The organism is Vibrio crassostreae, from assembly GCF_024347415.1.
Lineage (GTDB): Bacteria > Pseudomonadota > Gammaproteobacteria > Enterobacterales > Vibrionaceae > Vibrio > Vibrio crassostreae.
The window spans coordinates 519,043-634,385 of the sequence record NZ_AP025477.1; the positions used below are offsets into that span (position 1 = coordinate 519,043).

At 44.2% G+C, this 115,343-nt stretch carries 81 protein-coding genes and 1 pseudogene (2 of these 82 only partly in view); 40 read left to right on the plus strand and 42 right to left on the minus strand.

From position 1 onward, the window contains the following. The 8 genes from OC193_RS18080 to OC193_RS18115 form a co-directional block, all read right to left on the minus strand. Positions 1 to 629, minus strand: partial view of a response regulator gene (locus OC193_RS18080; RefSeq protein ID WP_048663479.1) — the beginning only. 2,620 nt of this gene lie to the left of the window's left edge; 629 of the gene's 3,249 nt are visible here — the first part of the coding sequence; the start codon lies at positions 627 to 629; its stop codon lies off the left edge, out of view. A 214-nt stretch (positions 630 to 843) separates the two neighbouring features. Further along, entirely contained in the window at positions 844 to 1,218 is a 375-nt protein-coding gene (locus tag OC193_RS18085) for a hypothetical protein (protein ID WP_048663480.1), read from the minus strand. Positions 1,219 to 1,327: 109 nt separating this feature from the next. After that, complete coding sequence (locus OC193_RS18090; protein ID WP_048663482.1) at positions 1,328 to 3,466, minus strand: ATP-binding cassette domain-containing protein; 2,139 nt, start codon at positions 3,464 to 3,466, stop codon at positions 1,328 to 1,330. Continuing rightward, positions 3,463 to 5,049 (minus strand): ABC transporter transmembrane domain-containing protein, encoded by a 1,587-nt coding sequence (locus OC193_RS18095; protein ID WP_048663483.1) that lies wholly within the window; start codon positions 5,047 to 5,049, stop codon positions 3,463 to 3,465. The genes OC193_RS18090 and OC193_RS18095 overlap by 4 nt, the downstream gene beginning before the upstream one ends. Continuing rightward, the gene (locus tag OC193_RS18100) at positions 5,039 to 6,463 is read right to left on the minus strand and encodes a TolC family protein (protein WP_048663484.1); all 1,425 of its coding nucleotides are present in this window, start codon (positions 6,461 to 6,463) and stop codon (positions 5,039 to 5,041) included. The genes OC193_RS18095 and OC193_RS18100 overlap by 11 nt, the downstream gene beginning before the upstream one ends. Beyond that, a complete protein-coding gene (locus OC193_RS18105) occupies positions 6,438 to 8,669 on the minus strand; it encodes an ATP-binding response regulator (RefSeq protein ID WP_048663485.1) in 2,232 nt (743 codons plus the stop codon). Before OC193_RS18105 ends, OC193_RS18100 begins: the two co-directional genes overlap by 26 nt. A 3-nt stretch (positions 8,670 to 8,672) precedes the next feature. After that, entirely contained in the window at positions 8,673 to 10,022 is a 1,350-nt protein-coding gene (locus tag OC193_RS18110) for an HlyD family type I secretion periplasmic adaptor subunit (protein WP_048663486.1), read from the minus strand. Between the two features lie 3 nt (positions 10,023 to 10,025). Then, positions 10,026 to 10,388, minus strand: a complete 363-nt coding sequence (locus OC193_RS18115; protein WP_048663487.1) for a hypothetical protein — start codon at positions 10,386 to 10,388, stop codon at positions 10,026 to 10,028. 197 nt (positions 10,389 to 10,585) lie between these two features. Between OC193_RS18115 and OC193_RS26150 the strand changes: the two are divergent. From OC193_RS26150 to OC193_RS18125, 3 genes and pseudogenes are all read left to right on the plus strand, one after another. After that, positions 10,586 to 12,064, plus strand: a pseudogene (locus OC193_RS26150) (cadherin-like domain-containing protein); the annotation flags it as partial. A gap of 42 nt (positions 12,065 to 12,106) precedes the next feature. Then, positions 12,107 to 32,104 carry a tandem-95 repeat protein gene (locus tag OC193_RS18120; protein WP_456156609.1) on the plus strand — a complete coding sequence of 6,666 codons (19,998 nt, stop codon included), beginning with the start codon at positions 12,107 to 12,109 and terminating at the stop codon, positions 32,102 to 32,104. A 211-nt stretch (positions 32,105 to 32,315) separates the two neighbouring features. Then, positions 32,316 to 32,669 carry a hypothetical protein gene (locus OC193_RS18125; RefSeq protein ID WP_017072193.1) on the plus strand — a complete coding sequence of 118 codons (354 nt, stop codon included), beginning with the start codon at positions 32,316 to 32,318 and terminating at the stop codon, positions 32,667 to 32,669. 209 nt (positions 32,670 to 32,878) lie between these two features. Here the strand turns inward: OC193_RS18125 and OC193_RS18130 are convergent, their stop codons facing one another. The 5 genes from OC193_RS18130 to OC193_RS18150 form a co-directional block, all read right to left on the minus strand. Beyond that, on the minus strand, positions 32,879 to 33,775 hold the full coding sequence (locus tag OC193_RS18130; protein ID WP_048663489.1) for a sigma-70 family RNA polymerase sigma factor: 897 nt from the start codon (positions 33,773 to 33,775) through the stop codon (positions 32,879 to 32,881). Positions 33,776 to 34,267: 492 nt separating this feature from the next. Further along, positions 34,268 to 34,600, minus strand: coding sequence for an Hpt domain-containing protein (locus tag OC193_RS18135; RefSeq protein ID WP_048663490.1), 333 nt, complete (start codon positions 34,598 to 34,600; stop codon positions 34,268 to 34,270). Next, on the minus strand, positions 34,594 to 36,183 hold the full coding sequence (locus OC193_RS18140) for a response regulator (protein WP_048663491.1): 1,590 nt from the start codon (positions 36,181 to 36,183) through the stop codon (positions 34,594 to 34,596). The genes OC193_RS18135 and OC193_RS18140 overlap by 7 nt, the downstream gene beginning before the upstream one ends. Positions 36,184 to 36,457: 274 nt before the next feature. Continuing rightward, positions 36,458 to 38,008 (minus strand): MDR family MFS transporter, encoded by a 1,551-nt coding sequence (locus OC193_RS18145; protein ID WP_048663492.1) that lies wholly within the window; start codon positions 38,006 to 38,008, stop codon positions 36,458 to 36,460. 3 nt (positions 38,009 to 38,011) lie between these two features. Next, positions 38,012 to 39,076, minus strand: a complete 1,065-nt coding sequence (locus OC193_RS18150) for an HlyD family secretion protein (RefSeq protein WP_048663493.1) — start codon at positions 39,074 to 39,076, stop codon at positions 38,012 to 38,014. A 127-nt stretch (positions 39,077 to 39,203) separates the two neighbouring features. On the opposite strand from OC193_RS18150, the gene OC193_RS18155 reads away from it, so the two are divergent. After that, positions 39,204 to 40,106: a LysR family transcriptional regulator gene (locus OC193_RS18155; protein ID WP_048663494.1), complete on the plus strand. Its 903-nt coding sequence runs from the start codon at positions 39,204 to 39,206 to the stop codon at positions 40,104 to 40,106. Between the two features lie 68 nt (positions 40,107 to 40,174). Here OC193_RS18155 and OC193_RS18160 read toward each other — a convergent pair whose 3' ends face one another. From OC193_RS18160 to OC193_RS18175, 4 genes are all read right to left on the minus strand, one after another. Continuing rightward, entirely contained in the window at positions 40,175 to 42,598 is a 2,424-nt protein-coding gene (locus OC193_RS18160) for a glycoside hydrolase (protein ID WP_048663495.1), read from the minus strand. A gap of 103 nt (positions 42,599 to 42,701) precedes the next feature. Beyond that, entirely contained in the window at positions 42,702 to 43,514 is an 813-nt protein-coding gene (locus OC193_RS18165; protein WP_048663496.1) for a DUF2861 family protein, read from the minus strand. Then, entirely contained in the window at positions 43,514 to 44,161 is a 648-nt protein-coding gene (locus tag OC193_RS18170) for a response regulator transcription factor (RefSeq protein WP_048663497.1), read from the minus strand. Before OC193_RS18170 ends, OC193_RS18165 begins: the two co-directional genes overlap by 1 nt. Continuing rightward, positions 44,139 to 45,548: an ATP-binding protein gene (locus OC193_RS18175; protein WP_048663499.1), complete on the minus strand. Its 1,410-nt coding sequence runs from the start codon at positions 45,546 to 45,548 to the stop codon at positions 44,139 to 44,141. Before OC193_RS18175 ends, OC193_RS18170 begins: the two co-directional genes overlap by 23 nt. 243 nt (positions 45,549 to 45,791) lie before the next feature. Here OC193_RS18175 and OC193_RS18180 point away from each other — a divergent pair, with 243 nt between their 5' ends. From OC193_RS18180 to OC193_RS18220, 9 genes are all read left to right on the plus strand, one after another. Continuing rightward, on the plus strand, positions 45,792 to 46,325 hold the full coding sequence (locus tag OC193_RS18180) for a YbhB/YbcL family Raf kinase inhibitor-like protein (protein WP_048660250.1): 534 nt from the start codon (positions 45,792 to 45,794) through the stop codon (positions 46,323 to 46,325). A gap of 40 nt (positions 46,326 to 46,365) precedes the next feature. After that, the gene (locus OC193_RS18185) at positions 46,366 to 47,148 is read left to right on the plus strand and encodes a helix-turn-helix transcriptional regulator (RefSeq protein WP_048660249.1); all 783 of its coding nucleotides are present in this window, start codon (positions 46,366 to 46,368) and stop codon (positions 47,146 to 47,148) included. Positions 47,149 to 47,271: 123 nt separating this feature from the next. Further along, the gene (locus OC193_RS18190) at positions 47,272 to 48,651 is read left to right on the plus strand and encodes a D-serine ammonia-lyase (protein WP_048663500.1); all 1,380 of its coding nucleotides are present in this window, start codon (positions 47,272 to 47,274) and stop codon (positions 48,649 to 48,651) included. Between the two features lie 151 nt (positions 48,652 to 48,802). After that, on the plus strand, positions 48,803 to 49,627 hold the full coding sequence (locus OC193_RS18195) for a hypothetical protein (protein WP_048660247.1): 825 nt from the start codon (positions 48,803 to 48,805) through the stop codon (positions 49,625 to 49,627). A 296-nt stretch (positions 49,628 to 49,923) separates the two neighbouring features. Further along, positions 49,924 to 50,946, plus strand: coding sequence for a tryptophan--tRNA ligase (gene trpS / locus OC193_RS18200; protein ID WP_048660246.1), 1,023 nt, complete (start codon positions 49,924 to 49,926; stop codon positions 50,944 to 50,946). A gap of 175 nt (positions 50,947 to 51,121) precedes the next feature. Beyond that, on the plus strand, positions 51,122 to 51,505 hold the full coding sequence (locus OC193_RS18205; RefSeq protein ID WP_048660245.1) for a VOC family protein: 384 nt from the start codon (positions 51,122 to 51,124) through the stop codon (positions 51,503 to 51,505). 131 nt (positions 51,506 to 51,636) lie between these two features. After that, on the plus strand, positions 51,637 to 52,116 hold the full coding sequence (locus OC193_RS18210; protein ID WP_048663501.1) for a putative periplasmic lipoprotein: 480 nt from the start codon (positions 51,637 to 51,639) through the stop codon (positions 52,114 to 52,116). A gap of 359 nt (positions 52,117 to 52,475) precedes the next feature. After that, complete coding sequence (locus tag OC193_RS18215; protein ID WP_048663502.1) at positions 52,476 to 53,336, plus strand: delta-class carbonic anhydrase; 861 nt, start codon at positions 52,476 to 52,478, stop codon at positions 53,334 to 53,336. Between the two features lie 279 nt (positions 53,337 to 53,615). Continuing rightward, complete coding sequence (locus OC193_RS18220; RefSeq protein ID WP_048660241.1) at positions 53,616 to 54,242, plus strand: LysE family translocator; 627 nt, start codon at positions 53,616 to 53,618, stop codon at positions 54,240 to 54,242. Between the two features lie 114 nt (positions 54,243 to 54,356). Here the strand turns inward: OC193_RS18220 and OC193_RS18225 are convergent, their stop codons facing one another. After that, complete coding sequence (locus tag OC193_RS18225; protein ID WP_048663503.1) at positions 54,357 to 55,739, minus strand: MATE family efflux transporter; 1,383 nt, start codon at positions 55,737 to 55,739, stop codon at positions 54,357 to 54,359. Positions 55,740 to 56,073: 334 nt separating this feature from the next. Between OC193_RS18225 and OC193_RS18230 the strand changes: the two genes are divergently transcribed. Then, positions 56,074 to 56,586: a hypothetical protein gene (locus tag OC193_RS18230; RefSeq protein ID WP_048663504.1), complete on the plus strand. Its 513-nt coding sequence runs from the start codon at positions 56,074 to 56,076 to the stop codon at positions 56,584 to 56,586. Positions 56,587 to 56,737: 151 nt separating this feature from the next. Next, positions 56,738 to 57,271 carry a hypothetical protein gene (locus OC193_RS18235; protein WP_123924966.1) on the plus strand — a complete coding sequence of 178 codons (534 nt, stop codon included), beginning with the start codon at positions 56,738 to 56,740 and terminating at the stop codon, positions 57,269 to 57,271. Between the two features lie 91 nt (positions 57,272 to 57,362). On the opposite strand, the gene OC193_RS18240 is transcribed toward OC193_RS18235, so the two are convergent. The 4 genes from OC193_RS18240 to OC193_RS18255 form a co-directional block, all read right to left on the minus strand. Beyond that, positions 57,363 to 57,500, minus strand: coding sequence for a hypothetical protein (locus OC193_RS18240; protein ID WP_155410747.1), 138 nt, complete (start codon positions 57,498 to 57,500; stop codon positions 57,363 to 57,365). A gap of 649 nt (positions 57,501 to 58,149) precedes the next feature. Beyond that, positions 58,150 to 61,029: an aminomethyl-transferring glycine dehydrogenase gene (gene gcvP, locus OC193_RS18245; RefSeq protein WP_048663506.1), complete on the minus strand. Its 2,880-nt coding sequence runs from the start codon at positions 61,027 to 61,029 to the stop codon at positions 58,150 to 58,152. A gap of 89 nt (positions 61,030 to 61,118) precedes the next feature. Further along, complete coding sequence (gcvH, locus tag OC193_RS18250) at positions 61,119 to 61,499, minus strand: glycine cleavage system protein GcvH (RefSeq protein WP_017105929.1); 381 nt, start codon at positions 61,497 to 61,499, stop codon at positions 61,119 to 61,121. Between the two features lie 51 nt (positions 61,500 to 61,550). Further along, a complete protein-coding gene (locus OC193_RS18255) occupies positions 61,551 to 62,843 on the minus strand; it encodes a serine hydroxymethyltransferase (protein WP_048663507.1) in 1,293 nt (430 codons plus the stop codon). Positions 62,844 to 63,284: 441 nt separating this feature from the next. Here OC193_RS18255 and OC193_RS18260 point away from each other — a divergent pair, with 441 nt between their 5' ends. Beyond that, positions 63,285 to 63,908, plus strand: coding sequence for a helix-turn-helix domain-containing protein (locus OC193_RS18260; protein WP_017064652.1), 624 nt, complete (start codon positions 63,285 to 63,287; stop codon positions 63,906 to 63,908). Positions 63,909 to 64,355: 447 nt separating this feature from the next. Continuing rightward, on the plus strand, positions 64,356 to 65,489 hold the full coding sequence (gene gcvT / locus OC193_RS18265) for a glycine cleavage system aminomethyltransferase GcvT (protein WP_048663508.1): 1,134 nt from the start codon (positions 64,356 to 64,358) through the stop codon (positions 65,487 to 65,489). A gap of 91 nt (positions 65,490 to 65,580) precedes the next feature. On the opposite strand, the gene OC193_RS18270 is transcribed toward gcvT, so the two are convergent. Together OC193_RS18270 and OC193_RS18275 are read right to left on the minus strand one after the other, a co-directional pair. Further along, complete coding sequence (locus OC193_RS18270) at positions 65,581 to 66,423, minus strand: IS3 family transposase (protein ID WP_123961588.1); 843 nt, start codon at positions 66,421 to 66,423, stop codon at positions 65,581 to 65,583. After that, on the minus strand, positions 66,420 to 66,929 hold the full coding sequence (locus OC193_RS18275; RefSeq protein ID WP_048662683.1) for a helix-turn-helix domain-containing protein: 510 nt from the start codon (positions 66,927 to 66,929) through the stop codon (positions 66,420 to 66,422). Before OC193_RS18275 ends, OC193_RS18270 begins: the two co-directional genes overlap by 4 nt. A 268-nt stretch (positions 66,930 to 67,197) precedes the next feature. Between OC193_RS18275 and OC193_RS18280 the strand changes: the two genes are divergently transcribed. Then, the gene (locus OC193_RS18280) at positions 67,198 to 68,259 is read left to right on the plus strand and encodes a S1 family peptidase (protein WP_048662018.1); all 1,062 of its coding nucleotides are present in this window, start codon (positions 67,198 to 67,200) and stop codon (positions 68,257 to 68,259) included. 85 nt (positions 68,260 to 68,344) lie between these two features. On the opposite strand, the gene OC193_RS18285 is transcribed toward OC193_RS18280, so the two are convergent. Beyond that, positions 68,345 to 68,671 carry a hypothetical protein gene (locus tag OC193_RS18285; RefSeq protein ID WP_048662020.1) on the minus strand — a complete coding sequence of 109 codons (327 nt, stop codon included), beginning with the start codon at positions 68,669 to 68,671 and terminating at the stop codon, positions 68,345 to 68,347. A 201-nt stretch (positions 68,672 to 68,872) separates the two neighbouring features. Between OC193_RS18285 and OC193_RS18290 the strand changes: the two genes are divergently transcribed. Then, positions 68,873 to 69,190 (plus strand): helix-turn-helix transcriptional regulator, encoded by a 318-nt coding sequence (locus tag OC193_RS18290; protein ID WP_048662017.1) that lies wholly within the window; start codon positions 68,873 to 68,875, stop codon positions 69,188 to 69,190. 93 nt (positions 69,191 to 69,283) lie between these two features. On the opposite strand, the gene arfB is transcribed toward OC193_RS18290, so the two are convergent. Continuing rightward, the gene (gene arfB, locus OC193_RS18295) at positions 69,284 to 69,694 is read right to left on the minus strand and encodes an alternative ribosome rescue aminoacyl-tRNA hydrolase ArfB (RefSeq protein WP_048660225.1); all 411 of its coding nucleotides are present in this window, start codon (positions 69,692 to 69,694) and stop codon (positions 69,284 to 69,286) included. A gap of 87 nt (positions 69,695 to 69,781) precedes the next feature. On the opposite strand from arfB, the gene OC193_RS18300 reads away from it, so the two are divergent. After that, positions 69,782 to 70,387 (plus strand): beta-phosphoglucomutase family hydrolase, encoded by a 606-nt coding sequence (locus tag OC193_RS18300; RefSeq protein WP_048660224.1) that lies wholly within the window; start codon positions 69,782 to 69,784, stop codon positions 70,385 to 70,387. A 35-nt stretch (positions 70,388 to 70,422) separates the two neighbouring features. On the opposite strand, the gene OC193_RS18305 is transcribed toward OC193_RS18300, so the two are convergent. From OC193_RS18305 to OC193_RS18320, 4 genes are all read right to left on the minus strand, one after another. Then, positions 70,423 to 72,327, minus strand: a complete 1,905-nt coding sequence (locus OC193_RS18305) for a sensor domain-containing diguanylate cyclase (RefSeq protein ID WP_048662016.1) — start codon at positions 72,325 to 72,327, stop codon at positions 70,423 to 70,425. Positions 72,328 to 72,564: 237 nt separating this feature from the next. Continuing rightward, positions 72,565 to 74,313 carry a formate--tetrahydrofolate ligase gene (locus tag OC193_RS18310; RefSeq protein ID WP_048662015.1) on the minus strand — a complete coding sequence of 583 codons (1,749 nt, stop codon included), beginning with the start codon at positions 74,311 to 74,313 and terminating at the stop codon, positions 72,565 to 72,567. A gap of 293 nt (positions 74,314 to 74,606) precedes the next feature. After that, positions 74,607 to 75,911 carry an inosine/guanosine kinase gene (locus OC193_RS18315; protein WP_017069885.1) on the minus strand — a complete coding sequence of 435 codons (1,305 nt, stop codon included), beginning with the start codon at positions 75,909 to 75,911 and terminating at the stop codon, positions 74,607 to 74,609. A 128-nt stretch (positions 75,912 to 76,039) separates the two neighbouring features. After that, positions 76,040 to 76,516: a CreA family protein gene (locus OC193_RS18320; protein ID WP_017059837.1), complete on the minus strand. Its 477-nt coding sequence runs from the start codon at positions 76,514 to 76,516 to the stop codon at positions 76,040 to 76,042. Positions 76,517 to 76,764: 248 nt separating this feature from the next. Here OC193_RS18320 and OC193_RS18325 point away from each other — a divergent pair, with 248 nt between their 5' ends. The 3 genes from OC193_RS18325 to OC193_RS18335 all read left to right on the plus strand — a co-directional run bounded on the left by OC193_RS18325 (position 76,765) and on the right by OC193_RS18335 (position 80,159). Beyond that, entirely contained in the window at positions 76,765 to 77,259 is a 495-nt protein-coding gene (locus OC193_RS18325; RefSeq protein ID WP_048660221.1) for a hypothetical protein, read from the plus strand. Between the two features lie 60 nt (positions 77,260 to 77,319). Then, positions 77,320 to 79,128 carry an HD domain-containing phosphohydrolase gene (locus OC193_RS18330; protein ID WP_048662014.1) on the plus strand — a complete coding sequence of 603 codons (1,809 nt, stop codon included), beginning with the start codon at positions 77,320 to 77,322 and terminating at the stop codon, positions 79,126 to 79,128. 305 nt (positions 79,129 to 79,433) lie between these two features. Then, positions 79,434 to 80,159 (plus strand): HAD-IA family hydrolase, encoded by a 726-nt coding sequence (locus tag OC193_RS18335; protein ID WP_048660219.1) that lies wholly within the window; start codon positions 79,434 to 79,436, stop codon positions 80,157 to 80,159. Positions 80,160 to 80,565: 406 nt separating this feature from the next. Here the strand turns inward: OC193_RS18335 and OC193_RS18340 are convergent, their stop codons facing one another. Together OC193_RS18340 and OC193_RS18345 are read right to left on the minus strand one after the other, a co-directional pair. Beyond that, a complete protein-coding gene (locus OC193_RS18340) occupies positions 80,566 to 81,990 on the minus strand; it encodes a methyl-accepting chemotaxis protein (protein ID WP_048662013.1) in 1,425 nt (474 codons plus the stop codon). Between the two features lie 148 nt (positions 81,991 to 82,138). Beyond that, complete coding sequence (locus tag OC193_RS18345) at positions 82,139 to 83,362, minus strand: aromatic amino acid transport family protein (RefSeq protein WP_048660217.1); 1,224 nt, start codon at positions 83,360 to 83,362, stop codon at positions 82,139 to 82,141. A gap of 447 nt (positions 83,363 to 83,809) precedes the next feature. On the opposite strand from OC193_RS18345, the gene OC193_RS18350 reads away from it, so the two are divergent. The 3 genes from OC193_RS18350 to OC193_RS18360 all read left to right on the plus strand — a co-directional run bounded on the left by OC193_RS18350 (position 83,810) and on the right by OC193_RS18360 (position 86,051). Continuing rightward, the gene (locus OC193_RS18350) at positions 83,810 to 83,938 is read left to right on the plus strand and encodes a hypothetical protein (protein WP_017059831.1); all 129 of its coding nucleotides are present in this window, start codon (positions 83,810 to 83,812) and stop codon (positions 83,936 to 83,938) included. Positions 83,939 to 84,110: 172 nt separating this feature from the next. Further along, complete coding sequence (locus OC193_RS18355; RefSeq protein ID WP_048660216.1) at positions 84,111 to 84,722, plus strand: acyl carrier protein phosphodiesterase; 612 nt, start codon at positions 84,111 to 84,113, stop codon at positions 84,720 to 84,722. A 57-nt stretch (positions 84,723 to 84,779) separates the two neighbouring features. Then, on the plus strand, positions 84,780 to 86,051 hold the full coding sequence (locus OC193_RS18360) for a DEAD/DEAH box helicase (protein WP_048662012.1): 1,272 nt from the start codon (positions 84,780 to 84,782) through the stop codon (positions 86,049 to 86,051). Positions 86,052 to 86,178: 127 nt separating this feature from the next. Here OC193_RS18360 and OC193_RS18365 read toward each other — a convergent pair whose 3' ends face one another. Then, a complete protein-coding gene (locus OC193_RS18365; RefSeq protein ID WP_048662019.1) occupies positions 86,179 to 86,919 on the minus strand; it encodes a TetR/AcrR family transcriptional regulator in 741 nt (246 codons plus the stop codon). A gap of 150 nt (positions 86,920 to 87,069) precedes the next feature. On the opposite strand from OC193_RS18365, the gene OC193_RS18370 reads away from it, so the two are divergent. Genes OC193_RS18370 through OC193_RS18380 form a run of 3 tightly spaced genes read left to right on the plus strand, consistent with a single transcriptional unit; the run spans position 87,070 to position 92,269 of the window. Then, positions 87,070 to 88,158, plus strand: coding sequence for an efflux RND transporter periplasmic adaptor subunit (locus OC193_RS18370; RefSeq protein ID WP_048662011.1), 1,089 nt, complete (start codon positions 87,070 to 87,072; stop codon positions 88,156 to 88,158). Further along, the gene (locus OC193_RS18375) at positions 88,158 to 89,213 is read left to right on the plus strand and encodes an efflux RND transporter periplasmic adaptor subunit (protein ID WP_048662010.1); all 1,056 of its coding nucleotides are present in this window, start codon (positions 88,158 to 88,160) and stop codon (positions 89,211 to 89,213) included. The genes OC193_RS18370 and OC193_RS18375 overlap by 1 nt, the downstream gene beginning before the upstream one ends. After that, positions 89,210 to 92,269: an efflux RND transporter permease subunit gene (locus OC193_RS18380; protein ID WP_048662009.1), complete on the plus strand. Its 3,060-nt coding sequence runs from the start codon at positions 89,210 to 89,212 to the stop codon at positions 92,267 to 92,269. Before OC193_RS18375 ends, OC193_RS18380 begins: the two co-directional genes overlap by 4 nt. A gap of 200 nt (positions 92,270 to 92,469) precedes the next feature. Here the strand turns inward: OC193_RS18380 and OC193_RS18385 are convergent, their stop codons facing one another. Further along, the gene (locus tag OC193_RS18385; protein ID WP_080967403.1) at positions 92,470 to 93,207 is read right to left on the minus strand and encodes an EAL domain-containing protein; all 738 of its coding nucleotides are present in this window, start codon (positions 93,205 to 93,207) and stop codon (positions 92,470 to 92,472) included. A 573-nt stretch (positions 93,208 to 93,780) separates the two neighbouring features. Continuing rightward, positions 93,781 to 94,416: a hypothetical protein gene (locus OC193_RS18390; RefSeq protein ID WP_048662007.1), complete on the minus strand. Its 636-nt coding sequence runs from the start codon at positions 94,414 to 94,416 to the stop codon at positions 93,781 to 93,783. A 290-nt stretch (positions 94,417 to 94,706) separates the two neighbouring features. Here OC193_RS18390 and OC193_RS18395 point away from each other — a divergent pair, with 290 nt between their 5' ends. The 3 genes from OC193_RS18395 to OC193_RS18405 all read left to right on the plus strand — a co-directional run bounded on the left by OC193_RS18395 (position 94,707) and on the right by OC193_RS18405 (position 96,211). After that, the gene (locus OC193_RS18395) at positions 94,707 to 94,952 is read left to right on the plus strand and encodes a DUF2164 domain-containing protein (RefSeq protein WP_048660209.1); all 246 of its coding nucleotides are present in this window, start codon (positions 94,707 to 94,709) and stop codon (positions 94,950 to 94,952) included. A gap of 153 nt (positions 94,953 to 95,105) precedes the next feature. Then, complete coding sequence (locus tag OC193_RS18400) at positions 95,106 to 95,645, plus strand: cytochrome b (protein ID WP_048660207.1); 540 nt, start codon at positions 95,106 to 95,108, stop codon at positions 95,643 to 95,645. After that, positions 95,642 to 96,211 (plus strand): YceI family protein, encoded by a 570-nt coding sequence (locus OC193_RS18405; protein ID WP_029223680.1) that lies wholly within the window; start codon positions 95,642 to 95,644, stop codon positions 96,209 to 96,211. Before OC193_RS18400 ends, OC193_RS18405 begins: the two co-directional genes overlap by 4 nt. Positions 96,212 to 96,517: 306 nt before the next feature. On the opposite strand, the gene focA is transcribed toward OC193_RS18405, so the two are convergent. Further along, entirely contained in the window at positions 96,518 to 97,969 is a 1,452-nt protein-coding gene (gene focA / locus OC193_RS18410) for a formate transporter FocA (RefSeq protein WP_048662006.1), read from the minus strand. 274 nt (positions 97,970 to 98,243) lie between these two features. Here focA and OC193_RS18415 point away from each other — a divergent pair, with 274 nt between their 5' ends. Continuing rightward, positions 98,244 to 99,149, plus strand: a complete 906-nt coding sequence (locus OC193_RS18415; RefSeq protein WP_048660205.1) for a LysR substrate-binding domain-containing protein — start codon at positions 98,244 to 98,246, stop codon at positions 99,147 to 99,149. A gap of 468 nt (positions 99,150 to 99,617) precedes the next feature. Continuing rightward, positions 99,618 to 100,112, plus strand: coding sequence for a DUF1097 domain-containing protein (locus tag OC193_RS18420; protein ID WP_048662005.1), 495 nt, complete (start codon positions 99,618 to 99,620; stop codon positions 100,110 to 100,112). A gap of 185 nt (positions 100,113 to 100,297) precedes the next feature. Here OC193_RS18420 and OC193_RS18425 read toward each other — a convergent pair whose 3' ends face one another. Continuing rightward, on the minus strand, positions 100,298 to 102,052 hold the full coding sequence (locus OC193_RS18425; RefSeq protein ID WP_048660204.1) for an ATP-dependent endonuclease: 1,755 nt from the start codon (positions 102,050 to 102,052) through the stop codon (positions 100,298 to 100,300). A 238-nt stretch (positions 102,053 to 102,290) separates the two neighbouring features. On the opposite strand from OC193_RS18425, the gene OC193_RS18430 reads away from it, so the two are divergent. From OC193_RS18430 to OC193_RS18450, 5 genes are all read left to right on the plus strand, one after another. Further along, positions 102,291 to 104,030: a bifunctional metallophosphatase/5'-nucleotidase gene (locus OC193_RS18430; RefSeq protein ID WP_048660203.1), complete on the plus strand. Its 1,740-nt coding sequence runs from the start codon at positions 102,291 to 102,293 to the stop codon at positions 104,028 to 104,030. Positions 104,031 to 104,589: 559 nt separating this feature from the next. Next, the gene (locus OC193_RS18435) at positions 104,590 to 105,591 is read left to right on the plus strand and encodes a TerC/Alx family metal homeostasis membrane protein (RefSeq protein ID WP_048662004.1); all 1,002 of its coding nucleotides are present in this window, start codon (positions 104,590 to 104,592) and stop codon (positions 105,589 to 105,591) included. Between the two features lie 312 nt (positions 105,592 to 105,903). After that, positions 105,904 to 106,092, plus strand: coding sequence for a hypothetical protein (locus tag OC193_RS18440; RefSeq protein ID WP_048662003.1), 189 nt, complete (start codon positions 105,904 to 105,906; stop codon positions 106,090 to 106,092). A gap of 214 nt (positions 106,093 to 106,306) precedes the next feature. Next, positions 106,307 to 107,047 (plus strand): DUF1223 domain-containing protein, encoded by a 741-nt coding sequence (locus OC193_RS18445; protein WP_048662002.1) that lies wholly within the window; start codon positions 106,307 to 106,309, stop codon positions 107,045 to 107,047. Positions 107,048 to 107,265: 218 nt separating this feature from the next. Further along, entirely contained in the window at positions 107,266 to 108,555 is a 1,290-nt protein-coding gene (locus tag OC193_RS18450; RefSeq protein WP_048662001.1) for a DEAD/DEAH box helicase, read from the plus strand. 92 nt (positions 108,556 to 108,647) lie between these two features. Here the strand turns inward: OC193_RS18450 and OC193_RS18455 are convergent, their stop codons facing one another. Genes OC193_RS18455 through OC193_RS18465 form a run of 3 tightly spaced genes read right to left on the minus strand, consistent with a single transcriptional unit; the run spans position 108,648 to position 111,099 of the window. After that, positions 108,648 to 110,003: an FUSC family protein gene (locus OC193_RS18455; RefSeq protein WP_048666389.1), complete on the minus strand. Its 1,356-nt coding sequence runs from the start codon at positions 110,001 to 110,003 to the stop codon at positions 108,648 to 108,650. Between the two features lie 12 nt (positions 110,004 to 110,015). Continuing rightward, on the minus strand, positions 110,016 to 110,876 hold the full coding sequence (locus OC193_RS18460) for an HlyD family secretion protein (protein WP_048662000.1): 861 nt from the start codon (positions 110,874 to 110,876) through the stop codon (positions 110,016 to 110,018). 10 nt (positions 110,877 to 110,886) lie between these two features. Then, a complete protein-coding gene (locus OC193_RS18465; protein ID WP_004730923.1) occupies positions 110,887 to 111,099 on the minus strand; it encodes a DUF1656 domain-containing protein in 213 nt (70 codons plus the stop codon). 198 nt (positions 111,100 to 111,297) lie between these two features. On the opposite strand from OC193_RS18465, the gene OC193_RS18470 reads away from it, so the two are divergent. Further along, the gene (locus tag OC193_RS18470; protein ID WP_048661999.1) at positions 111,298 to 112,212 is read left to right on the plus strand and encodes a LysR family transcriptional regulator; all 915 of its coding nucleotides are present in this window, start codon (positions 111,298 to 111,300) and stop codon (positions 112,210 to 112,212) included. 72 nt (positions 112,213 to 112,284) lie between these two features. Here OC193_RS18470 and OC193_RS18475 read toward each other — a convergent pair whose 3' ends face one another. Next, on the minus strand, positions 112,285 to 112,842 hold the full coding sequence (locus OC193_RS18475) for a PhnA domain-containing protein (protein ID WP_017060062.1): 558 nt from the start codon (positions 112,840 to 112,842) through the stop codon (positions 112,285 to 112,287). Between the two features lie 228 nt (positions 112,843 to 113,070). Then, positions 113,071 to 115,343, minus strand: the 3' portion of a protein-coding gene (locus OC193_RS18480) for a VolA/Pla-1 family phospholipase (RefSeq protein WP_048661998.1). It continues 232 nt past the right edge of the window; 2,273 of the gene's 2,505 nt are visible here — the last part of the coding sequence; its start codon lies off the right edge, out of view; its stop codon occupies positions 113,071 to 113,073.

Here is a 115,343-nt window from a genome sequence, read left to right on the forward strand (position 1 = left end):
AAGCGTTCGAGGAACAGTTGTTGTCTTTCACTCAGAGTTTCGATCTGTTCAGCGAGCTCTGGATCGTATTCTTGGTTGTTTTGAAATATTTCAATGAGTGAGGTACTTAATTTGAACTCCTCATTAGACCAAAACATTAGCCATTCAAGCTGTTGTAAAGCAGTGAGGTGTTGTTGGATGCCACGTTTGGTGTTTTCGAAAGGGACTTTTTCTATCTCAAGGAGCAACTGTTTGTACAAGTCACTCTGCCATTCAAGAGCATCCAATTTATCGTAACTGTCAGTGGCTTCCATCGTTGATAGGGTCGCTTCACTGAAGTCAGCAACCAGTTGGTTCATTTCATCAGAAGTGTCTAAAAAAATAGCTGGAGAAAGCGTTTTTAGTTCTGCCTTTACTTGGCTGCTTTGTGTCGCGAACTCTTCAGGGCTAAAAGCCAGAGTACTCCGATATAAGACCGAGATATCTTGAAGATACACAGATAACTGATTGGTTCGCTCAAAATCGGTTAACTGAGTCGTTAAGATATACGCTTGTCTGCCTGCTAGAAAGAGCAGTAGTGAAATGGGAAGTAGAACTAAGCCAAAGAGTTTATGTTTGACTGAAAGGTTATTCCAGACCGTAATCGTCATATAAGGATCCATCCAACTATTTTTATATAAAAACAGTAGAATAAAAATTCGGATATGGAAACCTTGAAACGGTAAATTTGATGGAAGTGTGGGAGGGATATAAGTTCTTGTGATTCCAGAGCTTATTTTGAAATATGTTCTCTTACTAGTAATTTATAGCGTTTGGTAGTCTGTTTGATTTTTATGCTTATTGATGAATAGCTTAAAAAGCGAGTTAATGAGGGCGATTTTTATCGAGACTTAGTTCAAACAGAAGTTGCTCCAACACCGTTTTTGCAGAGGGTTCTAACGCCCAAACACCGAGCATTCTGTTCAGTGCAGCGCGGTACACTCTGTTTTTGAGTAGGAAAGCGAGCGTATTTGTATCGTTGCTCAAAACATGTGTTTGTACGACGGTCAGTTCTGCTTTGTTCTCGATATCGATTTTCTGAAGATTGAAAGCAGGGAGAAAGGCACACTCATACCAAACCTCAACGATCTCTCGAAGTTCGAACTCCTCTTCAGGTACATCGCAGTCCTGAAGTTGATGGTTTTCAGGAATTGCGGATAAGTAAGCTACATCAAGCTTGTCTGCAACGAATGTGTACATTTGCTTCCTTGTTATCGGTGATTTTAGAGCGAATCATCTCTCTCACTTATGTTTTTGTCAATTACATCCATTTATCGAACGAGTAATCTATGAGTAAGCATCGCTGTGTTTAACTTAAACTGTTTAAGTATTTGTCTGTTAAGCCAAAATATTTAAGATTCCCGTCAGGCTCTAGAACCAAACTCATGTTAGAAGTGGCGATCAAACCAGGATCATTAGTTGAAAAAATGACTGTTTTATTCAGCAGCTTATCGCTGAACAGGCGGTTAAAATACTGCGCGTTTTCATTTTCAGCCCCGTTGAACGGTTCATCAATGATTATAAGAGATTGTTCACAGTTACCTAAACCAAGCGCCAAACGCAGCTTTTGTTGAATGCCATTGGGAAGACCTTTGCATTTATCGACACTCAATTGAGTCGCCAAGCCTTCTGGTAGCCATTCGTCTAGTTCAAAGAAGCTCACCATCTCCTGCATTTTCTCTGTTGGAATCAACCCATTGTGCAAAATGAAGTTGGTCTCTAAAGAGCCTTCGAAAATGTGCAGATTGAAAGGGATGTAATTGATCGATGTGCGATAGCGATAGCTGTTGAATTGCTTAATGTTATAGCCATCGACAGACACGGCACCCTGATAACGATCTTCTAAGCCAGCAATGATTGAGATGAGTGTTGTTTTGCCACAACCAGTAGGGCCACAAATGACCACTTTTGCACTAGGAGGCACCTTGAAGCCAAGGTTGGTTAAGCCTGTTGCTGCTCCTGCATATCGGTGGCTGACACCACTGCCCACAATGCTGCCTTGAAATAAGCGAATCGGCGGGCTTTTCTCTAGAGTTAGCTTGTCGTCATTCATCGACATTAAATTGTTTATCTGTGCCGATGACGCCTTGATGGATTGGAACTTAGAAATTGAATTATAGATACCCATAATTGGGCCTAGCGCTTTCCAAACCAGAATAACGGTCGCGAGCATGGCACCCGCATCTGAAGTGCCTTCCATTACGCCGATGACGGCAGTCACGATACTGGCAGTACCAATCACCTGAATCAAACTACCACCCGCAGCTTGAATCTTACTGTTGGTTACAGCAACGTTCTCGGCATCACTGGTGCTTTGCATGTGCGAAGCGCTAAAGCGAGATTGAACCACACGCAGCAAAGGTAAACCTTGAATGGTTTTGATACCACGCAGGATTTCGTTCCACTGGTAAGAGACCATTGCATTAGCGCGCGAGCTTTTGGATGTGGCTTGTGAATAGATATAGCGCGAGTACACACAGAACACCAACATCAAGATCAAGCCGCCCATTACCACAAGCGCAGCTGTACCAGACATCAGAGCGATCGCAATAATGAACACAATCACAAACGGCATATCAAAGTAGCTGAGGGTGGATTCTGCGGTCACTAAACGACGGAAGGTGTCGATATCTTTCAAACGAGCCAATTGAGACGAAACCCCAGCGGTTGATGTCATCGCGTAGGGTAACCAAAGCAGTTTCGATATTACGGCTTGCGATATGTGTACAGCGAGATCTTTACCGGAGGTCGCAATGATGTTGACCCGCATCTTCTTAAAGAAGTATTCCCAGAACCCCACAATGACGGCAAATAAGGTCAACCAATAGAGTGTGGCTTGAGAACTCGATGTGAGTGCGAAGTTATAGACACTCATGATGAAGAATGGCTGTAACGCACCTAAGATACTGATCACGAAGCTCAGGATGATCAGGCTTTTGAGTTCATTGTTGTAACGATAGAAAGCGTACTTTATCCAATTGCTTCTGTCTTGTGATTCTGGTGGTGGCTCACGGAACAAACGAGAGTATTCACTAATTGAAATAAGCAGACAGGGCTTTTTGCACATTGGATATTCAATGGTGTTGTTGTTCGTGTAATCAAACAGGATCAACTTTCCATCTTTGGTGCCTAAGAAGATCGCACTAAGGTTCTCTATCTCAATAAAGCATGGGTGAGGGTATTTATCGATATTTTCGAGTGTCTTTAGCTTGGTTACATCACAGCGATATCCAAGACGTTCTATAGTTGCAGTAAAACTGTCGCTGTCTTTTGGCTTAGGAATAAAAGCGTCACTGAGTATAGAAGGCGTCCCCTCCCATTCCAGTGCGATCAAGGTATAGGCTAAGCCGCGAATCAGCGGTGACTGACCGTAGCGCTCATCATAACCACTTGATTCAAAGTCCAACACACGCTGCGGAACATTGTTGAAGTCAACTAGGATACTCATTGGTCACCTCCCGTAAGCTTGACACGTTTGAGGCGGTGGTTGAGTTTGTCCATTTTATTGCTGGCGATGATTAAGATTTTGTCATTGGCACGATAGGCAGTACTGGTCAGTACGACGCGTGCAAATTCTTCATCAAAGACGCAGTCTATATCGTCGAATATCAACACACGCTTACTTGCGAGCAGGGCACGTACTAATAACAGTGCGTAACCAACTTGGCGTGAGAATGGATTGCGCATGTGACCTTTGAGTTCGGTATAGAAACCTGCTGGCAATCCATCAATTTGAGCCTTGATGTTCATGGTTTCACATAAGGCGAAAGCTGTGTTATTCAAGCTTGGGCGGAAACAGGTGAGGTTATCTATAATGGTTCCCTCCACGAACGAGCTTGTCTTATCGACCATCAATACACTGTTACGCCAAACGTTATAGTTAACATCATCCAACGGCGTGTCGTTAATTATGATATCGAGCTTGCTATCACTGTTTTGCCTTGTGATGCAATTGGCAAGATGGGTCTTACCTGAACCACTTTTCCCTGTCAGTAAATAAGCTTGGCCGAGTTCGAACTCGATGCGCTGTTTTTCCGAATACTTAACAGAAATACGTTCTACCTCTGTTGTCTCGTGTTGGTGTTCAACAGAGGCTGCCAGTTCAAGAAGTTCGGCGATACGTTGTATGTGAAGCTTGTTCAATTCCCATCGGCTCGCGGTGCGCATCACTTGTTGGTAGGGCGCGAAGTAACGGTTGGTCAGCATGATGATCGCAGCCATGATGCCTTGGCTTGATTCCATGTTGATAACGGCGGTTGCTAGTACTACAACAACGCAAGCAATGGAAAGCTGTTGGATGAGCGCCAAGATCAAGCCGAAGTTCGATTCAATCTGTTCGTATTTGATGTTCTCCACTTCACGTTCTTCGACCATTTGTGTCATTAAGCTTTCTACGCGGTACTCCATGTTTCGGGCTTTGATATCCAGCGGGCTAGAGATGATCTCGATGATTTTAGAAGTGGTTAAACCTTCTATGTCTGACTTGTTTTGTAGGCTGCCAATCTTCTGTTTAGAAAGGCTCCAAGCGAAAATGGCTAAGATGAGCGAGGCAATCAGAAGCGTCACGCCAGCCCATATGTTGATAAGACCAATAATTAGGATGGTTATCACGCTGACAGCAAGGTTTATAAGGGCTCGAACCGATTCTCCGCCAAAGAAGGTTTTTAGTTCAGGAATGGTTGAGATTCGCTCTAAGTATTCGCCCGGTTCTAAACGGCGGAATTTAGAGATTTCAGCCAAACAGATGGATTGAAACACCTTGTTGGTTAAGTTGGTCTCAAACTGCCTCATGATGACGGAAGATATCTTCTCTTCCTGATTTTTCAGGTGGTAGTCGAGGAAGATAGAAATCAGGATAATCGCGAACAGCAAGAACAACGTATCTTGTGCTTGGTTGGGTAATACTCGGTCGAAAATGATCAGAATAGAGAAGGGCAGTACCAAGCCAAATAAAGTGGAAATTATCGTAGAGAAAGTTAGATAACATTTATCTGCCATATTGATCTTTTGAGAAAATTGCTCAGTTTGCATTGCGTCCTCCTGTTTTCAACGACTCCGTTGAGAGAAGGTGTTTAGGCACTAATTCTTGATTGTTTCGCCCTTCAATATCGCTCATCAATTGCATGATGCTTTCTATGGATTGAATCGAAAGCACGCCCTTAACTTGCTCAAGCTTGATGGTTTCGATGATGTAGTCGTATCGAGCACTTTCATAGTCTCTTAAGGCGCTGAACAGCTTACTTTCAGCAGCCAGCAAATCGGTGATGGTACGTGTGCCTAATTGGTAAGCCCTTTGGATCCCTTTGTAAGAGGCATAGTTAGCGCGAATGATGTTTTCGTAACTGCTGATGGACTGCGAGAAATCATTAATATTGAGCACCGCTGTATTCACGCTGTTACGCGTTGTGTAAAGGGAGTCTTGGTAAAGCAGCTCGGTACGCTCGATGGCGGTCGATGATTTTTGATATCCATAATAATCTGAGCCACCAGACAAGATCGGTAACGCGAGATTCAAACCAACACTGGTTGAGTTACTTTCGCCTGTCGCAGTGATGTCGGTTTTATCGTAGTTATTGGCGTCATCATGACGATAACTGGCTGAAAGCGATACGGTAGGTAAGAAGTTTGTACCGCTCTCTTTTAAGCTTCTCCGGCTTCTTTCGACGTTTTTCTTCGCCACTAACAAGTCGTTATTGAGCTTTAACGCCTGATCCATGATTGAGCGTTGTTCGCTTTCGTTGATCTCTTTTAATGGCACGCTTTCGTATATATCTTGCGACGGAGTGATAGGGTACTGAATCTGAATTGAGAGCCCGTTGAGAATGACGCGACGGTCTTTCTGCAAGGTTCTTAACCGATTCGAGACTCCTTCTTTCTGAGCGATAACTTCGTACAGTTCACTAGCGGCTGTGTTGCCTAACTCTACGTTTCGTCGCATCTGATGTTCACGCGTCTCAGACGATTTAAGCTCGACCTTGGTCGCTTTAATTTGTGCATTGTTTTTTAAATACTCAAAGTATTGAGAGCCGATTTCCGAAATAGTGCTTTGGATTTTATTTTCGTGTTTAATCTCTTCGATATTGAAGTCGAGCTTTGCCGTTCCGTATTTGAAAATGTCGCCTAGGTTGAATACCGATTGAGAAAGGGAAAGGCTGTAGCTGTTTGAGTTATAGCTTGAGGTCTCATCAGGCACACTCGATAACAAGGTTTCGTTTTCATTCCATGTGGTATCGGCAGCGCCGTTAAGCGAAGGAAGAAACTTAGAGCGGCTGATCCCAATGTTGTATTCGTTCTCTTCCACACCTTTATCACTGGCCCGAAGGGACAGGCTGTTTTGCAGGCCGAGTTCTACTGCCTCAAGCAGGGTCGTCGCCGATGCTGAAGGTGTCGTGCTGAATGCAAGCGCAGCTATAATGCTGCTAGTTAAGTTTCTGTACCGCCACATACTTGTTGATCACCTTAATGATTTGGTCGCTTTTGTAAGGTTTGCTGATCACGTAATCCATTCCGGCTTCAATACAAGCCTGGTGTTCGTTACTGCTGGTCAATGCGGTTGCACCTATGATGGTGCAGGGGTTTTTCTCGTTTTCTTGTTCAAACTGGCGAATGCGTTTAGTCGCTTCAATGCCGCCCATACCGGGCATGATGCAGTCCATGAAGATGATGTCAGAACGTTTATTCATGAAGTGCTCCACTGCGTCAGCCCCATCGCCAACCGTGTCTGGTTCATACTCTTGTTTGGTAAGAATTCGCTTAAGTAAGATCTGCTGAACTCGGTCATCCTCTACGATTAGGAATGAGCTGTTCTCCATTTGTTCTTCTGATGCTTCTGCTTCCATAATGGTGAGCAAGTTAGGAATAAACTCATAAGGAATCGCAGGGGAGTTGATGATCTTATCGACGAAGCTGTGACACTCTTGCGCATGCTGAGTGTTGGTTACCGATAACAGCAACTTGGTATTTGGGTGGTTCTTAAGTTGAGATTTCACTGTTTTACTCAGTGACGGTAACTTGTTGGGTTCAAAGGTATCGGTGAGCATAATCGCATCGTAATCACCAAAGGTCTTCGCCGCTGAAAATAACTCATTGGCAGTCCGAATCTCGGTGATGTCCAGCCCCAAATTACTGAGCATTTTCTTCATCACATCGATGCGAACTTGAGTGTTGGCGCACAGCAGTAAACGCTTGCCGTCGAAGCGAGTCTTTTCTGTGTGGAAATTTTTAGCCTTAAGGTCGAGCTCAATCTGAAAACGTTCCTGCGTACCCGATTGGAACCAGTGACTTTCGTAATACCCGTAATCTTTTAATACGCTTTTTGCTAAGTCGTCTGTGCTTGAGGTGTGGTCCTTGTGACTGCTCCAATGGAGTTTATTGAGCTTGGCTACAGAGACATCTAACGTTGAAAGGAAGTTTAGATTGATGGTAACTCGGGTATTTTCCATGTCTGAAGCCGCCCCAGATTCAATCGTCACAAATAGTTTCTTATTTGATTTGAGTTGAATGGCATTGGAAAGCTGCAGGAACAATATCCAGAACAAGCTGGTGGATTGCCCCTCTACGCGATTGGGCAAGTTGTCGGAAATAAAGCAGTCCAATTGGCTTTCATTGCGTTGTACTTTGGCGCTGATATGAATCATCAATTCAGATAACACGCTCAGTAGAGAAAATTCTTTCGACTTACTTTCCGTACCCTGTGAAATCAATCGGTTATAGTTTTCTGCTAACTCAGATAAGGTGCTACATGCTGAGGTAATATCCTTCGCCATCAATACGCCGTTTTCATCGGTTTCTTGAACCAGATATTGGACACCGCCGTTGATGGTGTTGGTGATACCGCGAATCTCATACCCGATCAGCGCATACAGCTGTTTGTAGAGATCGTTATTGCGTTTTTGGTCTTCTAATTTACTGAAGATCAGTTTGAGGTGAGAGTAGATCTGGCGTTGCTTCGGATTGATGCTCACTTCATTCAGAAGCTCTTCGAGTCTTTGCAAGTCGAGTTGTTTCAGCTCTTGATAGAGAGCATCGAACTCATAGTCGATTTCTCTCTCGTTAGAACTGGATTTCTTCAGTTTCAACATGGCAACTGAGTTCGAAAAAACGGCAATCACGGCCAGTATCACGACCACCATAAACAACCAGACAAAGAACTCGTTTTTCTCTGACATTAAGTCGCTCGCATGGTTGTTAAACATGGTGCGGTAGTTGTCGTCCATCTGCAGGTAGTTGTTCGTCAGCGATAGGTATAAGTCGAGTATGTCATTGCGTGTTTTAGCGCTGTCGGAAAAGCGATTGATAGCCAATTCAAGTTGGGTGTATTCAGTCGCACCAACCAAACTGAATTCGGTTTTGTTCAAAGAGGCCAAAGACCGAAATTCATCAATCTCACCCTTCAAAGTCGACAAGTTAAAGTCACTGGTACTGCAATTGTTGGCTTTTAAGCAGTGCTGCAGGGTTTGAATATCTTGTTCGATGGTCTGATTAAGCTTCTGAGCTTGTATGAGCAGTGGGGCACTTTGCACTTGAGCGACCGAATCTACTTTTGACCAAGAAAAGTATAAATAGAAAGCGAGAGCGGCCAGTACGACGCTAAACAAGATGCTGAGTCGCAAGGCGGGTACGGAAATGTTGTAAGAAGGTTTTCCGCTCATTGATTACCTCTCATCGAATGCATCTTCGATGGCAGACATCACTGGTTTCGCTGCGTATTCGATCACACGGCGTGAGCCTGTTTTCACGTCGGCAGTAAATTCCATATAAGGTGATAATTTGTATTGAGTGCCTCCTCGTTCAAGAAAGTTTCGATCAATCTCAATCTCTGCCAAATAGAATTCGGCATCTTCTTCTTCGTATGATGAACGGCTAATTGAGGCGATGGTTCCCTCAATAAATCCATATTTTGCGAAGTTATAAGTATCCATTTTTACTTTTACCGCCTGGCCAATTTCGACAAACCCCATGTCTTTACGCGGAATTTTCGCTTCACCGTGTAGGGAGTTATTGATTGGTGCAATATCAGCGATACTCTCGCCGGGTGGTATTACCGCAGAACGGAAGTTGAAGTGTAATTTGTCGACCACACCATCCACTGGTGAGTAGACTATGAGTCGGTCTACCTTGTCGGAGTGCTGTGGTTGTAAGATCCGTTTTAGTTTGAGGTCTTTATTGGCCTGAATGATTTGTGCTTGGTACTCAGAGTTGCGGTTCTCAACCAAATCTCGATGTTGTTTTTCGAGTTTGTCGAGCTGGAAACGTTCGTTCATGACTGACTCATCAAGGTTTTCAATCTCACGAACCATATTGGATTCTTGTACTTTCATATTTAGAACGTCTACATAGGACGCCATCTCTTCTTTATAAAGCGTATTTTTGATGTTGAGTTGTTTGCGAATGAGCGAGAGTTGGTTCTCTGAGCTTTTGCGACGCTTTAGCATTGATCCAATTAGAGAGTTTTTGTGTTTAATATCGTGAGTGATCAGCTCTTCGTTAGAGCGGTTCTTCGAGAACTCTTGCTGCCACGTATTCATGTTGACTTGAACTTGTTCTGGGTACTTTTCGATGTAAGAAGCAAAGTTTGGTTCGACCATGTCACGCAAGCTTTCATAACGGATTTTATCGAGTTCCAGCTGAATGATTTCGGTGTTCACTGTATCGAGTTGGGTGTTACGGTCGAGTGAGCGGATTCGAGCAATAGGTTGGCCTTCATACACAACTTCCCCTTTTCTCACTAACAGCTCTTCTAAAATACCGCCTTCTAGATGTTGAACTTTCTCAACATCAGACTCTAGTAACAGCTCGCCACGCACAGAAACGACAATGTCGATACGCGCTTGTGACGCTACGGCGATAGCCACCAAAGCAAGTAGAAAAATGATGAGTAACGTCTTGTGAACGCTAGTCATCGCACTTGCAAGCACGATGGTGTCATCTGCTGTGACCTTGGAAGCCTCGTTGTTAGAAACAAGCGCTTTTCTTAGGTGATGCTCTATTTGGTTATTGCTCATGACCTACCTCGATGACTCGTCATCTACAACTTCCTTAATATCCAACAAGTGATGGATTTGTCTATTGACGTTTTGTAGTTCAGTTTTTACATCCTCTAAAAGCGCTTCCGGCGCAGGGAATTCGTGTTTACTCAAATGTTCCAATTTGGCCATTTTGGGCGGTAGGTCTTGGTCACACAGCAAGGTTAAGATGGTCTTCAATTTTTTTGAGTAGTTGTTGAGTTCATCAAAACGATTACCCTTATGAAGCGTCTCTATGTTGATTGCTGCGTCTGAAAAGTCCTTATAAAAGTCGCCTAATAGCAATTGCAGCCCTTTGTGGTTGTTGTCGATTGAACGCAACAAATTCGTCATGTCTATCATCATTCCACTGCCTTAATTGCTTTAATCACAATAACTAAGGATCTTTAAAGGCAGTTTTCAATTTTTTTTTTGCTTCTTTTCACATCTTTATGCATAAAAAAGAAAATATGAAAAAAGTTGTATAAAAACTTGGTTTTTTAAAATGGTGTCCTTTAATGCCTCTAAATACGATCAGTTAGCTAGTAGCAACGGAGGCTGTAATGGCAGGCGAAAATAACCAAAACAACCAAAATGAAGATCTCAATGACGCGGTAGAACAGACGGACACGAACGACGCGGGTACACCCTCCCAACAGCAGAATCAACAAAATCAACAGAACACGATTGCGTCGACGGTAGCGACGGGTGCTGAAAATACCGACGCGGCAGACGAAGTGAACCAAGCGTTGGAAGACAATCCAAGTGGTGCTGGTAATTCAGAAGAAGCAGCGGCTTCTGGTGCTGCTGTTCAAGAAGAGACGCCAGAAAGCGATGGAGATTCAGATGCAGCTCAATCTAATGTAGTCGGTGGTGCGGCTTCGGAAGCTGGCTCGGATAATGCTGCTGGCAGTGGTGGCGGAGCAGGTGCTGGCGCTCAAGCCGTAGGTGGCGATAACGCAGAGGCTGCGACAGGTGGATCCGACGCTGAGGGTAATGAAGAACAAGGCCAAGCAGCACGTACCTCTGCAGCGCCGAGTTCTACATCTTCTGAATCGGATGAGCAACAAGTCGGTGATGACCTTGATTCACAGACAGTTGAAGAGACATTTGCCGTTGATGTTCAAGCTTCAGATGAAGAGACCATCAGTGAAGTAGAGGATGACTTTGATTCTGAGACAACAAGTGAAACGTTCAAAATCCAAGTGGAAAGTGAAAATGATGCGCCAGATGCTGAACAAGATCTGGCTTACATCATGGATGAAGATGGCTCCATAACATTTACTCAAGAACAATTACTCGAATACGCAAGTGATGTTGATGGTGATGAGCTTGTTGCTTCAAACGTTCAAGTCGGCGCAGATGCAATGGTTCAAGATAATGGTGACGGTACGTTTACAGTTGTACCTTCCGCTGACTTTAATGGCGAGCTAGACCTTACTTTTGATATCAGTGACGGCCAAGAAACCATAAGTAGCGCAATTGATTTAACGGTTCGTCCTATTAATGACGCACCTGTACCAGAAGATAAAACGTTTGAAATAGAAGAAGATGGCACACTTGTTTTCACGGATGTAGACCTATTAACAGGCGCGACAGATATTGAAGGTGACAACCTTTCTGTTGAAGGTGTTACCTACGATGGCGGTGACGGCATTCTTACTGATAACGGTGACGGCAGTTACACCTTTGCGCCAAACGAGAACTTCAACGGTGACGTCAACTTCAGCTTCGATGTATCAGACGGTACCGATACGGTAGCGGCAAACATCGATGTAAGCGTAACAGCAGTCGATGATGCGCCAGTATCAGGCGACCTTGCTTACTCAGTCGACGAAGACGGTTCGATTCGTCTAAGCCAAGAGCAACTGCTTTCTCAAGCTTCTGACGTGGAAGGCGATGATCTAACTGCTAGTGGCCTAACAGTTGGTGGCGATGCGACAGTTACTCAAAACGACGATGGCAGCTTTACCATCACACCAGATACGAACTTCAATGGTGATATTGATATCAGCTTCGATATCTCAGATGGTACTAACACGGTTCAAGCCTCTGCCGATTTAACTGTTAACCCAATCAATGACCTGCCAGTTCCTCAAGATCAACCGTTCAGTGTTGAAGAAGACGGCACGCTCATCTTCACAGATGCAGACCTGTTAACAGGTGCGACAGACATTGAAGGTGACAACCTTTCTGTTGAAGGTGTTACCTACGATGGCGGTGACGGTATCCTGACCGACAACGGCAATGGCACATATACATTCGCACCAAACGAGAACTTCAATGGCGAAGTAAACTTCAGCTTCGATGTGTCTGATGGTACCGATACGGTATCTGCGAATATCGATGTGAGCGTAACTGCGGTTGATGATGCGCCCGTATCTGGCGATTTAGCTTACTCAGTCGATGAAGATGGTTCTATCCGTCTAAGCCAAGAGCAACTGCTTTCTCAAGCATCTGATGTTGAAGGCGATGACCTAACTGCAAGCAGCCTAACGGTTGATGGTGATGCGACGGTTACTCAAAACGTGGATGGTAGCTTTACCATCACGCCAGATGAGAACTTCAATGGCGACATCGATATCAGATTCGATATCTCAGATGGCACCAATACGGTTCAAGCGTCTGCTGCCCTAACCGTCAACCCAATCAATGACTTGCCAGTTCCTCAAGACCAGCAGTTCAGCGTTGAAGAAGATGGTACGCTGATGTTCACTGATGCTGACCTGCTAACAGGTGCGACAGACATTGAAGGCGACAACCTTTCTGTAGAAGGTGTGACCTACGATGGCGGCGACGGCATTCTTACCGACAACGGCAATGGCACTTACACCTTTGCTCCAAATGAAAACTTCAATGGTGATGTAAACTTCAGCTTCGATGTGTCTGATGGTACCGATACAGTCTCTGCGAACATCGATGTCAGCGTAACTGCGGTTGATGATGCGCCAGTTTCGGGTGACTTAGCTTACTCAGTCGATGAAGATGGTTCGATTCGTTTAAGCCAAGAGCAACTGCTTTCTCAAGCATCAGATGTGGAAGGCGATGATCTAACTGCTAGTGGCCTAACGGTTGGTGGTGATGCGACCGTTACTCAAAACGACGATGGCAGCTTTACAATCACACCAGATGAGAACTTCAATGGCGACATCGATATCAGCTTTGATATCTCCGATGGTACCAACACGGTTCAAGCATCGGCTGACCTGACCGTTAATCCAATCAATGACTTGCCAGTTCCTCAAGACCAACAATTTAGTGTTGAAGAAGATGGAACTCTACAATTTACTGATGCAGACCTACTTACCGGCGCAACTGATATTGAGGGTGATGATTTAACGGTTGAAGGCATCAGTTATGAAGGGACGGATGGGGTACTGACGGACCATGGTGATGGCTCATACAGCTTTGCGCCAAATGAAAACTTCAATGGTGAGGTTAACTTTAGCTTCGATGTGTCTGATGGAACTGACACTGTCTCTGCAAACATCGATGTCAGCGTAACTCCAGAGAACGATCCGCCAGTTGCAGGCTCTACATCTTACACGGTTAATGAAGACAACTCGATTACCATTTCTGATGCACAATTATTGGCGAACTCTTCTGATATCGAAGGGGATGTATCAATAGATAGCGTGACTTATTCTGGTAGTGACGGTGTCCTTGAAATCAACGGTAACGGTACTTATACCTTCTCGCCAAACGAGAACTTCAATGGCGAAATTGCTCTTGATGTAGTGGTTGCTGATGAAGATGGCGCGACCGATGCGACAACTGCGGGTATTACTGTACTTGAAGTGAACGATCCGCCAGTTGCTGGCCCAACGTCTTACACCATTGATGAAGACTCAGTACTGACCTTCAGTGAGTCACAAGTGCTACTGAATGCTTCTGATGTAGAAGGGGATGTTGAGCTTGTTGGTATTAACTACAACGGCCCTGACGGTATCTTCTCGGTAAATGGTGATGGCACTTGCAGCTTTGCTCCGAATGAGAACTTTAATGGCCAAGTTCAACTTGATGTGACCATTCGTGATGAAGATGGTGCAGAAGTTGATACCGTCATCAACGTGGATGTTCTGCCAATTAACGATGCACCAGTCTCGGGTGATTTGGCTTACAACGTTAATGAGGATGGTTCAATCACCTTGAGTCAAGAACAACTACTGTCTCAAGCATCTGATGTTGAGGGCGATGACCTAACGGCGAGCGACCTAACGGTTGATGGAAACGCAACGGTAACCGCTAATGATGATGGCAGTTTTACCATTGTTCCAGACGCGAACTTCAATGGTGACGTTGATATTCAATTCAACATCACGGATGGTACTGACACGGTTCAAGCAACCGCCGATCTTACGGTTAATCCAGTCAATGACTTACCGGTTCCTCAAGATCAACAATTCAGCATTGAAGAAGACGGTACGCTTCAATTCACCGACGCGGACCTGCTTACTGGTGCCACTGATATTGATGGCGACGACCTCACCGTAGAAGGCATCAGTTACACAGGTGGTGACGGTGTATTAACAGACCATGGTGATGGTACTTATACCTTTGCACCAAACGAAAACTTCAATGGCGATGTGAACTTCAGTTTCGATGTGTCTGATGGCACAGAAACGGTCAATGCTAACATTGATGTGAGTGTGACACCTGAGAACGATCCGCCAGTTGCGGGTTCAACCTCATACATGGTCAACGAAGACAACGCCATCACAATTTCTGATGAGCAATTGTTAGCAAACTCTTCTGACGTTGAAGGTGCGGTATCGGTTGATAGCGTGACCTACAGTGGTACGGATGGTGTGTTCCAAGACAATGGTGACGGCAGTTACACCTTCCTTCCTAATGAAAACTTCAGTGGCGATATCAGCCTTGACGTGATTGTTGCTGATGAAGATGGTTCGATTGATGAAACCACCGCGGGTATTACCGTTCTAGAAGTGAATGATCCACCGGTCGCAGGTCCAACGTCATACACCATTGACGAAGATTCGGTACTGACGTTCAGTGAATCTCAGATTCTTGTTAATGCTTCGGATGTCGAAGGCGATGTAGAACTAGTCGGCATCAATTACGATGGGGAAGACGGTATCTTCACTGTAAATGGTGATGGTACATGTAGCTTTGCACCAAACGAAAACTTCAATGGTCAGGTTCAATTGGGTGTGACCATTCAAGATGAAGAAGGTGCGACGGTAGAGACACAGATTAATGTTGATGTACTGCCAATTAACGATCCACCAGTATCGGGCGATTTGGCTTACACCATCAACGAAGACAGCTCAATCACACTAAGCCAAGAGCAATTACTTGCGCGAGCTGGTGATATTGATAGCGAAAACCTAGAAGCTATTAACCTTTCGACCGATGAAAACGCAACCATCCAACAAAACGACGATGGTAGCTACACCATTACACCAGACGCTGATTACAACGGCGACCTCGACCTAAGCTTCGATATCATCGATAACGATGGTGGTGAGGTTCAAGTCGGTCTCGATATTACAGTTAATCCGTTGAACGACTTGCCACAAGCGCAAGATCAACAGTTCACAATTGAAGAAGATGGCACATTACTGTTTACCGATGAAGACCTACTTACTGGAGCATCGGATATTGATGGGGATGACCTGTCGATTGAAAATGTGCTTTACACAGGTGCAGACGGTGTACTGAGTGATAACGGTGATGGCACCTACAGCTTTGCACCAAACGAGAACTTCAATGGTGATGTTCAATTCTCATTTGATGTTTCTGATGGCACGGGTTCAACAGCCGCCCATATTGATGTAAGTGTAACGCCGGAGAACGATCCACCTGTAGCGGGCTCGACAGCTTATACAGTTCAAGAAGATGGCCAAATCACGATCAGTGATGAACAGTTATTAGCTAACTCTTCAGATGTAGAGGGTGATGTTGCTCTATCGAGCGTTACTTACGCTGGTGACGATGGTTCGTTCGTTGATAACGGCAATGGCACCTACACCTTCACGCCAAATGAAAACTTCGACGGTGACATTTCACTGGACGTTGTTGTCGTTGATGAAGATGGTGCAACGGCGACTACCACAGCAGGCATTGATGTTATTGCTGTCAATGACGGCCCTGAAACGTCTGGTATTCAGGTTGAAGTCGACGAAGATAATTCAATCACTATTACTCAAGAACAGTTGCTTGCGAATGCTACTGACGTTGAGGGTGATGAGTTAACGGCGTCTAACCTTCAAACCAACGACCCTGACGCGACAATTGTTGCGAATGACGATGGTTCATTCACTATCACGCATACCGAGAACTTCAATGGCGAGTTGGACTTCACATACAGCATCAGTGATGGTGACAATGAAGTTCTGACCACACTCGATCTAACGGTTAATCCAGTTAATGATGCGCCAGAAGCGGGCGAAGAGATCTTCATCCAAGCGCAAGAAGATCAAACGGTTGGTGTGACGCTTCGTGAAGAACCTGCACTACGTTTAGACCAAGCGCCAGAAAACGGCATCATTGAAGCGAATGTTAATAATGAGTGGGTAGTACTCGAAGTTGGGCAAGAAGTTCCTGCCGATACAGAAGTGCGCTTTGTACCAAGTGAAGACGCTTTAGCTGAAGGCACGCATACTACACAAATTGGTACCTTCGACGATAACGCGAGCGTAGACGATTGGGGTACAGAAGTTGACCCTTACACTCGTGAGTTCTCGGATGGCGACTTAACGGTTACGGTTCAAAGTAACGATGATCCTCTTGGTGCATGGAATGGGAATACGCACATTGGTCATGGTATCGGTGATACTGACCGTCAAGGCTTGAGTGGTGATGAAAAACTGACTATCTCGGTTGAAGGTCAAGACATCAATGAAATCAGCTTCCACCTAGATGGTTTGGGTGGCTGGTTCATGGAAGAGTCTCGTCACTTTACTGAAGTCGAAATTCGCGCCTTCAATGAAGATGGCGACATGATTGACTCCATGACTTACCACAAAGAAGACCGTGGTACTTTCGAGACGGATTACACGTTAACCGTTGACCAACCAGTGTCTTACTTTGAACTCGGCACAGTTCAAGGAAATGGTACTTATGTTGTTCAAAACATGACAGTGTCACAAACTTGTCATGATGAAGCCGTGTTCACATCGATTGGGGTAGACGGTTCAGAAATCACTGAAACGGTTGAATTGAACATCCATGCCGGTGACAACGAAATCGAGCTAACGGCTGATCTGCCGAATATCACGATCGATACTGAAGGTTCAGCTCAGTTTGCTTCTGTCGTGATTACTGAAGAACAATTACTGGCTCAAGCATCAGACATTGATGGCGATGATCTTGATATTCAGAATCTAGAGCTGGTGGGTGAAAACTCAGAGCATGCAACACTCACTGACAACGGTGATGGTACTTGGACGGTGACACCAGATGAAAACTTCTACGGTGAAATTGAGCTGGGTTACCAAGTTTCTGATGGTGAATTGACTGATGATAACATCATTAACATCAACTTTGAGTCGGTGAATGATGCGCCAATCGTTTCTGGTCCAATGGTTCTATCGACAGACGAAGACCAAGGTATTACGTTCAGTGCTGATGATTTACTGGCGAACACTACAGATGTAGAAGGCGATGCGCTGTCTATTTCTGACATCACTTACGGTGGTGATGACGGTGATTTAGTCGACAATGGTGATGGTACATTTACCTTCATGCCGAATGAAAACTTCAATGGTGAAATCGACATTGATTACAAGGTGTTTGATGGTACTGATGAAGTTGCAACCCACCTAGACCTAACGGTTGTACCAGTCAATGATGTGCCAGTTCCTGGCGAACCATTGCACACCCAAATGCTTGAAAATGGCTCTATGATCATCGAAGCGAAAGACCTATTGTCTGGCGCGACCGATGTTGATGGTGACATTCTTCATGTCGAAAACCTATTACTTGCAGACCAAACACAAGGTACGTTAACGGATAATGGTGATAATACCTTTACCTTCGAACCTGCAGAGGACTTCTACGGTGAAGTGAACCTGACCTTCGATATCAGTGACGGTCAAGCAAGCGCACCAAGTACTGCAAGAGTAGACGTTGAAATTGTCAACGAAGGCCCTGAAGTTAGCGGTCCAATTGAAGCCGCTGTTGATGAAGATGGTTCAATCACTATCACTCAAGAGGATCTGTTAGCGAATGCAACGGATGTCGATGGCGATAACCTTGAAGCGGTTAACTTTGCGACCAACGATCCAAATGCGGTTGTTGTAGAAAACCCAGACGGTAGCTTCACTATTACACCAAGTGCTGATTTCTTTGGTGAAATTGAATTTACTTACGATGTCACTGACGCGATCGAAACTGTTGCTGCTGACCTCAATCTAACCGTAAACCCAATCAATGATGCACCAGACGTTCCAGACATGTCTTTCACAACGGAAGATGGTCAAGCGATCACCATTACAGAAGCTGAACTATTAACACAAGCGACAGATGTTGAAGGTGATGAGCTTTCTGTACTGAACGTGACAAGTGCTAGTGATACGGTAGATGTGACAGACAATGGTGATGGCACATACACATTAACGCCAGAGCAGGGCTTCTTCGGCAATGTTGACTTAACGTTTGATGTGAGTGACGGCACCGACGTGGTGGCTGCAAACATCGACCTAAAAGTTGAGTTCGTTAATGATGCGCCAGAAGCAACGCCAATGGTTGCGGATGTCGACGAAGATGGTTCAATTCTCGTTACACAAGCGATGTTGCTGGAGAACGCGAGTGACCAAGATGGCGATGAGCTGTTTGCGAGCGCTCTAGAAACCAACGATCCGAATGCAAGTATCGTAGACAATGGCGATGGTACTTACACAGTGACTCCTTCGGAAAACTTCAATGGTGATATCGCATTCACCTATGAGGTGAGTGATGGTGAACTCAGTACCGCCAATGACATGACATTGACCGTGAATCCGGTGAATGACATTCCAATTGTTGCCCCAGGCATGTATCACATCGAAGAGGATGGCAGCATCCTGTTCACTCAAGAAGATCTATTGAGCGGTGCGATTGATATTGATGGCGATGACCTTAGCGTTACCAGCATCAATTACTCTGGTGAGGAAGGCACGGTAACCGATAACGGTGATGGCACGTTTAGCTTCGTTCCTGAAGAACACTTTAGTGGTGACCTGCAGTTCAGCTTTACGGTTACCGACGGCACTGATGAGGTAGAACAAGACCTTAGCGTTCATATTGAAGCGGTCGCGGATGCACCGGATCTTGTGATAACCGATGGCGACGGCGTTAACGTTGATGACCAAGCTATTTTGGTTGAGCCAGGCGGCATTGTTGAACTGAACATTGCAGCGGCGCTTGTCGACCAAGACTTGTCTGAAACACTTACCGTAACCGTAGATGGTGTGCCAGAAGGTTCGGTTATTCAATACGATAACGAAGGCGTTCTGAATGACCAAGAGAACGGTATCACCAGTTATAACGACACTGAAATTACAGTAACGTTTGAAGGTGAAACGGCAGGTTACCAAAACGCAGCGGGTTACTACAAAGTTGACGAAGACGGTAATATCACGGGTGTTGAAGTTGTCTATGAAAATGCATCACAAGTTGGTGGCGGCGGTGACCTTGTTCCAGGACAAGACCAGTTCAGCTTCCAAGTTGAAGAAGGTGAAAGTTTCAACCTGTTCTTGATTCCAAACGGACATCAGCACAATGACTTTGACGCGATGCAGGAAGGTCAGTACGAGTTCCGCGCAGCGGATGGTTCGCCCGCGAACATGGATACGGTTGATCCTCAACTTGTATTTATTGCTGCCGATGGCACTGAAACTGTAGTTCAAGGGCAGAATGGTGATGCGATCTTCCATGGTGGTTCAAGCTCTCAGCTAAACCAAGATGGTATCGAGCATACTCGCACGACGGTTAATGAAGATGGCGAGCTCGTTTACGGATTTGAAGATTTGTATGGCGGCGGTGATGCTGACTTTTCAGACTTCAATTTCACAATCGATGTCGGTGAAGTGAACAGCCAAATCTACAGCGGTGAAGTGACGGTTGGCCCTGATGGTACGGTGAACTTACCAACAACGGCTATCGAAAATGCGCTACAGATCCAGTTACCAGAAGACTTCAACGAACAGCTTGAAGTTCATGTAACTGCAACCGCAACAGAGTTATCGAATGATGATTCTGAAACGGTTTCCCAAACCATTTACATTAACGCGACAGGCGCACACATTGAGCATGCACCTGAAGCACTTCCTGTTGCAGCAACAGTGGAAGAAGATGGTTCTATCATCATTACGCAAGAAGACTTGTTAGCTAATGCTCGTGATTTAGATGGCGACCAACTAACAGCGCTTAACTTAGCGACTGATGATGACAATGTGACTATCGCAGATAACGGTGATGGTACTTACACATTAACGCCAGATGCTGACTTCAATGGCGATGTTAGCTTTACGTTTGATGTGTCTGATGGTGATGATGTTGTCTCTACCAATCTAGAGCTAACTGTTTCACCAGTGAACGATGGTCCAGTAGCACAAGACCAAGCATTTATAGTCAATGAAGATGGTGTATTAACCTTCACAGACCAAGACCTATTAACAGGTGCGACGGACATTGAAGGGGACGACCTAAGCGTTGAAGGTGTGACTTACACTGGCGCAGACGGTGTTCTAACCGATAATGGCGATGGTACATACAGCTTCGCGCCAAACGAAAACTTCAATGGTGATGTGAACTTCTCGTTCAATGTATCAGATGGTACCGATACGGTAACCGCTAACATTGATGTCAGCGTGACGCCAGAGAATGATCCTCCAGTGGCGGGTAGCACGTCTTACACGGTCCATGAAGATAACTCCATTACGATCAGTAACGAACAATTGCTAGCGAACTCTTCAGATATTGAAGGTGAAGTAGCGATTGATAGTGTTACCTATAGTGGCAGTGACGGTGTTCTAGAAATCAACGGTGACGGCACATATACCTTCTCTCCAAACGAGAACTTCAATGGCGAAGTTAGCCTTGATGTGGTTGTTGTGGATGAAGACGATGCAGCCGTATCGACGACTGCGGGCATTACGGTTCTAGAAGTGAACGATCCGCCAGTTGCTGGCCCAACGTCTTACACTATCGATGAAGACTCGGTACTGACCTTTAATGAGTCTCAAGTTCTGCTGAACGCCTCTGATATTGAAGGTGACGTACAACTAGTTGAGATCAACTACGACGGTTCAGACGGAATCTTCTCAATCAATGGTGACGGCACATGTAGCTTTGCACCGAATGAAAACTTCAATGGCCAAGTGCAGTTGGATGTGACCATTCAAGATGAAGACGGCGCTCAAGTTGATACTCATATTACGGTTGATGTCCTACCAATCAACGACGTACCAGTATCAGGAGACTTGGCATACAGCGTAGAGGAAGACGGTTCGATTACCTTGAGCCAAGAGCAACTTCTTTCTCAAGCTAGCGATGTAGACGGAGACGACCTTACTGCTTCTAACTTAGTGGTTGATGGAGACGCGACAGTTGTTGTTAACGATGATGGTAGCTTTACCATTACGCCAGATGCGAACTTCAATGGCGACATTGATCTAACGTTCGACATTAGCGACGGTACCGATACGCTGGTTGCGACGGCTGACCTCACCGTTAATCCAGTTAATGACCTTCCACAACCACAAGATCAAACGTTCAGCATTGGCGAAGACGGCATCTTGAACTTCACAGATGAAGACTTGCTAACAGGTGCTACCGATATCGATGGGGATGACCTATCGGTTGAAGGTGTGACTTACACTGGCGCCGACGGTGTTCTTACTGACAATGGCGACGGAAGCTACAGCTTTGCGCCAAACGAGAACTTCAATGGTGATGTGAACTTCAGTTTTGATGTGTCAGATGGCACGGATACGGTTCAAGCCAACATTGATGTCAGCGTGACACCAGAGAACGATCCGCCTGTTGCGGGGAGCACGTCTTACACTGTTCATGAAGACAACTCAATCACAATTAGCGACGAACAGTTACTCGCTAACTCTTCAGACATTGAAGGTGAAGTGGCAGTCGATAGCGTGACTTACACTGGCGCTGATGGTGTCTTTGAAGACAACGGTGACGGTACTTACACCTTCTCACCAAACGAAAACTTCAACGGTGAAGTTAGCCTAGATGTTGTCGTTACCGATGAAGAGGGTGCAACAGAAGCGACAACCGCGGGTATTACTGTACTTGAGGTGAATGATCCGCCAATTGCGGGTTCAACCAGCTACTCAGTGAACGAAGACGAAGTTATCACCATCAGTTCAGAGCAACTGTTGGCGAATGCTTCTGATATCGAAGGTGAAGTGGCGATTGATAGCGTTAACTACACAGGCTCCGACGGTATCTTTACTGACAATGGTGATGGCACATTTAGCTTCGCACCAAACGCGAACTTCGATGGTGATGTCAGCCTGGATGTTGTCGTTACTGATGAAGACGGCGCAACCGCAACTACCACTGCAAACATTGATGTTCTGCCTGTGAACGATGCTCCGGTATCGGGCGACTTGGCGTACAGCGTGGACGAAGATGGTTCAATTACCTTGAGCCAAGAGCAATTACTTGCTCAAGCGAGCGATGTTGACGGCGACGACTTAACAGCGGCTAACCTAACTGTTGGCGGTGATGCGACCGTTACTTCGAACGATGATGGTAGTTTCACTATCACGCCAGATGCTGACTTCAATGGCGACATTGATTTGAACTTCGACATTACCGATGGTGATGCGACGCTTCAAGCAACGGCTGACCTAACGGTTAACCCAGTCAACGACTTGCCAACTGTCGGTGAGCCACAGTTTGTGACTCAAGAAGACACGAGCTTTACCTTCACAGAAGAGCAACTGCTGCAAAATGCAGGCGATATTGATGGCGACAACTTGTCGGTCGAAAATGTCGCTTCTGACAGTGGTTCACTGGTTGATAACGGCGACGGTACTTACACATTTGCTCCGAATGAAAACTTCGATGGCAATGTGAATGTGACCTTCGATGTGAATGACGGCACAGCGATAGTACCAGCAGAAGCGACGATTGATGTTCAATCTGTGGTTGATATGCCAGAGCTGTCGATTGCGTCTGACTTGGTGATTGCTTCAGACAACTTCGAGTCTGGCTCGAACGGCTGGAATACGGGTACTGAAAGCTCACAAGGCTTCGAATCAGGTGACATGCTAGGTCGTATTGGTGGCACTGGTGGCGATGAAGCAGTCAGCAAAACTTACGACATTCCAAGTGATGTGAGCGAAGTTAATATCTCGTTCAGTTTCTACGAAATTGATTCTTGGGATGGTGAGTCGTTCCAAATCTTTGTCGGCGGCGAAGAGCTTACTTCGTTAGACAACTCGGCGTTCCAAACTCAAGATGGCACGACAACGTTGTACGATTCAGCGGGCAATGAAGTGGGTGAAGTTGTTCACGGCGTGTCGCAAGGTGAAGGCTTCAGTGGTTGGAACGACCAAGCACACCAAATCAACCTAACCGTACCAGTTGAAGATGGTCAACTTGAGTTAGGCTTCGGTTCAACCTTGAACCAAGGTGTGAGTGATGAGTCGTTTGGCATCGATAACATTGAAATCACAGTGTCTGATGCGGATTACCAAATTATTGGTACCGAAGATACGCCAGTACCATTGGATATTGATGCGGCGTTAACCGATACCGATGGTTCAGAAAATCTCGCTATCTTGATTGAAGATGTACCAGAGGGAAGTTCGCTTTCTGCAGGTACCGACAACGGCGATGGCACGTGGTCTCTACAACCAGAAGAACTTGAAGGGCTAGAGTTTATCCCTTCAGGTGACTTCAATGGTGATGTGGTACTAACCGTTAATGCGACATCGACTGATGTTGATACGGGCACCATCGCAACGGCAACGCAAGATGTGACGATTCACATCTCGCCAGCGAACGATGTTCCAGAAGTTGATGGTGACATCAGTGCTGTGACAGGCGAAGACAACAGCATCACGCTAACTCAAGAGCAGTTGCTAGAGCACGCTGTTGACATTGATGGTGATGACCTATCAGCAATCAACCTAACCACCAATGACGAAAATGCGACCGTTCAAATGAACGACGATGGCAGTTTCACCATTACACCGAGTGAAAACTTCAACGGTAATATCGAATTTAGTTACGATGTAACCGATGGGGAAGACATGGTGGCAGCTGGCCTAGACTTGACGGTAACACCAGTCAATGACGCGCCAGAGCCACAAGATCAAGCATTCATAATTGGTGAGGATGGTGTTCTTAACTTCACAGACGAAGACCTACTCACGGGTGCTACGGATGTTGAAGGTGATGACCTAACGGTTGAAGGTGTGACTTACACAGGTGCTGATGGTGTTCTTACTGATAATGGCGACGGCAGTTACAGCTTCGCACCTAACGAGAACTTCAATGGTGATGTGAACTTTAGCTTTGATGTGTCAGATGGCACAGATACGGTTCAAGCCAACATTGATGTGAGTGTCACACCAGAGAACGATCCTCCAGTGGCAGGCAGCACGTCTTACACGGTTCATGAAGACAACTCAATCACCATTAGTAACGAGCAGCTATTAGCTAGCTCTTCTGATGTTGAAGGTGAAGTGGCGATTGATAGCGTGTCTTACACTGGCAGTGATGGTGTGTTCGAAGACAACGGTGACGGCACGTACACCTTCTCACCAAACGAGAACTTTAATGGCGAAGTGAGCTTAGCTGTTGTTGTTACTGATGAAGACGGTGCAACTGAAGCGACTACCGCGGGAATTACCGTTCTTGAGGTTAATGATCCACCAATTGCTGGCTCGACCAGCTATTCAGTGAACGAAGATGAAGTTATCACCATCAGTTCAGAGCAGCTGTTGGCAAACTCTTCGGACGTTGAAGGCGAAGTGGCGATTGATAGCGTTACTTACACAGGCGCTGACGGTATCTTCACTGACAATGGTGATGGAACATTTAGCTTTGCACCAAACGTAAACTTCGACGGTGATGTAAGCCTTGATGTAGTGGTGACTGATGAAGACGGTGCGACAGTAGCCACCAGCGCAAGCATTGATGTTCTACCAATCAATGATCCACCAGTATCGGGTGACTTGGCGTACAGCATTGATGAAGATGGTTCGATTACTCTGACTCAAGAACAGTTGCTATCTCAAGCATCTGATGTGGATGGCGATGACCTGACCGCAAGCAACTTAAGTGCGGGTGATAATGCGACCGTTGTTGATAATGGCGATGGCACCTTTACGGTAACGCCAGATGCGAACTTCAATGGCGATATCGACCTAAGCTTTGATATTTCGGATGGCACTGAGTCAATTGTGGCGAACGCCGATCTGACGGTAAACCCAGTCAATGACTTGCCAACGACATCCGATGTTTACGCGAACGTTGATGAAGATAATGTCATCACTATCACGCAGGAGCAGCTACTTGCGAATGCCGCTGATATTGAGGGCGATGATCTTGTCGCTTCCGACTTAACCTTAGTGGGTGACGATGCAACGATTGTCGATAATGGCGATGGCACGTTCTCTATCACTCCAAGCGAAAACTTCAATGGCTACATCGATGTTGCGTACAGCATTAGCGATGGCGACACACCAATTGCCGCTAACTTAGGTCTAACGGTTGACCCAGTTAACGACGCGCCAATTGTTTCTGCTGATGTGGCAATAACCATTGAAGAAGATGGTTCGTACACCATTACTCAAGAAGAGCTCTTACAATTCGCGACTGACATCGAAGATGATGACATGACCGCAATTATCGGAGAACCGGGTGATGAAACGACGGTAACCGGTACCGTGTTGGATGCTGAAACCGGCAATCCAATCGTAGGTGCGGACGTTACGCTAACCGACAATGCCGGTCACTCTTACACAGCGGTGACGGATCAATCTGGTAACTACTCTGTGAGCGGCCCAGTTGTTGACCAAGGTACCGTAACTATTGAACAAGAAGGCTCTATTACTAGCAGCTTCTTAGTTCCAGCAGGTGAAGATACCAATGGTGGCGTAACCGCAATATCGGAAGTGCTTGAAGAAACAGATATGCGTATCGTGGTCACATGGGGTGAAAGCCCACGTGATATGGACAACCACCTATGGCTCTACGATACAGAGAATGGCAATGAGCTAGACCATATTTACTATCGCGACATGAGCCACGATTTGGGCGAAGGTAATGTCGTTCAGCAAGATGTGGATGACACGAATGGCGGTGGTCCTGAAACCATCACCATTCCAAACTACCAAGATGCGGACATGCACTATTCAGTTCACAACTACACCAGCAGAAGTTGGGATGTGGACGGTGTTGAAGATGTGCAAGTTCAGGTCTTCGTAGGCGATACATTGATTGAAACCTTCAGCCCTGATTTGTCTGATAACCCATCGGGTGATCACTGGCATGTATTCGATATCGTGAACGGCGTTATTGTTCCAAGCCAAGATGTAGGCACTCAAAATGCATTCGACTTGCCAACGGCAGAAGAAGCGCTCGCGAATGAAAACGGCATTGATATCTCTGAATTGCTAACCGGCGATGAAGGTGATGGTTCTGATGAGACGGGTGGTAACGAACCAAGTGTGGGTGATATCTCCATCGACAACGCTCTTATCACTGACAATGGTGATGGTACTTACACCATTACACCGGAAGAGAACTTCAATGGTGAATTCTCCATTAGTTACAACGTGGATGATGGTAACGGTGGAGTGACTCCGGCAGAGCTAGATGTGACCGTAACAGCAGTCAACGATCTTTCTGTTATTTACGACCACGACTACACCATTAATGAAGATGGCTCGTTAACATTCACTGATGAACAGTTACTGGCTGGTGCGACGGATATCGATGGCGACGACCTTTCTGTTGAATCTGTTAACTACGAAGGCACCGACGGTGTGTTCACGGATAACGGCGATGGCACTTACACCTTCGCTCCAAACGAAAACTTCAATGGCAGCGTTGACCTTACTTACGATGTCAGCGATGGCGCCGATGTTGTATCGGCAAACATTGATGTTCAAGTTGTTCCTATCAATGACGTACCGGTTGCAGGCACTACTGCTTACACCGTTGAAGAAGATGGCAGTATTACCCTAAGCGATACACAACTTCTGGCGAACAGCTCGGATGTTGAAGGGGATGTCTTTGTTAGCGACGTTAGCTACAGCGGCACAGATGGTGTGTTTACAGATAATGGTGATGGCACTTACACATTCTCGCCAAACGAAAACTTTAACGGCGACATCAGTCTTGATGTGTCTGTTATGGATGAGGATGGCGCAACGGCTGAAACAACGGCAGGCATCGATGTCATTGCTGTTAATGACCTACCGGTTGCAGGTTCAACAACCTACAGTGTTGACGAAGATAACGTCATTACGATTTCTGATGCTCAGATTCTTGCGAACAGCTCTGACATTGAAGGTGATGTATCCGTTAGTGATGTTTCTTACTCGGGTGCAGACGGTATCTTTACTGACAATGGTGATGGTACTTACAGCTTCGCACCAAACGAAAACTTCAACGGTAATGTCAGCCTAGATGTGACTGTTGCCGATGAAGACGGTGCAACCGCGCAAACTACCGCGGGTGTTGACGTTATCGCAGTCAACGACGCTCCAGTCTCTGGTGACTTGGCTTACTCAGTGGATGAAGATGGTTCAATCACCCTAAGCCAAGAGCAATTGCTGGCTCAAGCTTCTGATGTGGATGGCGATGACCTTACGGCTGCAAACCTAACGGCAGGTGACAACGCAACAGTAACGGCAAACGAGGATGGTTCATTTACCATCACACCAGATGCTGACTTCAATGGCGACATTGACCTAAGCTTCGACCTGTCTGACGGTACTGAAACGGTTGTCGCAACGGCAGACCTTACTGTTAACCCAGTGAATGATGTCGCGGTTGTTGAAGATGTGGCTTATACCATTGAAGAAGACGGTTCATTAACCTTCACAGATGAGCAGCTGCTAGCGGGCGCTTCTGATATAGATGGTGATGAGCTGTCAGTTGTTGATGTCTCTTACACAGGCGCAGAGGGTGTGTTCACCGACAATGGTGATGGTACTTACACCTTTGCTCCAAATGAAAACTTCAATGGCGAAGTAAGTCTGGACTTCTCAGTATCTGACGGTACAGAGACGGTTGATGCAAACATCGACGTAACGGTAACAGACGTTAACGATGCACCAGTGGCGGGTGCAACGTCTTACCAAATGAACGAAGATGGCACCATCACATTGAGCCCTGAGCAGTTGATTGCGAATAGCTCAGATGTAGACGGTGAAGTATCACTTGATAGCGTGAGCTACTCAGGTGCAGACGGTATCTTGGTTCAAAATGAAGATGGTTCGGTAACGTTCGCACCAAACGAAAACTTTAACGGCGACATCAACCTTGATGTGACGGTTATTGATGACGACGGTGCGACGGCTCAGACTACCGCGGGTATTGAAGTGAGTGCTGTTAATGATGCTCCAGTGGCCGGAAACGTGGCTTACTCGGTTGATGAAGACGGTTCAATTACGCTGTCTCAAGAGCAGTTGCTGGCTAACGCATCCGATGTTGATGGTGATGCACTGACCGCAAGCAACCTATCTGCGGGTGATAATGCGACCGTAACAGCGAACGATGATGGTTCATTTACTATCACTCCTGATGCTGACTTCAACGGCGACATAGACCTAAGCTTCGATGTGTCAGATGGCCTTGAAACTGTTCAAGCTGGCGTCGACCTAACGGTTAACCCAGTCAATGACCTACCGACAGCAGAAGACCAAAGCTTCACCGTTGAGGAAGATGGAACGTTAATCTTCACGGATGCAGACCTACTAGCAGGCGCTGCAGACATTGACGGCGATGACTTGTCTATCACGGATGTGTCTTACACGGGCGCAGAAGGTGTGTTCACTGATAATGGTGATGGCACTTACAGCTTTGCTCCGAACGAGAACTTCAATGGCGATGTAAACCTTGGCTTCAAAGTGTCTGATGGCACTGAGACAGTCGATGCCAATATTGATGTGACCGTAACCGACATTAACGATGCACCAGTGGCGGGTTCAACGTCTTACCAAATGAACGAAGATGGCACCATCACAATCAGCCCTGAGCAGTTAATTGCTAATAGCTCAGACGTTGATGGTGAAGTGTCGCTTGAAAGCGTGACTTATTCAGGCTCTGACGGCTCCTTGGTTCAAAGCGATAACGGGTCTGTGACCTTCACGCCAAACGAGAACTTCAATGGTGATATCAGCCTAGATGTGGTCGTGACCGATGACGACGGTGCGACTGCAACAACAACGGCAGGTATCGAAGTTCTGGCTGTGAACGATGGACCTGAATCTGAGGATGTGAAACTAACCACAGCCGAAGACAGCACCATTCTTATCACACAAGACATGTTGTTAGCTCAAGCTACCGACATCGATAACACCGCAGACGAGCTGTCGGCTTCTGGTCTACAAATCGACCCTAGCTTAGGTGAGTTGCTAGACAACGAAGATGGTACTTGGTCATTTACGCCAAACGAAAACTTCAATGGCGATGTGCCAATGACGTTTAACGTTAGCGATGGCCAAGAGACAATTTCAGTCGACGGCAACATCGATGTTACGCCAGTCAATGATGCACCTGAAGCTCCAATGATTGAGATGCAAGGCGAAGAAGATGTGGTCATGGTGATTGACCCAGCTTACATTGCGGATCAAGTGACGGATCTTGATGGTGACGAGATCAGCATTGAGAGCATCACAGTTCGAGCTCCAGCGAATGCAACCTTAACTCAGCAACCAGACGGCATGTATCACTTAGTGACTACTCAAGACTTCAACGGCTTGGTAGAACTGGGTTATCAGGCAACTGATGGTGAAGAAGTGATTGATGGCTCGCTAAATGTGGATGTGATTCCGGTTAACGACGCTCCATTTAATGTCGGTAACGCGATGATGACCACAGACGAAGATGGCGCGTTCACCTTCGATGCTGGCGACTTGATGAACTTGTTCGGTGACATTGATACCGCAGACCTTGTTGTTTCACGCATTATCACCGCCGACGGTGAAGACGGCGGAGAAGTAACAGACAACGGTGATGGCACTTGGACATTCACACCAGCGGGTGACTTTGCAGGCGTTTCAGACCTACAAGTTGTCGTAAGTGACGGTGAGTTCGAAACGGTTCTCGATGTTCCGGTGTACGTACGTCCTGTCGCAGATGGCGCGGTTATATCAACCGACCATGATGGTCCATTAGTCTTCGGTGAAGATGAAACGGGTCACTTGGGACTGAACGTTGGCCTAGTCGATGACTCAGAAACACTAAGTAACTTAGTGATGACAGGTTTCCCTGTTGGGTTCGAGGTAACCGATGGTGTGAACACCGTGATGATCACTGAGCCGGGTCAATACATCGACCTGTTCGACTGGGATATCTCAAACATTCAAATGACACCTCCTGAAGACTTCCATGGTGAGTTCTTCGTAACCGTAAGTGCAACCACGGTTGATTACGGAGATGAACCAGAAGCGTTCGAAGATGGCATCGATTCAGGTGACTTCGAAACGGTAGCGGGTGATTCCATCATCCTAACCGCGGATGACCTAATCGGTTTAGCTGAGAATGTGGATGCTGACAGCGACGATGAAGTGAAACTGGTTCATCTTGCCGACCGCAGCCAAGGTGAGATTGTCGACAATGGCGATGGCACTTGGACGTTCACACCAGCACCAGGCTTTACTGGCGAAGCCGATATTGCTTACGTGGTGGACAAAGATGGCGTGCTTCATGATGAGCAAACTGGCGTAGTCGTGAAAGAAGGCGACTCGCAAGAGAATGCAGCACCAGAAGTTAACAGCATCACGACGACGGAAATTGCAGCAGATGCTACCTTGTCGTTCACTGATGAAGACATGTTAGCGAACCTGAGCGATGCAGAAGGCGATAGCTTAAGCATTGAGTCAGTAAGCTTGATGGAAGGTCAGGGCGTAATAGAGAGCGATAACCAAGGTAACTACCAATTCACACCTGCTGAAGACTACACCGGAGATGTTCAAGTTGGGTTTATAGCGACCGATGGCGAGAATCGCATCGAAAGCTTCTTCAATGTGGATATCCAAGGCGGAGATGAAGCGGCGGCGAGCGAAGGTTATGCCTTAGCTGACGATGGTTCACTAACTATCACGGATGCACAGCTGGTGGATGAGTTAGGCGTGAGTGATTCTGCACAAGTTGTTGATGTTGCAGACGCGAACGATGCTGGCTTCTTTGCCGAATCAGGTGAAGGTGAGTGGACTTACTGGCCGAACGAAGACTTCGATGGCAATTTAGCGATGAATGTTGAAGTTAACGACGGCGGTGAAGTATCAAGTCACAGCTTAAGCATCCAAGTTGAAGATGATTCAGTACAAAGTGATGAACCACAAGTCCAAGCTGCTCAAGCAACAGAAGAGCAACAAGTGGAAGTGGCTCAACAAGCTGATGACCAAGCTCAAGATGCTGAAACTGAAGACAGTACAGCCGATGTAACCGCGGCACCGGGCGATACCATCTCTATCTCGATTCCAGATGAGGTGAGTGGTAACGAATCGGTTGATTACGCTGATATGTCTGGCTTACCTGAGGGCGCTACTGTGAGCAACGCACTTGATAACGGTGATGGTAGCTTCACAATCAGTGGCAACTTAGAGCAGCCTGTATCTGTTGAACTTCCAGAAGGTTACGAAGGTACTAGCGAGATCCAATTCCAAGGTTACGACGAATTGGGTAGCTCAATAGACGGAGCTAGCGGTTCTGTTGAAGTTGAAGTCGATGATCAATACACCATGCAAGGTTCTACGCAAGAGCAGCAACCGGACATGGCGGGTATGGAATCTGGTGGCAGCGACTGGACAAGTGCGGGAGGCCAAGACCAAGGTGTTGACTTCACGGACGACTCTGGAAGCTTCGATTCAGATTCTCAAACTGGAACTGATCAAGGCAACGACTTCGACCAAAGCTCGATTTAATCGAGAGAGCTTAGTTTTAGTCTGAACCGACATTTAGTCTAAACCAACAAGTAAATAGGGCAGCGTAAAGTTGCCCTCATTAAAGCCATGTAGAGTTATTGATACATGGCTTTTTTTAATTTGTTTTTGTTGCTTGTTTCGCTAATTAAACTTGAGAACAGGTAAATATGTCCTTAATTATTAGAAGAGTCAATTATGAAGGAGGAACGACATGTATCGTTATGTCAGTTCACCGCAAGCGTCGAAGTACATAGTGCCACCACCTCAACATCGTGAGTTGTCGAGTGTGGATGTGCCTGAGTCCGAATTGGAGATGCGAGAAATATTGAATAATTGGTTTGCTGATGGTTTAGCACCCATTATTGAAAGTGAAGATGACTACATCTCTGCGAGCGATCACGTTCGATTCGAAAAGCTTAGCCGCACCGTTGGGATGTTGTTGAGAAACAAAGATTATTATTTTGCGGCCAAACGGATTTTATCAGTGTGGGAACAAGATTGTCTTGAAACCACTTATATCAATTATCTCATTTTGCGCAGTGAGCGAGTCACTTCTCTAAGGTAAGTTAATGCTGTGGCAATTTTCCTTCGCCATTAGCGACTTTGGGTTTGTGTGCTTAAGATCTTTTTGTTTTTCTAGCGAATCTGCAAACAAAAAGGGCAAGCTTGGAGGCTCACCCTAAAGGTTCTTTGTTTTACTTACGTTGTTTTTTTTAATTACGTTGCTGTTTTGGCTTAACGTTATTTTCAACTAATTCTCAACTGGGTTACGACTTACACCCAACCATCAAATTTGAGTCGTTTTTGAATCCTCTCGACTGCCTCTTTCTGCATTTGTCTAACACGCTCGTTAGAAACATTCACATCCAACATTTGTCCGACCTCAGACAGCGTTTTCACCTTGTTATCGAAGAAACCAAAACGGTGAATAAGAACCTTCTGCAATTTAGGTGGCAGTGTGTTTATTATCTGCTCTAGCGCATGTGTAAATGATTGGTCTTCACAATCTTGTTGAGGGTCGGGGATATATTCACTTTCGCATTGATCAAGCACCATAGGCGCATGGCTAGTTCCAACCGTTGTCGTCACGTCAATAAACCCGCTTAATGCCACCAATTGATCGACGCGTTCGGCCTTAACACCTGAACTGTCTGATAGCTCAGAAATTGAAACCTCTTTACTCATTTTTTTGCTTACATCAAGCTTTTTTGAGGCGAGGCTGTTTATTTCTTTACACACGTGGGCTGGCAATCGAACGGTTCGACCCGTGTTCATCAGTGCGGCTTCAATGTTTTCGCGGATCCACCACACAGCATAGGTTGAAAAACGATAACCTGGTTCTGGATCGTATTTGTCGATGGCCTTAATCAAGCCAATGTTGCCTTCCTCGATCAGGTCGAGCAGGGTGAAATTATTGCCTTTACGTTTTAGGTAACTCTTTGCGATTTTCACAACAAGGCGCAGGTTTGATTCGATCATGACATCACGCGCTTTTTTATCACCCGCGCGATTCAATTTTGCATAATACACCTCATCTTCACGTGACAGCAGATCAATGCCAACAATATCTTTCAGATAATGAGCATAAGGGTCTGCACTGGTAGAAAATGATTCGGTAATGGGTGTTTCATCCGTGAGCCCCTGAAACGCAGCAAAACTATCGTTGTTCATTTCCTTGTCCTTATCTAGCCGACTGAACGTTTTATTTTATTATTATGCCACCAAGTGATTAACGCTTGGTTTCATTAGAGTGTAGATAACAGTTTCTTCTTTACCAATAAATAAAATGCAATTTCGTATGTTTTTGTCACAAAAAGAACTACAAATATTTAACTAAGTTGCATCTTATTGAGAGGGAGGTTATTGCAGATAAAACATGAACATGCAGTGTTTATAAAGCAAGTGTTATGCATCGTTATATGTAGATAAGTGAGGTGAATTTATAGGTGTGTTTGGACTCTGTAATTGACAGGGAATAATGAGGAGAAAATGGCAAGAGTCGAGGTTCCATGTTTCCAAAGTACCTCTGCTCTTTAACCTGTTCCGCTGACATTGGTCGCCGTGTAAAGCTCGAAAGTTATTACTCATACTTAGAGATTTATCCCAAACTAAAAGCTATTAGCCAAGGTTAAAATCTATTACTAATAAACCTCAGTGAATTGATTAATAAGTGCTGAGTACTTCATCGATTTGTTGATTGATGATCTTCATTTCGCTGTATATGACGGAGAGATCGTCAGCTTGAGGCGCCAGCTTATTGAATGTGTTTTGTTCCACATTCTCTAGAGCGACCGTTGCTGTCTCTTCGCCAAAGCTAGCCAATATTCCTTTCAAAGTATGCACAGTAAAATGAAGCTTGCCCCAGTCTTTCTGTTGTACTAATTCTTCTATTTCTTGTAATGAATTTCCGTGATCTTCTTGGTACGTTGATAACACAGCGAAAATTACGTCTCTGTCGTTATCTAAGTAAGCGTTTAAAGCATCAAAATCTAGCATGTGGACTCCTGTCGGCTGCATGTTGAAAATGGATTGGGCGGCTTAGTAGAAAAACCGTTGCGTGATGAGTCACTGATCCATTGGTTCCATCTTGGTGGAAGTTCTAGTTGAGTCAGTTCTTCTACGTATTCGTCGCTAAGTTTCTCATCTATATGAGCTTTATGGACGGCATATATATAGTCAAGTTTGGCGGCAACTGAATATGGGTAACTGTGAATGTAGTCTTTTAATTCCTGGATCGAGCCAAAGTTTTCAATGTTTATACAAGTTGAAGGGTCGACATTTTTGGACTCAAGTTTGTGGCTTACTGCTTCTCCACGAGATTTTAGACATTCCACGGCTAAATGATAAAGAGAGTACTCACCAAAGTGGGCGAGCAGTGGTAATAGTTGAGCAAGCAAATAAGTTGGTTGGCTGTGGAAATTATTCGCTAACAGTGTCGAAGCTCTAATCACTTTTTTGTGGGCAACCTGAGGGCTATTTTCGATGAGCAATATGCTGCTCTGAAATAGGGCAAGGCTGGCCAAAACTTGCTGCTGTTGTTTTACCGGAAGTTTCAGGTTTACCAACTCGGTGAATTGGTTGGCGTGCTCAAGCAAAATACGTTTGTACTTTAGTTGCGTCTCGCGCTGATACGTTGCTTTTAACGAATTAAAGTGCGCACCAATGGAATGGATGACATCAATGTCAGCAGCTGAAATGTGGGTCGCATACATCTCACCTAACTTTATGATCATATGTGTGTTATCTGCGTTCTCAGCTAAGTCGATCGCCCTAATTGCACGATGGCTGATACTTGGTGTCATTTCAAATGCACGAATCGCCAATTTAAGAGCAGGCAGCAGCATCTTATGTTTTTCATAGATACAGCTTAAGCAATCAATAACGCTCAATGAGAGTGGCTGCGCTATCAAAAAATTGTGGAGCTTATCTATGGCTAAATTTGGCTTGCCTAAGCTATCGAGAATTAGCGCTTCAGCCACTAATTTTGTTGGGTGCATGTTGGTTTTCGAGTTGTTAATGACGTTAGACAGCAACTGCCATTTCTTACCTGAAATTAAATGTTCAATCAATGTCGCTTCGAACTGGACGCTGGTGCCATTAGGGGAGACCGCCAAAGCTTGAGCTAATCTCTCTTGAGTGGAGATTGGATATAAATCATTAAGTTGGGTGAGTTTTTTCGACACGGACACAGCACTTTGGATCTTTTTACCTAACCTCTGAGTATGAATCGGTTTAGATACGAAATGGTGTGCCTCACCAGAAAGGGCAGTTAATACCGTTTCTTGACGCATATCCCCAGAGAGCAAGATTGTCGCTACAGTGTGGTCTATTAGGCGATTTCGATACAGAATCCCCAAAAGCTCAAACCCAGTGAAGGATTGCTCTAAGTGATAATCGATGAGGAGTACATGAAAAGAGTGCGTCTCGACCGCTTTAATGGCTTGTCGATAGTCGGTCGCGATAAAGATGCAATCATGTGAAATGCCTAAGCTCGAGAGTTGCTGCTTTATAAGAATAGTTGCACTCTTGGAGTCGTCGACAATTAAAACTCGTAGGTCAGGTGGTAAGGTCAAATCCATTTTCCTCAATACCAAATGCTACTTTTAATTTAGGTGTCAAGTTGCACATTGTCAAGGTGACTATATCACATACAAACACTCAATAAACTATTGGTAATTAAAACATTTATGAAAGCCTTCAAACGCAGGTTACTTTTACCTGATTTTTGTTCGGTTATACGTGTTTTGGAAATAAAAAAGAGGCAAGCCGATAAGCTTACCTCTCTATTTCATTGTTCGAGTTTATATTCGAAGGCTGTTCTATACTTCAGGTTTATTTACCGAAACTCTAGCGTTAATCACGCATGTTCAAAATCAATACTGCAGCGAGAGCCAAGAACGCCGTCATCATTAAGAACACATCGTTATAGGCCATGATAGCGGCGTCACGTTGCATGGTTCCTAACAGGCTTGCTTGCGCTTGTTGCATTGCTGTCGCGGCATCACTGCCTGATTGGATAAAGAACGCTTGCTGATCTTTGAGTGTCTGCCAACCTAACTGACTCACTGAAGGCAGCGACTCTTTGATATGTGCAAGATGCTCACGAGTTTTGTTGTCGAGCAGCGTAGCGATAATCGCGATGCTGAAAGCACCACCTAAGTTTCGCATCACGTTGGTTAACGTTGATGCGTCTGGCGTGTCCATTTTGCTGATGTTCTTCATGGCAACCAAAGACAGCGGAACCATAATAAATGGGCTACCGATAGCACGCAGAACCATAGACAAAATCAGCTGCTGGCCACCAAAATCAATCGTCATATGTGTATTCACGTAACAACTGAAACCGAACATCGCGAAACCAAAGGTCACTAAGTACTTAGGCTTAATGATTTGCGTCAGCTTAGGTACTATTGGGAATATCAGAAGTTGTGGGAAACCCATCCACATTAGCACTTCACCAATTTCCATCGCGTTATATTGCTGAATTTGAGTCAGATACATCGGCAGAACATAGATAGAGCCAAGCAATGCCATCCCTAGAATCAAATAGGCGATACAGGACATCGCAAACTGCCCATCCCGCAATAACCGAAGGTTAACCAATGGCTTTTTGTGTTGGAGTTCGTTTATCACGAAGTAAACCAAGCTCACCGCCGACACGATACTCAAGCTTATGATGAAGCTCGAACTGAACCACTCTTCACGGTTACCTTCTTCTAACACTACTTCTAGACAGCCCAACCCTAACGCCATGGTGGCTATACCAAACCAATCGGCCTTTTTCAGCGTACCAAGGTCGAGCTTTTCATCGTCCAAGCCATAACGGATCATGGTGATCACGAGCAGAGCGGGCGGAATATTGATGTAAAAAATATAGTGCCACGAGAAGTTCTCTGTTAACCAACCACCAAAAGTAGGGCCGATCGATGGAGCAAACGTCGCGGTAACACCAAACAGCGCCATGCCCACAGCGCGCTTATTGACAGGCAATAACTGAATCACTAGCGAGAAAGCAAGCGGGATTAAAGCACCACCACTGAAGCCTTGCATCGCGCGGAATACAATCATCGAGGTCATATTCCAAGAAAACGAACACAGCAAAGATGAAATGGTGAAGATGGCCGTCGTCCAGGTAATATATCGGCGTTTACCGAGCGCTTTAGATAGCCAACCACTGAGCGGTATAGCGATCATTTCGGCAACTAAGTAAGAGGTAGAGATCCACGAACTTTCGTCTAAGGTGGCTGACAGCGCACCTTGAATGTCTTTAAGAGATGAGTTGGTGATCTGGATATCCAATATCGCCATAAACGCACCGATCAAACCGCCAAATAGGGCGATCCAATGGCGTCTTGAAACTTCTCCATCATCATTAGTTTGGGTGACAACATCAGTGTTACTCATGGTCTAGCCTCGTTTATCGATGGTCGCTACCACAGACAAACCAGGAAGCAATCGACCTTTCAATTCTTGCTGATCAGGAATAGTAATTTTCACCGGTACACGTTGAACGATTTTAGTGAAGTTACCGGTTGCATTCTCAGGTGGCAGCAGCGCGAACTTAGCGCCAGTCGCAGGGGAGAAGCTGTCTACCACGCCTTCAAGTGGCTGGCCTGGAAAGGCGTCTAGCTCAACTTCAACCGTTTGACCTTTGTGAATGCCACTTAGCTGTGTCTCTTTGAAGTTAGCTTCGATCCACACTTGGTTGTTTGGTACCAAACTCATCAATGGCGCGCCTGCTTGAATCAACAAGCCTTCACGTACGCTGCGTTTGCCAATTACACCATCTGCTGGCGCGTAGACCTTGGTGTAATCAAGGTTAAGTTGAGCTTGATCTCTTTGCGCTTGAGCTTCAGTCACCGATGCGTTTGCTTGTTCTATCTCGCTAGCAATAACGGTTAATTGATCGTTGGTCGCAACGAGGTTTGCTTTTGCTTCTTCGAGATCTGCTTGAGTGACTTTTTGCTGTGCAGCCATGCTATCGACTTCATCTTGAGACGCGTAGTTACGTTTTAGTAAGCTACGAGAGCGTACCACTTGCTGAATAGCACGTTCGTATTCAGCTTGTGCGGAATCGACACGGCTTTCTGCTTGGTTAATTTTGCTACGTTGTAATGTTTGTTGTGCCACTAGATTTTTTACGTCTGATTGCACCACGCTTAAATGGGCATTGGCCTGAGCGAGTGCTGACTGGTAATCACGGTCATCGATTTGAACCAACAAATCACCTTCTTTTACTGGTTGGTTGTCACTCACGTAAGACTTAACAATATAGCCAGATACCTTAGGACTAATATTAGTGATATCGCCTTGCAGGTAGGCATTGTCGGTGGATTCAAAGTACTGGCCATAGCCGTACCAGTATCCAGCGCCGGCTAAACCCAATGACAGCATGATCGCAGTAGCAATAAGCGGAGCTTTTTTACGTTTTTTTGTGCTTACTGTTTGCGAAGCGTTGTTGTTATCTGTCATTTTTATTTCTCATTTTGTTTTTATTTAGATGTAACGAATTGTAAATGAATTCGATTGATTGATAAGATAGGAAAAAAGGAAAACACTGTTGCAATAATCTTACTAATAGGGTTTTGGGAGAAGTATGATGGACTTAAATGCTGTGACTGTTTTTACGCAAGTTGTTGATTGCGGAAGCTTCACGCACGCAGCTGAGGCATTGAACATGACCAAGTCGACCGTCAGCCGAAAGCTTGACGAGCTGGAACAGCACCTAGGTGTGAGGTTGATCACTCGTTCGACACGAAGTTTAGTCTTAACGCCGGAGGGTGAGCGCTTCTATCAATCGAGCGTGCAAATGCACGAGATCATGAACCAAGCTGAGCTAGAGGTTTCTGCCAATCAGGATTTGATCCGAGGGCAGTTGAACGTTGTGTTGCCTGTTGAATTGGGGCATCAAGTATTAGCCACATACATCCACAGCTTCCTAAAAGAGCACCCAAACGTGACTTTGAATTTAGAACTGACGAATCGAGAAGTCGACATCATTGCGGAGGGGATCGATCTTTACGCGCAAATTGGTGAGCTAGTGGACTCGAGCTTGGTTTCTCGCTACCTCACAACATCGAAGCGTGTATTGGTAGCCAGCCCTGAGTATTTAGAACAGTTCGGTGAAATATCTTCGCCCAATGACCTTAAACCGCCATTCCGAATGATTGAGGTGGTAAATAAGGCGGCGCGCCTGCCCAAGTGGCATTTACAATTGGAAGGCGGTGAGTCGATTTTGATCGATCTGCCGTGTCAGTTGCGGGTGAATACTATCACGGCATGCTTAACAGCGTGTGTTGATGGGCTTGGCTTAGCGGTGCTTCCTGAATTCATTTGTCGTGAGCACTTCAAGACAGGTAAGCTGATTCGTTTATTACCTGAATATGAGATGCCGGAAGTTTCAGTAAGCCTAGTGTATGCAGACAGGCAGTTGATGCCGAAACGTAAGAAGGTCTTTATCGACTATCTACTGACTGCCTTTCAAAATAGGAAGCAAAAGTAACGGGGTAAACCTTAGCGGTTAAGTGCTTAGGCTTCCTATTATTCGTTATTGTCTAAACCGTATCGAAGCTAACTATGATCGGGCTGCCAGTCGAGGACTTGCCCATTCGCCAATATAGCTTTGATCGATAGGCCAGCAATATCGATACCGTTGTGACGAAATGCCTTGCTGGAGAAGTTGGCAATGATCTTACTCCCGTCACTGAACTCGGTTTGTTGAACATCGCCGTTCTTATCTAACCAGTCGAAATCGACTAACTGTTTATCCCATAACTGTTCGTGCATCGGTTCAAAGCCATCTTGATAGTGTTTGAGTGCTTTGATTCTCGGGCTTGAACTTGATAAAGCTTCATCTCTGGTTAAGTGAACCATTGGTGGTGTGTTGTACAGCATGGCGGTTAAGTCTCGATTTGCTCGCACATTGGTGAACTTGAGGCTGTCTGAATGCCAATGGTGTGTATTGATTACTTCATCATGGAAAACGGCTTGGTAAAGCGGAATTCGATATTGAGACGAAAACAGTAGCGACTTGTAGGGTTCTTTAACCTTAGCCGGCTTAAAGAAGAAGTCGGGCTTGTGGTCTGGGTACCAACGACCTAAGTAATAGGGAGATTGGTGGTTCTCTTTCAAATCTTTGTCTGTCCAACCAAAACCAACCGTTTCTAAGCCGTGTGCAAACGCGATGCCTTTTGTTGTTAGGCTGTTGCCGTCTTCAGATCCTAATAGTAACGATGGTTGCTCGCTAAGCCACTGCATTCGATTGTTGAAGGCAGAAAGCATGTCCGACTCGTTTGTATTGCCATTTCCATTGCTGTAGCTATGACTCTTGATATGATTGTCTATAGAGCCGCTGTAATCTTCACGTGCCATAGCGGTTGCATCAACATCTAAGAACAAGCTGTTGAAGTTGCCGAATCTCATAATGTCTTGAGCGCGCTGTTTTACGTATTCTAAATGGCAGTTCGGATTTAGATAGAATCCGTTACCTCTAAACCCTTTTTTTAGGCTGCCATCTGCCAATTCAATGGCACAACTCTGACGCATTGGCTCTGGTAATTGAGCGGTTAGCCAGTTGTCATTGAGCTTCGCAGGAATGGCTGTGTTGTAGGAATCGTAAGTACCGACCAGATATCCGGACTGTTTTGCCATAGCCACGGCGTTAGGTTGATAGAATGCTGGCATCCAATTATCTAATCCTAGCCACAGTTTGTTTAAACCTGCTTTATTTAGATTAGCGACCATGTCTGAAGACAATGCTTGCCCCCAAGTCTCTGACGAGTTTAGGTAGGAGGAGGCGTGTTCAACCAACCAATCTTTCTTATTCTGCGCTGCCATGTATTGAGCTTTGATCGTGTTGTTTTCGAGTGTCGGATTACCAACAGGATATAACACCTGCAATGACTGGCTAATAGAGTCCAACAATAGTTGTTTGTGATACTGACTGAACCAATCTTTGCCCTTGGAGAGTGACGACAGCTCTCTTTTCGCTTCCGCAGAAACGCGAAGTTTAGAGCCCTCTAGATACCATGTTTTCAATCCCCACCAGTCGCTCACATCTTGGATGCTCAATGGGTCTTTGCCAAATAGGTAAACGTGGCTTGCACCGATTAGCTTACTCACATCCGGATTACGCTTTTGTTTAGCAACCAGTGTTTCAGAAAGGCCATTTTCGATGCGCCAATCGCGGTAGTGTTTCGCTCCATCTAACCACGAGTCTCCAAGGGTGATACGAACAATAAATGGCTGTGATTGATTGAGCATCGTAAATTGGTGTGATGCCTTCATATCAATTTTGGTCTTTGAATTTGAGGAAGTATCAGAGGATGCATCTGAAAAGAGCAGTTGATTGTTGGTTGCATTAACCATTTGATAGCTAATGAAATGATTGTTTTGCTGTACTGTCCAAAAAGGCATCTTCAAGTCTTGAGTAGTGTTACTTCCAGAATGGTTGCCGACGAGATAGCTTGCCCAAAGCTTGTTATCAGTAGGCACACGCATACCTTCACTAAACGGAAGAAATAGTGTCTGAGTTTGTTGTTCGGCAAGATCAAACCACGCCAACTCGATGGGATCGTGTCGCTTCACCTGAATATTTGAAGGCAAGCTGAACTGAAAAGTGAGCTGGTCTTGGTTAAGCTCTGCCTCAACGTTTATCCCACTGGGTACTAAGGTCCAAGTGGCGATTTTTGCTGAGTCAGCTTTATCGGAAAAGCCAATAACCAGATTGGTCGCTTTCTGTGGTTGGTTATCAACGGTGAGAGCAGCGCTGTTAACGCTTAAGCCGTTCCAATCTATCTCTAGAGTATTCGATGATATAGAGACGGTATTGCTGCTAGTGGCGTTAGCGTTGTCGCGAATACTGCTGCCGCTAACGCTGCTATTACTGGTGAGCGTTATTTGGCTCGCTTGTGCATTGGATGAAAACAGACAAGCTGTTGTTAGAGCCACAATGGCACAAGTAGAAAGAGTGAGTGGGTGACGTACGCTGAGCATATTTAGATTCCGTAAAGGGTAAGTACGGTTATTACACCTAAGTAGCGCTAGTGCTTTGTCACCTATATGTCTCTATTTTTTGTTTGGCTCTAGTGGTGTTCCATTAGAAAGGCACGGCGACGCGTTGCACATATTGGACTTCAATAGCGCCTTGGTATTCAAACATTTCAACCGAAGCACTTAAGTGCTTGGCTTTGGTTCCAAGTGGACCTTCTGTGGGAACGGGTGCTTGCGCTGTTTTGATTGGCACTTTGTAACCTAACAGGTTGTAGTTTTCATCAAACCATTGCCAACTCACATTAGCGTCAGGGCAGTTGTCGATCACCTTTGGAGGCGAGAGCACGATATGTGGTTCGCTGAGTTTACTCTCAAGCGTCAGCCATCGATTGCTGTCATTTAAAGCGATAATAATAGGGTAGTGATTTGAACCTATCTTTAGTTGATAAACACCAGATTCGGGTTTGATGAACATTTCATTGGTTTCAATCTCTTGATACTCATTATTGGAAGCGAGTTGTCCATCGAGAAGGACTTTTCCTTTAGGTGAGACTAAAGAAAGAGTTTGGGTTTCTACGCCTTTATTGAGCTGTTCGGCAGAGACTTTGATTTGATAACCGTGCGACGACAGGCCATAGCGTCGAATGAAGCTGACTTGAATGTGGTGTTTCGGCTCAGCACTTTGTTTTAGTGAGGTTCCACATTGAGTCTGGCTTAATATCTCTTGTTTGACTGGCAGCCAAAGCTCACTATCGAGTGTTTGTTGATCGAGTGCGATTTGCAGCTCTTGCCACGCAACTTGAGGTTGGTCATCAAGCAGAGATTGATAGGTGTGCTGCAATGGCGTGTCAGTAAACCATGCCGCATGACTTGCGAGTGACCAGGTGCAGAGCAGTGCGGTTAACGAAGTGACTTTCATTATGATTCCCCGGCCAAGCGGTAACCAACGCCGCGATGTGTTTCGATATTCAATGTTGGCAGCTTCTGGCGTAAGCGCAGTATGTGATTATCAATAGTTCGGGTACTAGGAAAGGCCTGATAACCCCAAATTTTATTGAGTAATTCATCTCGGTGAAACACACGACTTTGGTTCTGAACAAACAGTACCAATAGCTGAAACTCCTTAGGTTTCAACGTGACTGGGCTTTCATTCAGATAAGCGATCCGTTCCGACAAGTTGATCTGAATATTTGCGTAATTTAAGAGGCTCACACCTAACGGACGAAGTTGGGTAATGACTCGAGCGAGTAATTCATCGTTCGAAAATGGCTTAGTCACGTAATCTTTGGCTCCCGCCATTAAACCTTCAACACGTTGTTGAACTTCTACTTTGGCGGTTAACACAATCACCGGTAGTGCTTTGAGGAGCAACCAGTTTGGAAGGTGTTGCAAGCTGTCACCATCTTCAAGCTGTCGATCCAATATCACAAGATCGGCTCGAAACCACTGCTTACTGGCACTCCCTGAATCCTTCGCCCAAAGGCATTGGTAACCATTGGATTCAAAGAAGCTGACGAGGCCTTGTCCAAGCAGTTGATCGTCTTCAATCAGCAGTAGGGTGTTCATAAGCAATTTCCAGAATACATCGGGTTGGGTTACGAAGAATAATAAGGCGGCCATTCGCTTGCTTCATCAAGTGCTCGACAATAGTTAGGCCAATGCCCATGTTATCCAGTTTGTGCGCTTCACTTGGCGTGACACGAGAAATGAGTCGTTGTATCGGCGAAGGGAAGTGCCCCTCGTCTTGTACCTCAATAGTCAGCTTGTCTCCGAGTTCGACCTTTACTAAAACCTTACCTTTACCGTGTTGTTTGGCATTCTTGATTAGATTATCCAAGCAGATGGTTAGCCAGTAATAGGGAAGGTTCAGTTCAACTTCACGCGCTTCACATTGATAAGAAATATTGTGCTTTTCACATACATGATCAAGCCACTCTTCTAATGATGCGTTTTGCTTTAACAAAGGCTCTGACTGATCCGAACTTAGGTACACTTTGCTGTTTTCGGTGAGTTGAGAGAGCCTTTGATAGTCAGAGATTAAACGCCAAACTGCCCCTTGGGTCTCATCGGGAAAATCGTCGTAACGATTTCTGAACATCTCAACGGTTAGACCAAGGCTAGTAATTGGCGTGCGCAGTTCATGAGTAAGAAGCTGTAAAACGAACTGCCTCTCTTTTCGTTGTTTTGTTCTTAGGTACAAGACTCTACCGAGTCCGGAAAACAATGTTAACAGCAACGTAAAGATCAACGTTTTCATGATCAGGTTGTCGTTGCTCGACTCGCTCAGGCACAGGTTACTGTAACGAAAAGAACAGCTTTCGGCTGACAAGGTCACTTCTTGTTGCTCGGCAATAGGTTTCCAAACCTCCGATGGAATTGCTTTCCAACCTTGTTCGCCACTCAACCAAAGCACATCACCTTGTTGCCAAGCGCGGTATCCATTGAGCAGTGCTTCTCTGCCTTGTGCGGTTAAGTTTTCTAGCTTGGAAAATAACGGATGCAAAGGATTGCTGATAATCAAAAAAGGATGAATCTGTTCACTGTTTTCTGGGTAACGAGCAACATAACGATCAGCGAAGCTACCACCAGCAGGGTGTCGTTTTGAGTGTGCCGCGAACCAGATTGAATCCAAGGTTTGTTGCTGACACAGAGCGAGCTCAAACTCGATGGCATCATGTAATGAAGGGTTACTGTTTTCAATTGCTTGGCAGTGATCTTGTATTGAGGCTAACGTTGCGATGTCGTCCCAACTGAATTGGTTGAAATCAGGATAACGGCTACTTTCATGAAGCAGAACTTTTGGGTACTGAGCCAACTCTTGTTGAGATACTAAGATTGGGGATGATTGCCAGGTCAGTTGATACAGGGTTTGCCACTTGTCTTGCAAACTTTGGGCATTGGCTAAAGTTGGGAGCCAAAAGGTCAAGCAAAGGGCTAAGGTAAACCTGCGCATCCAATCATTCTCATTAAAAGTCGTGAGGCGAGTCTAAAGACTTTTGGGTTAGATTTGTAACCTGAATGTCAACAAGTGCTCCCTTAACAACAAACTGTCGAGTGGATCATGCTTTTAAATAATAAGATGAAATTACAGTAAGTATCATTTGATTCCAATAAATTAGATAATTGTGTACTTATTGTCATTATTAAGCATGTGGGAAGGACTATACTCAACTCATACCAAATAAGAGGAACCATCATGAAACTAATCATCAAATCAGTATTGGCAATCAGTATTTTGGCTGCGGGCTCTGCTCAGGCGTTCGAATTAACCAGCAACGATATTCAAGAAGGTCATCCAATGGCGAAGACTTTTGAATACTCAAGTTGGGGTTGTGACGGCGATAACCTATCACCACAGTTAATGTGGAAAGATGCACCAGCAGGAACCAAAAGCTTTGCAATCACGGCGTATGACCCAGATGCTCCGACAGAAAGTGGTTTCTGGCATTGGGTTGCGTTTGATATCCCTGCGACTGTTAACGAGCTACCTCGCGGCGTCGATATATCTAAAATCGGTGGCAAAGAAGGTCGCATTGATTACGGTACAGTTGGCTACGGTGGCGTCTGTCCTCCTGAAAAAGATGGCATGCACCGTTACCAGTTCACGGTTTGGGCATTACCAACGGATAAGCTTAATCTAGACGAAAATACGCCGTCGGCAGTGGTTGGATTCACGTTGAACAGTATGGCTTTAGACAAAGCGAAACTGACCGCAACTTATACGCGTTAATAGCTTATACACGTTGATAATAAGTAAACAAGGGGATGAGATGAATCATCAATACCAAGTGACGATCTTTCGTGCAGAGCAGTTACAAAAGCTGCGTAATGTGAGGATTCTATCCCCTAGTATCATTCAGATCATTACAGGCAGTAAGCGCCTGTTTTGGAAAGACTCAGCGGCAGAACTCTCACATTCTGAGCTTTTGCTGTGTGAGGCATCAGCTTCGCTAAGCTTTGAAAACATGCCCCACAAAGGGCGCTTCTTGTCGCGAGTATTCAGCTTTCAATTCCAACCTTCTCAGGCGATGCTTGATTTAAGTGAGGAACGGTCGAATGAGCTGGGGTTGCCTACAGTGCAAGCGGACCGAAACTTACAAGACTCACTCAACGCGCTGTTTTCGTTTGATACACAGAGCATGAGCAAAGAGACTCAACAGTTTTGGTTGCAGGGCTTATACCAGCAACTGGCTGAAAAAGGGGTGTTGCATCGACTCTTTGTCAGTGCCAACGTCTCGTTTAGCCAAAAGCTCAGCCATTATCTTTCACATTCACCAGATGAGAAGCATCCGCTAGAGTCGGTGGCGGAGCGTTTTGCGATGAGCCGCGCGACACTGATCCGAAAGCTAAAACTGGAAGGTATGCAATATCGTGAGGTGTTGGCTGAAGTTCGGTTGAGTCACGCGCTTTATCTGATGCAAAACGGACAGCAGAATGTTGCGATGTTGGCTCAGTCTTGCGGTTATCAATCGGAAGGACGTTTTAGTCAGCGCTTTAAAGGAAAATTTGGTTTGTCGCCTAGTGAATACATCAAGACAGTGGCCAGCAATTAAGTTGTAAGACGTATCGATCAAAGCAAGTCTATTAACTACAGGTCATTGAATACTTGAATAAATACCGTTTTAATAGGCTCAAAATCAAATGTTTGTACGAGCGCAGATTGCTGTGTACCAGAGATGATGGCGCTATACCAGAGAAGGTCACCCATGACTGAATTGAACCCCAAAAGTGAGTTAAATATAGACAAGCTCACCAACGATTTCCCGTTGTTAAAACAACTTATAGCGCTAGAAGAAGTGAGTTGGTTTAACCCAAACATCACGACGTTAGAGCAAGGTTTACCCTATGTGGGGTTAAGCGAAGATGACATTCAAGATGCAAGCCTGAGATTACAAAGGTTTGCCCCTTATCTAGCGAAGGCATTCCCTGAAACACAAGTGACCGATGGCATCATCGAGTCTGAGCTTGTTGACATTCCATCTATGAAATCAGTATTGCAAGCGCATTGTCAGCAGCCTATTAAAGGGCGTTTGATGATGAAAAAAGACAGTCACTTGCCGATTTCAGGTTCAATCAAAGCCCGTGGTGGTATTTATGAAGTACTAACGCATGCCGAGAAGCTTGCCATTGAAGCTGGGTTACTGTGTGAGAGCGATGACTACAGTAAGTTACTCGAACCTGAATTTCGTGACTTCTTTAAACAATACAGTATTGCGGTAGGGTCCACGGGTAACTTAGGCATGTCGATTGGCATCATGAGTGCCAAGTTAGGCTTTACAGTGTCGGTTCACATGTCTGCTGATGCGAGAGTGTGGAAGAAAAACAAACTGCGTGAGCATGGTGTCAACGTTGTTGAGTATGAACAAGATTATGGTGTTGCGGTAGAACAAGGTCGCAAAGAAGCAGCACAAGATCCTCGATGTTTTTTCATTGATGATGAAAACTCACAAACCCTGTTCCTTGGCTACTCGGTGGCGGGGCAAAGACTAAAGCAACAGCTTGAACAGCAGCAGATTCTGGTCGATGAAGACCATCCACTGTTCGTTTACTTGCCATGTGGAGTCGGTGGCGGCCCCGGTGGTGTGGCATTTGGCTTGAAGATGGCTTTTGGTGACCATGTACACTGTATTTTTGCTGAGCCGACCCATTCGCCTTGTATGTTGTTGGGTGTCCATACCGGTTTGCATGACGAAATCGCGGTCCAAGATCTCGGTATTGATAATCTAACCGCAGCAGACGGGCTTGCAGTTGGCCGTGCTTCTGGTTTTGTTGGTCGAGCTATGGAACGTTTACTCGACGGCTATTACACGTTAACCGACGAACGTATGTATCAATTGTTAGGTGAACTGAACCAAGTGGAGGGTATTCAATTGGAGCCTTCAGCACTCGCGGGTATGCCGGGCGTGATTCATGTTGAACAGAATAGAGAATACCTTGCTCGTCTAGAAATTGATGAGTCGGTGCTAGCCAATGCCACGCATCTTGTATGGGCGACTGGCGGAGGCATGGTGCCAGAGCAAGAAATGGCAGCTTATTTAGCTAAGTCATCGGTGTAAATTGGATAGAAAGACGGATGATTGATGAGTTGAAACGAAGCAATAACTTGCGCAGATCGTTATCTCAAACACATATTTTATAAATTAGGCTTCATAGGTGTTCTAACTATCAGTTAGGTTGAGTGGCATTCAATTTGATAGGGATAGAGTGATGCAAGCAGATAAAATGATTCAATCTGATAAAGAAGTAGAAACGCTACAGCCAAATACACTAAGTCCAAATACACCAGAAAAACTCTTACAGCGTTTAGATGCGATTGGGGAATCTTTGAAAGCTTCTGGTAAGGCGCATGCTTTATTAGGGCTAGGTTCTGTTGGCATTGAAACGGAGCGATTGGATCGATATTCCGACGTGGATTTCTTCGCAATAGTGCAAACGGGGCACAAGCAATATTTCTTAGACAGCTTGCATTGGTTATCTGACATTCTTCCAATCGACTATGCCATAAGGAACACCATCGATGGCTACAAAGTACTTTATGCCGATGGAATATTCTGTGAGTTTGCGGTATTCGAACCACACGAATTAGCGCATATTCCATTTGCTGAAGGTCGCATTGTTTGGCAGGAAGCCGACTTTGATACTCAGTGTTGTATTCCACCACAAAAGACAGCGGTAGAGGCTAATTCCCAAGACTGGATCATAGGTGAAGCTCTCACCAATCTTTACGTGGGTATGTCTCGCTATAACCGAGGTGAAAAGCTGTCGGGCAGTCGGTTCGTCCAATCTTACGCACTCGATCGTTTGATCGATCTTGTGGATCAAACGGAAAGCTCACAACCTGAATTCGTCGATGAGTTTATGTCTGATAGAAGGCTAGAAGCGCGCTTCCCTAAGTTTGCTCAGTTACTGCCAACCTTTACTCAAGGCTACGAACGCACGGCGGAATCGGCTCTGGCACAGCTTGAATTTTTGAATGCTCACTTTAACGTCAATCAAGCGATGCGTTCTAGAATTATTGATTTATGTAATTAATACATTTACTTACGATATATCGCTTCAATGGTTTTTGTTTTAAAACGCATCGAAAACTGGTTTCGGTACGTTAGTTTTATTGTCTACCAATAAAAGGGTTGTCGTTAACCATTATTGTTGGTAGGTTTTAATAATGAAATTTACTTCCGCTTCAACGTCATTTTTCTTTTGGTGGTGCTCTATCTAGAGCAGCACGGAATACTCACATTCTTTAGCTGCTGGACGGTAGCTAAGAATGTCACTAAAAATGTCGCCTCTTTTTATCTCCAGTAGCCTTTTTAACTTGGAGATACATCATGAAAACACCTCAAAGCACGAACAAACCGGAAATTATTCTCACTGGCGACCGAGCGACTGGCCCTTTGCATTTGGGGCATTACGTAGGCTCACTTCAGCAGAGGACTTCATTGCAGCATATTCACGACCAAACGATATTGGTCGCTGACATGCAAGGGCTTACCGACAACGCTCATAATCCCTCAAAGGTCTCATCTAACATCCTCAACGTTGTTGCTGATTATCTAGCGGTAGGTATCGACCCAACAAAAACCACGATCTGCCTCCAATCACAATTGCCAGCACTGGCTGAACTCACCATGTTCTATAGCAACCTTGTGTCTATTGCCCGTTTGGAACGCAACCCAACCGTTAAAAGTGAAATTCAAAACAAGGAGTTTGGTCGCTCAATTCCAGCTGGTTTTCTGACTTATCCGATTTCACAGGCGGCTGATATCACGGCGTTTAACGCGACCTTGATTCCTGTGGGTGACGACCAATTGCCAATGCTAGAACAGACGAACGAGATCGTGAGAAAAGTTAACTCGCTCGCGGGTAAACCAATCTTGAATGAGTGCAAACCGCTGCTTAGTAATGCTTCTCGTCTTCCGAGTACCGACGGTAAGAACAAGATGTCTAAATCGATGGGTAATGCGATTAATCTTGGCGCGAGCGAGAAAGAGATTCGTGCGGCTGTGAAATCGATGTATACCGATCCAAATCATCTACGAATCGAAGATCCGGGCCAAGTTGAAGGGAACATCGTTTTCACCTATCTCGATGCATTCCATACTGACGCTCAGTACGTCAATGAACTAAAAGATCACTATCGCAGAGGCGGGTTAGGGGATGGCCAAACTAAGAAGGTATTGGAAGAGTGTCTACAAGAGATGATTCGCCCGATAAGAGCACGCAGAGCCGAACTGTTGGATGACAAAGCGCAACTCATCGATATCTTACGCCAAGGCACGCAGCTATCGAGAGAAAGAACAGAAACCGTGTTGTTTGATGTTAAAGAGCTATTTGGTCTGAACATCTTGTAAGCCTTCTGATGAATTTAAAAAGGGAGTGCAATCAGTGCTCTCTTTAATCACTAAAGTGAGAAGTAGGGCTGCTTGCTTATCTTGTGTTAGCACGTCCGACATTAGAGTATGTGGCTTAGCCTCATTCGGCATTCAGCACGCAATATTCAGTATCGACAACACAAGGATGATTAATTTGGAAATCAGTCATTTAGATCACTTGGTATTAACCGTTAAAGATATAGAGATAACGGTAGATTTCTATCAGCGCGTATTGGGTATGAAGCCTATCCAATTCGGAGAAGGTCGCCTAGCGTTGTCATTTGGTAATCAAAAGATAAACCTTCACCAGTTAGGTCATGAGTTCGAACCAAAAGCAAAGCGCGTGCAAGCGGGTAGTGCTGACCTTTGTTTTATTACCAATACACCAATGATTGAGGTAATCGAACATACCAAAGCGAACGGAATAGACATAGAAGAGGGACCAGTGCTGCGAACGGGTGCGACGGGTAAAATTGTCTCTGCTTATATTCGAGATCCTGATGGCAACCTGATTGAGCTCTCGAATTATTTGCCTTAAGCACTAAACCCGTACGCATTTCTTTACTCTTCAAGAACGCGACTTTTCACGCATACTCCGCTTATCACTGGATGTCATCAGCCAAATAAAATACAATCGAACAATGTTTTATTAATTCGTGATTTATCATTATGATGAGAAACTTACTCATATTCATCGTTAGCCTGTTTTTCTTAACAGCTTGTTCTTCAACGAGTAATCATCAACTAGACGACGAGACATTGAGCAATGAAGATACTATGTCGAAAAGCGTAGAGGGAAAGAGTAGCCTCGAGACTTCAAAGGATACAAATGCTGAGACCAGCGTTGAATCTTCGCATGAATCAATCGTTAATCATCAACCACTCACTAACCATGAATTAAACCCAAACCTTGATTCAAATAAGGACTCGATAGTTCACGCTAATGCAGAGCCAGAATCAGGCGAACCTTCTCAAGTAGCAGCGACAGAAACATCTGAAAGCGATGCTAAGAGTGGCGGTGAAAAAGGCATCGGAAGCTATTTTATTCGTCATAACCAACCGACTAAGACCGTGATCAAATCACTAGAAGGTGTGACAGATGCATTGAACGTCATGACGTTTGGGATATTTGCCACCGGTCACGGTTAAACAAGTAAGCAATAGCGCACTCGAAAGATTGAATGAAGCGAAGAAGGCGAGCCACGTGGTTCGTCTTTTTTAAATCTGAAACTTACTATTAGTTCTGGTTATAGCTGTTGTTTGCTTGTTTGTCGGCTTGAGTCAAGAGACAGTCAGCGAAGTAGGTATTTATTTGTTCTGGAATGGACTAGCCGTATTTACCGTGTTTGACTTGTTATATGCATCAAGGATTTTAATACTCTTCCCAAAATAAACCGTGAAATCTAATCTTACAAAGACAATGTCTAATATTCACTCGAGAGCATAGTAGTATGTTTGCGGTGAAATCCGGTATTTAGGTTTTGTTATCAATATTCTAGGGAAGAGATATGAAGAATAAGAGTGTATTTTTAAGCGTCGCGATGGCTATGTTGGCGGCTCAAGCGAACGCATCTGACGCGAACCATGAGTCTGTAGCAGACAGTGTTATCGCTGAACAAAGAGCGAACCTGTCTGAAAACACGCAAGGTAAAGGTTTCGGCCCGCAAGCCCCTCGTGATTTGGATTCTTTACAGGGAACCAACGCTCGTCTGTTTTCCGATGCGCCAGATTCAACAGCCATGAACTTATGTAATATTCACTTCCATAAAAACGCTGAGCACAAAGGGGGTGAGTTTACCCAATACGCTGGTAACGGTGATGGCAAAGGTTTCCAGAGTGGCTTTAAATACACAGGCAAGTTGAGTGAGGCTGAGCTGAAACCATTTGAGGGCAAGGTTTGTCCGAGCGAGCATGGTTCTTTGCATTCAGGCGACACTATCGAAGTGCATTATGTGTACTCAACCGCTCAAGTTGAACCGGGTGAAACCCTTGGTGCTTGTTTCAACGATGCGATTACCAATCCGCAACTGCGTGTTGAAACCCAAGTTTATGTGTTAGTGAATGATGACAAGGCTCTCGACTTCGAAGCACTCGCTAAGCACTCTAAAGTCAACGGTTTGCATCAAGCACCCAACATTCCACAAGATACTGGCTCAGCGATTCAATACGCAGGTTCTACAACGGGTCCAGGTTACAATGAGCAAGGTTCGCCTTTCCAAGTTACATGGAGCGTGAGACCCCAAGTGGCGAAAGTAAATATCGCGACGGTTGGCAATTGGTGTGAAGGAAACGACTTTAATGAAGATCACGCACATGGTGTGAGAAACATAGTTGTAAACCCAGAGTTGTTGTCACCAATAGCGAAGTAATCTTGTTGCGTTGATTTGTAGCCAATATTTTGCAGAGGCGAGCCACTAGGTTCGCCTTTTTTGTGTCTTATCGAAAAACACGTTGGGTTTAGCTTTAGGGGCATGCCTCGTGGGGAAATTACGTGTGACACTTATTCAAAACATGAGTCGTGTGAATCGTTCTTAGTTAAAAACGCTGTTAGTCAAAAACGCTCTTAGACAAAAACGTTCTTTACCCGAATCGGGGCTCCATGATACGTTCGAAAATTATAATGTTGAATGATATTTGAGGGACGGCAGATGTCACTAGAAGGCGCAGTTACATTCTTTATTGCCATGTTTATATTTGGTATTACTCCGGGGCCTGGCGTATTTGCCATTTTAGCTCGTGGCATGGTTAATGGTTGGCGAAAGTGCATCACTCTTTCGTTAGGAATGATATGCAGTGATCTTATCTATCTTGCGCTTGCCTGTTTTGGTCTAGCGACGATTGCTGAGAACTGGTCGTTTGCTTTTGAGGTGATTCGTTACGTTGGTGCCGCTTATCTGATTTACTTGGGCTACAAGATGTTTAAGAGCCTACCTGAAGTGCAAGGTTCGGCAGAGCTCGCAGCCAAGCAAAGTCAGAAATCAGAACTCGCCAGTTTCGCGCAAGGCTTTTTGATTTCAGCATCAAATCCGAAAGTGATTCTGTTCTATATTTCATTCTTGCCGACGTTCATTGACCTGACGGTTTTGCAGTCGCAGGATATCATATTGGTTTCTGTTTTAGCGGCGGTTGCTCTGATGTCTGGTTTAATGCTAATTGCAATGGGCGCGGGCAGAATGGCAAGTTTACTTAAAACGCCAAGTGCGCATAAAAGATTAAATCAAAGTGCTGGTGGAATAATGATTGCGGCTGGCTCATATTTGGCGATAAACAGATAAACAGATAAACAGATAAACAGATAAATAGATAAACACAGTTCAATTTAGATAAAAAAAGCGCGTTATTGCCGAGTAGCAGTAACGCGCTTTTTTGTATTAGATTATTGGTCTATCTTAGTTTGCTAATGCAGCATCTGCTGGTGGCAAGTCACGCTGCTTAATCACGTATCGCAAGCGAATTAACATCAGCGTCGCTGAAACGCTCAAGCCCGTCAGAATACCTATCCAAAAGCCTTCTTCACCCATTGCAGGAACAATGTGGTCTGTTAAGCCCAACACCATACCCAGTGGTAATGCTAAGCCCCAGTATGAAGCGATGGCTAAGATCATTGGGATCTTGGTATCTTTATAACCACGTAATGCACCGTTAGCAGACGTTTGTAACGCATCGCTGAACTGGTACATCGCAGTAAAGGTCAACAATACTGCTGCCGTTGCACTTATCGCAGGGTCGGTGGTGTAAAGTCTAATGATCCACTCAGGGAACAGCAGGAACATCGCAACTGAAAGTAATGAAATCAATGCGGCAACCCAAATGCCGACTTTGCTGCGTTCAATTGCGCCTAGTTCGTCTTTCTCGCCTAATGCATGTCCAACACGAATAGTAATGCCAAACGAGATACTCATCGGAATCACGTAAGTTAGGCTCGATATGTTAAGTGCAATTTGTGCGGCTGCCACGTTCTCAGCACCAATACGGCCAATCATCAGAGCGATTACCGCAAAGATACTGCCACACACCGCGATGTTCATCCCGATAGGTAAACCTAATCTTAGGAGGTGAAGCATCTCTTTTGCTTTTGGTTTTGCATCGGCAAAGCTGATAATGGTCTTGTAGTGATGATGACCTTTGATGTAGGAATACAGCATTCCCGACATTAGCCAATACACCAAGCTTGTCGCCCAACCACAACCTACAGCGCCCATTTCAGGGAAGCCGAACTTACCGTAGATAAGCACGTAGTTGACCGGAATATTTACCAACAAACCAACCATAGAAATGATCATTGGCACTTTGGTGTTGTTCATACCCTCACAGAAGCCATTCAAGGTGTAAAATAGGGCAATACCCGGCACACCAAAGGCGAGGGCGAACGCATAATCACTGCCGATAGGGATAATCTCAGCAGCTACCCCAATCCATTCTAAAATCGGTTTAGCACTCACCAAATAAGCGATAAGCAGCACACTCGCGATTAATGCCAACCAAACCATCTGGAAGAATTCAACAGAAATACTTTGAAAGTCACGTGCGCCGCGGTGGTAAGCGACAACAGGCGTTAGCGCCATAATTACACCACGTAGCAACAACAACACTGGAATCCAAAGGCTAGTGCCAAGTGCAATAGCAGCAAGATCGGCAGGGCTTACTTGGCCAGCCATTGTCGTATCGACAAATCCCATCGCTTGGGTAGCTATTTGAGTCAAAATGATTGGAATCGAAAGATGCATAAGCGCACCCGATTCACGAGTAAAAGGACGAAGTTTCGTTAGCATGGAAGTTCACAACACCAATATAAATACACGAATGATGGCAGGATGGCCGGTGTGTATTTTAGGATGTGCCCCGTTGGGCGGGCGACAATATAAACACCTTACCGTATAGGGTCAAGCTTTGGATTTATAGAGTTTCACTTGCTCCGAGATACGGATAGGTTCTGATGGTAAAAACACAGCGCCAACGCACGTAAGTTAATGATTTAGTGGGAATCATTCGAGAAAGATAAATTCTATATTTGCCACGCTAATCACTAAGCTAACGGTATAAGTGATTGTTATGAAAAGACAAAGGCTAGTACAATTGATGGCATAATAAACTAGATAGAAAACTTTGTATTTATATGCGGGATTTTTCTTTCTAAGAACTGTTATAACGCAGTTGAGTTCATCAGCAAGAGGTAGTATAGATATTCAAATTTTAGTAACTGTCCTATCGGGTGTAAGTGTTTTTATTTTTGGGCAAATAGTACTAAAGCTCTTTATTGAACCCGTTGTTACTCTAAAGGCTACATTTGGTGAAATTTCAGGGTTGTTTCTACGAGAGCAACCAAAAATAATTGGCGCAGTCGCTAAAAGTGAAACTCGTGAGGATATGTTTAGGTTCGCTTCATTGTTGTTGGCGCAAAAGAGTGCAATTCCTTTATATTGCTTTACTCGTTTGTTGTTTGGTTTGCCTAGTGAGAAGGCATTGGTATCGGCAGCTTGTTCGTTGAATCTTTTAGGCTCAATAACTAACGAGAAAGCGCTTGATATTGCGGGTAAAAATAAGTACAAGTTTGTGCTCGAATCAATGAAAAACATATCTAATAAGCTAAAAATCATCACTGATTACACAACGTTATAACAAGTTATTTAAGAGTGATTCACCACGCTTGGTATTCTTGGTTTAAGTCTAGTTCGGCGTTTACGGCGTCCAAATAAAGTGTAGTGTTGGTGTGGCGTCACCTTAATTGGAGGTGATGAGTTTTAGCAAGGTACAGCACTTTGAGGTAAGAATGAAAGAAGTCTTCACAATTGTAGCATCTAGTAGCGTCTTGCTTGGGTTGATAGCGTATTTAATCAAATCTGTAGTCAAACAATACCTAGACAAAGATTTGAAGGTTCATGAAGCTCAATTACAAGCAAAAGCTGAGTTGCAACTTACTAAGTTCAAAGATGATCTTGAAAGAGATAGAACAAGGGTTCAAATCTCCTATAGTGGTATATTTGAGCGACAAGCTAATGTCATTATTGAACTTTATAGCAAAGTTATAGCACTAGAAGGGCGATTGAATGACGGTATCTCAACCCCAGATACGAGAGAAGAATTTCATGATTTAGTGCTCCAGTTTCGCGCTTATTATCACGAAAATAGAATATTACTTCCCGAAATTCTTGATGGTCTAGCTGGTGAAATATTAGGATTTGCGATCAACATATATTCTGAATCATCGGGTGGGAAAGTACCACAAGATCTGTACTTTGCAATGAAGGATGCCAAAGACGAAGCCATTCGTAATATAAGGCGCCTTTTGTCCACAAACTCATAACAAACCACTATGGCGCCAACACCAATTTGGCGCTATCTATCTTGTCCATACCATCACTGCTTAGTTTCAAATCCAGTGCGATATAAGCCTCTCACTGCCACAAAGCCAGCAGAAAAACAAAAAGACCAATCCCAAGCGTGACTTTTAAAAGCAAGCCAAGAGGGGCCCCACCTTTTGGTGCTTTGTTGCAACATCCCATAATTGTTTCCTCATTCATCGTTGGATTCATTTCACCTTAAACCTTTCCCTTACGGTAAGGTCAATGCATTTGTTGACGTTGAATTTCAGAAAACAAAAAGGCGAACCGTTTGGTTCGCCTTTTGTTATGTTTTTCAGCTTAGCGTCGTGGTCAAAAGTCAACAATACAACGTAGACTGTTATTACCTAGCATTAGCTAGAAATAATATACCAGCTTTCAATATCTTTTCGTTAGAGCGAAAAGCATTCTTCTATGAACTTGTTTCTTAATTTACCAGCAAGTTACATTTCCCCACGCATCTTTGCTACATGTTTGAGTTTCGCTTGTTGGTGACGGATTGTTGTTACAACCAAATGTTGTATCACAGTGCCCTGCAAATACAGTGGTTGATGTAGATAGTAAGATTAGTGCGCATAGTTTTTTCATTTTGATTCTCTTTACTCTTAGCGTGAATTTTCCCATTGAACTATAAATCAACGATTTTAAAATAAAGGGTAGCGTCCTTTATTTGGAGTTTATAGTAATTTATTCGAAAATAAAAGAGGCTAGCTGTTTAGGTCAATAATTGCGGAACACTATCTTACGAATGTCTAGTTCAATGTATCAGTAAATACGATTTGTCTAAAAACAAAAAAGCGAACCAAGTGGTTCGCTTTTGTTTATCTAATATCTACAAAAATTAGTCTTCGTAGTTATCGATGCTTGGGCAAGAACAGATTAGGTTACGGTCGCCGTATACGTTGTCTACACGGTTAACTGTTGGCCAGTACTTCGAGTTCTTGGTTGCTTTCGATGGGAAGCAAGCCAGTTCGCGAGAGTAAGGGCGATCCCATTCTGCGCCTGAAAGGTCAACTTGCGTGTGCGGTGCGTTCACTAGAGGGTTGTTGTCTAGTGGCCATTCACCCGCTTTCACAGCTGCCATTTCGTGACGGATTGCGATCATCGCTTCACAGAAACGGTCTAGCTCTTCTAAATCTTCTGATTCCGTTGGCTCTACCATCAGTGTGCCAGCTACTGGGAAAGACATAGTAGGCGCGTGGAAACCGAAGTCCATTAGACGCTTAGCAATATCTTCTTCGCTGATGCCTGTGTCTTCTTTAAGCGGACGAATATCGATAATACATTCGTGCGCTACGCGGCCGTTAGTGCCACGGTAAAGAACAGGGTAGTGAGGACGTAGTTTTTCCATCACGTAGTTCGCGTTTAGAATCGCTACTTTCGTTGCGTCTGTTAGGCCAGGTTCGCCCATCATTGCAATGTAAGCCCAAGAGATAGGTAGAATTGAAGCACTACCTAGATCTGCAGCTGATACCGCATAGTCAGAACCTTGTACACCGTTTTCGATGTGACCTGGTAGGAAAGGTGCTAGGTGCGATTTAACGCCGATAGGACCCATACCCGGACCGCCACCACCGTGTGGGATACAGAATGTTTTGTGTAGGTTCAAGTGAGATACGTCTGAACCGATGAAGCCAGGTGAAGTTAGACCTACTTGAGCGTTCATGTTCGCGCCGTCTAGGTAAACCTGACCGCCCGCTGCGTGTACTTGTTCACACACTTCTTTCACTTGCTCTTCGTATACGCCGTGCGTAGAAGGGTAAGTGATCATGATGCTTGATAGGTTTTCTTTGTGCTTCTCGATTTTTGCTGCTAGGTCTGTCATGTCGATGTTGCCATCTTCATCACACTTAACAACCACTACCTTCATTGAAACCATAGATGCTGTTGCAGGGTTAGTACCGTGCGCAGAGCTTGGAATCAGACAAACGTTACGGTGACCTTCACCGCGGCTTGCGTGGTAACGTTGAATCGCGATTAGACCTGCGTATTCACCAGATGCACCAGAGTTAGGCTGTAGTGAGAAATCGTCGTAACCGGTAATTTCACAAAGCTTCTCTTTAAGATCTTTCGCTAGCGCTGTGTAGCCCGCTGCTTGCTCTAGAGGTGCGAATGGGTGAATTGAACCAAACTCAGGCCATGTTACTGGGATCATCTCTGCAGCAGCGTTCAGCTTCATCGTACAGCTGCCCAGTGGGATCATGCCGTGCGTTAGTGAGAAGTCTTTGTTCTCAAGCTGTTTTAGGTAACGCATCATTTGCGTTTCGCTGTGGTGCGTATTGAATACTGGGTGAGTTAGGAACTCTGATTCACGACGGCAGTTTTCTGGAATTGCTGCAAACTCATTTGATGCAATGTCAGAAGATAGTGCTTGAACGTCTTCTTTCACGTCGAAGATTGCGAACAGTGCGTTCACGTCGTCGATCGTTGTTGTTTCATCTAAGCTGATACCGATCTTACCTTTAAGAAGGCGAAGGTTGATGTCTGCTGCTTGCGCTTTCGCGTACAGTGCATCAGTCTTCTCTTCAGAGTTGATGGTGATGGTATCGAAGAAGCTGTTGTTCGTTAGCTCGTAACCCGCTTTAGTCAGGCCAGCCGCTAGGATAGCTGTCATGTGGTGTGTACGACGAGCAATAGTACGTAGGCCTTCTGCCCCGTGGTAAACCGCGTAGAAAGACGCCATGTTTGCTAGAAGTGCTTGAGCTGTACAGATGTTTGATGTCGCTTTCTCGCGGCGGATGTGTTGCTCACGAGTTTGCATTGCCATACGTAGCGCTTGGTTACCGTGAGTATCGATAGAAACACCGATTACACGACCTGGCATTGTACGCTTATGCTTTTCACGAGTACCCATGAATGCAGCGTGTGGACCGCCGTAACCCATAGGAACACCGAAACGTTGTGCTGAACCGATTACTACGTCTGCGCCCATTTCGCCCGCAGGCTTAAGTAGAGCAGAAGCAAGTAGGTCAGTAGCAACTGTAACTAGTGTTTTGTTAGCTTGAGCTTTCGCAATGATATCTGTTAGATCACGAACTTCGCCTGTTGTGCCAGGGTATTGAACTAACGCACCAAATACGTCTTGCTCTGGAAGTGTTTCAAGAGCGCCAACCATGACTTCAAAGCCGATGTACTCAGCACGAGTTTTAACAACTTCTAGTGTTTGAGGGTGAACATCGTCAGCAACGAAGAATACTTTGCTCTTGCTTTTACCAGCACGCTTACACAGTGTCATCGCTTCGCCAGCCGCTGTCGCTTCATCAAGAAGAGACGCGTTCGCGATTTCCATGCCTGTAAGGTCCATTACCATTTGTTGGTAATTTAGTAGAGCTTCAAGACGACCTTGAGAGATCTCTGGTTGGTATGGTGTGTAAGCTGTGTACCAGCCTGGGTTCTCTAAAACGTTACGTAGAATAACGTTTGGAGTGAATGTGTTGTAGTAGCCTTGGCCAATGAAAGTACGTTTCACTTGGTTTAGGTTAGCGATCTCTTTAAGAGAGGTCAGCATGTCCATTTCGCTCAGTGGCGCAGCAAGTGTCATTGGTTTTTCAAGGCGGATTTGTGCAGGAACCGTTTCGTCGATCAGTGCTTCTAAGCTAGTCGCGTTGATCGCTTCAAGCATTTTTTGCTGGTCTGCTTTATTAGGGCCGTTATGACGAGCAACAAACTCGTTTTGAGTACCCAGGTCTTTCAGTAATTGGCTTTGAAGTAATTCAGTCATGATATGTTCTACTTTCTCTCTGGAGCCGTGAGCTAGCCCCTAAAATTAAGCTGCTCAAAAGAGCAGCTTTATCGTAATGAGGTTACCTATTAGTCTTCTTCGATAGAGCTTAGGTATTCTTCCGCATCCTTAAGGTTGTCTAGTTCAGACGCATCAGACATCTTCACTTTAACAATCCAACCACCTTCATAAGATTCTTCGTTAATTAACTCAGGGCTATCTTCTAATTCTTCGTTGATTTCTACGATTTCGCCAGAGATTGGTGCGTAGATATCAGAAGCTGCTTTCACTGATTCAACTAGAGAGAAGCTTTCGCCAGCTTCGATTTCGTCTCCAGTGTCAGGCAGGTCAACAAACACAACGTCACCTAGCATCTCTTGAGCGTGCTCAGAAATACCGATAGTTACAGTACCGTCACCGTTGTCTTTTACCCACTCGTGGCTGTCTGCAAACTTTAGTGTATTGTCCATTGCTTATTCTCCAAAAATTTATGAGGTTTTAATTTAAATCTTAAAAACGGTCTAACGGTAAAGAGGGAAGCGCTTGCAAAGCTCTTTAACTTGCTTGCGAACACGTTGCTCAACTTCAGCGTTGCCTTCAGGGCTTTCAACTAAGCCATCAAGTACATCGCCGATCCATTCACCGATAAGTTTGAATTCTTCAGTGCCAAAACCACGACTGGTTCCAGCTGGCGTACCTAAACGAATGCCAGAAGTAATCATAGGCTTCTCTGAATCGAATGGTATACCATTTTTGTTACATGTGATCCCTGCACGCTCTAATGCTTCTTCAGTTACGTTACCTTTCAAGCCCTTAGGACGAAGGTCAACCAGCATTAGGTGCGTGTCTGTTCCGCCAGTCACAATGTCACAACCGCGAGTTTGCAACACTTCAGCAAGAACTTTTGCGTTGTCGATCACTGAATCAATATAAGTATTAAATTCTGGGCCAAGTGCTTCGCCAAACGCCACTGCTTTAGCCGCGATTACGTGCATGAGTGGGCCGCCTTGTAGGCCAGGGAACACTGCAGAGTTGATCTTTTTGTTGATGTCTTCGTGGTTCGTCAGAATCATACCGCCGCGTGGGCCACGAAGGGTTTTGTGCGTTGTTGTAGTAACAACGTGTGCGTGTGGTAGAGGGCTAGGGTGAGCACCTGTCGCGATAAGACCCGCGATGTGTGCCATATCAACCATTAGGATTGCGCCAACTTCGTCAGCGATTTCACGGAACTTAGCGAAATCAATAATGCGTGGGATAGCACTACCACCAGCAATAATCATTTTAGGTTGGCTTTCGATCGCTAAAGCGCGAACTGCTTCGTAATCGATTTCAAGAGTGTCGCGGTCTACGCCGTATTGAACTGCGTTGAACCATTTACCAGACATTGCAGGACGTGCACCGTGTGTAAGGTGACCACCAGCGTCAAGAGACATACCTAGGATAGTATCGCCAGGTTGAAGTAGGGCAAGTTTAACTGCGCCGTTTGCTTGAGCGCCAGAGTGAGGCTGTACGTTTACGTATTCACATTTGAACAGCTGCTTAGCGCGTTCGATTGCGATAGCTTCTACTGTATCTACATGCTCACAACCACCGTAATAACGACGGCCTGGGTAGCCTTCAGCGTATTTGTTGGTTAGGCAAGTGCCTTGAGCTTGCATTACTGCTTTAGAAACGATGTTCTCAGAAGCAATAAGTTCGATTTGTTCGTTTTGACGAGTGTTCTCTGCTTGGATTCCAGCAAATACTGCGTCGTCAGTCGCAGATAGGTTCGTAGAGAAAAAACTGTCTAAGCTATGGTTTTGGTAAGCGTTCATTGTCGAGACCTTTCATTAAGCTAATGGTGATTGTTTTTATAGTCCATTAGGTCTTACGTTGATTTCTGCATCGGTATCGTTTGCGCTATATAGGTATAGATAAACGTGAATTGCGTTATAAATATACTCTTACAGCGTATAAGCGATCGTTGTAGGGTCAATGCAGCACGAATTGTTTCCCAAAAAGTTCGGGTAAAAAACAGCTCTTACAAATGTTAAATCTATCATTTGCTGCAAGCTGAAGTAGCATCTCTTCATCTAACAAGTCGATAACATAGCTCCGATAAAATCAATTTTCAACAAAAATTTCCAATAGGAAACAACTTTTCTCGTTTTGCTACAGGGAGCACGCTTTATTTCTGTGTGTGCTCTTTAATCAACAAAGCGCTTCATGCAACAATGAAATGAATAGACAGGAAGTAAGAAAATAATGAGGGACCTATGTCAGAAGACATTTATGATGAGTACCCATCTTTAACGTTGGCGAAAGAAACGTTAGACCAGAATATAGAACCACTTAGGCTAGGCCAGCGTATTAAAGATATCCGCGGCAAGCTTGGGATTACGTTAGAAGAAGCAAGCCAAAGAACTGGCTTGGCGCGTTCTACGCTCAGCAAAATCGAGAATGAACAAATCTCACCAACCTTTCAGGCTATGCAAAAACTGGCGATGGGTTTGCAAATTGATATGCCGCAACTCTTTGAGCCACCAAGGAAAAAAGTCGCAACAGGACGTCGCGACTTAACCAAAGCAGGTCAGGGCAAACCTCACCCTACACCGACTTATGAGCATGAACTACTTGCGACTGAGCTTTCTAATAAGAAGATGATGCCGTTCAAAAGCCGCGTAAGAGCGCGTACTTTTGAAGAATATAATGATTGGGTTCGTCACGATGGTGAAGAGTTCTTAATGATTATCTCTGGTGATGTGATGTTCTACTCAGAATTCTACGAACCCGTACCTATGAGTGAAGGGGATAGCATGTATTACGATGCCAATATGGGCCACATGTTGATTTCTACTAGTACAGAAGATGCACTGATTTTGTGGGTGACTGCAAAATAAGTTAACAAAATTAGAATTTCTTATAGTGAATGCAAACGTTTGCTTTTGTTTCTAACGTTTGCCAAATGACGCGATATTGATGTGAAAATCATCAATATCGCGTTTTTGTATGTATCGAATAATTGTTTTTAAATTGTTAAATGTCACATTTTGAGCTGTTTTAATCTTGTTAAGGGTGTAAAACTGACTCAGGCTTGTTTACTATAGTGAACACGGTTTACTCATGTTGATTGAAGTTTACTGAAGTGAATTCTTAGAAAGTGAGTTGTAGAGCTTTTGTACAGCTATCTATTTTTATAACGCTAACTATATAAGCCTATATAAAAGACATCACTTTTTACTATCTACTGTTTCTAATGCTGAGACCTAGCGTTAGAAGCGACTCTAAATAGAGATATAAGCGGCAGATTCGATTTGGAAAGCCTGCAACGCTTCATGGAGAATAAAATGACTCAAGAACACGCTAATCAAGACCTACTAAAAACACCACTGCACGCACTTCACGTTGAAGAAGGCGCAAAGATGGTTCCTTTCGCTGGCTACGACATGCCAGTTCAGTACCCACTAGGTGTAAAGAAAGAGCACTTACACACTCGTGATGCTGCCGGTCTTTTTGATGTTTCTCACATGGGGCAACTTCGTCTTCATGGCGCGAACGCAGCTGCTGTCTTAGAATCTTTGGTTCCTGTAGATATTATTGACCTTCCTTCTGGTAAGCAGCGCTATGCGTTCTTTACTAACGAGCAGGGCGGCATTATGGATGACCTGATGGTTGCTAACCTAGGCGATCACCTGTTTGTTGTTGTGAACGCTGCATGTAAGACACAAGATATCGACCATCTAACTGCGCACCTTCCGGCTGACGTAGAAATGGAAGTGATTGATGATCGCGCTTTGTTAGCACTTCAAGGCCCTAAAGCGTCTGAAGTTTTAGCTCGTTTCCAACCAAGCGTTGCTGACATGCTGTTCATGGACGTTCAAAAAGTTGATATCGACGGCGTTGAATGCATCGTGAGCCGCAGTGGTTACACGGGTGAAGATGGTTACGAGATCTCAGTACCGAACGATCACGCAGAAGCACTAGCGCGTAAGCTAACTGCAGAAGCTGAAGTTGAGTGGATTGGCCTTGGCGCACGTGATTCACTTCGTCTTGAGTGTGGCCTATGTCTATACGGTCACGACTTAGATACAACAACGACTCCAGTAGAAGCTAGCCTTCTATGGGGCATCCAAAAAGTTCGTCGTACTGATGGTGAACGTGCAGGCGGTTTCCCTGGTGCTGATATCATCCTAGAGCAAATCGCGACTAAAGACGTTCAACGTAAGCGTGTTGGTCTAGTAGGCCAAACTAAAGCTCCAGTTCGTGAAGGCGCTGAGTTGTTCGATGCTGAAGACAACAAGATTGGCGTTGTAACAAGTGGTACAGCGGGTCCTAACGCTGGCAAGCCTGTTTCTATGGCGTACGTTCGTACAGACCTAGCAGCAATTGGCACTGAAGTATTCGCTGACGTTCGTGGCAAGAAGCTACCAATGACAGTAGAAAAAATGCCATTCGTACCTCAACGTTACTACCGTGGCTAACCTCTTTTAAGAGAAACCACCAAGCTTAACCAAAAGCCTATTGTTTACTTCTCTGTATTGTGAAGTGACCCCGTAAAGTTGGACATTTCTGTTAAGCGGCTTTCAAGGCCTGAGTTCGATATTCTATCGGAGTCAGGCCTTTTAGTTTCACTTTTATACGTTTGGTATTGTAGTACTCGATGTATTCTTTAATTTGCTCTATCAGAGCATCTGCATCTTCAAAGCTTTGGTTGTGATACATCTCTGTTTTGAGTAAAGCAAAAAAGTTTTCAGCAACCGCATTATCCAAGCAGTTACCTTTTCTCGACATGCTTTGCGTTAACCCACTCTCCGCTACCTTTTTCTGATACTGTCGATGGCGATATTGCCAACCTTGATCGCTGTGTATAATTGGCTTTGAGTTGGGTTTCAGCTTTGATATAGCCTCCGTCAGCATATCCGTGACAAGCGGCAAGCAGGCATTTTGGGCCACTCTATAAGCAACCACTTCCTGAGTAAACAAGTCGACAATGGGAGACAAGTATACTTTCTGCTCTTTGACTTTGAACTCCGTGACATCAGTTACCCACTTTTCGTCGGGTTGAGTCGCACTAAAATCTCTTTCAAGCACGTTGGGAGCTGCTGTTCCAGACTCTCCTCGGTATGAACGATACTTTTTAATCCTGACTGTCGATTTAAGGTTCAGCTGAGCCATAAGTCTTTGAACCGTTTTGTGATTAAGCACGACCCCCTGATTTTTTAGTTCCAAGTGAATACGGCGGTAGCCGTATCGACCCTTATGTTCATGATAAATTGACTTTATCAACCGCAGCTCACGTTCGTAGCTATTTGGGCGCTTGCTCGTTTGAGCCTGATAATAAAAGACACTTTTTGCCAGCTGTAGAGTGTGCAGTAAGTGCTTTAGTGGGTACTTGCCTTTAAGAGTTAGAGCTATGACCGCTTTTTCTTTGTTCGACGGTTTTTTTCCTGCTCCAACTCTTCCAACTTTTTTAGAACGGCATTCTCGGTTCGTAAGTAGACCAACTCCTCTTTTAGCTCCTCAAGCGTCATTTCATTATCAGGCTTAGTGGTACGTTGAGGTTGCTGTTTCATTGAGGGTCTTCCTTTCTGGCGCATTTTGAGCCCTTTGATACCCAGCTCATTAAATCGTTTGAGCCAGACAGAGAGTATCCCAGGGGATGAGAGGTTTAATACAGCGCTAGTGTGCGTGAGAGACCATTCATTCGTCCACATTAAATTCAATGCTTTTCGCTTTGTCTGAGCAGAGGCAGCATGCTTAGTTGGTAAAAATGAATCAGTACCATGGATGGCAAAGACTTGAGCCCAATACCGTATCTGTCTTGAAGAGATTGAATATTGTTTTGCTAAGCAGAGAGATGACGTGCCATCTAAATATTGCTTAGCAATGATACATTTTAGCTCTCGGCTATATTTGGACATAAAAAGACCCCCAATAATTGGTGTCCAACTATTGGGGGTCAGTTCATTGAGGGATTTAGCAGTAGGCTTTTTTGTTTTTTGTTTTTTGTTTTTTGGCGCGTATTGATTTAATGAGTGACCATCAAGAACCGTTACTTTGAAATTGGTTTATAAAATGAGAGATGTGGCCATATCGTTACAAATACTTACTATACTGTTGGTTGTGACGTGTTATGGTGGCGATTCATCATTTTTGTAAATAAGTAGTAGGGGTTACAAGGAGTTATCTATGAATGAGAACCATACTATGAGTCCGGTTCGTAAGACCGTTCTTGGGCTTTTAGCGCCATTAATCTATACATCAAGTGTTATGGCGACAGAAAACTCGGTCGAAACTTCTCCTGACGCGAGCGTAACACCTTATATTGTGAATGGTAGTGATGCTTCAGTGACGGAATTCCCTTCCATGGCGAGTTTGTTCATTGATCGTATTGATTATGATGGTGTTTACTCAACAGGCCCTTATTGCGGCGCAACCATTTTAGACCCGACCCACATTCTAACCGCAGCGCACTGTATTTACGGTAACGAAGAAGGTCAATTGTTTACTACTGTTGTCCCTCAACTTGAAGATTCGTCTCAATTTCCTAACGGTAACATTCAAAAAGCACGTGTATCCGAAGTTTACTATCGCAGTGATTATTCAAATGCGTTGAGCGACCTATTACGCAATGACGTTGCTATACTTAAGTTAGAAAGCGCACTGAATGTCGACTCAATCAATGATGTTGTTAAGCGTCCTTCAAACGATGATTATCGAATTGGTGTTAATGACTTCGTTGCTGTTGGCCATGGCGATACACGTTCAGGTTTTGACAGTACGACCTTATTGCAAAAAGCATCTCTTAATTATGTAGACAATGCGACTTGTGCAACTGCTTTTATTGATGGCTCGGCTTTAACTGATAATCAAATATGTTTTAACGGTGATTACAGCGCATTTACCGGGCTTTTTAATGGTACTTGTCAAGGTGACTCTGGTGGTCCAATCTATTGGAAAGATGGTACTGACTATAGACAGGTTGGTATCACTAGCTTTGGGCCAGACACATGTGGTGGAAACTCTACGGTGACATCTGTATTTACTGAAATCCTTGACTATAAAGTCTGGATTGATAGCGTAATTGCTGGAACTGAAACCGCTAAATTTGTTTCTACTGACGCTAAGCGAACAGCTTATGTGAATGCGCGAACTTCATCTGGCTCTGGCAGCAGCGGAGGTAGTGTTTCATTTGGTTTGCTAGGTATGCTGATGTTGATTGCTAGTGTTAGAAAAGCAGTTAAACGTTAGAACTTCAAAATGTTAGAACAAGTCGACGCTTTATCTAACGATAGCGTCGACTTTTACTTTTACAATTGGTTAGTTGTTTGTCGAACTAGTTACTCAGCTCGATTACTGCTTTACGGCTGTATCTTTCTAGAATCTCATCCATCTCTTTTATCGCAGCATTGATGCTTTTAATCCCACCTTGCGCTACACCTTTTTCATTTTCGTTCAATGCAGAAAAAGCCTGCCTTAATTCCTTACCTTCCAACATGCTCCCGTGTAGCAACACCTCTTTGTAAGTGAGTAGCTTATGTTGTATTGCAATAATTTCTGGGCGGGGATTGTCTGATTCTAATGCGTGACTAATGCAAGGAAATGCCAATGTATAGTGATTCGCAATTTCCAATTTGACGTTTTTCTTATTCGCAATATGCAATTTTCTTAATTTCCCAACACTTGAGTCTTCAAGTCTTCTAGCCTTTACGCTCACGACCAATCAAAGCGTGAAAGTTTATGATACGTAACGTTTTTTAATAATTGGATAATATGCCTTTGATGGCTTATGTAAACCATCACAAGTCAATATGGTCTGCTTCTTGCTGAATTTAGGTCATAACTGTCTTTTGAGGATGAGCTTATGTCACAAGAACCCATAATAGTGGCGCTGATTGAGCGTAGGAAACAAGCTAACTTGTCTCAAGAAAAGTTAGCCTCGAGTTCAGGAATGAGTTTAAAAACCTATCAACGGATTGAACGTGGCGAGGCGGACATTAAGATGTCTCAGTATCGTTCAATCACCAGAACCTTAAAGGTGACGGATTTGGATGTGGTTCTTGATATTGTGGGTGCATCACAAGCAACAGCGGAAGACGTTGCAGCGGTCAGTCGCTTACTGACCAGCGAAGAGCGAATGTTGTTGATCAAACTGATTTTGTCGGTCAAAAAGAAGCAGTAAACTTACTTTCAAATAAACAGCGTAATGGATCTATTCGTTAGTCAAATTGACAGGTCTTTCTACAGTAATGTGGTTACTGAGGGCATGAAGCCATCAGCTCACTCTTCCCCGTAGCTGTTTGGTGGTACTTCTCTGCTTCTTACTTTCTAAACGTCTTTTCTGAGAGCCACGCGTTGGTTTTGTTGCTCTTCTTACTTTTTGAACCTTTGTCGCTTCCAAGATCAATTCTTTCAAACGCACTAAAGCATCATCTCGGTTTTGTTCTTGAGTTCTATATTGTTGCGCCTTAATGATAATCACCCCGTCTTTGGTGATGCGACTATCTTTGTGTGCCAAAAGCTTTTCTTTATAGAAGTCGGGCAGGGTGGAGTGTGTGATATCAAAACGTAAATGTATCGCGCTCGATACTTTATTGACGTTCTGACCGCCGGCTCCTTGGGCTCTGATCGCTGTTAACTGGAGTTCCCAGTCTTGAATCGAAACAGAGTTAGATATTTGTAACATAAACATCCATTTTGAACGGTAATATGGGGTCATGATACTGAATATTGGTTATGGTATCAGTAACTTTCTTAAAGAGTGGTAGTAGTGATGAAAATAGATTTAACGGCGTATGAAGGATTGATCTTTGATATGGACGGTACGTTGATCGATACAATGCCTGCACATGTAAAGGCGTGGCAGCAAACGGCTGAAGAGTTCGGCTTTCATTTTGAAGCGTCTTGGCTGCATAGCTTAGGTGGCATGCCGAGCTACAAAATAGCCGGTGAGGTGAACAGTAAATACGGTTTGTCTCTCGACCCACAAGCTGTGTCCACGTTTAAAATGGCATCGTTTGCGGCTATTGAAGACAAAGGAGACGTTATCCCTTGTACTCACTCTCTGCTGTTAGAGCACTTGGGTAACAAGAAGATTGCAGTCGGAACGGGCAGTCAACGTAAAAGTGCCGAACAGTTACTGGATAAGACAGACATCTTGAGTAAGCTCGATATCCTAGTGACAGCAACAGACGTTAAGAATCACAAGCCCAATCCGGATACCTTCTTAGATGCGTGTTTTGGTATGGGTTTGCAGCCAAAGCAGTGTGTTGTTTTTGAAGATACGAACCTAGGTAAGCAGGCTGCTCATGCTGCGAACATGGATTGTATTCTTGTCGTTGAGGGGAGCAAGTTAGAATTTTATCCGGCTCCAAGCTGATCGTTTGCCGGGCAAGTGAATGCAATTGTCATTTGCTAGGCTATTTCGCTCATCTCTTTATCTAGGAATAAGCACACATTGTTTCTCCCTGCTGCTTTAGCTTCGTATAGGGCTAAATCGGCGCACTTGTAATTAAGTGCTGGATCATTTGTTACGTTAGTAATCCCACCGCTCACGGTGACTACGTTGTCGAGTTCGATACTGACAGCGATTCTGAGCCTATTAAGAACGTATTCAGCTTCTTCTGTTGTAGTGTGAGGCAGAATAACGCCAAACTCTTCACCACCAATACGAGCGACAAAATCTGTTTCACGGCATTCTCGCTGGAGTACTTGAGCAACCGTTTGAATGACGCGATCACCATAATCGTGACCAAATCTGTCGTTGATGCGTTTGAAGTGGTCTATATCTAAGATCGCTAAGCAAGACTGTTCACGAGTAGGATAACGATTCACACGAGAGCACTCATCTCGCAGCTCAAGATCGAACTTACGGCGGTTCCAACACCCAGCTAAGGCATCTTTTTCGCTCAGGTTTCTCAGTTTGTTTTCTAGCTCTTTGTGTTTACTGATATCCACAAATGAAGCGACATAAAACTGAATCACATCTTTCGAATCTTTGATGGTTTGGATTCGCAGTATTTCCGTGATTAAAGACCCGTCTTTACGTCGGTTAACGACTTCGCCTTCCCACATGCCTTTCTCTTTGATGATACTCCACATCTTGATGTAGAACTCTTCATTGTAGCGGCCAGAGGCAAACATCGATGGTTGACGACCTTTTACGTCTTCTAAATCGTAGCCACTCACGCGGGTGAACTCTTGGTTTACTTTGATGATGCGGTTGTTTCTGTCGGTAATCACCAAGGCAGACATGCCATTCATTGCTGCTTTAGCCAGTTGGCTCTCGATACTGTTCTTCTTGTGATTGCTGTTCCACAATACGAAGCCAGCAGAGATCATTGAAATCAAGAAAGATAATGTGATGATCTGAACGACAATCGCTTGTTTTTCTTGTCGGTATTGACTGCTGAACTGCTGATTTTCAATATGAAGAACCATGTAGATTGGGCCTTCGAACTGTTTTATGTTGGGGCTGATATCAGAGTGGAAATACCAGTTCTTACCATCAAAATAGCTAGAAGATTTCTTGTCTTGAATCGCAGTCCAAAGCTCCGGGTATAACTTTGCGTAAGTTCGCTCTGAACGTGACTCAATCACATGTCCGAAAGATTCCTTTGGGTCTGGCCCCATAATGATGTGTCCGGTTTTGTTGAGAATAATCGGAACAGCAGACGATGCACCAATCTGATAGTGAAGGCGCTTATAGATCTCGAGCATGTTTAGGTTTGCGATGAAGTAACCAATGATGCGATTGTTTTCAGCGACTGGCGTCATAATGCGAAGCGCTGGTATTAAAGGACGAACGATCTCTCCGTTTTCAACTTCTAGGTCAATGCCGCGAGAACTAACTTCACCAATCTTTAATCGTTGCAGTTCCTCATAGTAATCACGTGAAGACTTGTTCTGCAGTTCGTTATCTGGGACCACGATTGCTTGACCGTCTTTGTAGTTAACGCGGAACACTTCGTTGCCGGCTAGATCGAGATAACGAAGCTGAGAATAGTATTTTTGGCCACGAGCTAACATTACCCAAAGATCTTGTAGCGTTTCTTTGTGGATGAGTGAAGGTTCTTGAACGGCACGAAGTAACGTTTGAGAGTCTGCAATAGAAGGAACAGAGTTAGATATTTGCTCAACAATAACGGCGAGTTCGTGAAAACTGTATTCGATTTGGTTCTGGCTAGATTGTTTGATATTTAGCGTGTGCTGAGCATCGACCCTGTCAAATTCAGAGTTAATATAGAGGGCAGGGACTAATCCTAGGGCAAATATGGTGCATAGAAATTGCCCGACTAGTTTTTTTATACTTGTATTCATCACTGTCCTCAAAGAATCAGCGCAATACTATATATTTTATAAGGTTTTTAATGTGATCTTGCCCCAGAACTTAAGACAATATGCGCATATAACTACGTTTTTATTGCAACTTCTTGCACTTAAGCTTGATTGTTGAGCAATTACTTCGTTAGGAAATGATTGCTCAATATAGAACACCGGTCTGAAAATTGAGCCAAATTAATCGCGATTATTTGTCGTTTATCTAACTAAGGGTATTTAGCTTAGGCCGACGATATTTCCATTACTGTCAATATCTAACGACATGAACGCTGGTTTGTCAGGTAAGCCTGGCATGGTCATCACATTGCCACACAACGCGTAAATAAAGCCAGCACCAGCACACAATTTTAGCTCTCTAACGGGTACGTCAAATTGAGCGGGAGCACCTTTTATGTGTGCTTCTGTTGAGACCGATAGTGGTGTTTTTGCCAAACAAACTGATAGGTTGCTATAGCCATGCAGTTTGAATTCAGCTAGTTGTTTTTTAGCCAGTGGAGATAGTGAAATACTTGCCGCGCCATAACCGACTTCAGCGACAGCCATTAGCTTTTCTTCTAGGGTTTGCTCAGAGTGGTACAAAGGCTCAAATTCAGACTCCTTTTGGCAAGCTTTTACCACGGCGCGAGCCAGTTGAGTCGTCCCTTCGCCGCCTTGACCAAATGCTTCGCTCACTTCAACGCTAACGCTTGGGTCGAAGTCGGTGATCATCTGTTTCAAAGCATCGAGCTCTTGAGCTGAGTCTTGTGGGAATTGGTTAATCGCAACAACTGTTGGCACTTGGTATTGCTTAACGTTGGTTATGTGCCATTTTAGGTTCTCAAACCCTGCAACAAGCGCGTCTTGGTCATCATTAAAGATTGAATCTGGTAGTGGGGTGCCCGGTCTTAAATCGTACAAACCTGAGTTCGCTTTTAATCCGCGTAGTGTCGCAACAACAACGGCACAGTCAGGCTTCTTGTTGGATGCCTTAACCTTGATGTTACATGCTTTTTCGAAACCCATGTCTGAGCCGAAACCGCCTTCAGTTACCACAAAGTCACTCAGTTTAAGAGCAATCTTATCGGCAATAATTGAAGAGTTACCATGTGCGATGTTTGCGAAAGGCCCGGCGTGAATTAGGGTAGGAACGCCTTCAAGGGTTTGCATCAATGTTGGTTCAATAGAATCCTTCATTGTTACGGTCATTGCGCCTGCAACATTGAAGTCATCTGCGGTTAACGGCAAGCCTTGTTTGTTATAAGCAAGTACCACTCGTCCAATGCGCTTTCTTAAATCTTGAAGGTCATCTGCTAGAGCAAGGATAGCCATCAGCTCTGAAGCGGCTGAGATATCAAATCCATCTTCGCGCTCAAAGCCATTAATTGTTTTGTCTGCTTCGTTCTTGCCTACCGTGATCATGCGTAACGCGCGGTCATTATGGTCGAGTACACGTCGCCATACGATTCTAGTTGGGTCGATATCCAGTGCTTTTAAGCCTGAGCGCGCTTCAAAGGCTTCTAAGCCTTCACGCTGTTCATGATACAAACGTGCATCAATTGCTGCAGAGGCAAGGTTGTGAGCGGCCGTAACAGCATGAATGTCACCAGTTAGATGTAGGTTCAACTGTTCCATAGGAGCGACTTGAGAGTAGCCACCGCCAGCTGCGCCACCTTTAACACCAAATACAGGGCCCATTGAAGGCTGACGAATACACGCCATCGCTGATTGGTTAATTTTGGCAAGACCTTGTGCGAGCCCGATGGTGGTCACCGTTTTACCTTCGCCGAGTGGCGTGGGTGTAATCGCCGTGACTACGACCAATTTACCATCTTGTTGGTTGGAGAGGCGTTCAAGTGATGTGAGAGACACTTTAGATTTGTATTGCCCTAATGGCTGATGTTCGTTGTGTTGTAGGCCAGCTTGCTTGGCAACCTCACTGATGTTTTTAAGGGGAGTAGAGCGACAAATATCAATATCAGACAGCATATTTGATCCTTATATCAGAACCGAAAGGTGGTACGTAAACGTTTGCGTGGCGATAGTACTGTATAAATCTGCCAAGTAAAGGCAAACCACACGAATTATGTGCTGGAAGATAACAGATCTAAAGAGTCATTGCGCGAGATCAAATCTTAAACGAGCAAAATATTCGATCTGATTACCTACAGTTGTAGTTATATTGGTGTTGAATACAAAAAGGGCTGCATATAGCAGCCCTTCAAGGAATAGGTAATCTGACTTGGCGTTAACCTCAATCAGTTAACCCCTAATATGGTCGATTAACGATCCCAGTATGTTTCTTCTAAGCTATCTTCGCGTTCAGGTAGCGCACGAGAAAGACGAGGAGAGTGCTGAGTCAACACTTCGTAGCTTACACGGTTTGCGTACTTACAAATTTGAGAAAGAGAAGAGTAAGTTAGACAAGTATGCTCGTGCTTCTCTGAGTTCGGTACGTTCACGTGGTGGTAGCTGTTTGCTGCCATGTCGTGAAGTAGTGCTGAAAGTGCACCATCACCAGCCCCATTCGTGTTCTTAATCTCAAGTGGGCCACCTAGGTAAGGGCCAATATGAGAGTACACTTTTACAGGGTCTTTACAGTCTTGCTTACGCATCGCGCGGCTGAATTCATATTTATTGAACTCAGGGATGTTACCCGGTAACAATGGCAGTGTGGTTTCGCGTTTCGCTGGTTCGTCAGTGTAACCTGCCATGTATAGGCCAATAGGGCCAGCAGTACATAGAACTAGGTCGACCCATTCAAGCGCTTTGTTAGCCGCCAATAGAGGGTCTTTTTCACCTGTGAGCGCTTCACCTTCGTCTTCGTTCATCGCGACGATGGTTACGTTCTCTTTCAGGTATTCTTGCCACCATTCAGCGTTACCTTCGATCACATACTTAGTACCAAGTGTTAGTACAACAGGCACATTGTGCGCTTTCGCGTATTCAATCGCTTTTTGTACCGCTTTTGGCATCGGATCTTCAGGTTTGCCACGCATTAGGTATGACGAGACAACTAATGCAGACGCTTTCTCGAACACTTTTTCAGGAATGCTCTCTGGAAGAAGTTGGTTCATGTGACCTTCATTGATTGCAAACGTACGTTCGCCATCTTCAGAAATAAGCGTGTAGCAACGACCGATTGGACCATCAACAGTTTGAAGGTGATTTAGATTCATACGAGAAGAAGTGCGGCAAAGATAACGATAACCAAATGAGCCAACTTCAATCTTCTTAGACATAACGCCAAGCAGTACAGATTTGCTGTCTGCAAGTACGGAATAGTTGTGCAGTGTGTTGCCGATAGTATCGCCAGGGTATTGATGCGTGATCAAACCGCGCTCAACTAACTCTTCATACAGCGCATCTGCTTTACTTTCTTCCAATACTAGTGAGTGACCTTTACTCAGCTCGTATTTTTCTAGGAACTCGTTGTCAACACGGGCTTCGATATCAACAATCGTTTGGCCAACACCGACAATCGTTGCGCGGTGAAGCTTAGGTGTTTGTTGAATTTGGTTGACCAACGGATCACGTGCGTGAGTTGGAAAGTAATGCTTAGATTTACGCTGTCCAGGAAACTTCATATGAAAAATACAGTGAAAAAATTTTGCCGCATGATATCACATTTTGTTTCTGTTTCTTTCATTTTTATTACATTTTGAATCACCTGCACAATGTCTGTACAGGTGAATCGTCTTACTTTGGCTTGAAGCTATTCCGCTGGAACAAGTGTTGCTGGATCTACGTAAGCCTCTGTACCCCAAAGCGGAACGGTTGAAAGGCTATGCTTGAAACTGCCTTCGGTTTCTTTGGTGGTGTAAGACAAGTAAAGCAGCGACTGATTCTCTGCATCGTAGATACGACGAACCTTCATTGTTTTAAAGAAGATACTTTTCGATTGCTTGAATACCACTTCGCCAGACTTACTCTTGTCTATTTGAGCAATCATTTCTGGTGTGATTTCACCTGTTTGACGACAAGAGATAGAGCTATCACTTGGATCTGAAAGGCTAAGGTTTGCTTCGATTGATGCGATATGACAGGTAACACCTGCGATCTTATCGTCATCTAATGAAGACATCTTGATATCCTTCATTGTGAAGAAACCCAGTGAGACGTCGCCAACCTCGTTGTCCGAACAGCCAGCTAACATTGTGACGATACCTGCTGCTATTAAGGCTTTTTTCATAAGAAGTCCTTTTTATTTATATAGTTCTGTTTACTATAAGGATATTGAAAGCTTGAATACGAGTGTAGAGCTTTTCGTTAAGTTCTTAAAGGATGTTGTTGGATAATGAAAAATATGAAGCATTTAAAGTACTTGTTGGCCTTGGTCATGCTCTGTATGCTCTCTGCTTGTAGTTCGGCACCTCAGCCGACCGTATGTCTTCCAAATAACTGCGATATTTGGGGATACTAACCGTAGGTACTAAAAGAATGAATAACGAAATACCTGAAATTGCACACAAGAAAAACCAATGGCTGTTTAGTCAGCTCGACATTGCTTACCCCGCAAAAGAGAGCCTTCTAGGCCGCGAACTTTATCAAAGCAAACTCCCATCCAAGACATACCAACTCCTCGCTCACGATCAAACTCCTTCCCAAATTGATGAACTGCATAAAGTTGATTTCCATAAATTGACCGTACTATTCTCACTTAACCAAGCAAGCGTGTACCAAGATGAAGCCGAAAGGGCACACATGCTTGAGTTCTTGAGCCAAATTATTCTTTCTGACGATCATGCCTTATATATTGGTACTCAAAATGGTGAAGTTGTGGCGAGCGCTATCGTCACAAAAGCGGAAGACTCCCTACTGATCTCGGATGTCGTTGCTGGAAATGGCCAAAGTATCAACAACTTTGCTAAGCAGTTACACGATTTTTGGGCACAAGATCATGCTTCTTGCGATAAAGTGTGGATCGAGAACTAAAGATTCTTTGACAAAGCGTTAATCTAAGTACAATACCCCGTCTTATTTAAAGGGTATTGTATGTACAAGCTATTGATATCAATCGCTGTATTGTGTGTTAGCGCTTATTCTTCACTCAGCTTTGCTAACGACTGGGATATTAAACGTATCCTAGTTTTACACTCATACGAACCTTCTTACCAATGGACCGCTGATTTCCAAAAAGGGATCGACAGCGCGTTCAGCCAATCTAGAACCGAAGTTAAACTCTCGATCGAGTATTTGGATTCAAAGCGTATCAATAGCTCTGACTACTACGGTTCTCTCTCGAACTATTTGCAAATCAAATATGCAGGTTATGAATTTGACGGCGTGATTGCGACTGACGATAACGCAGCAAATTTCCTTGAATCGTTAGGTGCTTTAATTGACCGTTCTACTCCTGTAGTGGCGGTGGGAATCAATGACACCAGTACCGATATGTATGCAGTATCTGACAGAGCAACTGTGCTGTACGAGAACGATCAGATAGACGTTAATATTAAGCTGATCTCCAAATTAAGGCCTAATCTAAAGAACCTCTATTTTGTAAATGATTACAGTGTCACGTCTGAGTTAATTCACAAAGAAATGAACAAAATGATGGCTGAATTTCCAAATATCAACCTCATAGAAATTCGCGATTTGTCGCTGGAGGATACAAGCCAGTTTTTGGAAGGAATCTCTGCAGACGATGCGGTATTGCTCAGTCATTACAACACTGAGTTGAAACAAGGGGTTTACCACACTTACCAAGAGATTGCGGATACCTTGTCAAAAGCGAGTGCTGCTCCGGTGTTTGCTTTATGGCAGTTTTATATTTCGGGCGATGTTCTCGGTGGTTATGTGAATCACTCACAAAGCATGGGTGAGGAGGCAGTTGATGCGCTAGACAAATACCTTCCTCTCGGTTTTGCAGAACCGTTAACTCCCGGAGATAACAAACGTTTTGTATTCAACTACCCTGCAATGAAACGATACGGGATTAGTGCCAACGCATTACCTGATGAAGCGGTATTCATTAACGAACCTTCTTCCTTTATTCGTAAAAACTTCCAGTTGTTAATGGGGCTGTCGATGGTGATTGCGGGTTTGAGCCTGATCATCTTGATGCAATTTGTCACTCTGCGCCAAAAGAAAGAGTTGGCCAATAAGAACAAACGAATCTTAAAGCTTCAGAAACAGACCTTGAATATCCAAAAGGATATGATTCATGTTCTCGGCGAGGCGATTGAAACTCGCTCTGGCGAAACCGGTAATCACGTTAAGCGTGTAGCCAAGTTATCCGCATTGCTCGCTAAGTATCGTGGCTTGAGCCATCGCGAGATCGAGATGATTGAGATCATCAGCCCGATGCACGATGTGGGTAAGATTTCTGTCCCTGAATCGATCTTGGATAAACCTGGTAAATTAACCGACCAAGAGTGGGAGGTGATGAAGCTTCATACTACGGCTGGCTATAACTTACTGAAGAGCGGAGCGGGTGATATTACCAACCTCGCGGCAATCATTGCTAACGAACATCACGAGCGCTGGGATGGAACAGGATACCCGAATGGCAAAGTGGGAGATGAAATTCACTTGTTTGCTCGCATCACCGCCGTAGCCGACGTTTTTGATGCGCTGCTTAGTGCTCGTTGCTACAAAGAACCGTGGCCGTTAGATATGGTAGTCGATTTGTTCGAGCGAGAGTGTGGCTACCAGTTTGATCCTCAGCTAACGAAATTGCTACTGAAACACTTACCCGAGTTTGTCGCTATCCGAGATTCGTATCCTGATACTGGAACTGTGGAATATGCGATTTCACGTTCGCTTGAAGCTAAGGTTTTTGAAGAGTCGGTTGTTAGCTAAGTCTCGGTCTATCTTAATCGTTTATACGTCTTGGTTTTTTTATCTAGTCATCACGATCCGGCTAGGAAGTGGTGATTTATATTTTCCCCTGAAATTGAGTCGCTTATGTAAACCTCGCAGTATTTGATTTCGTAGGATCTCGGTTAATTTGATGAAAACTATTGCTTATGCTGAGCGATAAAGTGATCAACTCCATATTTCGCGAAGAGAAATAAGCCTGTATCCGCAAACTGTTACCTCAATCATCTCGCGCATTGAAAGAACACTATAGGATAAAACTTGGATTCAATCTTAGTGAGATACCTATGCGGTTAGAACAGACTAAATGTGTAATTTTCGATTGTGATGGAACACTTATCGACAGTGAAAAGCTGTGCTGCCAAGCTTTGGTAAACGTTTTCACTGGCTTTGGGGCGAAGTTGAACGTCAACGACTGTTATGCGCACTTCCAAGGTGGGAAGCTGGCCGACATCTTAATGGATACGCAAGCGCGTTTAGGCTTATCTATCTCAATTGATACACTAGAACCGTTATACCGGATCGAATTAGAAGCACTGTTTCAGCGTCATTTAAAGCCGATGGACGGCGCTATCGAACTTATTGAATTCCTCAAACAACAAGACATTGAGTTTTGTATCGCTTCCAATGCACCGAAATCTAGAGTTGAATCTTCATTGGCGATGACAGGCATGCTCGATGATTTTAAAGGTAAAGTGTTCTCAGCTTTTGATGCTAACAGTTGGAAGCCAGAACCTGATCTAATCATGTACACGGCCATGAATATGGGCTTTCTACCAAATGAGTGCATCTACGTGGATGATACGTTAAAAGGGATTGAGGCTGGTGTTCGTGCGGGTATCCAATCGTTTCGATTACGCCCGAGTATTGATGAAGCAATCGTAGATCCCGAAGCCGACTCATTAGAACTCGCGGCTCAGGATATCTACAGTTTAGAAGAAATTTCAGTTTGGATTAATGGCAAGCACTGCTCAAATGGTGGTATATCGAATTCTGCAGCTTTGGTGGGGTAGAGCCTAGTTGAAGACTGACTACCTTACTGAATTGTTTGGTATGGAAACCGCAAGATGCACAAGTAAACTTTTCTCCACTTTCTGAAAGCAGATACTCGTCATGTTGGCATAAAGGGCATGTAATGTCGTCGGTGTTTTGTGTTTCTGTTTTATTCATTATGTGTCACCTGCAGCAAGAGGGTAAGCGAAAAAAGACCCGTTCAATTAGATTACTCCTAAGCTCGAATATTAGACAGTTCTGACACTTCTTAATCTCTCCTTTGCGACTTGCTTCATGGTAATTGATAATGTCATCGTTATTGACCATGGTTCTTGTAATGTTATTAAACAAAAGTCAAAAAAAGGACCCATTACGAGTCCTCATTAGTCTATTTTCAATTCACGCCACTAGTTAGCCTGCTGATCCTTAAGTGCGGTATCGCGCCAACGTCTGAGACAAAGAAACCGACGCTTCCGTTAGTCTAGATACGCCATTTGACGAATTCTGAGCGACGTCTTTAATCACATCGGATTGGCTGCGAATATCGTTAAGTTCTGCTGCAATCGTATTGGCAACGTTGCTTTGTTCATCGGCTGATGTTGCAATCTGGATACTCATGTCCATCAGCGCTTGTGCAGAATCTGCAATCGAGTTTACGTCGTGACCAATGTTAGAAATCAGCTGGCTACTGGTTTGCGCCTGATCGACCGTTTGCTCTGTGATCTTTGCAATATTTTGACTCTCTTGTTGTAAGCGCTCAATCATCGCTTGGATCTCAACGGTAGCTGACTGAGTGCGACTTGCGAGTGTTCTTACTTCATCAGCAACAACAGCGAAACCACGACCTTGTTCGCCCGCACGAGCGGCTTCAATCGCAGCGTTCAAAGCCAGTAAGTTGGTTTGTTCTGAAATTGCGTTGATCGTCGTGATGACTTCGTTAATTTGGCTCGTGTTCACATTCAAGCTGGTCACAGAAGATGAGGTTTGTTCAATCAAAGAAGAAAGGGTGGTGATTTCTGAGATTGCTTGTTGAACCTTCGCGTGGCTGTCGTTGATCTGCTGTGCGTCTTGTTCTGTTTGCTCTGTTGAACGTGCAGAGATGTTAGACACTTCATTAGCAGATGCGGTCATCTGGTCCATTGCAGTAGCAACCGAATCTAGAGATGCGTTTTGGCTCATGATTTGTGTTTCGCTGCGCTTCATCTCTGTTTCGAAAGAAGCCGACGTTTCACTTAGGGTTGCTGCACTGTGGTTTACGTTGTTAACTAACTCACTGAGCGTGTCCATTGAACGGTCAAGAGCACAACCAATTGTGCCGAATTCGTCACGGCCAGGATGGAAGCCAAGGCGTGAAGTTAAGTCACCATCACCAATCTTTTGAGTGGTTGAATAAAGTACCCACAGCGCACCACCTAAGAAGGTCGCTACCCAGTAACAGAAAAGACCAAAAGGCACACACCATAAAAGACTGAGTAATAAAGTGTACAATGCTTGCTGCTTTTGGTTTTGTGTATCGTTGTTTGAGACGGTAAGAGAGTAATAATTACCATCTTGTCCAATAGCCGTTGCGGTAACCGTGCCATTGTTCGAAATGATGGTCTCTTGAGGACGAGTTTGTTGGCTAACAGTACGAACAGAGGCAGGGGAATCTGACGCTGATAAAATACCTTTGAGTTGATACTCAACTTGCTGTTTTGCACTTGCGTCAATTTGTTCCATTTTATTGACGTAGTTGAGTCCAGCTAGGCTCGCCACAGCGGCGAAAAAGATTAAGAAAATGACCCAAAACTTATCGTTGATAGACATTTTAATAAACAGTTTGTCTATCGTTCGAAATTGTACTTCTTTCATAAAAACTCCACGGTAAATCCTTTACCGTGGACTCTAAATAACCGACCTCAATAAAAATGTGATATCAATCGACTAATTGTGAAAATTAATGATATCAACATGTCATTTATGAGATCTCAATCAAGTATTTATATCCTGTATGGGTTTATTAGCCCAAAGACGGTAATAGGCCTACTGATATAAGGATTTGAATGGCAATGATAAATACGCCAATGCTACCCGCTAAAAATAACGCTTTGCTTCCACCCAACACCTGGTAAGTCGCTTCAGTACCATGAGATTTTACCGAGAAATCTGTGTAGCGAACTTTGTATACCATTACGGTAGGTAGAAGAATCGCCAGCACTGAAAGTGCAATCGCAGCATAACCCAACGCCATGATAAAACCTTGTGGGTAAAACAGGGCGAAGCCTAAAGGCGGTAAGAAGGTGATAACAGCGGTTTTAACGCGCTTTGCACTGCCTAGTTTTTTGCTTAGCGAGTCACCCATAAATTCGAATAGACCTAAGCTCACGCCAATAAATGAGGTAAGAAGAGCAAGGTCAGCGAACACGCCTACGATTACGCTTAGATTTGATTGATGAACGGTTTGCGAAAGCGAAACTAAAAGTGCACCCAAGCTTGTGTCTGACAACAGTTGTTCTTGGCTTACTACGCCCAAAGTGACGCTCTGCCAGAATACGTAGATAACCAGAGGTAGCGCAGAACCAACAATCATTACCTTGCGTAGAGAGCGAACGTCGCCATCTAGGTATCGAACGATCGATGGGATGCTGCCGTGGAAACCGAAAGAGGTGAACACAACCGGGATAGCTGCAACAATCAGACCTTGTTGTAAAGGCATGCTCAGCAAGTATTGAGAAGTGATGTTAGGCGCTAGGAAGCTCAGTACCAGAACCATTGCAACCAGCTTCAAGCCAAATAAAACGCGGTTAACTTTATCGACACTGTGTGTACCAATCGTCACAACGCCTGCAACCAGCAGGGTAAATAGAAGGGTCGTGATTTGGCCATTGAGTTCAATGCCCGCGATATCGGAAATACGTTGGTTAAACTGAGCACCACCACCCGCAATGTATGCAGCGCATAAAGCGTAAAACAGAAACATCACTGCGAAGCTCGCAATCCATTTTCCTTTCGTCCCTAAAATTGTATGAGCTAAGGTGTGTAGGGTTGCATCAGATTCTGCGAATTGGTGAAGCTCGACCATTAATAAGGCAGTGAATGCCATTAAAGCCCACAAACCCAGCATTAAGAAAAGTGAAGTTGAAAAGCCAATACCTGCAGAAGCAAGTGGAAGAGCGAGCATGCCAGCACCAATCGTTGTGCCTGCAATGATCAAAGTACTACCAAAAACCTTTGATTTATTCATTGTATATAATTCTTTACGTTAGGGTGTGTTTTCATTGTAATTCTTCTAGCTTAAGCGCATAAACCCAAAGAATATCTCGATTTTAAAGTATTCTGATTGAGTTTAATTCCAAATGCAATATCTAATGTAATTAAAAATATGCACTGTAAATATTAATTTACACGCATTTGAGGGTTAGGTGTTGAAAAGGGAGAAGCAAACGTTTGACCATGATCTGCTTCAAAATTTGTAGAGTAATCAGTTGTACTTGGTGTAAGGTGGCAGTACATATGTCGTTCGCGTATACCCCTTTAGCGTAAACAAGCGCTAATGATCGCGAGTAGCTTCAAGCTATAAATATGGAATGGGTAGAGTAGAGTGCGTTCATCAAAGTGACATAATATAAGTCCAAGATGGTGCACTAGTTAACAGGACATCATGTCCACACCAAGGAATAGAGGGGGCACAATGAGTGACCAATCTTATAATGACGAAAGTCTTGAGTTGTTAGATGCTATGGAAATTGGCATTGACTTGTCTGACTATGAACAGACAGTTAAACAATTAGCAGAAGAACTTTTCAAATCTTCCAACTAGGGTTTTCCTTAGTAAAGGTTTTTTAGTTCAATGTTCTCAAATTAGACAATTCTTAGACTGAGCAAATCTCATTCGCTCACACGTCATACCAAAACTATCCTCATTAAAGTTCGCGAAGACAAACGAGTACGTTTACCATGTTACTTAGTTCTCGATACTTTAATGAGGTTCAATGAACTTTCTTGCACACCTTCACATCGCCAAGCACTGTAACAGCAATTTAGCAGGTAACCTGTTGGGTGATTTTGTGAAAGGCAACCCCAATAAACAGTATTCGGATTCACTCTCTGACGGCATTAGGCTTCATCGATTTGTTGATAGCTATACTGATCGTCATGATGTTTCTCGCTCTGCAAAATCTCTCTTTTCAGACCAAACACGACGCTTTGCGCCTATCGCACTCGATGTATTTTGGGATCACTGCTTAGCCAATCATTGGGCTCAGTTCTCGCAGCAGACATTAGAACGTTTTTGTTTCGATAGCCATGAGCAGATCTTTGAAAATCAAGAGCCACACTGGCCAGAAAATTTCGTTATGGTTCATCAGAAAATGGCTGAGCATAGATGGTTAGAGAGCTATCAAGACATGTCATCAATCGAGGTGGTATTGCAGCGAATGGCTTTGAGAAGACCAAAGCTCGGTATGCTCGAGGCATGTTACGATGATCTCGAACGTCACTATGATACGTTGCAGTGTCACTTTTATGAGCTTTATCCCAATGTTTTAGAAGAAGCGAAGCAGTTTAATGCGCTTCAAATGAAGAAAAATCAAAAGGAAAGGTAAACAGCGTAATGCAGGTTTGCTACAATCCGCGCCTATTTAATCTTTGAGCATCATACTATGTCTGAATCTACTAAATCTTTTAACCAACTAGGATTGTCTGAGCACCTTCTTGCTACGCTATCAGAGCTTAACTTTACGGCTCCAACCAGTGTTCAAGAACAAGCGATTCCATTGGTATTAGAAGGCAAAGATGTACTGGCGGGTGCTCAAACGGGTACGGGTAAAACGGCTGCGTTTGGTTTACCGATTATTCAAAGGTTAATCGAGACGAAAGACAACGTTATTCCAAACCCGAAGCTCGTTCGTGCGCTTGTATTAGTACCAACTCGTGAATTGGCACAGCAGGTGTTTGATAACTTAACTAGCTACGCAAAGGGCACCGACATCAAAGTTGTGGTGGCTTACGGCGGCGTTAGCATGAAGGTTCAAACTGATAACCTACGTGGGGGCGCTGATATTCTTGTTGCGACGCCTGGTCGTCTTATTGACCATATGTTTACTAGGAACATCATGTTGAGCCAAACGGAAGTGCTGGTGCTAGACGAAGCTGACCGTATGTTAGATATGGGTTTCATGCCTGACATCAAACGTATTCTTTCTCGCATGAATGACGTTCGTCAGACGCTGTTCTTCTCTGCAACGTTTGATAACAAAATCAAAGCGATTGCGCATCGTATGATGCAGAAGCCAAGTGAAATTCAAGTTACGCCAAAAAACAGCACCGCTGAAACCGTAACACAGATGGTTTATCCGGTAGATAAGTCGCGAAAAAGTGAATTATTGGCGTATTTGATTGGTTCAAAAAACTGGCAACAAGTGTTGGTGTTCACAAAGACTAAGCAGGGCACCGACGCTCTCGTTAAAGAGCTTAAGTTAGACGGTATTAAAGCGGCGTCAATCAATGGTGATAAGAGCCAGGGTGCGCGTCAAAAAGCATTAGACGATTTCAAATCAGGCAAAGTTCGTGCGTTGATCGCAACCGACGTAGCAGCTCGTGGTATTGATATCCAGCAGTTAGAACAAGTTGTAAACTATGACATGCCATACAAAGCTGAAGATTACGTTCACCGTATCGGACGTACTGGTCGCGCAGGTAACAGCGGTTTAGCGATTTCGTTGATGAGTCAGGATGAAGCTTACTTATTGGGTGACATTGAGCGACTGCTTGATACGCGCTTGCCTCAAGAGTGGCTAGAAGGCTTTGAACCTAGCCTAGAAAAAGATCTAGCACCAGATCGCGGTGGTCGCAGTAAGAGTCGTTCATCAGAAAAACGTAAGATGAAAGCAAAGCTTAAAATTCACCAAAACCGCGGTAAAGCACGTCGTTAACAAACTGGAACATGCTCCAGTTTAAAATTCTATACATATAAAAATGCGCCGTTACAGTTGGCTCTGTAACGGCGCATTTTTGTTTCAAGTAAATCAATTTATGACCAATGCAGATAAAAATACTGGGTTAATTATGTTCTTGATTGCACTTCCATACACAGGGCACTTCGTAAATCAGTTCTTCTAAGCTAGTTGGGTTTAGCACCCATTGCTCTTCGATTCTAAATTTACTTACCATTTGTGAGTTGAATAGTTGCCAATGCTTGATTAAGGACTCTTCGGGGGAGGTGACCATGTCGCCTTCATTCCACGTACTCTCCATGAACGGTGTTAGGCACACCGCGGCGTTAGCGTAAATGATCATTTGCCATTTTACTTCGTAAATGTTGATCAGATTCTCTGGATTAGCGTCGTTATATTGTTTTGCCAGTCCATTAATTTCTTTCTCAACATCACCAACATTGTCGATAAAATAATCAACCAAGTTATCTTCTTGACGAACAGAATCTGAGATTAGCTGCATTGGTCTGCGTGAATGAATCATGTTGGTGAAAAGGCGCATACTAAACAAATAGATAGAGATGTTTGGTGCAATGTCTTTTGGCAGCTCTTCCATGATTTTACTGATGTAAGACTGAAAATAATCGTGTAAACAATCACTTATTGCATGCCATATCTTCTCCTTACTACCAAAATGGTGGCGGATAAGGCTATGGGATACACCTGCCTTTTCACTGATGTTTCGCAGTGATACACGATCATAACCACAGTCACAGAACATATCCGCAGCAACACTCATGATCAGAAAACGCGTTTCTTCAGCGTCTTTCGCACTTCTTCTACCTTGTTTCTTTTCAGTCATCTTCATTTCACACATTTACCTGATTACCACATTCTACACTGTTTTCCTTAAAATAAAAAATACTGCACAGGTGGAAAGTAAAGCTTGAGAATTCTTTAATATTAAATATACTGCCCACCTGTGTAATAAATCATAATAATTAAACGGAGAGACATCATGCTGTCCAATTTGTCTATTCAAGCCAAGACGGGTAAGCAGATAGGAGTGGCGTTTGCTGCACTATTACTCGCAGGCTCTTTGACCGGATGTAATAAGGTTCAGTCAGAAGAAACGGTTCAAGTCGTTAAACCCGTCAAGCTATTTGAGATCCCTCAGCAGACGGATATCGCGCTTGATAGCTTTATCGCAAAAGTGGATGCGACCGACCGTGCCGCGCTTTCATTCCAAGTGGGTGGAGATATTGAAACGTTCTCTGTTCGTATGGGACAAGAGGTGAAGAAAGGTCAAGTACTCGCTGTGCTAGATGCAACGGACTACCGTATTGCGGTTGATGCAGCACAAGCCAAATTTGATCTGGCGAACAGCCAATACAAGCAAGCGTCAGAGTTGTACTCGAAGAAGCTTGTAAGCACGGATTACTACGACCAAGCCGTAAACACCTTTACTGCCGCTGAAGTTGAGTTGGACCAAGCACAAACAAACCTTGGTTACACCACATTAGTTGCTCCATTCGATGGCGTGGTATCGATGGTGTTTGGTAAGCAATACCAGTTAATCGCTGAAAAGCAGCCGGTACTTAATATTTTGAATCACAGCGAGATGGATGTGACTTTCTCGATTCCTGTATCAAAGCTTGAAGACCGCTCTATCCAAGATTTAACTAGCTCAAACATGTGGGTTGTGATGGATAGCCACCGCGGCATTCGTATCCCAACGCGTTTTAAAGAGATCTCAACGCAACCAGACGAAGACACCAACAGCTACCAAGCGGTTGTGTCTATCGAAAAACCTGAAGGTATTAATCTGCTTTCTGGTATGACGGCACAAGTTGAAGTTCAGAAAAATAAGTCGGACTACGGTATTGGCATTGTTGATTCAGCTTGGTTAAGCAAAGAAGCAGACCACGGTGAACTGTGGCGTTACAACCCAGAGTCTCAATTGATTTCTAAAGTACAAGTCACTCTTGATGAACAAGGAATGGTTATTGAAGGCCTGTCTTCTGGCGATTTAATCGTAGAAGCGGGTGTCGGTGTGTTATCTGATGGGCAACAAGTAAAAGCTTGGTTACGTGAGGGCGGTATTTAATGAACCTTTCCAAATTATCAGTTGTGGTTGTATCTGCGTTATTGCTTCAAGCGTGTAACAGTGAAACAGTTCACCGTGAGCAACCTTCACTTTTGGTATCGACCTTTGAAGTTGCTGCACCACTGACTGATCAATTCAGAAGTTTTAACGGACAGGTGATGCCTGCTGAACTCACACCATTGGCATTTAAGCTTGCTGGTGAGATTCAACAAGTATTGGTTGAAGCCGGTGACAATGTAGAAAAAGGTCAGCTATTGGCGACCTTAGACAACGCGACATACCTTCAAGATCTGACAGACGCTAAATCTCAATTCAAATTAGCGAGCAAGCAACTGGCGCGTGGTTCTGAGATGTTTGACAGCAAGATGTTGTCGCAATCAGAACACGATCAATTGACCGCTAACTACAAACTGGCATCGGCTAATTTGGCTGCGGCAGAGCGTAAGCTGAGTTACACAGAGCTTTTAGCGCCACTTTCTGGAACGGTTTCAACGGTTGATAAGCAACGCTTTGAAAACACGACACCGGGTGAAACGCTTCTTAGCTTGTATCAGAACGATAAGGTGTATGTGCGAATTCAAGTATCAGATTCGATCTTAGCGTCTATAAGCCCAGATATGCGTTCGAACAGCTATCGACCTAACGCAACCTTTGGCGGCCACTCTGGAAAATACCCTCTGACGTATCTAGAGCACACCAGTGAACTGCACCCGCAATCTCGCACCTACGAGTTTTGGATGCAGATGCAACAACCAGAAAGCGAAATTCTGCCGGGTACCAGCGTTACGGTAAATGTCGATATGGCGAAAGCGGGCCTGAGTGATGTTCAAGGTTACCAGTTGCCAATGACGACTCTACAAGCAGGTGCTGAAGCGAACCAATTTTACGTGTGGAAGATGGAAGATGGCCAAGCTTACAAAAGCGAAGTTGAAGTCGACAAGATCAGCGGCCAAGGCGCACTTATCGCGCATGGCGTTGAACAAGGTGAGCTACTCGTAAATTCGAATCTAAGAAAACTCCGTGACGGAATCAAATTGTCAGGAAAAGCAGAATGAACATCGCAGAATATTCAATAAAGAACAAAGTAATCAGCTGGCTGTTTCTAGTCATTTTGGGCATTGGCGGTGTGACGTCTTTTGGTAATCTATCCCGTTTAGAAGACCCAGCTTTTACCATTAAAGATGCAATGATTATTTCAACTTACCCTGGCGCTACGTCAATGGAAGTTGAGGAGGAACTGACTTATCCCCTTGAGAAAGAGATAAGACAGCTCCCTTATATCGACAAGATCACTTCGACCTCGTCGAATGGCATGTCTCAAATTATGGTCAGCATGAAGATGGATTACGGTCCAGACGAGCTACCACAAATCTGGGATGAAATGCGTCGTAAGATCAACGATCTACAGCCAACGCTACCAAGTGGTGTCAACTCAGTTCAGATCATTGATGATTTTGGTGACGTATTTGGTGTGATGATCATGCTGACTGGTGATGGCTACGATTATGTCGAGCTAAAGCAGTACGCAGATTACTTAACGCGTGAAATCGAACTAGTCGATGGTGTGGGCAAAGTAAGCATCGCGGGCGACCAACAAGAGCAATTGTTTGTTGAGATGTCACTGGAGCGTTTAGCGGCGCTTAACCTAGATATGTCGACGGTAACGTCACTGTTAGCGCAACAAAACAGTGTGGTGTCGGCAGGCGAGGTGATGTTGAATGGCCAAAGCTTAACGATCAAACCTAACGGCACGCTGAGCACAGTTGAAGAGCTAGAAAACCTGATCATTCATGGTCGTGATACGGGTAACCTGATTCGCTTGAAAGACGTCGCTGAGGTTACTCGCGGTATCCAAGAAAAACCGGGTAATGTATTAACTTACAACGGTAAACCAGCGATCAACCTAGGCATTGCGTTCTCTTCAGGCGTAAACGTCGTTGAGATTGGTAACGCGCTAGATGCGGAGCTAGACCGATTAGAAAGCATTAAACCTGCCGGTGTAGAGCTGAACTACTTCTACAACCAAGCGCAAGAAGTAGACAAATCAGTGGCTGACTTCCTAATCAGCCTAGTAGAAGCCGTTGCTATCGTTATCATCGTACTGCTTTTTGCAATGGGCTTACGCAGTGGTTTGATCATTGGTTTGGTACTGCTACTGACGGTATTCGGTACGTTCATTCTTATGGACTACAACGATGTCGAACTGCACCGTATCTCGCTAGGTGCCTTGATCATCGCACTCGGTATGCTGGTGGACAACGCGATTGTTGTCGTTGAAGGTATTTTGGTTGGCTTGAAGAAAGGTAAGACCAAACTTCAAGCAGCAAAAGACATCGTGACACAAACACAATGGCCACTATTGGGCGCGACCATTATTGCTATTACCGCTTTTGCGCCGATTGGTTTATCGAAAGACGCGACAGGCGAGTTTATGGGCTCACTGTTCTGGGTATTGTGTTTCTCATTGTTCTTAAGTTGGGTTACGGCACTAACACTAACGCCATTCCTTGCTGAGATGTTGCTAAAAGAAGAAGACAAGGTCGATGAAAACGAAGACCCTTACAAAGGTATCCTGTTTGTTGTATTCGGCGCGTCTCTGAAATTAGCATTGCGCTTCAGATGGTTAACGGTAGTGAGCATGATTGCTCTGCTAGCTGCATCAATTGTTGGTTTTGGTATGGTGAAGCAACAGTTCTTCCCGCCATCAAACACACCGATGTTCTACGTCGACATGTGGATGCCAGAAGGTACCGATGTTCGTGAAACGATCAAGCAGACTGAGAAGGTTGAAAGCTACATTCGTCAACAAGACGACGTAGAGTTTGTAACCACAACGGTTGGGCAGGGCATGCAACGTTTCGCTCTGACGTACCAACCAGAGAAAAGCTACGAAGCGTACAGCCAGTTACAAGTAAGAACCACTGACCGTGACACCATGTTTAAGGTTCTGGCGGAGTTAGACAAAAACCTAGCGAATGAATTTGAGCAACCGACGTTCCAGTTCAAACTTATTGAATTTGGTCCGTCACCGGCTTCAAAGATTGAAGCGCGTATTATCGGTGCTGACCCTCAAGTATTGCGTAGCATTGCAGTTGAAGTAGAAGATGTCTTACTTGCCGATCCAGGCTCACGAAATGTTCGTCACGATTGGCGTGAACGCACCAAAGAGCTAGTGCCACTGTTTAACGAATCAAAGGCACGTCGCCTTGGCATTTCAAAAACTGATTTGTCTGAGACGTTACAAATGGCGTTCGGCGGTTACAACATCGGTTTACTGCGTGATGGTACTCATATGTTACCTATCGTTGCGCGTTTACCTGAAGAAGAGCGTTTTGACTTTGAATCACTGAACAATGTGAAGATTTGGAGCCCATCGCTACAAACTTACATTCCGGTTGAGCAAGTGATTGATGGTGTAGAGCTTCAATGGTCTGAACCACTGATTCAACGTCGTGACAGAAAGCGTACGTTAACCGTACTGGCTGACCACGATGTACTTGGTGATGAAACGCCAGCAAGCTTGTTTGCTCGTGTGAAACCAAAGGTAGAAGCATTAGACCTACCAGAAGGCTACAGCATCAGTTGGGGTGGCGAATACGAAAGCTCAAAAGACGCACAAGAATCTCTATTTGGTTCACTGCCAATGGGTTACTTGCTGATGTTTATCATCACTATGCTTCTGTTTAACTCGCTTCGTAAGCCACTTGTGATTTGGTTTACGGTACCACTTTCTATCATTGGTGTTTCGATTGGTCTGTTAGGAACTAATATGCCATTCAGCTTCACGGCGTTCTTGGGCTTACTAAGTCTAAGCGGCATGATCTTGAAAAACGGTATCGTACTGCTTGACCAGATCAACACTGAACTATCAACAGGTAAAGACCCATATTTGGCGGTTGTCGACAGTGCGATTAGTCGTGTACGACCGGTATCTATGGCAGCATTGACGACTATCTTGGGTATGATTCCTTTGGTATTCGATGCATTTTTCGGCTCGATGGCGATTACAATCATGGCAGGCTTAGGCTTTGCTACAGTACTAACGCTAATAGTAGTACCAGTGATGTTCGCTATTCTATATAGAATCAAACCGTCCACTGCGGGTTATTAGGGAATGATATAAAACAGATTCTTTTAAGCCAGCCCAGTCAATTTTGACTGGGCTTTTTTATGGGTGTGATTTGGCGATACAAGATCGTGCCAAGAAACTATAGCGTCAGCGAGCGTTGCGTTAAGAAAGAGATAGGTACTAAAAAGCCGCTAACCAATGGTAAAGCGGCTTCCTAGAGAATTAGAGAATAGAGGGCAGTTCTAGATTGCGAGGCGGAGATCTAACTCAATCGGCTTTGGCATCGCTAAGTGATAGCCTTGATACATATCGAAGCCTAAGCTTTGCATTGCTGCGAGCTGTTGTTCGGTTTCGATACCTTCGATTACGGTCTTAGCACCAATTTGATTAGCAAGATCGAGAACCAATTCCATCTCGCTTGTGTCGCCTTGTTCAAAATCCAACATGACAGAGCGATCTATCTTGATGATATGAGGATTAATATGACGAACGCGCTGTTCTGTTGACGCTTGTGTTCCAAAATCATCAACAGCAATTTGAAAGCCGTTCTCTGCGAGAGAGTGAGCAGCATCTTTCAAGCGTTCTTCACTTTCTGCATTCAGTTCTACCAGTTCCATGACGATTTGTTCGCATGAAAGGTTAAGTTCATGAAGGCGTTTAGCCAACAGGCTGTCACTGACTTTTTCTGCGGCAAACAACTCACCAACGTTCGGAAGAACGTTTAGGAAGAGGTGTAAATGACGAATATTCGATTGTGCGAAGTTACGGATATGGATAGCGCGACTCAGCCTCTCAACATTGATCTTATCGTTGCACAACGTATCGTCGGAATGGAAGAAGTGATCAGGACGAACAATATCCCCTTTGCTATTCGAAATACGCACCAAAGCCTCAACGCCTATCTGAGTCATGGAACTGTCAAATATAGGTTGATAGACGCTTCTAAGTGTTAGGTCTTGGTATTTCGCAATAAACTGCATATCGGCATCCACAGATATACAGCTAATAAATTCACTTCTGTCTGATAAAATCATAGTCGCTAATAAAGATGTTTATTCAATGACGGAATATACGTCATGGCTGTCACAATATTGACAGGTGTAAGTAAATTGTCAATTAATAAAAATTCATTTGTAGGGTCAATATTTAAATAAATATAATTAACGAAAAATCAGCATGATAAATGACATTAACCATTAAATTTACTTATCATTAACTGCGCTTGATAGTTGCTGTGAATTTAATGGCTGAGTAACGTCTCTCATATTAACCCCAACCAATATAAGGCTAGAACGCTGATACACCAGAGAAAAGTAGGGTTAAAGGTTTAGATTGTGGGGGAGTGTCAAAGTTACAAAATGGAGATACTAAGCGAGTTACATAGAAATGATATCTATCTCTCAAAATCGAGACAGTGAGTCGATCGGCTATTAATAATTAAAACAGGAAGTTCGAATAATTAATGAACACGGAGTAAGTATCTTTTATAAAATATTGGGATGAAGGTCTAACAATTGACTTTCAATATTGAATGAAAAAGTTGACCCGTATTCTTACTGCCATTGAAGTACCGCATAAAGTTGTAGGTATTTACGAACCAACTGTTGATTCCCTGACCGTTTTAACGGGTGACCGAATTTAATAAAACAGGGGCTGATACTAAAGTTAGTATTTAAATCAGCAGCGAATTGAGAATCACTCTCTCTTAGCGTTATTCCTTGCTGGCTGTATTCAGTAATCTCATCTGGGAGCTCTCCCATCCACCAATGTAAAAGTTCACCGCTGTTTTTACTTCGGGTAATCCAATGGTCAGACACAATGATCAAAACGTCATTTGGCTGAATGGCAAATCCATACTCTTGCTGCCACTTATGAATGTCTAGCATCAACTTTTTACGACAAGTTTTCCCTGCGCTCACCATATGATGGCTGATCATCCAAACGGTGCCGATTTCAGAGGAGATTCGGAAGTGTCGAGGGTTTTCACCAGAGGAGAGCATTTCGAGTGGGCTGATGCTGCTTGCATGATTAAAGCTAACGAAGGTGTGCTCCATACGGCGGGCGAATGCCTTACCGATGTGATGCTCACTGATTCCTTGGTTATGTACCGTAGGATAATGACGCTCACAGAGTTTTAGACAATCGTCTTGAAACTGATTGACGCTTTTAATCACGAGATCTAATAACAATGAAGTCCCTTATACACAGTTACTATCTTATTGATGGGCAATAGTACGGTAATTGCGGTGCCATTACCTATCGTCAAAGTGCGAGTTCTTGATCCCTCTATCAAAATTAGCGATTGCCGAGCGATTTTATGGATAGCACTGGTACTTCACTGGTCTGTATTCTAAATTATGAGGAATTATAGCTAGTTAGGAAAACGACAACTAGTGAACAAAGTTACGATGAGTTAGCTAGATTATAGTTTAGTCAGCTAATCACGATCGAACTACTTACACTTTATTTGGAAATAGTCATGACCATTCAGTTAGATTCGAAACAAAAGTCGGAGCTCACCCATGCGCTTCAAAAGTATCTGCAAGATGAACTCGATGTGGAGCTTGGTCAGTTCGACACGGAATTCTTGGTCGACTTCATCAGTAAAAAGTTTGGTGCGGTTTACTACAACAAGGGGATAGAAGACGCTCAAAAAGTCATGGAACGTAAAATGTTAGACATCTCAGATGAGCTCTATGAGATCGAACAAATTGTTGAAATCTAACGTTTAGCCCAAACTTGTTCAAAAAATTTGAATAACTCGTTTAATTTGAAATGATGTTACCAATGTAAAGCTTGGTAAATAATATGTTACACAAACTTGGTGTAGGGTACGCTTTTCGAAACTACACTACTCGTTAATATTCGGAAGAGATACATGGACAACAACGTTAGAAATTACAACCCTTTAGCAAGAGCGATGCATTGGATTTCAGCACTCGCTATTTTTGGCTTATTTGGTGTAGGCCTGTGGATGGTTGATCTTTCTTACTACAGCGAGTGGTACAAAACAGCGCCAGACTACCACCGTTCGGTAGGCATTCTTTTGGCTGCAGTTACCGTTATCCGCTTGCTTTGGAAACTAGTTACCGCGTCACCAAAGGTTGAAGGTAAAAGCTATGAAGTTGCAGCAGCGAAGATAGCTCACGGCTTTATGTACATTAACTTAGCGGTTTTGTTTATTTCAGGTTATTTGATTTCGACATCAGATGGCCGTGGGATCGAGGTATTCAATTGGTTCACTGTACCAAGTATGGGTGAACTGTTTGCAAACCAATCTGATCTCGCAGGAACGGTTCACTACTATGCTGCATGGGTACTGATCATTATGGCATCAGTGCACGCATTAGCGGCGATAAAACACCACGTTATCGACAAAGACGATACGCTACGAAAAATGATAGGAGCTTCAAAATGAAAAAGTCAATTATCGCTACAGGATTAGCATTTGCAATGGCAATGCCTTTCGCTGCGAACGCCGCTGATTACGTGATTGATACAAAAGGTGCGCATGCTTCAGTTAACTTTAAAGTTAGCCACCTAGGTTACAGCTTTATCCAAGGTCGTTTTAACACGTTCTCAGGTGATTTCTCGTTTGATGAAAGCAACGTTGAAGCTTCAAAAGTGAACGTAACGATCGATACAACAAGCCTTGATTCAAACCACGCAGAACGTGATAAGCATATCCGTAGCTCTGACTTCATTGATACAAGCAAATTCTCAGACGCAACATTCAACAGCACAAAAGTTGTTGATAAAGGCGAAGGCAAACTTGAAGTAATGGGTGACCTTAAACTTCACGGTGTCACTAAGCCTATCGTTATCGAAGCTGAATTCATCGGTGCTGGTCAAGATCCATGGGGCGGTGAGCGTGCTGGTTTCGTTGGTACAACTCGTCTAGAACTTGCTGACTTCAACATTCCAGTAATGGGCGCTTCAAGCTACGTAGACATGGATCTACACGTTGAAGGTGTAAAGAAGTAATCTAGCTATTTATAATCGCTGACTACTATCAATCTTTTATGTAACACCAGAAGTTAAATAGATACTTAGAAAGCAACAGTTAGAAATAGAGAAAGGCGCAAAGTATTCACTTTGCGCCTTTTTTATTGAAGTAACTGGCAACGCGTTTAGGTTTGTTTTGTGTCAAACCTTTTACTACGTTTTAAGCCACCATTTACTTCTAGCCAGTCAACGTTGCCATGACTGATTTTCTTAAGTGAACGACTAATCCCTAATCATCCAGCCTTGTTTTAGTTAAATTAGTATTCGTTAGCTCATCCTTCTTAGTTAAGCTGTTTCTAGTTCAGCTTGTGGAACCACGTTTAGGCGGTCACCGTAGATAGGGCGTAGCGCTTGCATCACCTCTGTACGAGTCAACACACCGACCATTACGCCATTTTCTAGTACTGGAAGCATATGTGGCTGGCTTACTTTCATCGCTTTTGCACGCTCTTCTAGAGAAAGAGAAGTCAGGCGAGTTGCGTAGCCCATGCTTGTAGTAGGGTAAAGTTGCTCTTTGTCGATACATAGGAATTCAGCAACATCAACCAGCTTATCGCTAGCAGAGATAGCGACTACGTCACGGCTCATTAGGTCTACCACTTTCTGGCCTTTAGTCGGAATGTAGTCTTGGCACCAAAGGTCAACCATTACGTCATGAACAGAGAAGATACCTACTAAACGGCCTTCAACATCGCAAACAGGAGCGCTAACAAGTTGAGCGTCTAAAAGTGAATCAATCGCAACAGATGTAGGCATTTCTACGCTAAGTGTAATTGGTTGAGTGTTCATGATTTGCTTGATAGTAGTTGCTGTGTTCATAGTGATTTCCTTAACTGACGTAATTTCTGTTGTTTGTGTAATAGCGGTAATTTTTGCTGCTTTAAGTTGTGGGCGACGGTAGATGCTCCAATTGGCTAAGCCGACCAATACCGAACCACCTACGATGTTGCCGATTGTCACTGGTATTAAGTTTGCGGTGACAAATTTCATGATGTTTAGGTCTGCGTACTGGGCTGGTGTCGCGCCAATTTGCATCCAAAAACTCTCTGGTGCGAATGCCTGAATCGTGATGCCTAATGGGACCATGAACATATTCGCCACACAGTGTTCAAAGCCTGAGCTAACGAACATTGCAACGGGTAACACGGTCATCATTGCTTTAGTCATGGCGTTAGCAGAGCTGAACGTTAACCAAATTGCTAAACACACCAATAAGTTACAAAGCACACCCAAAGCAAAAGCTTGAACGGGGCTGTGGTGCAGCTTGTGCTGTGCAATGTTCAGAGCGTTTAAGCCCCATTGGCCACCATCTAATTGATATAAGCCTGCTGCGCTTACCAAAGCCAAAAGGAACATGGCACCAATGAAGTTACCGACGTAAACCTTGCCCCAGATAGACAGCATCTTGGTGAAGGTTATCTGCTTGTTAGCCCATGAGATGCTTGATAACACGGAACTGGTAAACAGCTCGCCGCCGCAAATCACAATCAGGATTAACCCCATGCTGAATGCAAGGCCACCGGCTAAGCGACTCAATCCCCATCCAGCATCAGCGCTACCTGTGGTTACCGTGATGTAGAATAGAAAAGCAAGCCCGATGAATGCGCCAGCCATGATTGCCAAACTCAATGTCATGCTGCTGGTTTTATTTGCTTTGCTTAATGCAAACTTCTCGGCTTCCGCCATCATTTCTGTTGGCGAGAACAGTTGCTGATTTTCAGAAGTGCTGGTTGCCATATCCCCCCCTTGAACAATCCGTCATGTGTAATTCCTAGTGTTAATGACTTGGTTAATCCGTAATGGTTAATCAGTAATGTTTTGCAGGGCTCGTTTGTGTCCTGCCATTCCAGATTAGGGGGTTGAGGGGTAGAGGTAAAATTGATAATTTTTAGAAACCACATCAAAATTATTGATATAGATTTGGTTACGCGTAGAATGAAATTGATTGCTCATCGGCTTAATAAAAAATGAGCATCAGGACACAAATAATTAAAAGCATTAAGGATGAATTTTGCGTTATTCATTAAAGCAACTCGCGGTATTTGATGCAGTGGCAGATTCCGGGAGTGTTAGTCAGGCAGCAGACAAGTTGGCGTTGACTCAGTCAGCGACAAGTATGTCTCTTGCACAGTTGGAAAAAATGCTCGGCAGGCCTTTGTTTGAAAGGCAAGGCAAGCAAATGGCCCTCACTCATTGGGGCATGTGGCTAAGGCCAAAAGCAAAGCGTTTACTGCAAGATGCTCAGCAAATTGAGATGGGTTTCTACGAGCAGCATTTACTGAGTGGAGAGCTCAAACTCGGTGCTAGCCAAACCCCAGCAGAACACCTGGTTCCAGACCTCATCAGTATTATTGATAACGACTTTCCTGAGATGCGAATCTCGCTTGGCGTGCAAAGTACCGATGCAGTCATTGATGGCGTACTAGATTATAAATATGATCTAGGCGTTATCGAAGGTCGTTGTGACGACAGTCGAGTTCACCAAGAAGTGTGGTGTACAGACCATTTAACGGTGGTTGCATCAGCCCATCACCCGTTTGCGAAGCGTGAACGGGTGAGTTTGGCGCAGTTAGAGCAAGCGAAGTGGGTATTGCGCGAACATGGCTCGGGTACTCGCAAAGTTTTTGATAGCTCTATTCATCATTTAATTGGTGATCTTGATGTTTGGCGAGAGTATGAACATGTTCCTGTTTTAAGAAGTTTGGTTGCAAACGGTCCATATTTAACGTGTCTACCTTATCTCGATGTCGAGCAGTTTATTGAATCAGGCCAACTTGTTACCCTGAATGTTCCTGAGCTTGAAATGGAACGTACGCTTTCGTTTATCTGGCGTGCTGATATGGCAGAAAACCCGCTTGCTGAGTGTATTAAGCGAGAAGGCAAGCGCATGATGAAAGGCAAACGGTCGGTTCTGTAAGGTAGATTTGATAAAGGCTAGGGGCTGTTGACCTTTCGTGGTTAAGTTTTGTTCGAGGTAAAATCGTTTTAGGCGCGGCGAAGAGTATGTAGCCTAGTCATTCTAAGCAAATATTCTTCAACAAAGCATAAAGCGATTTTAACCGAACCCTTCGGGCAGCCCTTGTGGTTCATTTCTACTGCGTTATCGTCTTTTCATGTAGGCTAACTACACATCAAAGCCTCTGTCTTGTATAAATTTCCCACAAGAGCTGCAAAATAAAGCTCGAAAGGTTAACAGCCCCTTATAACCAAATGTGTTGAATAAGCGATTCCGGTCTCTATCTAGTGATAAATGCACATTCGCGTACATTATTAATGTGATCGCGATCGTCTAAAAGAAGACGTTCTTCCCATAATATGCTTACTTGATTTTAAGTGAGGCTAAATCCGGTTGCGATGTATTACGTAATTAGGCTTTAGAAATAGTATGAGTACATTAGTCGCGATTTCATTAACAACAGGTATTTTGTCAGGTCTATGGGGATGGATAGCTATCTCTTTCGGCTTACTGTCATGGGCAGGTTTCCTAGGTTGCACGAGTTATTTTGCTTCGCCAACCGGCGGTGTGAAAGGACTAGCGGGTAGCTTACTGACCAACATGACGGGCGTATTCTGGGCAATAGTGATTATCGAAAGCTCAACCTTCGCAGGGTTAGAGATTTTAGGCTACATGATTACTGCTATTGTGGCTTTCTTTATGTGTATTCAAGCAAAACAAGCGTGGCTCGGTTATATCCCGGGAACCTTTATTGGTTGCTGTGCGACGTTTGCTGCAGGTGGCGATTGGCAACTTGTAGTACCATCTTTACTGCTTGGTGGTGTATTTGGATACTTGATGAAAGCAACGGGGCTATGGCTTCACGAGAAATCGACTCAATCTTCGGAAGTTGTTGAACAACACGCTAAGCAAGCAAAGGCGTAACGAATACGTTAAGCAATGATGCTCTAGTTACTGTGAACTCTTGCAAGATAACCCCCAATTAATTTGTATATCGATTTATACAGGCACACCATCTGGTGTGCCTTTTTTGGTTTTGGTTTTGGTTAAGATAATAAACTAAAGATTTCATCAGTAGAGCAACTGATAGCATCTATAAAAAATTATGCTTAGGTATTTCCGTTCGCCATGGTGATCACGCGTTTTAATGTCCACCTTAATAAAAGCGGAATGCATTCTTGTCCTTGATTCTCGCAATGAGAAACAATGGCGAGTGCAAGGTCAGGCTTTGCGTGTTTCTTCAATACTTTGGCTACCACTTTCTTCGGAGGGATAGGGTGATCGTATGGAATCTTAACCATGTCACGGAAAAAGCTCTCAAACCCGTTCATATATAAGTAGTGCTCGATATCCTTATCAGGCAGTTCGGTGAGTCGATGTCTTTCCTGATCATTACCGAGTTTCGATAGTACTGTCGCGGCATACTTTTTACCAGCGGCATCGCCGTCAGTCACCACATGCCAATCAATGCCAAACTCTTGTGCAACCTTAATCAGCGCCTTAAGTCCCGATTGAGCGAACTCAATTATCTGCACACCTTCCGCTGCTAGGTTATAGCCACATTGGTTGGCCAGCTCATTGAACAACCAAACCTCGGTTTCACCCTCTACTAATAGCCAACAGCGAGCAAACAGTGCCCCTGAGCGGTGGAAACGGATATGAAAACCAATTCGACGAAGTTCATCCTTACTGAAGTGATTCATGTTGAGTTGGTTGGCGAGGGTTTTGTCGGACTGACGAACTAAGCGACGAATTGATTGAAGTGGGACAGCAGCAAGTAGATCGCCACTGTTGGTAGTGAGTATTTTCTGCATGGGCAACTTCTGCATTAAACTCCAAGCCCTTGCCAAGTGCGTTGGGTGCAATCGACCTTCTGGATCTTCAAGGATCAAAAGTGGGCGAGCACATCGTCTTAAGTCGTTTGGCCCTTTAGCTTGTAGATAAGCGTTGAGTAACCCCATGAATAATAAACGAGTCTGTTTGTTTTTGGTTTCTTCAACAAGTTGATGAATACTCTGATCATTGGCACCCGCCGAATAAAGCAATCCGTCTCGCTGTTTTCTAGGGTTACGACGAGAAGTACTTTTAAAAGAAAAATAGTGTTCAATCAAACTTTGCATCGACTCTAGGCTACTGCGCATTTCACCTTTATTAACATGACCGGGTATCGCCATTAGACGACGGCAGGTGTTGTCGATTCGCTTTTCTATTCTTGCCTGACGTCCATTGCCATTATTAGCGCCGTTTCCATTTGTGCTATTGCCATTGCTCGCTTGATGATTCCCGTTCCCGTTTGAATTGGCATTATTCGCGTGACCATTGCTAGGAAGGTGAGCATTGTGGTTAAGAGACTTGCCGTTGAAGGGACGATCAAAGTGCCTTGCATCACGCAAACGGATGACGGGATGTAAGGTCATTAATTCTTGAGCGAGCTTTTCTGAATGATGAAGCTTGAGCGGATTACCATCCAAACCAAGAAATGCATAGTGTGTGGTTGTTTCATACTGTTCTAGCGTCGCGCTGATTCGATAGTAGATGCGAAATACACCAAACTCATCCTGGACCCAAATAGGTTTGAGTTTGCGATAACGACCTGCGTTAAGTTCGCTCTTATCGTTGGCTTTTAAGGCGAGAACAATTTGAAGATGTTGAGACTGTGGATGTGAAACAGAGTAATCGACATGAAAATCGGTCATTTCAAAGTGATATGGCACACCGTCTGAGGGCAGAACGACGGAAAGGGCATCCAATAATGAAGACTTACCCCAAGTATTTTCACCAATAAGCGTGGTTAGCTCGTCAAACGCGAGTGACATGCGCTTGATACCTCGAAAGCCAGAAATCTCGATTCTTTCTAGTTGCATAGGCTTACTCCTAACGAAAGGCTCTGCTAATTATTTGAAAGCTAACAGATATCTTTAATCATAATCGAAAAAACCAAATCCGGTATGCTCACCTGTCACAAAACCCGTTGTTTATTAATACGGTGCAAAATGAGATTTTTGATCTATCTCGAGTATTTTTTTGCAGTGCAGTTTCATAAAATTCACGATTCTGTCATGATTCTCGACCTAGTATGAAGGGACTAAGAGAGAAGAAAATATGACTAAAAAGAATAAGCCGACAAAAATAGTGTTGGCACACATCAACGACACCCACTCATACTTTGAACCAACCTCGTTACAGCTATCACTTAAAATGAACAACCACATCATTGAACCTTATGTCAGTGCTGGTGGCTTTGCTCGAATTTCAACACGCTTTAAACAAATAGAACAAGATGCCCAGCGCCAGAAGGTTGGAACTTTGTTCCTACACGCTGGCGACTGCTTCCAGGGCACTTTGTACTTTTCTTTATTCAAAGGAAAAGCCAACGCCGATTTGTTGAATGCCCTCAATATAGATGCCATGACGCTCGGTAATCACGAGTTAGACATGGGTAATGAGCCCGTTGCGATTTTCGCGAAAAGAATCAAATTCCCACTGTTGGCCGGTAACTGGAATCTATCGAATGAGGATATCAATAAAACTCATACGCTAGCGGACAACGACATTGTTAAGCCTTATCTGCCTGAAACACGAAGTGCTTCTTTTATAACGAAAGAATTTGACGGCGAGAAGGTCGCAATATTCGGCTTAAGCATCGACAAGATGGCAGGCATCGCTAACCCAGATACCGATACACCGTTTGAAAATGCTTTGGAAACGGCAAAAGCGACCATTGAGCAAATTCATCAAGCAGGCATCAACAAGATTGTGTTACTTAGCCATCTTGGTTACGAAGCTGATTTAGAGTTAGCAGCTAACGTAACAGGTATTGGCGTCATCGTTGGTGGTCATAGTCATCGCTTACAAGGTGATTTCTCTGATATCGGCTTAGTTAAAGATGATGAATACGGTGTGAAAATTGGCGATACCTATGTTGTGCAAGCGGGTTTCCACGCCATGAGCCTAGGACACTGCGAAATTGAGTTCGATTCTCAAGGTAAAGTGACGCACTTCAATGGTAAGAACGAACTGTTATTAGGTCGTCGACTCTTTATAGACGCGAAACTGAGTGAAGTAGGGCAAGACGACGCACATGATATGGCGTGTGAGTTTTTGAACAACCACCCGAATATCGCTGTATGTAAGAAAGATCCTGAATTGCATAGCATTCTGACGGATAAATACCAGCCGCGAGTTCGTAAGCTTCAGCAGCAAGTGATTGCTCATGCTGACAGTAAACTTCGCCATGTTCGTATCCCAGATGAACAAGGGCCAAGCCAACTTGCGCCGTTGGTTGCCCAGTCGTTCCATTATCTGATGAACAAGAAAGGACACGCGGTAGAATTTGCCATCCACAACTCTGGTGGAGTGAGAAACTCACTGAATAGCGGCGATGTTTCGGTTGCCGATATTGCCGGAAAACTACTACCGTTTGCCGTACCTATTGGTGTGTATGAAGTCAGAGGTGAAACGATCGCTGGCATGCTGGAAGGCGCAATCAATAACGCATTGGATAACGGTGTGGTAGGTACGGGGTCGGGTAGCTTCCCTTACACACATAACCTAAGGTTCTGTTACCACAAAGAAGCACCTCTAGGGCACAGAATTCACAATCTTGAAATCCACTCTGAAGACGCCGGTTGGCAATCTGTTTCGCGTGAACGTGTTTATCGCGGAGCATCATCAGCCTACACCATGAAAGGGAAAGAGGGCTATAACGCGGTGTTGGATATGATAGGCGATGGCACGGTAACTACTGACTCCATGGCAGACTGCTTCATTGCGTTTTTACAAGACCACCCAGAGTCGCTTCAACACAATGAACCGTTGAATTGCATGGATTGTTTCAGATAACCACGGTGATACAGATACTTAGCATTATTACCTTGGCTTATTTATAAAATTGGCATCGTTTATGCTTTATCTCTGCAGGTTCCTTCTTGTGGAGATTTGCATGGATAAGAAAGATTGGTTAGATGCGGTAGCTGTTGTAGGTTGGGTATCTGTTTGGTCAGCGTTAGTGTATTTGGTGCCGACTACAGGTTTATAATGGTGTTGCATTCTGGATAAGACTAGCTTTTGAACAGTCGCAGTATTCCTATTATCAATACACGCTATACCAAGCGAAAGTGGAAGAAATAAAAAAGGAGCAGATTGCTCCTTTTTTGCTTTTTCCGTGCAAATTTATATAGACGAAACACAATCAGAGGATTATTATCCACGCGTTTGGGGAGTAGTTAGCGCAAGTTTACATATCGTCATCTCGTTAGGCCAAGAGTCTATCCGGTATGTAAAGGTGAAATCCCATATTTCACTTCAACGAGACCAACGCAATCACAGTCAAGATCCGTAATGGAGCTTGATATGCTTTGTTTGCGGAAGGTCTTATACAGTTCTTCCGCCCGGAGGAATAATGAACTCAACTCAATCTCTATTATCTACAAATAGTGAATCCTTTTTTTCATCGCCAATCATGACGACTTATGCGGGCTTTTTCCTGCTGACGGTTATTCTCGTCTCTATTGATATCTATCAGACTCGTGGCGGCAACGTTACTATTAAGAAAGCGGCAATCTGGAGTGTTTTCTGGTTTGTACTCGCGTTTTTGTTTGCTGGCTCTATTTATCTGTTTTGGGACATTTATGCGCCGAATAGTGACTACACAGCGCAAAAAGCAACAGTGTCATTCATTACGGGTTACTTGTTAGAAAAATCCCTTAGCGTAGACAACTTGTTTGTTTTTGCGATGATCTTTGCTCAATACCAAGTTCCTGAGCATCTACGACCTCGTGCGCTTCTTTGGGGCGTTATTGGTGCATTGGTGCTTCGTGCAATTATGATCGCACTAGGTGCGCAGCTATTGGCTGAATACCACTGGGTACTTTATGTGTTTGCAGCGTTCTTGATTGGTACTGGTATTAAACTGGCGTTAGACAAGGGCGAAGAAGAGAGTGTGAATACACTGCCTGAAAAGCTACTTCGCAAAATCATGCCGGTAACAGAAGACTTCCATGGCCCAGCATTAATGATTAAGCAGGGTACCAAATGGGTACTAACACCAATGATGTTGGTGATTGGTGCCATCGCAGTCATGGACGTGATGTTTGCACTGGACTCTATCCCTGCAATCTTCGCGGTAACACAAGAACCGTTCTTGGTACTTGCTGCTAACGTGTTTGCGTTACTTGGCCTGCGTTCGTTGTACTTTGTACTACAAGGTATGATGGATAAGTTCATCTACTTGAAGCCGGCACTGGCATTCATCATGGTCTTCATCGGTGTGAAAATGCTATTGGTTGACAGTGAATGGGCTATCCCAACTTACTGGTCTTTAGCGGTGCTGATTTCAACGATGACGATTGCGGTTATAGCGTCGATTTATGCAAAGAAGCCAGACATTGAACAAGTAAATTAAAACAAATATAACTTATCGAAAACTCGATAAGGAATACGTGGCCGATGAAGTAGAAAATTTATTTATGTAAAACTTCTGTGACATTGGCCACTTTTGTTTGAGGGTTATTTGTACTAAATGCATGATTTTTGCATCATGTTGAATTTATACTCACTCATTGTGCATATGTATTTCTTAGGGTTGTTAATGGTTTGTTTTATTAGAAAAACTAATTCGAATGTCTAATTTTAGTCATTTTTTAACCTGCAAAAGATCACCTATTATTCTTGTCATCAGAACGAACCACATAAACAAATTTATAGAGAGGCAATCATGGCTCAAGCAATGCAAATGAATACTATCGCTGTTCCTAACTCTATGGATAAGAAGACCTACTCGGTTAACTTCAAAGGATTGATTGCACACATTTTCGATATTCTTTTCGTAGACAACTCTCCACGTAGTTACTACACAAGCGACCTATCTGGTCACATGCAACGCGACATCGGTATCAACCGTTAATCTAAGCGTTAACATGTAAAATATAGAATTTTAAGAAAACGCCAGCTTCTGAAGCTGGCGTTTTTGTATCTGAAAGAAAACTTTATCTCTGAAATAACCCCGGCACCTGAAAGAAACTATGCATCTGAAATAAACTTATCACTTGAAAGAAATACTTAGGCATAACGGTCTGTATTTGAGCGCCAGTAAATTCGCTTCGTACAAGGATCACGGTATGTCACACGCCAAATGCAACTCACCATTGATTACACTTTGTTTACTTGCCTTACCGATCGGCTTTTATTCCTCTGTGTCGATTGCACAAACCTGGAGTAATGAAGGTCAGCCTGCGCAGGTTATCGAACTGTTCACCTCTGAAGGCTGTTCGAGTTGTCCACCTGCTGATGAGTACCTCAGTACTTTTGAAGATCACCCGAAACTCTGGACACAAGTCATTCCGCTCGCTTATCACGTTGACTACTGGGATTACCTAGGGTGGGGAGACAAGTTCGCCAGCAAGGCATTCAGTCAAAAGCAACGCCTATACAAAGCTTATGGAGTGACAAGCGGGGTTTATACTCCGGGGTTTATCGTTGACGGAAAAGAGTGGCGTGGTTATTTCAATTGGCTCGATAGAACGTTACCTTCGCTCCCACAACAAAATAACCCCAAGCTGACAGTCAATCATAAAGGCGACACGTTCAGTGTGAGTTACGAAGGTAAAGGTGATTATGTAGCTCATATTGCCTTATTAGCTATGAACGAAGTCACTAGCGTCAAAGCGGGAGAAAACAGAGGTAAGAAACTCGAACATGATTTTGTCGTGGTTTACGACGGTTACCAACGTGGTGAATCTGAATGGCAATTCAATGTGGACTTTGACCCGCTAGTCGCCTCGCCAGATGCTTTAGCTGTATGGTTAACCGCACCCAACTCGTATGCACCTGAACAAACGGTAGCAGGGTGGCTGAACTAAGTGCCAACCACGGCAATGTTTCAACCACGACAATCATATAACTAGAATACATTTAGACGAAGTAGGTACGGCGAGTATCAACGTTCTCACATCGATAACTTCGTTTATGGAGGCTATTAATCGGCGAAATAGAAGCGAAAGGGCGATTTAGTTACGTAATACTGCTGAAATACGTTAATATAGCGCGCTATTATTTTAGCTTTGAGTTCCTGCAATTAATGACTAACACCACTACACCAACCAACTTCTCTGATCTTGGCTTAATTTCTCCTTTGATGGCTCGTCTTACCGAGCTTGAATATCAACAGCCAACGCCTATCCAAGCGCAAGTTATTCCAAGTGTGTTAGCAGGACGCGATTTAATTGCAGGCGCAAATACTGGTTCAGGTAAAACTGCAGCATTTGCACTTCCACTGTTACAAAAGATTCATGAAGATGCACCTTTAGACCGTCGTTCAGGCAAAGGTAACTTCGTTTCTGGCCTTATTTTAGTGCCTACACGCGAACTGGCAAAGCAAGTGGCTGATAGCGTTAAATCTTACGCAGTGCATTTTAACGGTGCGATTAAGACTGTTTGTGTGTTTGGTGGTGTGTCTGTGAACACTCAGATGCAAGCACTACGTGGCGGCACTGATATCTTGGTGGCAACGCCAGGTCGTTTACTTGACCTTATTTCAAGCAACGCAATCAAGCTAGACAAAGTTAAAACGTTAGTGCTTGATGAAGCTGACCGTATGTTGAGCCTTGGCTTCACAGAAGAACTAGACGCTATCTTGAAGCTTCTGCCAAGCAAGAAGCAAACTCTATTGTTCTCTGCGACGTTCCCAGAGCAAGTTCAAACGCTTACTCACGAACTACTTACTGACCCAATTGAAGTTCAACTTCAAAGCGCCAACGCGAGCACTCTAGTTCAACGTGTATTCGAAGTAGAAAAAGGCCGTAAGACTGCATTGTTAGCGCACCTGATTCAACAACACGAATGGCGCCAAGCACTGATCTTCGTAAACGCAAAGAACAGCTGTGAGCACCTAGCAGATAAGCTTTACAAACGCGGCATCATCGCAGAAGTATTCCACGGCGATAAAGGACAAGGTTCACGTACTCGTATCCTTGAAGATTTCAAATCTGGCGAGATTGATGTTCTGATCGCGACAGACATCGCAGCACGTGGTCTGGATATCGAAAAGCTTCCAGTTGTTATCAACTTTGATTTACCGCGTAGCCCATCAGACTACATGCACCGTATTGGCCGAAGTGGTCGTGCGGGTGAGGTTGGTCTAGCGTTATCTCTGATCGATCACGAAGATTACCATCACTTCAAAATCATCGAGAAGAAGAACAAAATTCGTCTTGAACGTGAGCAAATTGAGGGCTTTGAAGTGGATGAAGAAGCGACAGCTGAACTGATCGCAGCACTAAAACCTGTTGCGCCACCGGCTGGTACAGGCAAGAAGAAAAAGAAGAAGAAAGCTCCACAAAACCAAGATGTGTGGCTAAACAACAACTGATCCAGAATCAGTAAACAATAGAGTATCCAAAGGCGCTAATCAGCGCCTTTCTTGTTTTCTTATCCCAAGTTAAGCTAATCGACGTAACGAGATTAAGCGATACTCTTGACTCTAAAGAGGTCGGTAAATAATTTGCCTATCATCAAAATGATGAGCAGTGTGGTTAACATCAGCAATGGTGTTTGAATCTGATAAACTGGTGTTAGATTAAGCGCACCAGATGTAAGCACGACTAACAAGTTGATACCCAAGATTCGATGTACCATCAGTTTAGGTGTCGCGAATACTTTCCATATAACAATGCTGTTGATGAAATAGAACAGCGCCAATTGCCACAATTCAGTCATCATCGGCATGATAAAGATATATTGAAGCAAGATAACTGTGCCCGTACCAATAACACCAAAAAACGCGTCCTTAATAACACTTGGCGGCATAGTTGGAAGCATTGAAGAAAATATGCCTGCAATCATCGGGAAGATAAAACCACCCGGCACAGGCAGGTATATCCAAACCAATAATGACGTGACGAACATCGAGACACCTTGTAAGACTTTTCTCCCATCTTCATTAAGGTGTTGAACAAAAGTACGGTGCTCATGGTGCCAAGAAACGTTTTTCTTTTCAGTCATCACAAATGGCACATCATCAATCAATAAAGAGTTTGGCGCCATTAACTCCAGTTTTTCCATTTTTTCGGTGAGAGCCGCCCAATCAAGAGTTTGACTCAGTTCATCCGAGGCAAGTTCAAGCAGACGATCTTGAATATGCGCCATTTCATTGATTCGTAAACGCCATGCGTGAATATTTTCTTTTAGGTGATAACTGCCAGTGAGCGGTAAATCCAATAGTTGATAGAGCTTTTCAATATTAGCGGTATTGGACTCTAAGGCCTCTATATCAAGGTTGTCGGTATCGCTCATTGCTGCGATCAGCGTTTCTCTGCTTGTTTCAAATCGTTGTACGAAGTTCTGTTCAGTGTTTACAGGCCAGATCAGACGATAAACAATCGAGAAGGTGATAACACCTAATAGAGTTTCTTGTATTCGAAGCACTGCAAAATAGAATGTAATTTGGTTATCGAATCCACCCATGCAAGAGATGATTGAGCAAACTGCAAAGCCTATAGAAAAGACATAACCGTATTTTTCATCACTCGACATGAAGATGCATGTACCTAGAAATAAGGTGAAAAACATCAGGAATAGAAAACGGTCTTGCGAAAACATCGCAATCAAGAAAAAGGCGTAGCCAGTTCCTAACAAGGTGCCCATTAATCGGTTATGGCCTTTGTTTATTGAATGAGCAAAGCTCTCGTTAAGTGCCATGACCGAAACCGCAATCGCCGCCCAATAGGGTTTCTCCCATTGAAACCACAACGCAACACAGATAGATATGACAATAGCGAGAGCTGCTTTAATGGCTTCTTTGGTTGATGCACTGAACATAAAGACATCCAACTATTTGATTATTTTGAGCGAAGCTGTCATGCCAACACGAAGTTGTAAGTCTTCAGGCACGTTATCGAGCTTTACTTTGATTGGTATGCGTTGAGCAAGGCGAATCCATTGAAAGTTTGGGTTCACGTTAGGAAGAAGGTCATTACCAGTGCTGCCGTCTTGTGTTGCAATACCAAACCCAATGCTTTTGATATGACCCTCTAATTGAATATCGTTATGCATCATGAGAGTGACAACAGCTTTGTCGTTTGGGTCAACATTAACCAGATCAGTTTCTTTGAAATAACCTTCGATCCAGAAACTGTCTTCATCGATCAACGCAACTACCGGTGTATTGGCGACCACTTGAGAGCCTTCTCGTAGGTTTAAGTTCGTGATGTAACCGTTTGTTGGCGCGTACACTTTGGTGTATTCAAGATTTAAATGCGCTTCTTCAACGTTGGCTTTTGCTAGTGCAACGTTAGCGGTGTTTGTCTCAACTGCGTTATTCAGGTTATTCAACGTCAGCACTGGCATTGCGCCAGGCGTTCTCTTTTCTAAGTTCAACGCGCGTTGCTCTTCGTTTTTAGCTTTTGCTAAGAGCGCGCGAGCCTGTTTCTGTGCCGCCAACGCTTTATTGTAGGCCGCTTGATAAATGCTTGGGTCGATCTCAAACAGTAAGTCGCCTTTAGCCACCTGTGAGTTGTCCTCAATATGGACTTTAGTCACTTGCCCTGTAACTCGGGGAGTAATTGAAACTATGTAAGCGCTGACTTGACCATCTCTAGTCCAGGGGGTACTCGAATAAGATTGGTAATAGCTATAAACCACAGAGCTTGCAGCAACGACCAGTAGTAGCGTGATGAGATAACGTTTAATCAAGGTTAGTGCCTCAGAAAATGGTAATGAATTGGCCGATAACGCCGACGAAAATCACGATTAGGCTTAATTCGGCAATTGCAGGAAAAGCGACATATTTATGTAGCCCAAGTTTTGTTGCGATTGAGCCAGTCAGTATCGTCAATACATAAGCTAACGCGATAACCAATAATAAAGGAGGGAAATAGATTTCACCCCACACGAGTTCATGCGGCATTGTGTTCATGGGTTTGTCTCTATCGTTTTGAGAAGGTAACGATAACGGAAGTAGTTCAATGTTAATAATCGTATATAGAGGACCAGATCCATCAAAAGTAAGTAAATTTGGGTATATACTAGAGAGTAAGGTTGTAAACGGGTAAAAGAGTAATCGCTATCTCTTACTCTGAATTCAATGAATTATTAAGAAACGAAGCACATCAACATGAATTTTAGTATTGAACAACTTCTCGCGTTTGTGACTGTCTATGAACAGCTTTCGTTCAGTAAAGCCGCGATAAAGCTCAATAAACACAGAACGACCGTGGGTCAGGTGATTACAAACTTGGAAGATCATCTGGCGGTGAATCTTTTTGAAAGAGTCGGGCGCTCTGTTGAACCAACAGAGGACGGGCACCTCCTTTATCACTACGCAAAACAGACGATTGAGCAAGCACGTACTTTTGATAAGGTGGCGTTGAGCCTTTCTTATGGTGGGTTAGAGAAAATAACAATCGCGTATTCTAGTTTCGTTCCTCAACGTGTGTTGGTCGATATACGTAAACGACTCAAGCACGATTTCCCAATGATGCGAGTGAACTTTCTGGTTAGGAATAAGAACGAAATTAAACAAGGAATACAAAGTGGGGAATATCACTTTGGACTTGTGAATGCTCACAATAGCCGGGCGATGCATAGTTTTGATTCTACTTTCCTTGGGCATTTTGAGTTCTACCCATTCGGACAGAAAGGGGGAGAACTCTCACATATCGATAAAGACGAAGTATTAGTCGCACTAAGGAACTCTAAACAGTTCGTATTGAAGTCTCTGATTGACGAAGGTATGTCTGAAAAGATTATCGTGAGCTCTGACTATGAAGAGATTGATCAGCTTTCGCTAATGATCAAAATGCTTGAAGAGGGTTTTGGGTGGGCACTTCTTCCTAAGGCATTTTTTACCGCCTCTGAATTTTCAAAACATTCAATAGAGCCCATTCACTCTGCGCAAATGGTGGAAGGATTCAAATTTGGATTTGCATTGTGGTGCCCGCACTCAAAACAAGTCAGTGGTATCAAAGGCTCTTTGGTGTCTGTCATTAAGGAGTACCGTGAGCAACTTATTCATAGTCTTAAGCCGTGAAAATTTGAGATATTAAAAAGGCGCTAATTATTCATTAGCGCCTTTTTAGATTTTGTTCAGCTTAAAGAAGAATTACTTCTTGCGGCAGAACTCAGCGATTACGTACATTGATTGACCGCCGTTTGTTTTACCAGAAACAAGCTTAGGATCGTCACCAACGCTGATACCACGGATAACAGTACCTTGCTTAATCACTTGGTTAGTACCTTTGATTGGCAGGTCTTTGATTACTGTTACGTCGTCACCTTTCTTAAGTTCAACGCCGTTCACGTCAAGAGGTTTGTCATCAGCAGACATACCGATTTGTGCCCAAACTGACGTTTCTTCTTCAAGGTACATCATGTCTAGCGCGTCTTGAGCCCAGCTTTCTGTGTTCAGACGAGTAAGTTGACGCCATGCAGTTACTTGAACTGGCGCTTCTTGACTCCACATGCTGTCAGTCAGACAACGCCAGTGGTTGATATCTTTAGGGTCGTCAATCTCACCAAGACATTTGTCACATACCATGATGCCGTGATCCACTGTTACGTGGCTGTGTGGCGGCACTGCGTATGCAGTAAGAGAAGAATCAGAACCACATAGTTCACATTTAGATTGGCAGCGTTCTAGCATAGTAGCTTCAGAAGACATAATGGACTCACATTTATTAGGTATTAAATTACGGGGCTATTATCCACTTTATTTACAATAAAGAAAGAGGTCGTACGGTATTCTGTCTTGATTAATTTTAGCTGAGATCAACCATTTGTGTTTTAAAGTTTTATGCAAACGGTTAACTAGGGGACTTGTTCGAACGACAGAGACAAAAATGCCAGCGGCTAGGCTGGCATTTGGTTAAATTAAATTTTGCTCATGCGCTTACTTACTCGCATCTAACAAGCCAGCGGTTACGGTTGCAATGCCAGTACCTTGCGACAAGGTAAATTGTACAATTTGTGAGGTCATTTCTGCGTTGGCTGCTGCATCACCAGCATTTTGCTGAGAAATTACAGTGGAGTGGTCTGCTTCTGAAGATGCTTTGTCAAAATACGAAGCCAGCTTGTCTCCCGAAGAGTCCAGTGCAGTATTAACCAAGGATAACTTTTTAAACAGGGGTTCGGTACCTGCTGTTGGAAACTCAGCGACCGAGTTTGGTATCGTTTCGTCACCATTCGCTTGAATACCAAGCACAGGTCCCGTAGTTGTAGATGCAATATTATATGGGTCAACGTTATCTAGAACTGTTTGCGCAGCATAAGTGAATGAAGTAAGGGTCGAATCGATTGTCGCTTTGACTGCTTTGTCTGAGGCTGAAGCACTATCACTACTTAGGGCTGTGTAGTATTCATTAAAGCAATCACCACCTGACTTACTGACTGGCACACAGTTACTTACATAATGTGCTTGGTACTCGGTTACACTTGATAGGCTCACGGTGTGCTTAATCTCAGGAGAAAACGAGCCTGACTTAAGCAAGAAAGGTGCAATGCCACCACCTGGGTTAGCAAGTGTTGCACTTGTATAACTAAACATAGAATCAATCGCAGGGTTCAACGAACTGTTACCAACGGTATAAGAGCTGATACCTGTAATCGCCCCGATAGAATGCCCAAATAGAGACACATTCGTTTTGTCGAGGTTACTAAATGCTGCATTAGTAGCAAAATTTAACGCAAAACGAACTCCAAGACCATCAATGGCGCTCTGACGGATGTTATCTCGTGCAACAGGTAAATACTCAAGATTCATGTATACAGTAGGTGTTGTTGGTGTCGTAACAACATCTGCACTTAGTGCGCGTTGACCGTGAAGTGGTTGGTCGATAGCAATAATTGCATAGGGTTTGTATGGTGCTGCTCCAGTAAGTGCGCCGCCAATATGCTGCATCGCAAAAGCATAAGCACTCTCTTTGATGCTAGTGATACCGTGTTGGTACTGTAAAATTGGTAAACTGCTGTCGATAGCTGCTCCTTCAGGTACAAACATAACGAATGGCACTGACTTTGCTGCTCGAATTTGCGGTACAGCGCTGTATTTCGTCATAACTCTAGCGCTATCCAATTGCTCTCCGCTTGCAAGAGTTAACTTTTCTCCAATGAGTAATTGTTGGTACTCTGCTTGATAGAGTTGAGTAGCAGGCTCTGTGATCCCTAAACCTGCCAGCTGTGTAGCAATAGCTGTTTTGTCCGAGTCACTTCCTGAGCTGAGTACATTCAAGATAGTTAAAACACTAGGCATCGCACTGCGCCAAGGCGTTGTTTTCCACGCATTGTTAGTTAACGAATCTGACAGGAAGTACGGTAATTCAACTGTTCCTCGATACACTTGAATAGAAGCTGCTGCTGGTGTTGAAAAGTTAGTGTTATAACCCGCAGCTAATTGTGTTGCAGCATCGTCACCAAATGCACTCTTAAACATCGCGTCAGCTTGTACAGCTGTAGCAAAATCCTGTTTCGTTCCATCAACTGTAAATGTATACAGATTATCAAGATCAGCTTCCGAAATACTATTTGGATTCGCTAGGTTCTTCCATATATCAGACGGGGTAACTGCGGGGCTAACTGTTTGTGCAATTGCAGCTTTGGTCCCGTTCATAACGTTACCTGCCGACGCCGTAGTAAACCAAGATGAGTATATGATTTCATCTGAGCTTGATACAGAACCATAGCCAGCGAACAACGCTTCAACTTGATGGATGATTTTCTGTGGTAAATCGAGCGAGCCTGCTTGGTCAATATCTTTCGTTTTTAAAGATGCGTAAGAGCTTGATGTTCCAAGTGGTTCATCTGCGCTATCAACAATTGAGTCAGTTAATGCATAGATGTAGTCAGAGCTAGGATCTAAACCTTTAAGAGGTAAAACTTGTATGGTCTTAAAATCGCTAGATGCCACTAAGTAGTCAACTCCAGCAGTTAGAGCAGTAAAGTTAGACATGACACCGGTGCTCAGGTCAACATCCACTTTAGCAACTTTTACACCGGCATTTAGGTGCGCGCTAAACGGTGTCGTACCCATCATCACGACATCATTCTTCAGCGTCCTATCACTTGGAAGATTCACATTGATAGTGAACGGCATGATAGTACTCCAACCATCAGCTTCACCCATGGCTACTTTTGGATCATTCAAGAGTCCCGTTGAATTTGCATCTA

What these genes read in the sequence shown, in the direction of transcription:
- OC193_RS18085 (WP_048663480.1), bottom strand. Translation starts at nt 1,218, where the DNA reads ATGTACACATTCGTTGCAGACAAGCTTGATGTAGCTTACTTATCCGCA.
- OC193_RS18090 (WP_048663482.1), bottom strand. Translation starts at nt 3,466, where the DNA reads ATGAGTATCCTAGTTGACTTCAACAATGTTCCGCAGCGTGTGTTGGAC.
- OC193_RS18095 (WP_048663483.1), bottom strand. Translation starts at nt 5,049, where the DNA reads ATGCAAACTGAGCAATTTTCTCAAAAGATCAATATGGCAGATAAATGT.
- OC193_RS18100 (WP_048663484.1), bottom strand. Translation starts at nt 6,463, where the DNA reads ATGTGGCGGTACAGAAACTTAACTAGCAGCATTATAGCTGCGCTTGCA.
- OC193_RS18105 (WP_048663485.1), bottom strand. Translation starts at nt 8,669, where the DNA reads ATGAGCGGAAAACCTTCTTACAACATTTCCGTACCCGCCTTGCGACTC.
- OC193_RS18110 (WP_048663486.1), bottom strand. Translation starts at nt 10,022, where the DNA reads ATGAGCAATAACCAAATAGAGCATCACCTAAGAAAAGCGCTTGTTTCT.
- OC193_RS18115 (WP_048663487.1), bottom strand. Translation starts at nt 10,388, where the DNA reads ATGATGATAGACATGACGAATTTGTTGCGTTCAATCGACAACAACCAC.
- OC193_RS18125 (WP_017072193.1), top strand. Translation starts at nt 32,316, where the DNA reads ATGTATCGTTATGTCAGTTCACCGCAAGCGTCGAAGTACATAGTGCCA.
- OC193_RS18130 (WP_048663489.1), bottom strand. Translation starts at nt 33,775, where the DNA reads ATGAACAACGATAGTTTTGCTGCGTTTCAGGGGCTCACGGATGAAACA.
- OC193_RS18135 (WP_048663490.1), bottom strand. Translation starts at nt 34,600, where the DNA reads ATGCTAGATTTTGATGCTTTAAACGCTTACTTAGATAACGACAGAGAC.
- OC193_RS18140 (WP_048663491.1), bottom strand. Translation starts at nt 36,183, where the DNA reads ATGGATTTGACCTTACCACCTGACCTACGAGTTTTAATTGTCGACGAC.
- OC193_RS18145 (WP_048663492.1), bottom strand. Translation starts at nt 38,008, where the DNA reads ATGAGTAACACTGATGTTGTCACCCAAACTAATGATGATGGAGAAGTT.
- OC193_RS18150 (WP_048663493.1), bottom strand. Translation starts at nt 39,076, where the DNA reads ATGACAGATAACAACAACGCTTCGCAAACAGTAAGCACAAAAAAACGT.
- OC193_RS18155 (WP_048663494.1), top strand. Translation starts at nt 39,204, where the DNA reads ATGGACTTAAATGCTGTGACTGTTTTTACGCAAGTTGTTGATTGCGGA.
- OC193_RS18160 (WP_048663495.1), bottom strand. Translation starts at nt 42,598, where the DNA reads ATGCTCAGCGTACGTCACCCACTCACTCTTTCTACTTGTGCCATTGTG.
- OC193_RS18165 (WP_048663496.1), bottom strand. Translation starts at nt 43,514, where the DNA reads ATGAAAGTCACTTCGTTAACCGCACTGCTCTGCACCTGGTCACTCGCA.
- OC193_RS18170 (WP_048663497.1), bottom strand. Translation starts at nt 44,161, where the DNA reads ATGAACACCCTACTGCTGATTGAAGACGATCAACTGCTTGGACAAGGC.
- OC193_RS18175 (WP_048663499.1), bottom strand. Translation starts at nt 45,548, where the DNA reads ATGCGCAGGTTTACCTTAGCCCTTTGCTTGACCTTTTGGCTCCCAACT.
- OC193_RS18180 (WP_048660250.1), top strand. Translation starts at nt 45,792, where the DNA reads ATGAAACTAATCATCAAATCAGTATTGGCAATCAGTATTTTGGCTGCG.
- OC193_RS18185 (WP_048660249.1), top strand. Translation starts at nt 46,366, where the DNA reads ATGAATCATCAATACCAAGTGACGATCTTTCGTGCAGAGCAGTTACAA.
- OC193_RS18190 (WP_048663500.1), top strand. Translation starts at nt 47,272, where the DNA reads ATGATGGCGCTATACCAGAGAAGGTCACCCATGACTGAATTGAACCCC.
- OC193_RS18195 (WP_048660247.1), top strand. Translation starts at nt 48,803, where the DNA reads ATGCAAGCAGATAAAATGATTCAATCTGATAAAGAAGTAGAAACGCTA.
- trpS (WP_048660246.1), top strand. Translation starts at nt 49,924, where the DNA reads ATGAAAACACCTCAAAGCACGAACAAACCGGAAATTATTCTCACTGGC.
- OC193_RS18210 (WP_048663501.1), top strand. Translation starts at nt 51,637, where the DNA reads ATGATGAGAAACTTACTCATATTCATCGTTAGCCTGTTTTTCTTAACA.
- OC193_RS18215 (WP_048663502.1), top strand. Translation starts at nt 52,476, where the DNA reads ATGAAGAATAAGAGTGTATTTTTAAGCGTCGCGATGGCTATGTTGGCG.
- OC193_RS18220 (WP_048660241.1), top strand. Translation starts at nt 53,616, where the DNA reads ATGTCACTAGAAGGCGCAGTTACATTCTTTATTGCCATGTTTATATTT.
- OC193_RS18225 (WP_048663503.1), bottom strand. Translation starts at nt 55,739, where the DNA reads ATGCTAACGAAACTTCGTCCTTTTACTCGTGAATCGGGTGCGCTTATG.
- OC193_RS18235 (WP_123924966.1), top strand. Translation starts at nt 56,738, where the DNA reads ATGAAAGAAGTCTTCACAATTGTAGCATCTAGTAGCGTCTTGCTTGGG.
- OC193_RS18240 (WP_155410747.1), bottom strand. Translation starts at nt 57,500, where the DNA reads ATGAATCCAACGATGAATGAGGAAACAATTATGGGATGTTGCAACAAA.
- gcvP (WP_048663506.1), bottom strand. Translation starts at nt 61,029, where the DNA reads ATGACTGAATTACTTCAAAGCCAATTACTGAAAGACCTGGGTACTCAA.
- gcvH (WP_017105929.1), bottom strand. Translation starts at nt 61,499, where the DNA reads ATGGACAATACACTAAAGTTTGCAGACAGCCACGAGTGGGTAAAAGAC.
- OC193_RS18255 (WP_048663507.1), bottom strand. Translation starts at nt 62,843, where the DNA reads ATGAACGCTTACCAAAACCATAGCTTAGACAGTTTTTTCTCTACGAAC.
- OC193_RS18260 (WP_017064652.1), top strand. Translation starts at nt 63,285, where the DNA reads ATGTCAGAAGACATTTATGATGAGTACCCATCTTTAACGTTGGCGAAA.
- gcvT (WP_048663508.1), top strand. Translation starts at nt 64,356, where the DNA reads ATGACTCAAGAACACGCTAATCAAGACCTACTAAAAACACCACTGCAC.
- OC193_RS18275 (WP_048662683.1), bottom strand. Translation starts at nt 66,929, where the DNA reads ATGTCCAAATATAGCCGAGAGCTAAAATGTATCATTGCTAAGCAATAT.
- OC193_RS18280 (WP_048662018.1), top strand. Translation starts at nt 67,198, where the DNA reads ATGAATGAGAACCATACTATGAGTCCGGTTCGTAAGACCGTTCTTGGG.
- OC193_RS18290 (WP_048662017.1), top strand. Translation starts at nt 68,873, where the DNA reads ATGTCACAAGAACCCATAATAGTGGCGCTGATTGAGCGTAGGAAACAA.
- arfB (WP_048660225.1), bottom strand. Translation starts at nt 69,694, where the DNA reads ATGTTACAAATATCTAACTCTGTTTCGATTCAAGACTGGGAACTCCAG.
- OC193_RS18300 (WP_048660224.1), top strand. Translation starts at nt 69,782, where the DNA reads ATGAAAATAGATTTAACGGCGTATGAAGGATTGATCTTTGATATGGAC.
- OC193_RS18305 (WP_048662016.1), bottom strand. Translation starts at nt 72,327, where the DNA reads ATGAATACAAGTATAAAAAAACTAGTCGGGCAATTTCTATGCACCATA.
- OC193_RS18310 (WP_048662015.1), bottom strand. Translation starts at nt 74,313, where the DNA reads ATGCTGTCTGATATTGATATTTGTCGCTCTACTCCCCTTAAAAACATC.
- OC193_RS18315 (WP_017069885.1), bottom strand. Translation starts at nt 75,911, where the DNA reads ATGAAGTTTCCTGGACAGCGTAAATCTAAGCATTACTTTCCAACTCAC.
- OC193_RS18320 (WP_017059837.1), bottom strand. Translation starts at nt 76,516, where the DNA reads ATGAAAAAAGCCTTAATAGCAGCAGGTATCGTCACAATGTTAGCTGGC.
- OC193_RS18325 (WP_048660221.1), top strand. Translation starts at nt 76,765, where the DNA reads ATGAATAACGAAATACCTGAAATTGCACACAAGAAAAACCAATGGCTG.
- OC193_RS18330 (WP_048662014.1), top strand. Translation starts at nt 77,320, where the DNA reads ATGTACAAGCTATTGATATCAATCGCTGTATTGTGTGTTAGCGCTTAT.
- OC193_RS18335 (WP_048660219.1), top strand. Translation starts at nt 79,434, where the DNA reads ATGCGGTTAGAACAGACTAAATGTGTAATTTTCGATTGTGATGGAACA.
- OC193_RS18340 (WP_048662013.1), bottom strand. Translation starts at nt 81,990, where the DNA reads ATGAAAGAAGTACAATTTCGAACGATAGACAAACTGTTTATTAAAATG.
- OC193_RS18345 (WP_048660217.1), bottom strand. Translation starts at nt 83,362, where the DNA reads ATGAATAAATCAAAGGTTTTTGGTAGTACTTTGATCATTGCAGGCACA.
- OC193_RS18350 (WP_017059831.1), top strand. Translation starts at nt 83,810, where the DNA reads ATGAGTGACCAATCTTATAATGACGAAAGTCTTGAGTTGTTAGATGCT.
- OC193_RS18355 (WP_048660216.1), top strand. Translation starts at nt 84,111, where the DNA reads ATGAACTTTCTTGCACACCTTCACATCGCCAAGCACTGTAACAGCAAT.
- OC193_RS18360 (WP_048662012.1), top strand. Translation starts at nt 84,780, where the DNA reads ATGTCTGAATCTACTAAATCTTTTAACCAACTAGGATTGTCTGAGCAC.
- OC193_RS18365 (WP_048662019.1), bottom strand. Translation starts at nt 86,919, where the DNA reads ATGAAGATGACTGAAAAGAAACAAGGTAGAAGAAGTGCGAAAGACGCT.
- OC193_RS18370 (WP_048662011.1), top strand. Translation starts at nt 87,070, where the DNA reads ATGCTGTCCAATTTGTCTATTCAAGCCAAGACGGGTAAGCAGATAGGA.
- OC193_RS18375 (WP_048662010.1), top strand. Translation starts at nt 88,158, where the DNA reads ATGAACCTTTCCAAATTATCAGTTGTGGTTGTATCTGCGTTATTGCTT.
- OC193_RS18380 (WP_048662009.1), top strand. Translation starts at nt 89,210, where the DNA reads ATGAACATCGCAGAATATTCAATAAAGAACAAAGTAATCAGCTGGCTG.
- OC193_RS18385 (WP_080967403.1), bottom strand. Translation starts at nt 93,207, where the DNA reads ATGCAGTTTATTGCGAAATACCAAGACCTAACACTTAGAAGCGTCTAT.
- OC193_RS18395 (WP_048660209.1), top strand. Translation starts at nt 94,707, where the DNA reads ATGACCATTCAGTTAGATTCGAAACAAAAGTCGGAGCTCACCCATGCG.
- OC193_RS18400 (WP_048660207.1), top strand. Translation starts at nt 95,106, where the DNA reads ATGGACAACAACGTTAGAAATTACAACCCTTTAGCAAGAGCGATGCAT.
- OC193_RS18405 (WP_029223680.1), top strand. Translation starts at nt 95,642, where the DNA reads ATGAAAAAGTCAATTATCGCTACAGGATTAGCATTTGCAATGGCAATG.
- focA (WP_048662006.1), bottom strand. Translation starts at nt 97,969, where the DNA reads ATGGCAACCAGCACTTCTGAAAATCAGCAACTGTTCTCGCCAACAGAA.
- OC193_RS18420 (WP_048662005.1), top strand. Translation starts at nt 99,618, where the DNA reads ATGAGTACATTAGTCGCGATTTCATTAACAACAGGTATTTTGTCAGGT.
- OC193_RS18425 (WP_048660204.1), bottom strand. Translation starts at nt 102,052, where the DNA reads ATGCAACTAGAAAGAATCGAGATTTCTGGCTTTCGAGGTATCAAGCGC.
- OC193_RS18430 (WP_048660203.1), top strand. Translation starts at nt 102,291, where the DNA reads ATGACTAAAAAGAATAAGCCGACAAAAATAGTGTTGGCACACATCAAC.
- OC193_RS18435 (WP_048662004.1), top strand. Translation starts at nt 104,590, where the DNA reads ATGAACTCAACTCAATCTCTATTATCTACAAATAGTGAATCCTTTTTT.
- OC193_RS18440 (WP_048662003.1), top strand. Translation starts at nt 105,904, where the DNA reads ATGGCTCAAGCAATGCAAATGAATACTATCGCTGTTCCTAACTCTATG.
- OC193_RS18445 (WP_048662002.1), top strand. Translation starts at nt 106,307, where the DNA reads ATGTCACACGCCAAATGCAACTCACCATTGATTACACTTTGTTTACTT.
- OC193_RS18450 (WP_048662001.1), top strand. Translation starts at nt 107,266, where the DNA reads ATGACTAACACCACTACACCAACCAACTTCTCTGATCTTGGCTTAATT.
- OC193_RS18455 (WP_048666389.1), bottom strand. Translation starts at nt 110,003, where the DNA reads ATGTTCAGTGCATCAACCAAAGAAGCCATTAAAGCAGCTCTCGCTATT.
- OC193_RS18465 (WP_004730923.1), bottom strand. Translation starts at nt 111,099, where the DNA reads ATGAACACAATGCCGCATGAACTCGTGTGGGGTGAAATCTATTTCCCT.
- OC193_RS18470 (WP_048661999.1), top strand. Translation starts at nt 111,298, where the DNA reads ATGAATTTTAGTATTGAACAACTTCTCGCGTTTGTGACTGTCTATGAA.
- OC193_RS18475 (WP_017060062.1), bottom strand. Translation starts at nt 112,842, where the DNA reads ATGTCTTCTGAAGCTACTATGCTAGAACGCTGCCAATCTAAATGTGAA.